Source organism: Nocardioides asiaticus (genome assembly GCF_040049175.1).
GTDB classification, from domain to species: Bacteria; Actinomycetota; Actinomycetes; order Propionibacteriales; family Nocardioidaceae; genus Nocardioides; species Nocardioides cheoyonin.
Genome location: NZ_JBDZDM010000005.1, coordinates 56,491 through 169,912 on the forward strand (window position 1 = coordinate 56,491; position 113,422 = coordinate 169,912).

General features: G+C 73.0%; 106 protein-coding genes (2 of these 106 running past the window's edge). 72 read left to right on the plus strand and 34 right to left on the minus strand.

Translation table 11 applies throughout. The annotated features are described in order from the left end of the window. The 9 genes from ABLE53_RS17850 to fahA form a co-directional block, all read left to right on the plus strand. A protein-coding gene (locus tag ABLE53_RS17850) for an S-(hydroxymethyl)mycothiol dehydrogenase (protein WP_348860448.1) crosses the window boundary here: on the plus strand, positions 1-702 show its 3' portion. It extends 399 nt beyond the left edge of the window; the window shows 702 of its 1,101 coding nt (coding positions 400-1,101); its start codon lies beyond the left edge, outside the window; the stop codon is at positions 700-702. After that, positions 702-1,331, plus strand: a complete 630-nt coding sequence (locus ABLE53_RS17855; RefSeq protein WP_348860449.1) for an MBL fold metallo-hydrolase — start codon at positions 702-704, stop codon at positions 1,329-1,331. Before ABLE53_RS17850 ends, ABLE53_RS17855 begins: the two co-directional genes overlap by 1 nt. Positions 1,332-1,440: 109 nt before the next feature. Then, the gene (locus ABLE53_RS17860) at positions 1,441-3,108 is read left to right on the plus strand and encodes an enoyl-CoA hydratase-related protein (RefSeq protein ID WP_348860451.1); all 1,668 of its coding nucleotides are present in this window, start codon (positions 1,441-1,443) and stop codon (positions 3,106-3,108) included. A 72-nt stretch (positions 3,109-3,180) separates the two neighbouring features. Further along, the gene (locus ABLE53_RS17865) at positions 3,181-4,335 is read left to right on the plus strand and encodes an acyl-CoA dehydrogenase family protein (RefSeq protein WP_348860453.1); all 1,155 of its coding nucleotides are present in this window, start codon (positions 3,181-3,183) and stop codon (positions 4,333-4,335) included. A gap of 41 nt (positions 4,336-4,376) precedes the next feature. Beyond that, positions 4,377-5,333: a LysR family transcriptional regulator gene (locus ABLE53_RS17870; RefSeq protein ID WP_348860455.1), complete on the plus strand. Its 957-nt coding sequence runs from the start codon at positions 4,377-4,379 to the stop codon at positions 5,331-5,333. 98 nt (positions 5,334-5,431) lie between these two features. Further along, positions 5,432-7,408, plus strand: coding sequence for an FAD-dependent oxidoreductase (locus tag ABLE53_RS17875; RefSeq protein WP_348860458.1), 1,977 nt, complete (start codon positions 5,432-5,434; stop codon positions 7,406-7,408). 14 nt (positions 7,409-7,422) lie between these two features. Further along, a complete protein-coding gene (locus tag ABLE53_RS17880) occupies positions 7,423-8,622 on the plus strand; it encodes a homogentisate 1,2-dioxygenase (protein WP_348860459.1) in 1,200 nt (399 codons plus the stop codon). Beyond that, positions 8,619-9,488 (plus strand): hypothetical protein, encoded by an 870-nt coding sequence (locus ABLE53_RS17885; RefSeq protein ID WP_348860460.1) that lies wholly within the window; start codon positions 8,619-8,621, stop codon positions 9,486-9,488. Before ABLE53_RS17880 ends, ABLE53_RS17885 begins: the two co-directional genes overlap by 4 nt. Then, on the plus strand, positions 9,485-10,687 hold the full coding sequence (gene fahA, locus ABLE53_RS17890) for a fumarylacetoacetase (RefSeq protein WP_348860461.1): 1,203 nt from the start codon (positions 9,485-9,487) through the stop codon (positions 10,685-10,687). The genes ABLE53_RS17885 and fahA overlap by 4 nt, the downstream gene beginning before the upstream one ends. 4 nt (positions 10,688-10,691) lie before the next feature. Here the strand turns inward: fahA and ABLE53_RS17895 are convergent, their stop codons facing one another. Together ABLE53_RS17895 and ABLE53_RS17900 are read right to left on the minus strand one after the other, a co-directional pair. Further along, on the minus strand, positions 10,692-11,717 hold the full coding sequence (locus ABLE53_RS17895; RefSeq protein ID WP_348860462.1) for an amidohydrolase family protein: 1,026 nt from the start codon (positions 11,715-11,717) through the stop codon (positions 10,692-10,694). A 31-nt stretch (positions 11,718-11,748) separates the two neighbouring features. Then, a complete protein-coding gene (locus tag ABLE53_RS17900) occupies positions 11,749-14,040 on the minus strand; it encodes a copper resistance protein CopC (RefSeq protein ID WP_348860463.1) in 2,292 nt (763 codons plus the stop codon). A gap of 83 nt (positions 14,041-14,123) precedes the next feature. On the opposite strand from ABLE53_RS17900, the gene ABLE53_RS17905 reads away from it, so the two are divergent. Then, entirely contained in the window at positions 14,124-14,792 is a 669-nt protein-coding gene (locus tag ABLE53_RS17905) for a YcnI family copper-binding membrane protein (protein ID WP_348860464.1), read from the plus strand. 12 nt (positions 14,793-14,804) lie between these two features. On the opposite strand, the gene ABLE53_RS17910 is transcribed toward ABLE53_RS17905, so the two are convergent. Then, positions 14,805-15,332: a sigma-70 family RNA polymerase sigma factor gene (locus ABLE53_RS17910; protein WP_348860465.1), complete on the minus strand. Its 528-nt coding sequence runs from the start codon at positions 15,330-15,332 to the stop codon at positions 14,805-14,807. A gap of 99 nt (positions 15,333-15,431) precedes the next feature. Between ABLE53_RS17910 and ABLE53_RS17915 the strand changes: the two genes are divergently transcribed. The 5 genes from ABLE53_RS17915 to ABLE53_RS17935 all read left to right on the plus strand — a co-directional run bounded on the left by ABLE53_RS17915 (position 15,432) and on the right by ABLE53_RS17935 (position 21,159). Continuing rightward, positions 15,432-16,094 carry a hypothetical protein gene (locus tag ABLE53_RS17915; RefSeq protein WP_348860466.1) on the plus strand — a complete coding sequence of 221 codons (663 nt, stop codon included), beginning with the start codon at positions 15,432-15,434 and terminating at the stop codon, positions 16,092-16,094. Positions 16,095-16,181: 87 nt separating this feature from the next. Beyond that, positions 16,182-16,979, plus strand: a complete 798-nt coding sequence (locus ABLE53_RS17920; protein ID WP_348860467.1) for a crotonase/enoyl-CoA hydratase family protein — start codon at positions 16,182-16,184, stop codon at positions 16,977-16,979. Then, positions 16,976-18,970, plus strand: a complete 1,995-nt coding sequence (locus ABLE53_RS17925) for an acetoacetate--CoA ligase (RefSeq protein WP_348860468.1) — start codon at positions 16,976-16,978, stop codon at positions 18,968-18,970. Before ABLE53_RS17920 ends, ABLE53_RS17925 begins: the two co-directional genes overlap by 4 nt. Then, on the plus strand, positions 18,967-19,926 hold the full coding sequence (locus ABLE53_RS17930) for a 3-hydroxyacyl-CoA dehydrogenase NAD-binding domain-containing protein (RefSeq protein ID WP_348860469.1): 960 nt from the start codon (positions 18,967-18,969) through the stop codon (positions 19,924-19,926). The genes ABLE53_RS17925 and ABLE53_RS17930 overlap by 4 nt, the downstream gene beginning before the upstream one ends. 33 nt (positions 19,927-19,959) lie before the next feature. Then, positions 19,960-21,159, plus strand: coding sequence for a permease (locus ABLE53_RS17935; RefSeq protein ID WP_348860470.1), 1,200 nt, complete (start codon positions 19,960-19,962; stop codon positions 21,157-21,159). A gap of 53 nt (positions 21,160-21,212) precedes the next feature. Here ABLE53_RS17935 and ABLE53_RS17940 read toward each other — a convergent pair whose 3' ends face one another. Beyond that, positions 21,213-22,325: a zinc-dependent alcohol dehydrogenase family protein gene (locus tag ABLE53_RS17940; protein WP_348860471.1), complete on the minus strand. Its 1,113-nt coding sequence runs from the start codon at positions 22,323-22,325 to the stop codon at positions 21,213-21,215. Positions 22,326-22,427: 102 nt separating this feature from the next. Further along, the gene (locus ABLE53_RS17945; protein WP_348860472.1) at positions 22,428-23,162 is read right to left on the minus strand and encodes a class I SAM-dependent methyltransferase; all 735 of its coding nucleotides are present in this window, start codon (positions 23,160-23,162) and stop codon (positions 22,428-22,430) included. Positions 23,163-23,262: 100 nt separating this feature from the next. Between ABLE53_RS17945 and ABLE53_RS17950 the strand changes: the two genes are divergently transcribed. Continuing rightward, entirely contained in the window at positions 23,263-24,201 is a 939-nt protein-coding gene (locus ABLE53_RS17950) for a helix-turn-helix domain-containing protein (RefSeq protein ID WP_348860473.1), read from the plus strand. A gap of 54 nt (positions 24,202-24,255) precedes the next feature. Beyond that, positions 24,256-24,816, plus strand: coding sequence for an NADPH-dependent FMN reductase (locus ABLE53_RS17955; RefSeq protein ID WP_348860474.1), 561 nt, complete (start codon positions 24,256-24,258; stop codon positions 24,814-24,816). Positions 24,817-24,837: 21 nt separating this feature from the next. Here the strand turns inward: ABLE53_RS17955 and ABLE53_RS17960 are convergent, their stop codons facing one another. Continuing rightward, positions 24,838-25,368 carry a Dps family protein gene (locus ABLE53_RS17960; RefSeq protein WP_348860475.1) on the minus strand — a complete coding sequence of 177 codons (531 nt, stop codon included), beginning with the start codon at positions 25,366-25,368 and terminating at the stop codon, positions 24,838-24,840. A 104-nt stretch (positions 25,369-25,472) separates the two neighbouring features. Here ABLE53_RS17960 and ABLE53_RS17965 point away from each other — a divergent pair, with 104 nt between their 5' ends. Then, the gene (locus ABLE53_RS17965; protein WP_348860476.1) at positions 25,473-26,222 is read left to right on the plus strand and encodes a YoaK family protein; all 750 of its coding nucleotides are present in this window, start codon (positions 25,473-25,475) and stop codon (positions 26,220-26,222) included. A gap of 3 nt (positions 26,223-26,225) precedes the next feature. Here ABLE53_RS17965 and ABLE53_RS17970 read toward each other — a convergent pair whose 3' ends face one another. Beyond that, positions 26,226-27,764, minus strand: coding sequence for a hypothetical protein (locus tag ABLE53_RS17970; RefSeq protein ID WP_348860477.1), 1,539 nt, complete (start codon positions 27,762-27,764; stop codon positions 26,226-26,228). A 21-nt stretch (positions 27,765-27,785) separates the two neighbouring features. Further along, entirely contained in the window at positions 27,786-28,742 is a 957-nt protein-coding gene (locus ABLE53_RS17975) for a hypothetical protein (protein WP_348860478.1), read from the minus strand. 197 nt (positions 28,743-28,939) lie between these two features. On the opposite strand from ABLE53_RS17975, the gene ABLE53_RS17980 reads away from it, so the two are divergent. From ABLE53_RS17980 to ABLE53_RS18060, 17 genes are all read left to right on the plus strand, one after another. Beyond that, complete coding sequence (locus ABLE53_RS17980) at positions 28,940-29,899, plus strand: helix-turn-helix domain-containing protein (protein WP_348860480.1); 960 nt, start codon at positions 28,940-28,942, stop codon at positions 29,897-29,899. 251 nt (positions 29,900-30,150) lie between these two features. Beyond that, complete coding sequence (locus tag ABLE53_RS17985) at positions 30,151-31,434, plus strand: ABC transporter substrate-binding protein (RefSeq protein WP_348860483.1); 1,284 nt, start codon at positions 30,151-30,153, stop codon at positions 31,432-31,434. A 16-nt stretch (positions 31,435-31,450) separates the two neighbouring features. Continuing rightward, positions 31,451-32,290, plus strand: coding sequence for an ABC transporter ATP-binding protein (locus ABLE53_RS17990; protein WP_348860485.1), 840 nt, complete (start codon positions 31,451-31,453; stop codon positions 32,288-32,290). After that, entirely contained in the window at positions 32,287-33,063 is a 777-nt protein-coding gene (locus ABLE53_RS17995) for an ABC transporter ATP-binding protein (RefSeq protein ID WP_348860486.1), read from the plus strand. Before ABLE53_RS17990 ends, ABLE53_RS17995 begins: the two co-directional genes overlap by 4 nt. Position 33,064: 1 nt before the next feature. Then, entirely contained in the window at positions 33,065-33,937 is an 873-nt protein-coding gene (locus ABLE53_RS18000) for a branched-chain amino acid ABC transporter permease (RefSeq protein WP_348860487.1), read from the plus strand. Further along, positions 33,934-34,968: a branched-chain amino acid ABC transporter permease gene (locus ABLE53_RS18005; protein ID WP_348860488.1), complete on the plus strand. Its 1,035-nt coding sequence runs from the start codon at positions 33,934-33,936 to the stop codon at positions 34,966-34,968. The genes ABLE53_RS18000 and ABLE53_RS18005 overlap by 4 nt, the downstream gene beginning before the upstream one ends. Before the next feature lie 48 nt (positions 34,969-35,016). After that, positions 35,017-35,484, plus strand: a complete 468-nt coding sequence (locus ABLE53_RS18010; protein ID WP_348860489.1) for a MarR family winged helix-turn-helix transcriptional regulator — start codon at positions 35,017-35,019, stop codon at positions 35,482-35,484. Next, the gene (locus ABLE53_RS18015; protein WP_348860490.1) at positions 35,481-36,125 is read left to right on the plus strand and encodes a maleylpyruvate isomerase family mycothiol-dependent enzyme; all 645 of its coding nucleotides are present in this window, start codon (positions 35,481-35,483) and stop codon (positions 36,123-36,125) included. The genes ABLE53_RS18010 and ABLE53_RS18015 overlap by 4 nt, the downstream gene beginning before the upstream one ends. Before the next feature lie 121 nt (positions 36,126-36,246). Beyond that, positions 36,247-38,037 (plus strand): FAD-dependent oxidoreductase, encoded by a 1,791-nt coding sequence (locus ABLE53_RS18020; protein WP_348860491.1) that lies wholly within the window; start codon positions 36,247-36,249, stop codon positions 38,035-38,037. A gap of 11 nt (positions 38,038-38,048) precedes the next feature. Further along, a complete protein-coding gene (locus tag ABLE53_RS18025; RefSeq protein WP_348860492.1) occupies positions 38,049-39,119 on the plus strand; it encodes a maleylacetate reductase in 1,071 nt (356 codons plus the stop codon). Then, entirely contained in the window at positions 39,116-40,027 is a 912-nt protein-coding gene (locus ABLE53_RS18030; protein WP_348860493.1) for an intradiol ring-cleavage dioxygenase, read from the plus strand. Before ABLE53_RS18025 ends, ABLE53_RS18030 begins: the two co-directional genes overlap by 4 nt. 241 nt (positions 40,028-40,268) lie before the next feature. Then, complete coding sequence (locus tag ABLE53_RS18035; protein ID WP_348860494.1) at positions 40,269-41,204, plus strand: phosphatase PAP2 family protein; 936 nt, start codon at positions 40,269-40,271, stop codon at positions 41,202-41,204. 115 nt (positions 41,205-41,319) lie between these two features. After that, positions 41,320-42,246, plus strand: a complete 927-nt coding sequence (locus ABLE53_RS18040) for a LysR family transcriptional regulator (protein WP_348860495.1) — start codon at positions 41,320-41,322, stop codon at positions 42,244-42,246. A gap of 7 nt (positions 42,247-42,253) precedes the next feature. Beyond that, a complete protein-coding gene (locus ABLE53_RS18045; RefSeq protein ID WP_348860496.1) occupies positions 42,254-42,826 on the plus strand; it encodes a dihydrofolate reductase family protein in 573 nt (190 codons plus the stop codon). A gap of 56 nt (positions 42,827-42,882) precedes the next feature. Beyond that, a complete protein-coding gene (locus tag ABLE53_RS18050; RefSeq protein ID WP_348860497.1) occupies positions 42,883-44,976 on the plus strand; it encodes an ArnT family glycosyltransferase in 2,094 nt (697 codons plus the stop codon). After that, the gene (locus tag ABLE53_RS18055) at positions 44,973-46,187 is read left to right on the plus strand and encodes a bifunctional glycosyltransferase family 2/GtrA family protein (protein ID WP_348860498.1); all 1,215 of its coding nucleotides are present in this window, start codon (positions 44,973-44,975) and stop codon (positions 46,185-46,187) included. Before ABLE53_RS18050 ends, ABLE53_RS18055 begins: the two co-directional genes overlap by 4 nt. Positions 46,188-46,238: 51 nt before the next feature. Next, complete coding sequence (locus ABLE53_RS18060) at positions 46,239-48,203, plus strand: acetoacetate--CoA ligase (RefSeq protein ID WP_348860499.1); 1,965 nt, start codon at positions 46,239-46,241, stop codon at positions 48,201-48,203. 1 nt (position 48,204) lies between these two features. Here ABLE53_RS18060 and ABLE53_RS18065 read toward each other — a convergent pair whose 3' ends face one another. Beyond that, complete coding sequence (locus tag ABLE53_RS18065) at positions 48,205-49,332, minus strand: serine hydrolase domain-containing protein (protein ID WP_348860500.1); 1,128 nt, start codon at positions 49,330-49,332, stop codon at positions 48,205-48,207. A gap of 275 nt (positions 49,333-49,607) precedes the next feature. On the opposite strand from ABLE53_RS18065, the gene ABLE53_RS18070 reads away from it, so the two are divergent. From ABLE53_RS18070 to ABLE53_RS18085, 4 genes are all read left to right on the plus strand, one after another. Then, entirely contained in the window at positions 49,608-51,176 is a 1,569-nt protein-coding gene (locus ABLE53_RS18070; protein ID WP_348860501.1) for a Re/Si-specific NAD(P)(+) transhydrogenase subunit alpha, read from the plus strand. 2 nt (positions 51,177-51,178) lie between these two features. Then, positions 51,179-52,624, plus strand: a complete 1,446-nt coding sequence (gene pntB / locus ABLE53_RS18075; RefSeq protein WP_348860502.1) for a Re/Si-specific NAD(P)(+) transhydrogenase subunit beta — start codon at positions 51,179-51,181, stop codon at positions 52,622-52,624. A gap of 44 nt (positions 52,625-52,668) precedes the next feature. Then, the gene (locus ABLE53_RS18080; RefSeq protein ID WP_348860503.1) at positions 52,669-53,295 is read left to right on the plus strand and encodes a YitT family protein; all 627 of its coding nucleotides are present in this window, start codon (positions 52,669-52,671) and stop codon (positions 53,293-53,295) included. Between the two features lie 98 nt (positions 53,296-53,393). Next, positions 53,394-53,654 (plus strand): DUF2087 domain-containing protein, encoded by a 261-nt coding sequence (locus ABLE53_RS18085; protein WP_348860504.1) that lies wholly within the window; start codon positions 53,394-53,396, stop codon positions 53,652-53,654. Positions 53,655-53,675: 21 nt separating this feature from the next. Here ABLE53_RS18085 and ABLE53_RS18090 read toward each other — a convergent pair whose 3' ends face one another. Then, positions 53,676-54,743: an NAD-dependent epimerase/dehydratase family protein gene (locus ABLE53_RS18090; RefSeq protein ID WP_348860505.1), complete on the minus strand. Its 1,068-nt coding sequence runs from the start codon at positions 54,741-54,743 to the stop codon at positions 53,676-53,678. Positions 54,744-54,821: 78 nt separating this feature from the next. Between ABLE53_RS18090 and ABLE53_RS18095 the strand changes: the two genes are divergently transcribed. Continuing rightward, positions 54,822-55,439 carry a nitroreductase family protein gene (locus ABLE53_RS18095; protein WP_348860506.1) on the plus strand — a complete coding sequence of 206 codons (618 nt, stop codon included), beginning with the start codon at positions 54,822-54,824 and terminating at the stop codon, positions 55,437-55,439. Positions 55,440-55,587: 148 nt separating this feature from the next. Here ABLE53_RS18095 and ppgK read toward each other — a convergent pair whose 3' ends face one another. Further along, a complete protein-coding gene (ppgK, locus tag ABLE53_RS18100; RefSeq protein WP_348860507.1) occupies positions 55,588-56,343 on the minus strand; it encodes a polyphosphate--glucose phosphotransferase in 756 nt (251 codons plus the stop codon). Positions 56,344-56,418: 75 nt separating this feature from the next. Here ppgK and ABLE53_RS18105 point away from each other — a divergent pair, with 75 nt between their 5' ends. Both ABLE53_RS18105 and ABLE53_RS18110 read left to right on the plus strand, forming a co-directional pair. Further along, complete coding sequence (locus tag ABLE53_RS18105; RefSeq protein ID WP_348860508.1) at positions 56,419-57,180, plus strand: maleylpyruvate isomerase family mycothiol-dependent enzyme; 762 nt, start codon at positions 56,419-56,421, stop codon at positions 57,178-57,180. A gap of 46 nt (positions 57,181-57,226) precedes the next feature. Then, a complete protein-coding gene (locus tag ABLE53_RS18110; protein WP_348860509.1) occupies positions 57,227-58,516 on the plus strand; it encodes a M15 family metallopeptidase in 1,290 nt (429 codons plus the stop codon). 16 nt (positions 58,517-58,532) lie between these two features. On the opposite strand, the gene ABLE53_RS18115 is transcribed toward ABLE53_RS18110, so the two are convergent. From ABLE53_RS18115 to ABLE53_RS18125, 3 genes are all read right to left on the minus strand, one after another. After that, the gene (locus tag ABLE53_RS18115) at positions 58,533-58,982 is read right to left on the minus strand and encodes a nucleoside deaminase (protein ID WP_348860510.1); all 450 of its coding nucleotides are present in this window, start codon (positions 58,980-58,982) and stop codon (positions 58,533-58,535) included. Next, the gene (locus tag ABLE53_RS18120; protein ID WP_348860511.1) at positions 58,982-60,394 is read right to left on the minus strand and encodes a purine-cytosine permease family protein; all 1,413 of its coding nucleotides are present in this window, start codon (positions 60,392-60,394) and stop codon (positions 58,982-58,984) included. Before ABLE53_RS18120 ends, ABLE53_RS18115 begins: the two co-directional genes overlap by 1 nt. Positions 60,395-60,460: 66 nt before the next feature. Then, on the minus strand, positions 60,461-61,942 hold the full coding sequence (locus ABLE53_RS18125) for a hypothetical protein (RefSeq protein ID WP_348860512.1): 1,482 nt from the start codon (positions 61,940-61,942) through the stop codon (positions 60,461-60,463). Positions 61,943-62,056: 114 nt separating this feature from the next. Between ABLE53_RS18125 and ABLE53_RS18130 the strand changes: the two genes are divergently transcribed. The 4 genes from ABLE53_RS18130 (at position 62,057) to ABLE53_RS18145 (ending at position 68,842) form a co-directional block, all read left to right on the plus strand. Next, positions 62,057-64,033 carry a M13 family metallopeptidase gene (locus ABLE53_RS18130; RefSeq protein WP_348860513.1) on the plus strand — a complete coding sequence of 659 codons (1,977 nt, stop codon included), beginning with the start codon at positions 62,057-62,059 and terminating at the stop codon, positions 64,031-64,033. Positions 64,034-64,087: 54 nt separating this feature from the next. Then, entirely contained in the window at positions 64,088-64,918 is an 831-nt protein-coding gene (locus ABLE53_RS18135; RefSeq protein WP_348860514.1) for a 2-phosphosulfolactate phosphatase, read from the plus strand. 106 nt (positions 64,919-65,024) lie between these two features. Next, complete coding sequence (locus ABLE53_RS18140) at positions 65,025-66,662, plus strand: M4 family metallopeptidase (RefSeq protein ID WP_348860515.1); 1,638 nt, start codon at positions 65,025-65,027, stop codon at positions 66,660-66,662. An 80-nt stretch (positions 66,663-66,742) separates the two neighbouring features. Beyond that, a complete protein-coding gene (locus tag ABLE53_RS18145) occupies positions 66,743-68,842 on the plus strand; it encodes a RecQ family ATP-dependent DNA helicase (protein ID WP_348860516.1) in 2,100 nt (699 codons plus the stop codon). A gap of 17 nt (positions 68,843-68,859) precedes the next feature. Here ABLE53_RS18145 and ABLE53_RS18150 read toward each other — a convergent pair whose 3' ends face one another. Further along, positions 68,860-69,519, minus strand: a complete 660-nt coding sequence (locus ABLE53_RS18150) for a response regulator transcription factor (RefSeq protein ID WP_348860517.1) — start codon at positions 69,517-69,519, stop codon at positions 68,860-68,862. Then, positions 69,516-70,754, minus strand: a complete 1,239-nt coding sequence (locus tag ABLE53_RS18155; RefSeq protein WP_348860519.1) for a sensor histidine kinase — start codon at positions 70,752-70,754, stop codon at positions 69,516-69,518. Before ABLE53_RS18155 ends, ABLE53_RS18150 begins: the two co-directional genes overlap by 4 nt. Before the next feature lie 191 nt (positions 70,755-70,945). Between ABLE53_RS18155 and ABLE53_RS18160 the strand changes: the two genes are divergently transcribed. Next, a complete protein-coding gene (locus ABLE53_RS18160; RefSeq protein WP_348860520.1) occupies positions 70,946-71,254 on the plus strand; it encodes a hypothetical protein in 309 nt (102 codons plus the stop codon). 19 nt (positions 71,255-71,273) lie between these two features. Here the strand turns inward: ABLE53_RS18160 and ABLE53_RS18165 are convergent, their stop codons facing one another. Further along, positions 71,274-72,848, minus strand: a complete 1,575-nt coding sequence (locus ABLE53_RS18165) for a DHA2 family efflux MFS transporter permease subunit (RefSeq protein ID WP_348860521.1) — start codon at positions 72,846-72,848, stop codon at positions 71,274-71,276. A 71-nt stretch (positions 72,849-72,919) separates the two neighbouring features. Beyond that, positions 72,920-74,806, minus strand: coding sequence for a hypothetical protein (locus tag ABLE53_RS18170; RefSeq protein WP_348860522.1), 1,887 nt, complete (start codon positions 74,804-74,806; stop codon positions 72,920-72,922). Positions 74,807-74,865: 59 nt separating this feature from the next. On the opposite strand from ABLE53_RS18170, the gene ABLE53_RS18175 reads away from it, so the two are divergent. Together ABLE53_RS18175 and ABLE53_RS18180 are read left to right on the plus strand one after the other, a co-directional pair. Then, on the plus strand, positions 74,866-77,703 hold the full coding sequence (locus ABLE53_RS18175) for a DEAD/DEAH box helicase (RefSeq protein WP_348860524.1): 2,838 nt from the start codon (positions 74,866-74,868) through the stop codon (positions 77,701-77,703). Further along, positions 77,703-78,386 carry an SWIM zinc finger family protein gene (locus ABLE53_RS18180; protein WP_348860525.1) on the plus strand — a complete coding sequence of 228 codons (684 nt, stop codon included), beginning with the start codon at positions 77,703-77,705 and terminating at the stop codon, positions 78,384-78,386. Before ABLE53_RS18175 ends, ABLE53_RS18180 begins: the two co-directional genes overlap by 1 nt. On the opposite strand, the gene ABLE53_RS18185 is transcribed toward ABLE53_RS18180, so the two are convergent. Next, on the minus strand, positions 78,355-78,948 hold the full coding sequence (locus ABLE53_RS18185) for an SACE_7040 family transcriptional regulator (protein ID WP_348860526.1): 594 nt from the start codon (positions 78,946-78,948) through the stop codon (positions 78,355-78,357). The genes ABLE53_RS18180 and ABLE53_RS18185 overlap by 32 nt on opposite strands. 68 nt (positions 78,949-79,016) lie before the next feature. Here ABLE53_RS18185 and ABLE53_RS18190 point away from each other — a divergent pair, with 68 nt between their 5' ends. The 7 genes from ABLE53_RS18190 to ABLE53_RS18220 all read left to right on the plus strand — a co-directional run bounded on the left by ABLE53_RS18190 (position 79,017) and on the right by ABLE53_RS18220 (position 88,198). Beyond that, complete coding sequence (locus ABLE53_RS18190; protein WP_348860527.1) at positions 79,017-80,207, plus strand: MFS transporter; 1,191 nt, start codon at positions 79,017-79,019, stop codon at positions 80,205-80,207. 91 nt (positions 80,208-80,298) lie between these two features. Then, positions 80,299-81,897: a carboxyl transferase domain-containing protein gene (locus tag ABLE53_RS18195; protein WP_348860528.1), complete on the plus strand. Its 1,599-nt coding sequence runs from the start codon at positions 80,299-80,301 to the stop codon at positions 81,895-81,897. 2 nt (positions 81,898-81,899) lie between these two features. Further along, complete coding sequence (locus ABLE53_RS18200; RefSeq protein ID WP_348860530.1) at positions 81,900-83,762, plus strand: acetyl/propionyl/methylcrotonyl-CoA carboxylase subunit alpha; 1,863 nt, start codon at positions 81,900-81,902, stop codon at positions 83,760-83,762. Continuing rightward, positions 83,755-84,714 carry a hydroxymethylglutaryl-CoA lyase gene (locus tag ABLE53_RS18205; protein WP_348860531.1) on the plus strand — a complete coding sequence of 320 codons (960 nt, stop codon included), beginning with the start codon at positions 83,755-83,757 and terminating at the stop codon, positions 84,712-84,714. The genes ABLE53_RS18200 and ABLE53_RS18205 overlap by 8 nt, the downstream gene beginning before the upstream one ends. Positions 84,715-84,768: 54 nt before the next feature. Beyond that, positions 84,769-85,866, plus strand: coding sequence for a hypothetical protein (locus ABLE53_RS18210; protein WP_348860532.1), 1,098 nt, complete (start codon positions 84,769-84,771; stop codon positions 85,864-85,866). Then, complete coding sequence (locus tag ABLE53_RS18215) at positions 85,863-86,996, plus strand: hypothetical protein (RefSeq protein WP_348860533.1); 1,134 nt, start codon at positions 85,863-85,865, stop codon at positions 86,994-86,996. The genes ABLE53_RS18210 and ABLE53_RS18215 overlap by 4 nt, the downstream gene beginning before the upstream one ends. Continuing rightward, positions 86,993-88,198: a hypothetical protein gene (locus ABLE53_RS18220; protein WP_348860534.1), complete on the plus strand. Its 1,206-nt coding sequence runs from the start codon at positions 86,993-86,995 to the stop codon at positions 88,196-88,198. The genes ABLE53_RS18215 and ABLE53_RS18220 overlap by 4 nt, the downstream gene beginning before the upstream one ends. Here the strand turns inward: ABLE53_RS18220 and ABLE53_RS18225 are convergent. After that, complete coding sequence (locus ABLE53_RS18225) at positions 88,159-88,851, minus strand: EcsC family protein (RefSeq protein ID WP_348860535.1); 693 nt, start codon at positions 88,849-88,851, stop codon at positions 88,159-88,161. The two genes, ABLE53_RS18220 and ABLE53_RS18225, sit on opposite strands and share 40 nt — an antisense overlap. Before the next feature lie 55 nt (positions 88,852-88,906). Between ABLE53_RS18225 and aat the strand changes: the two genes are divergently transcribed. Then, entirely contained in the window at positions 88,907-89,623 is a 717-nt protein-coding gene (aat, locus tag ABLE53_RS18230) for a leucyl/phenylalanyl-tRNA--protein transferase (RefSeq protein ID WP_348860536.1), read from the plus strand. Between the two features lie 70 nt (positions 89,624-89,693). Next, positions 89,694-90,650 (plus strand): DUF2510 domain-containing protein, encoded by a 957-nt coding sequence (locus tag ABLE53_RS18235; RefSeq protein WP_348860537.1) that lies wholly within the window; start codon positions 89,694-89,696, stop codon positions 90,648-90,650. A 7-nt stretch (positions 90,651-90,657) separates the two neighbouring features. Here the strand turns inward: ABLE53_RS18235 and ABLE53_RS18240 are convergent, their stop codons facing one another. Both ABLE53_RS18240 and ABLE53_RS18245 read right to left on the minus strand, forming a co-directional pair. Next, on the minus strand, positions 90,658-90,984 hold the full coding sequence (locus ABLE53_RS18240; RefSeq protein WP_348860538.1) for a rhodanese-like domain-containing protein: 327 nt from the start codon (positions 90,982-90,984) through the stop codon (positions 90,658-90,660). Between the two features lie 11 nt (positions 90,985-90,995). Then, complete coding sequence (locus ABLE53_RS18245; RefSeq protein WP_348860539.1) at positions 90,996-91,859, minus strand: Fpg/Nei family DNA glycosylase; 864 nt, start codon at positions 91,857-91,859, stop codon at positions 90,996-90,998. Between the two features lie 112 nt (positions 91,860-91,971). On the opposite strand from ABLE53_RS18245, the gene ABLE53_RS18250 reads away from it, so the two are divergent. The 4 genes from ABLE53_RS18250 to ABLE53_RS18265 are packed head-to-tail and all read left to right on the plus strand — an operon-like array spanning position 91,972 to position 94,820. After that, positions 91,972-93,183 carry an AAA family ATPase gene (locus ABLE53_RS18250; protein ID WP_348860540.1) on the plus strand — a complete coding sequence of 404 codons (1,212 nt, stop codon included), beginning with the start codon at positions 91,972-91,974 and terminating at the stop codon, positions 93,181-93,183. Further along, on the plus strand, positions 93,183-93,383 hold the full coding sequence (locus ABLE53_RS18255) for a hypothetical protein (RefSeq protein WP_348860541.1): 201 nt from the start codon (positions 93,183-93,185) through the stop codon (positions 93,381-93,383). The genes ABLE53_RS18250 and ABLE53_RS18255 overlap by 1 nt, the downstream gene beginning before the upstream one ends. Continuing rightward, positions 93,380-93,958 carry a uracil-DNA glycosylase family protein gene (locus tag ABLE53_RS18260; RefSeq protein WP_348860542.1) on the plus strand — a complete coding sequence of 193 codons (579 nt, stop codon included), beginning with the start codon at positions 93,380-93,382 and terminating at the stop codon, positions 93,956-93,958. Before ABLE53_RS18255 ends, ABLE53_RS18260 begins: the two co-directional genes overlap by 4 nt. Positions 93,959-93,980: 22 nt before the next feature. Further along, positions 93,981-94,820 (plus strand): EamA family transporter, encoded by an 840-nt coding sequence (locus ABLE53_RS18265; RefSeq protein ID WP_348860543.1) that lies wholly within the window; start codon positions 93,981-93,983, stop codon positions 94,818-94,820. Positions 94,821-94,830: 10 nt separating this feature from the next. On the opposite strand, the gene ABLE53_RS18270 is transcribed toward ABLE53_RS18265, so the two are convergent. Next, positions 94,831-97,077, minus strand: a complete 2,247-nt coding sequence (locus ABLE53_RS18270; RefSeq protein ID WP_348860544.1) for an LLM class flavin-dependent oxidoreductase — start codon at positions 97,075-97,077, stop codon at positions 94,831-94,833. Positions 97,078-97,141: 64 nt separating this feature from the next. Between ABLE53_RS18270 and ABLE53_RS18275 the strand changes: the two genes are divergently transcribed. Then, complete coding sequence (locus tag ABLE53_RS18275; protein WP_348860545.1) at positions 97,142-97,531, plus strand: winged helix-turn-helix transcriptional regulator; 390 nt, start codon at positions 97,142-97,144, stop codon at positions 97,529-97,531. 10 nt (positions 97,532-97,541) lie between these two features. Here the strand turns inward: ABLE53_RS18275 and ABLE53_RS18280 are convergent, their stop codons facing one another. After that, positions 97,542-98,777 (minus strand): cysteine desulfurase-like protein, encoded by a 1,236-nt coding sequence (locus ABLE53_RS18280; protein WP_348860546.1) that lies wholly within the window; start codon positions 98,775-98,777, stop codon positions 97,542-97,544. Between the two features lie 38 nt (positions 98,778-98,815). On the opposite strand from ABLE53_RS18280, the gene ABLE53_RS18285 reads away from it, so the two are divergent. Further along, positions 98,816-99,634 (plus strand): hypothetical protein, encoded by an 819-nt coding sequence (locus ABLE53_RS18285; protein WP_348860547.1) that lies wholly within the window; start codon positions 98,816-98,818, stop codon positions 99,632-99,634. Here the strand turns inward: ABLE53_RS18285 and ABLE53_RS18290 are convergent. Continuing rightward, entirely contained in the window at positions 99,631-100,056 is a 426-nt protein-coding gene (locus ABLE53_RS18290; protein WP_348860548.1) for a TIGR03668 family PPOX class F420-dependent oxidoreductase, read from the minus strand. The two genes, ABLE53_RS18285 and ABLE53_RS18290, sit on opposite strands and share 4 nt — an antisense overlap. Before the next feature lie 20 nt (positions 100,057-100,076). Between ABLE53_RS18290 and ABLE53_RS18295 the strand changes: the two genes are divergently transcribed. Then, positions 100,077-101,090, plus strand: coding sequence for an NADP-dependent oxidoreductase (locus tag ABLE53_RS18295; protein WP_348860549.1), 1,014 nt, complete (start codon positions 100,077-100,079; stop codon positions 101,088-101,090). Here the strand turns inward: ABLE53_RS18295 and ABLE53_RS18300 are convergent. Then, positions 101,077-101,643: a CGNR zinc finger domain-containing protein gene (locus ABLE53_RS18300; RefSeq protein WP_348860550.1), complete on the minus strand. Its 567-nt coding sequence runs from the start codon at positions 101,641-101,643 to the stop codon at positions 101,077-101,079. The genes ABLE53_RS18295 and ABLE53_RS18300 overlap by 14 nt on opposite strands. 55 nt (positions 101,644-101,698) lie before the next feature. Between ABLE53_RS18300 and ABLE53_RS18305 the strand changes: the two genes are divergently transcribed. The 5 genes from ABLE53_RS18305 to ABLE53_RS18325 are packed head-to-tail and all read left to right on the plus strand — an operon-like array spanning position 101,699 to position 105,475. Beyond that, positions 101,699-102,601, plus strand: a complete 903-nt coding sequence (locus ABLE53_RS18305) for a DMT family transporter (protein ID WP_348860551.1) — start codon at positions 101,699-101,701, stop codon at positions 102,599-102,601. Between the two features lie 4 nt (positions 102,602-102,605). Then, positions 102,606-103,346, plus strand: coding sequence for an SDR family oxidoreductase (locus ABLE53_RS18310; protein ID WP_348860553.1), 741 nt, complete (start codon positions 102,606-102,608; stop codon positions 103,344-103,346). 51 nt (positions 103,347-103,397) lie between these two features. Then, positions 103,398-103,634: a hypothetical protein gene (locus ABLE53_RS18315; RefSeq protein WP_348860555.1), complete on the plus strand. Its 237-nt coding sequence runs from the start codon at positions 103,398-103,400 to the stop codon at positions 103,632-103,634. 44 nt (positions 103,635-103,678) lie between these two features. After that, positions 103,679-104,506: a glycerophosphodiester phosphodiesterase gene (locus tag ABLE53_RS18320; protein WP_348860556.1), complete on the plus strand. Its 828-nt coding sequence runs from the start codon at positions 103,679-103,681 to the stop codon at positions 104,504-104,506. Positions 104,507-104,521: 15 nt separating this feature from the next. Further along, a complete protein-coding gene (locus tag ABLE53_RS18325; RefSeq protein WP_348860557.1) occupies positions 104,522-105,475 on the plus strand; it encodes a DUF5926 family protein in 954 nt (317 codons plus the stop codon). A 161-nt stretch (positions 105,476-105,636) separates the two neighbouring features. On the opposite strand, the gene ABLE53_RS18330 is transcribed toward ABLE53_RS18325, so the two are convergent. From ABLE53_RS18330 to larB, 6 genes are all read right to left on the minus strand, one after another. Further along, positions 105,637-106,527, minus strand: coding sequence for an adenylate/guanylate cyclase domain-containing protein (locus ABLE53_RS18330; protein ID WP_348860558.1), 891 nt, complete (start codon positions 106,525-106,527; stop codon positions 105,637-105,639). 113 nt (positions 106,528-106,640) lie between these two features. Further along, on the minus strand, positions 106,641-107,018 hold the full coding sequence (locus ABLE53_RS18335) for a cyclic nucleotide-binding domain-containing protein (protein ID WP_348860559.1): 378 nt from the start codon (positions 107,016-107,018) through the stop codon (positions 106,641-106,643). Positions 107,019-107,167: 149 nt separating this feature from the next. Beyond that, a complete protein-coding gene (locus ABLE53_RS18340) occupies positions 107,168-108,409 on the minus strand; it encodes an arginine deiminase (RefSeq protein WP_348860560.1) in 1,242 nt (413 codons plus the stop codon). Between the two features lie 39 nt (positions 108,410-108,448). After that, positions 108,449-109,045 carry a TMEM165/GDT1 family protein gene (locus tag ABLE53_RS18345; protein ID WP_348860561.1) on the minus strand — a complete coding sequence of 199 codons (597 nt, stop codon included), beginning with the start codon at positions 109,043-109,045 and terminating at the stop codon, positions 108,449-108,451. Between the two features lie 16 nt (positions 109,046-109,061). After that, positions 109,062-110,282: a nickel pincer cofactor biosynthesis protein LarC gene (gene larC / locus ABLE53_RS18350; protein ID WP_348860562.1), complete on the minus strand. Its 1,221-nt coding sequence runs from the start codon at positions 110,280-110,282 to the stop codon at positions 109,062-109,064. After that, on the minus strand, positions 110,279-110,983 hold the full coding sequence (gene larB, locus ABLE53_RS18355) for a nickel pincer cofactor biosynthesis protein LarB (RefSeq protein ID WP_348860563.1): 705 nt from the start codon (positions 110,981-110,983) through the stop codon (positions 110,279-110,281). The genes larC and larB overlap by 4 nt, the downstream gene beginning before the upstream one ends. Positions 110,984-111,078: 95 nt before the next feature. Between larB and ABLE53_RS18360 the strand changes: the two genes are divergently transcribed. Next, complete coding sequence (locus ABLE53_RS18360; protein ID WP_348860565.1) at positions 111,079-111,843, plus strand: VOC family protein; 765 nt, start codon at positions 111,079-111,081, stop codon at positions 111,841-111,843. A gap of 7 nt (positions 111,844-111,850) precedes the next feature. Here the strand turns inward: ABLE53_RS18360 and ABLE53_RS18365 are convergent, their stop codons facing one another. Continuing rightward, positions 111,851-112,702, minus strand: coding sequence for a prephenate dehydratase (locus ABLE53_RS18365; protein ID WP_348860566.1), 852 nt, complete (start codon positions 112,700-112,702; stop codon positions 111,851-111,853). Between the two features lie 23 nt (positions 112,703-112,725). On the opposite strand from ABLE53_RS18365, the gene ABLE53_RS18370 reads away from it, so the two are divergent. Next, positions 112,726-113,133 (plus strand): DUF4446 family protein, encoded by a 408-nt coding sequence (locus ABLE53_RS18370; protein WP_348860567.1) that lies wholly within the window; start codon positions 112,726-112,728, stop codon positions 113,131-113,133. A 117-nt stretch (positions 113,134-113,250) separates the two neighbouring features. Here the strand turns inward: ABLE53_RS18370 and ABLE53_RS18375 are convergent, their stop codons facing one another. After that, on the minus strand, positions 113,251-113,422 hold the end of the coding sequence (locus tag ABLE53_RS18375) for a flavin monoamine oxidase family protein (protein ID WP_348860568.1). Its footprint extends 1,451 nt past the window's final position; 172 of the gene's 1,623 nt are visible here — the last part of the coding sequence; its start codon lies off the right edge, out of view; the stop codon is at positions 113,251-113,253.

A 113,422-nucleotide genomic window follows, 5' to 3' on the forward strand; every position in this document is an offset into this window, starting at 1 on the left:
GCCGAGAAGACCCTGGTCGCGGCCGGGCAGTGCACCAAGGTCGACCCGAGCGCCCGTCCCGCGGCCGCGGGGCTGCTGGGCTGTGGGGTGATGGCCGGGCTCGGCGCGGCGATCAACACCGGCGCGGTCGGCCGCGGCAAGTCGGTGGCGGTGATCGGCTGCGGCGGTGTCGGGGCCGCCGCGATCGCCGGGTCGGCGCTGGCCGGGGCGAACCCGATCATCGCCGTCGACATCGACCCCAAGAAGCTGGCCAAGGCCACCGAGCTGGGCGCCACCCACACCGTCGACTCCAGCCAGAGTGACCCGGTCGAGGCGATCAAGGAGATCGCCGCGGGCTTCTACGAGGGCGCCGAGGGCGCCGACGTGGTGATCGAGGCGGTCGGCCGCCCCGAGACCTGGAAGCAGGCGTTCTACGCCCGCGACCTGGCCGGCACCGTCGTCCTGGTCGGGGTGCCGACCCCGGAGATGAAGGTGCCCGAGCTGCCGCTGCTCGACGTCTTCGGCCGCGGCGGGGCGCTCAAGTCGTCCTGGTACGGCGACTGCCTCCCCTCCCGGGACTTCCCGATGCTCATCGACCTCTACCAGCAGGGCCGACTCGACCTGGACGCGTTCGTGACCGAGGAGATCAAGCTCGACGAGGTCGAGGCCGCCTTCGCCAAGATGCACCACGGCGACGTGCTCCGCAGCGTGGTGATCCTCTGATGGGCGCGCGGGTGGACCACGGTGTCACGTCGGGGACGTTCACCCTTGACGGGGAGACCTTCGAGGTGGACAACAACGTCTGGGTGGTCGGCGACGACAGCGAGTGCCTCGTCATCGACGCACCCCACGACGTCGACGGGATCATGGCGGTGGTCGGCGACCGGACGGTCAAGGCGATCGTGTGCACCCACGCCCACGACGACCACGTCCGGGTCGCCCCCGCGCTCCGCGAGCGGGTCAGCGCGCCGATCCTGCTCCACCCCGACGACCGTCCGCTGTGGGAGCTGACCCACGGCGGACCCGACGACCCGACCGGGGAGCTGTGGGACGCCGACCTCTCCGACGGGCAGACCCTGACGGTGGCGGGTACGACGCTGCAGGTGATCCACACCCCCGGCCACGCGCCCGGCGCGGTCTGCCTGTACGCCGCCGACCTGGGCCGGGTCTTCACCGGCGACACCCTGTTCAACGGCGGGCCCGGCGCCACCGGTCGCTCCTACAGCGACCGGCCGACCCTCGAGGAGTCGATCCGGGCCCGGCTGTTCACCCTCCCCGAGGACACCATCGTCCACACCGGGCACGGTGACGACACCACCATCTGCGGCGAGAAGGCGAATCTCGACGGGTGAACCGTCCCGGGGGGTGACGTTGTCCGGGCCACACGCATCTGGCTAGAGTTCGCGGGCGATCTGGGGGGCCGCCACGAATCGACCCCCCAGTGTGAAGGAGTCCAGCCGGATGCGGATCCTGCTGCTCGTCTCGGCCTTCAACGGCCTCACCCAGCGCGTCTGGTGCCACCTGCGCGACCACGGCCACGAGGTCGGGGTCGAGCTGGCGCCGGCGTACGCCACCCCGGAGGAGCTCACCTCCGCCGTCGAGCGGGCCCGGCCCGACCTGATCCTCTGCCCGTTCCTCAAGCACCGGGTGCCGCAGGACGTGTGGGACCGCTGGGACACCGTCGTCGTCCACCCCGGTCCGGTCGGCGACCGCGGCCCGTCCTCGCTCGACCACGCGATCCTCCACGGGCGCGAGCAGTGGGGCGTCACCGCCCTGTCGGCCGTGGAGGAGATGGACGCCGGGCCGGTCTGGGCGACCTCGACCTTCGACCTGCCGGCGGAGCCGATCGCGAAGAGCGCGCTCTACAACGGGCTCGTCGCCGACGCCGCGATGACCTGCGTCGACGAGGTGCTCCGCAAGGTGGAGGCCGGCGAGCGACCGGTGCCGCTGGAGGAGTGCCCGCGACCGGTGCCGGACACCGACGAGCTGCCGCTGCTGCGGCGTACGGACTTCGCCCTCGACTGGAACGAGGCCGCCGAGGTCCTCGCCCGCCGGATCGCCGCCGCCGACGGCGCCCCCGGCGCGCCGGCGACGATCGAGGGACGGTCCTACTGCCTGTACGACGCCGTCGCCGTCGCCGAGGACAGCGGCGCGCTCCCCGGGACGGTCGTGTGGCACGACCTCGAGGCGGTCGCCGTCGCGACCGGCCGCGGCACGCTCTGGATCGGGTACGCCGCGACCCTGGAGAACAACCGCCGCGGCCACAAGCTCCCCGCGGCCCGCGTGATCGACGCCGGCGGCAGCACCTTCCGGAGCCTGCCCGAGAGCCACGCGGAGTCGTCGTACGAGCGCGACGGCGACATCGGGTACCTGACCATCCGGTCCTACAACGGCGCGATGTACGCCGAGCAGTGCCGCCGCCTCGCCACCGACGTCGAGAAGGCCCTCATCGAGGACACCCGCGTGCTCGTCGTACGCGGCACCGAGCACGCCTTCTCCAACGGCATCCACCTGGGCATGATCGAGGCCTCGGCCGACCCGGCCGCCGAGGCCTGGGAGAACATCCGGGCCATCGACGAGCTCTGCCTCACGCTCGCCTCCGCCGACCAGCTCACCATCGCCGCCTACACCGCCAGCGCGGGTGCGGGCGGGGTGATGGCCGCGCTCTGCGCCGACGTGACCCTCGCCCGCGAGGGGGTCGTGCTCAACCCGTACTACGACATGGGCATCTTCGGCTCCGAGCTCCACACCTGGAGCCTCGCCGCCCGGGCCGGCGAGGAGAAGGCCGACGAGCTGCTCAGGTCGAAGCTGCCGATCTCCGCGACCGAGGCGGCCCGGCTCGGGCTCGTCGCCGGCGTCGGCCCGCGCGACCCCGGTGACTTCGACACCTGGCTGCGCGCCGCCGCCCGGCACTACACCGAGCCGGCCAACCTCGAGCGGGTCCTCCGCGAGCGCGCCGAGCGGCGAGCGGCGGCCAGGCCGCTGTCGTACTACCAGACCATCGAGCTCGCCGAGATGGCCCGGGACATCTTCGAGGACCGCAACGGCTTCGCCGCCAAGCGGCGGGACTTCGTCACGAAGGCCGCGGCCACCGAGACGCCGGCACGGCTGCGGTTCGCGGACGTCTGAGGCCGCGCCGGGCTCCCGCGTGACGGCAGCACATACGTCCTCGCGGCGCGCAGACGGCTAGGGTCGCGAGCCGTGGGAGCGCACCGGCCGTCGTACGGACTCGGGCCCGACCACCTCGCGCTCCGCGAGGTGGCGCGGCAGGTGGCCGAGGAGCAGGTCGCGCCGTACGCCGCGGAGGTGGACGAGACGGCGACGTTCCCCGAGGCGTCGCTGCGGGCGGTCGTCGCCGCCGGGCTGCACGCGGTGACGATCCCGGAGGATTACGGCGGGCAGGGCGGAGACCACCTCGCTGGCGCTGTGGTGGCCGAGGAGCTGGCCCGGGTGTGCGCGACGACGCAGCAGGTGGCGGGGGCGGCGGAGCTGTTCAGCGTGCCGCTGCTGCTCGCGGCCTCGGAGGAGCAGAAGCGCACCTACCTGCCGAGGGTGGCGAGCGGGGAGTGGCTGGCGGCGTTCGCGCTCTCGGAGCCGGACGCGGGCAGCGACGTCGCCGCGATCGCCACCCGCGCCACCCGCAGCGACGAGGGCTGGGTCCTGCGGGGCACGAAGCGGTGGATCACCAACGCCGGCCGCGCCGACGTCTATGTGCTCTTCGCGTCCACCGATCCGACCGCCCGCGGCCGGGGGCTGTCGGCGTTCCTGCTCGAGCGGACCGACCCGGGCGTGTCGTTCGGCCCACCTGAGAAGAAGATGGGCCTGCGCGGGTCGCCGACCTGCGAGATCCACCTCGACGACGTACGCATCCCCGCCGACCGGATCCTCGGCAGCCCCGGCGACGGGATGCGGATCGCGCTCGACACGCTCGACCGGACGCGTACGTCGGTCGCCGCCCAGGCCGTCGGGATCGCCCAGGGCGCGCTCGACGTCGCGACCGCGTACCTGCGCGAGCGGCACCAGTTCGGGCGCCCGCTCGCCGACTTCCAAGGGCTGCAGTTCATGGTCGCCGACGCGGAGATCGCGATCCGCTCCGCCCGCACCGCGACGTACGCCGCCGCCCGGGAGATCGACGAGGGCGGCCCCGACATCGCGACCGCCGGCGCCGTGGCCAAGTGCCTCGCCTCCGACACCGCCATGCGGGTGACCACCGACGCCGTCCAGCTGCTCGGCGGGTCCGGCTACGTGCGGGACTTCCCCGTCGAGCGGATGATGCGGGACGCGAAGATCACCCAGATCTACGAGGGCACCAACCAGATCCAGCGGCTCGTCATCGCCCGCTCGGTACTCCGGTGACCCCGAGGCCCGGAGCGTCGACGGCGGGGTAGCCTGCCCGCGTGGCCAAGGTCGAGGGAGCCCCGGCTTTCACGCTGAACCAGATCGCGGCGTTCCTCGCGGTGGCGGACGCCGGCACGATCAGCGGAGCCGCGGAGCGCCTGCTCATGTCGCCCTCGGCGGTCTCGGCCTCGCTGGGCGAGCTCGAGCGGGCGCTGCACGTGCAGCTGGTGCACCGCCGCCGGGCCAAGGGGGTCAGGCTCACCGCGAGCGGTGAGCTCCTGCTCGCGCCGGCCCGCCTCCTGCTCCACCAGGCGAGCGAGCTCGAGGCCGACGCCCGCGGGAGCGAGGCCGGTGTCTCCGGCGTCGTCAGGGTCGGCTGTGCGCCGTGGTTCGCGCCGACGGTCTTGCCGGGGCTCGTCTCGGGCTTCGGCGATCGGCACCCGGACGCCCGCATCGACGTCCAGGAGGCCACCCAGGACCAGCTCACCTCGGCGCTCGCCGCCGGGACGCTGGACCTGGCGATCATGTACGACCTCGACCTCGCGCCAGGCTGGCCGCGGGCGGCGTTCGCCCACCTGTCGCCGATGGTGGTCCTCCCCGCCGACCACCGGCTCGCCGACGAGTCGGCCGACCTCGACCTCGCCGACCTCGCCGAGGACCCGATGGTCCTGCTCGACGCGGCGCCGAGCGCCAACCACGCGTTCGACTGCTGCCGCCGGGCCGGCTTCTCCCCGCGGGTCGGCTACCGGGCGCGCACGTACGAGACCGCGCGCTCCTTCGTGGGGCGGGGGCTCGGGTGGACGCTGCTCGTCTCGCGGGCGATCGCCCCGGTGAGCTACGAGGGTCGACCGCTCGTGGAGAAGGAGATCGCAGCGCCGCCGCTGGACGACGTCGCCGTCTGCGTCGTGTGGCCGCCCGATGCCCTGCTCACCCGGACAGCGCGCACGTTCGTCGCGCACGTCGGCAGGTACGGCGCCGAGCTGATGGCCGCCGCGACCAAAGCACAAGAAACCTGAGGTAGAACCGCCAGAACCTGCGCTTTTCAAGAGGTTGTGACAGCGGCCACTCTAAGAGGGCGTCGCGTGACTGCGGTCACTCCCACGAAAGGCCTCCGATGAGCACCTACTACCAGCCGCGCCGGCACGAGCCGACCCCGCTCGACTCCACCCCCGACGGGACGTCGCTGCCCGTGGTGGTCGTCGGCGCCGGGCCCATCGGGATGGCGACCGCGCTCGGTCTGGCCAAGCGCGGCATCGAGGTCACCGTGATCGAGGCGGCCACCTCCGTCTCGTACGGCTCCCGCGCCATCTGCATCTCCCGCCACAGCCAGGAGGTCGCCGACCGGCTCGGCTTCGGCGAGGCGCTCGCACAGCGGGCGCTCGCCTGGGAGGGCGGCCGCAGCTTCTACCGCGACCAGGAGGTCCTCCGCTTCCGGATGCCGAACGAGGCGCACTGCCTGCGGCCGCCGATGGTCAACATCTCCCAGTCGGAGTACGAGGAGATCGTCCTCGACGCCGTCGCGGCGAGCCCGCTCGTCACCGTCGCGTGGGGCGTCGAGCTCACCGGCCTGACGGCCGACGACGCTGGGGTCACCCTGACCGTCGGCACTGTCGACGGCAAGCGGACGCTGCGCGCCGACCGGGTCGTCGCGGCCGACGGCGGGCGGTCGCGGACCCGCGAGCTGATGGGGCTGCGGCTCGAGGGCACGGCGTACGAGGGCCGCTACGTCATCGCGGACATCCACTGGGAGTCGGGCCTGCCGACCGAGCGGATGGTGTGGTTCGACCCGCCGAGCAACCCCGGATCGACGGTCATCATGCACCAGCAGCCGGACGACATCTGGCGCATCGACTACCAGCTCTCCCCGGAGGAGGACGTCGAGTCCGAGACCACCGAGGAGGCGATCCGGGCCCGCATCGCCAAGCACCTCGCCTGGCTGGAGGACAACGGCACCATCACGGCCGGCCCGTGGACGCTGGAGTGGCAGGGCTTCTACAAGGCGCTCGCGCTGGCGCTGCCGGACTTCGTGCCCGCCTCCGGTCACGGTCGGGTCGCCTTCGCCGGCGACGCCGCCCACCTGGTCCCGATCTTCGGCGTACGCGGCCTCAACTCCGGTCTCGAGGACGCCGACACACTGGCCTGGATGCTCGCGGCCGTGGCCCACGGCGACGCCGAGGAGAGCCTACTCCAGGCCTACGCCCGGGAGCGCCACGACGCCTGGGAGCAGAACATCGCCGCCGCCGGGAAGTCGACGCTCGTCATGACGCCCGGCACCGACGGCTACCGCACGACCCGCGACGCGCTGCTGGAGCTGGCCGCGGTGAAGCCGGAGTTCAGCCACCTCATCGACCCGCGGCAGAGCAGCGCGACCCACGCCCGCCGGTCGACGCTCAGCGTGGGGGGTGGTTTCGAGACGGTTCCTAGCGGAACCTCCTCAACCACCGTGGGGACGGTTCCTAGCGGAACCTCCTCAACCACCGTGGGGACGGTTCCTAGCGGAACCTCCTCAACCACCGTCCGGCCGGGCGACCCGCTCGAGGACCGCCGGCTGGCGGTCGACGGCAAGCAGACCAGCCTCCACGAGCTGCGCGGCACCGGCTTCGGCGTGTACGCCGTCGGGCCGCTCGCGCCCGAGGACGCCGCCGCCGTCGGTGTCGTCCGCGGCGGCCTCGCCGACGCGTTGCCGCACGAGCAGGTCTCGACGATCGTGCTCGAGGCGGGCGCCGACGGCGGGTCCGCCGCCGCTTGGCAGGCCGCCCCGGGCGAGGTCGTCGTCGTACGCCCCGACGGGCTCGTGCTCGCCCGCGGCCGCGCCACCGACCTCGCGCGCACGGTCGGTGAGCTCGCCGTGCGCGTGCGGACCGGCGGCGTCTCGACGGGCTCGACGGCCGCGGACCCGGTGACGCTGACCCCCGAGCAGGAGGCGCGCGAGCAGGTCTGGCTCGCGCTGTCCGAGGCCCTCGACGGGACCGAGGACCCGAAGGGCCTGCTCGCCCGGCTCGCCCTGGTCCTCGGGGCCGAGGCCGGACCCCGGCGACTGCGACAGATCCTGGCCGAGATCGGCCCAGGCGTCCGCCCTGAGATCGGCTGACAAGGAGAGAACAGATGCCGTACTACCGCGCCGTCGGCAGCATCCCGCCGAAGCGGCACACCCAGCACCGCGCCCCGGACGGGACGCTCTACTTCGAGGAGCTGATGGGCGAGGAGGGCTTCTCGTCGGACTCCTCGCTGCTCTACCACGTCAACATCCCCTCGGCGATGGTCGAGTACCGCGCCTGGGAGATGCCCGACCAGACCCTCCAGCCGAACTACCCGATGACGCCGCGCCACCTCTCGACGCACAAGTTGTTCGAGGAGGACGCCACCGGCGTCGACGCCGTCACCGGCCGGCGGCTGCTGCTCGGCAACGGCGACGTCCGGATCGCGTACGTCGTCGCCGACTCGGTCAGCCCCTACTACCGCAACGCCATCGGCGACGAGTGCCTCTACCTCGAGGAGGGCGAGGCCGACGTCGAGACCGTCTTCGGCGACATCGCCGCGGGCGAGGGCGACTACGTGATCGTGCCGCGCGCGACGACGTACCGCGTTGTGCCGAAGGGGAAGGTCCGGATCTACGCGATCGAGGGCAACAGCCACATCGGGCCCGCGCGGCAGTACCTGTCCAAGCACGGCCAGCTGCTCGAGCACGCGCCTTACTGCGAGCGCGACCTGCGGGTACCCACCGATCCCCGGATCGTGGAGGAGGAGAACGTCGAGGTCTACATCAAGCACCGCGGCCGTGCCGACAACGGGGCGGGCGTCGTCGGCACCGTCCACACGCTGCCGCACCACCCGTTCGACGTGATCGGCTGGGACGGCTGCCTCTACCCGTACGCGTTCAACGTCCGCGACTTCATGCCGCTCACCGGCAAGGTCCACCAGCCGCCGCCGGTGCACCAGGTCTTCGAGGGCTTCAACTTCGTGATCTGCAACTTCGTGCCGCGGAAGGTGGACTACCACCCCGACGCGATCCCGGTGCCGTACTACCACTCCAACGTCGACTCCGACGAGGTGATGTTCTACTGCGGCGGCGACTACGAGGCGCGCAAGGGCTCCGGGATCGGGCAGGGCTCGATCTCGCTGCACCCGGGCGGCCACACCCACGGCCCGCAGCCGGGGGCGTACGAGCGCTCGATCGGTGCGGAGTTCTTCGACGAGCTCGCCGTCATGGTCGACACCTTCCGCCCGCTCGACCTCGGCGAGGCGGCCCGCGCCTCCGACGACGGCATCTACGCCTACTCCTGGGCGCGGGGTGAGGGGAGGTGAGCGACCCGACCACGGCGTCTGCCGGGCTCCCCACCGGACTGTTCTCCGGCCTCTGCGACGACGCCGCCGTCTTCCCGCCGGGCAACCTGCCGCTTCCCGAGGCGGTGCCGGCGCACGGCCGCCACGGGCAGGCGGCGTACGCCGACGTGGTCGGTGCCTTCGTGCTGGCGGCGAAGGACCTCGGCGCGCTCGCCGAGGTCGTCGCCGGGCTGGCCGAGGGCTCGCTGCCGCTCTCGCTCACCGTGCCGGTGCCGGGACTCGCGGTCGCGCTCACCACGGTCGCCGCGATCCCCGCCGTACGCCTGGTGGGGCTCGAGGTCTCGGTCCCTGAGGGGATGCCGGCCGATGCCGTGGTGCCGGAGGTCGAGGCGGCGGGCGTGGGCGTGCCGGTCTACGTCGAGATCCCCCGCGACGAGCGCCGCGACGCACTGGTCGCGGAGCTGAGCGGCTCGCCGTTCGCGGCCAAGCTGCGCACCGGCGGCGTACGCGCCGAGCTCTACCCGGACGAGAAGGAGCTGGCCGAGTCGGTGCTCACGCTCGTGCGCGCCGGGGTGCCCTTCAAGGCCACCGCCGGGCTCCACCACGCCCTGCGCAACACCGACCCGGAGACGGGCTTCGAGCAGCACGGCTTCCTCAACCTGATGAGCGCGGCCGGGGCCGCGGCCGACGGCGCGGGCGTCGACGAGCTCGTCGGCCTCCTGGCCGAGCGCGACCCGGAGCGGGTCGTCGCTGGCGTACGCCGCCTCGGGCCGGAGGTGCGCGAGACGTTCCGCTCGTTCGGCACCTGCTCGGTCGTCGAGCCGGTCGACGAGCTCGTCGGCCTCGGCCTGCTCCCCGGCAGCTACCAGACTGGAGTGCCCGCGTGACCCGACTGACCGTCCCGGAGGGCTCCCTCTTCGGCCCCGCCAACCTCCCGTACGGCGTCTACTCGGTCGCCGGCTCCACGCCGCGGATCGCGACCCGGGTCGGCGACTCGGTCGTCGATCTGGGTCTGCTGCTCGGCACCTATGGTGAGGACGCGGTGCTCGCCGGGCCGACGCTCAACGCGTTCATGGCGCAGGGCTACGGCCGGTGGGTGGAGGTACGGGCGCGGCTGCAGGAGGCGGTCGCCGGCGAGGTGCCCGACGACGCCGTCCACGCCCTCGGCGAGGTGACGCTGCACCTGCCGTTCGAGGTGGCCGACTACGTCGACTTCTACTGCTCTGAGCACCACGCCTCGAACCTCGGCCGGCTGTTCCGGCCCGACAACCCTGACCCGCTGATGCCGAACTGGAAGCACCTTCCCGTCGGCTACCACGGCCGGGCGGCCTCGGTCGTCGTCTCGGGCACGGACATCGTCCGCCCGAACGGCCAGCGGGTCTCGACGAGCCCGACCACCGATGGCCGCCCGGAGCCGGTCTTCGGCCCGAGCATCCGGCTCGACATCGAGGCCGAGCTCGGCTTCGTGCTCGGCACGGGCAGTGCGATGGGGACCTCCATCCCCGTCGACGAGGCCGAGAGGCACATCTTCGGCGCCGTGCTCTTCAACGACTGGTCGGCGCGCGACATCCAGGCGTGGGAGTACGTCCCGCTCGGCCCCAACCTCGGCAAGTCGTTCGCCTCGACCGTCTCGCCGTGGGTGGTGCCGCTGCTCGCGCTGCAGGCGGCCAAGGTGCCGACGCCCGTGCAGGACCCCGAGCCGCTGCCGTACCTGCGGATGCAGCAGCCCTGGGGCCTCGACATCGACCTCGAGGTGGAGTGGAACGGCGAGGTGGTCAGCCGGCCGCCGTACGCCGAGATCTACTGGTCGCCCGCGCAGATGCTCGCGCACATGACCGTCAACGGGGCGCCGTCGCGCACCGGCGACCTGTTCGCGTCGGGCACGATCTCGGGCACGGAGAAGGACCAGCGCGGCGCGTTCATCGAGCTCACCTGGGGCGGCGCGGAGCCGATCACCGTCGCCGGTGCGCAGCGGACCTTCCTCGAGGACGGCGACGAGGTCGCCCTGCTCGCCACCGCCCCGGGTGCCGACGGCTCCCGGATCGGCTTCGGCGAGGCGCGCGGCCGGATCGTGCCCGCGAAGTAGGCCGTCAGCGCACCCGGACGCCGCGGACGACGACGGCGGCCGGGTGCGCGAGGACCGACGGGTCCTGCCGCGGATCGGCGTCGTAGGTCACCAGGTCGCCCTCGGGGTGGACGCCGAGGAAGTCGCGGGCGGCCGGGCCGGCGGCGTCGAGCGCCTGCTCCACGGTGAGGCCGTGCCTGACCAGCAGGTCGATCTCGGTGGCGATCGTGCCCTCGACGTCCGTGCCGGCGAGGACGCGTACGCCGCCGGCGAGCGCGGGCGCGAGGAGGTCGGCCATCCGCTCGGAGAGCTCCATGCTTCTCTTCCGACGGCCAGGGTCGTCCGACGCGAGCCCGCTCGTCACGGCCGACAGCGTCGGCGTCCACGCGCCCCGGCGTGCGCCGAGCGCGGCGGTGTCGTCGCGCTCGAGGCCGGTGCCGTGCTCGACGGAGTCGACGCCCATCGCGATCAGCCCTGCGGCGTCGAGGTTGCTGTGGACAGCGACCCTCGCACCGGCCGCGTGGGCGGCCTCGACGGCCCGGCGCAGCGTCTCCTCGTCGTACGTCCAGGCGGCGGTGCCGCGCACGGGTCCGTCCGGCCCCCACGCGGGGAAGTCGCCGATGATCTTCACCCAGGTGGCGCCGGCGGCGATCTCGGCCTCGATCGCCGCGAGCAGCTCCTCGGCGGGCGTGGGCGTGTACATGCCCGGGAAGTAGCGGCCCGGCGAGGAGAGGAAGCGCCCCGCCGCGACGACGAGCGGGATGCCGTCGGCCGGCGTACGCCCGAGGTCGAGGGTGACGGCCCTGTTGCCGCCGAGGTCGCGGACGACGGTGACGCCCAGCGCGGCGTACTCCCGCAGCCTCGCCTCGGCCTCGGCGCGGTCGCCGAGCGTATGGTCCTCCCGAACGCTGGGGTGAGAGTGCGCGTCCACCAGGCCGGAGAGCGCGAACCGGCCAGGCAGCGGTTCCGAGGTGCCCTCGCCGATGACCAGGTGGTCGTCGGCGTCGGACGCGCCGTCCAGCACCACGCCGGTGAACGTCCACGCCGTCATGCCAGGAATCTAGCCGCCCATCGATCCGGGCTCAGCGGATCGGGAGCGTGACGGTGCCGGAGTCCTGGTCGACGGCGGTGGTGCGGAGCGTGACGGTGAGGGTCCAGTCGCCGGCGACCGGCACGCTGACGACGCCCTGCCGGTGGCCGGTGCCCGCCTTCGCGAGGTTGACGCGGAGCGGGCCGAGGTCGCCCTTCGAGACCGTCGCAGTGACCTCCTTCGGCTCGGTCGGCCGCTGCGTCCTCCCGAAGACGTAGACGTGGAGCTCCATCGAGCGGTCGCCGTCCGGGACGCCCGACACCTGGACCGTGTCGCCGAGGATGGTGAGGTTGCTGTCGACGCTGGGGTGGTACGCCGCCTGGGCCGGCGCCGTCGCGACCAGGGCGCTGGTGACGCCGAGCACCGCGGCGACCCCGGCCGCCTCCAGGCCGACGGTGCGCCGCAGACCCGCGAGGTCGGCATGGCGCCAGACGAGCTCACGTGAGCCCGCAGCCACGGCGAGCAGGAAGAGCACGGCGATGAGCTTGACGATGAGCTCCTGGCCGTACGTCGTGTGCCGGAGGGCGCCCCACGAGCGGGTCTCGCGCCACGCCTGGTAGCCGCCCGTCACGACCAACGCCGCGACCGCTCCCAGCGCGAGCCGGGAGAACCTCCGGGCGACCGCCATCGACCCCGGGTCGGCCAGCGGGCCCGCCGCGCCCGGCCCCGGCCGCCGCGGGCGCCGTAGCACGACGAGGAGCAGCATCACCAGCCCGCCGAGCCACGCGCTCATCGCGGCCACGTGCACCGCGTCCGCCGCCACCGCCAGCCAGCGCGGGGACGCGGCCGCGGCGTGGCCGGCCAGCGCGAGACAGACCGCCAGCGCGACGGCCAGCACCGCCGTCGCCACGGCCCGCGTGCGTGCGGTAAGCCGGGTCCAGCCGACCACCAGCGCCGCCCCGAGGACCGCCAGCACGATCCGGGCGAGGGTCGCGCCGCCGTACGTCGTGCCGAGGACCTCGCGCAGCAGGCTGCCGTCGGTCAGGTGCGTCGCGCCGAGGCCGGCGTCGTACGGACCCTTGAGCAGCAGGCAGACGAGACCGCCGACGGCCACCGCGGCGGCACCGAGCAGGAGTGCGCGGCGCGGCACGGCGCCCGGCCGGCAGGCGACGAGGAACATCAGCCCGCCGACGAGCAGCGCGGAGCCGGCGTACCCGATCCATCGGCCGACTCCGAGGGCGACGCCGACGCCCCGGTCGCTTCCCGTGCTCGCCGCCGCGGGCGCGGGCCCGGCCCTGCCGACGGAGAACGTGAAGGCGCCCGAGACGGGGTGGGAGTCGGCGGAGACGACCCGCCAGGAGACGAGGTACGTCCCCTGCGCGGTCGCACCCGAGAGACCCACGGACGCGGTCGCGGGGTCGTCGGCGTGATGGCCGACGGCACCGTCGCCGACCCGGGTTCCGTCGGGGGCGATGACCTGTAGCGAGGTCGGCAGCAGGGTGACCGGCTCGTCGAAGCGGAGGACCACCGTGGCCGGAGCCTTCCGGAGCACGGCGCTCGGACCGGGGCTGCTCTGCTCGAGCACCGCATGCGCCTCGGCCGGGCCGCTGACCAGGACCAGGGCGGCGGAGAGCAGAGTCCCGGTGCCGACCCGGACCCAGCGCAGGCGCCACGCCAGCGCGGCGGGTGCGAGCGCCCGACCGACCACCTGCAGGGGCGGCCGACCGGGCCGTGGCGGCCGCCGCCGGAACAGCCCCTGCAGGGACGGCCCGCCGGGGCGGCGCGCTCCCATCAGGCAGAGCAGCAGGAAGCCGACGACCAGGCCGGTGTGCTGCAGCTCGTGGTGGAGCGAGACCTCCCCGCCGTGCACGTCGTGGACCGAGGCGGCGACCATGAGGACCGAGGCGACGCCCAGCACCGGCAGGTAGGGCCGCGCCAGCCGTGGCCGGACGGCCGCGCAGAGCAGCGCGACGCAGAGGCCGACGGTCAGCGCCACCGCCTCGTTGGACGCGTGGGCCTCGTGGCCGTGGTGCTCGCTCCCGCCGAGGAGGTCGTACGCCGTCGTGGCGAGCTCGCCCAGCCCGGACAGCCCGACCGCCCACTGCAGCAGTCGGTCCGTCGGCGCGGCCCGGGGCCGGCGTACGACGCGGGCCGCCAGGTCCGGGGCGGGACCGGTGGCGGCGCGTGCGCGCTCCACCAGCGCGTCGACCCGGCCCAGCGCCTTCTCGAAGTCGGCGCACTCGGCGCAGCCGGCGACGTGTGCCGTCACCGCGGGCGGCGGGGCCGCCGACCGCTCGCCGTCGTACCAGGAGGACAGCGCCTCCCGAACCTCAGAACACTTCACGGTCCACCAGTCGCTCGGAGAAGTCGTCTGGTTCCCGGCGGAACCCGACGGCCTCCGCGCCGGACCTGTGGGACGTGAAGACGATGAGAGACGCCCTACCCCGCCCGCGCGTCGTCGCGATCGCCGCAGCGGCCGCCGCCACCGCCGTGCTCGGGCTCGCCGGCGCTGCGTCCGCCCACGTGACGGTGAACCCCGACGAGGTCGAGGGTGGCGGCTACGCGAAGCTGACCTTCCGCGTCCCGACCGAGTCGGACACCGCCTCGACGACGAAGCTGCAGGTGTACTTCCCGGCCGGCTCCGGCCTGGAGTCGGTGTCGGTCAAGCCGCACCCGGGCTGGACGGCGACCGTGGCGAAGAGCCACGACGTGGTCTCGCGGATCACCTGGACGCCGGACGCGAGGAGCGACGCGATCAAGCCCGGGGAGTTCGACGAGTTCGACGTCTCCGTCGGCCCGCTCCCGGACAGGGGCACGCTGGTCTTCAAGGCGCTGCAGACCTACTCCGACGGCTCCGTCGTACGGTGGATCGAGGTCCCGAAGAAGGGGCAGCCGGAGCCCGAGCACCCGGCCCCGGTCCTGACCGTGACCCCGGCCGCCGACGACACAGTCGCGTCGTCGGGCGCCGCACCGGCCGCCTCCCACAGCGACAGCGACGAGGACGGCGGCAGCTCGAAGGGTCCGTGGATCCTCTCGATCGTCGCGGTCGTCCTCGGCGGCGGCGCGCTGGCCAACTCGTTCCGACGGCGCGCCTAGGCGCGGGTGTCCCTAAGCGGAGCCCGCGCGTCGCGGGCCGTCGTCGGCCACGAGACCGGCGAGGGTCTCGCGCGCCCTGGCCACCCGGGACCGGATCGTGCCGACGGGGCAGTCGCAGGCTGCCGCGGCCTCGGCGTACGACCAGCCCAGCAGCTGGGTGAGGACGAAGGCGGTACGGCGGTCGGGCTCGAGCGCGTCGAGGAGCTGCTCGAGCACCACGGCGGCCTGGTGGTCGGGCGCGCTCCCGACGTCGACGGCCGGCTCGCGCCGCCGCCGCTGGCGCTCGGCGATGTCGTCGGCGACGACCCGCCGCACGATCGTGAAGAGCCAGGCCCGTGCCGGGGCGTCGCCGCGGTAGCGCCGCAGCGAGCGCAGCGCCCGGGCGTAGACCTCCTGGGCGAGGTCGTCGGCGCGGTCCAGGTCGCCGAGGTGCGCACAGAGCCGCCACACGTCGCCCTGCGTCGCGCGGACCAGCGCGGCGAGGTCATCCTCGGACCCGCTGTCGCGAGCCGCCAGCGCCAGCCTGGTCCACTCGTCCACGGCGGGCGACTCTAGGCGCTCGCGCGGACCGGCCGGGAACCGGGTCGGCCTTCGGGCCGACCTGGTCTGTGCCGACACCCACCGTCTCCAGGAGTCCTGTTGCCTCGATGCCGCTCCGCCGGCTGCGCCGTCCTGATCGCTGCTGCCCTCGTGCTGGGGCTGCCCGCCGTGGCGTACGCCGGCGCGTTCTCGACCTATGTCACCACCGTCACGAGCGTGACCCCGGCGGTCGCCGGGATCTCGGCGACCGCCGCCCGCAACGGCGAGTCGATCACCGTGCGCAACCAGTCCGGGACAGCGCTGGTCGTGGACGGCTACCAGGGTGAGCCGTACCTGAAGATCACGGCACACGGCGTGTGGGAGAACGAGCGGTCGCCGGCCGTCTACCTGAACAAGGAGCAGACGATCGGCAACATCCCCGACTCCGCCGACGCGCGCCGTCCGCCCCAGTGGAAGAAGCTCGACGACGGCGACGTCGCCACCTGGCACGACCACCGGATCCACTGGATGGGCAACACCGACCCGCCGTCGGTCGCCGAGGACCCCGACCACCGGCACCTGATCACCCGCTGGCGGATCCCGACCGTCGCGGGAGCGAAGCAGGGCCGGATCGTCGGGACGCTGGTCTACGAGCCGGCCACCAAGCACCTCGGCACCTGGATCACCGTGGGGGTCGGGGTTGCCGCCCTGGTGGCCGTCCTCGCGCTCAATCTCGTCGTACGCCGTCGTCGGCGCCCGGTCGAGGACCCCGTCCGGGGCTGAGGTCGGCGTACCGCCTGCCGGAAGTCGACTTCCGCCTGCCGGCAAGCACCTCGATCCGGCTTCGCGCCGACTGGTGCGATCGGAGGCGTGACCGAGCAGTGCGACTACTCCTTTCCCGAATCGCTGACGCTGGGGCGGGAGGGGCGGATCGCCGTCCTCACCCTCGACCGCGTCGCGAAGCGGAACGCCCTCGACGGCCCGACCGTCTCCGCGCTGGGACGGTTCTTCGAGCAGCCGCCCGACTGGGCGCGCGCGGCCGTGATCGCAGCCAACGGCGAGCACTTCTCCGCCGGCCTCGATCTGAGCGAGCTGACCGAGCGCGACGCCGTCGGCGGGCTGCACCACTCCCGCGGCTGGCACCGGGTCTTCACGACGATGGAGTACGGCACCCTCCCGGTCGTCTCCGCGCTCAAGGGCGCCGTCGTCGGGGCCGGGCTCGAGCTCGCCGCGAGCACCCACATCAGGGTCGCCGAGCGGTCGACGTTCTTCGCCCTGCCCGAGGGACAGCGCGGGATCTTCGTCGGCGGCGGCGCCTCGGTCCGGGTGTCCCGGCTCATCGGGGCGCACCGGATGGCCGACCTGATGCTCACCGGCCGGGTGCTCGACGCGGACGAGGGCACGGCGCTCGGACTGGCGCACTACCTGGTCGACGACGGCGAGGGCGTCGACCACGCGATCGCGCTCGCCGAGCGGATCGCGGAGAACTCCCCGGTCTCCAACTACGCCGTCATCCAGGCGCTGCCGCGGATCGCCGAGGCCGACCCCGAGACCGGGCTCCTGCTGGAGTCGCTGATGGCCGCCGTCGCGCAGAGCAGCCCGGAGGCGAAGGAGCGGCTCGCCGCCTTCCTGGAGGGCCGCGCCGAGAAGGTGAGGAGGGACCGATGAGCATCGGCGTGCCCGACCAGCCGGAGCTGCTCTACGAGCCCTCGAGGGAGCTGTACGACGCCGCGAACGTCTGGCCCTACCTCGACTGGCTCCGCGAGCACCGCGGCGTCGACCTGAAGACCTGGGACGAGCTCCACCGCTGGTCGGTCGAGGAGCTGGAGGAGTTCTGGGGCTCGCTGTGGGACTACTTCGTGATCAAGGCGCACTCGCCGTACACCCGCGTGCTCAGCAGCCGGCAGATGCTCGGTGCCCGCTGGTTCGAGGGTGCCACGATCAACTACGCCGAGCACGCCTTCGGCCGGCCCGACGACGAGGTGGCCGTGGTGGCTCACTCGCAGTCCCGCGCCGCCGTCGAGCTGACCAACGCCGAGCTCCGGGAGCAGGTCCGGCGGATCCGCGCGGGCCTGCGCCGGCTCGGCGTGACCCGCGGCGACCGCGTCGCGGCGTACCTCCCCAACATCCCGGAGACCGTCGCCGCCTACCTCGCCACCGCCAGCCTCGGGGCTGTGTGGTCGGCGTGCGCGCCGGAGTTCGGACCGCGCAGCGTCGTCGACAGGTTCGCTCAGATCGAGCCGAAGGTGCTGCTCGCCGTGCCCGGCTACACCTACGGCGAGAAGGCGGTCGACAAGCGCGCCGACGTCGCCGAGGTGCTGGCCGGGCTGCCGACGGTGGAGCACCTGGTCGCCGTGCCCTACGGGGCCTACGACGAGCTCGGGCGGGACGCCGGGCTCGAGCCGGTGCCGTGGGCGGACCTCGTCGCCGACACCGACGAGCCGCTCGACTTCGAGCCGGTGCCGTTCGACCACCCGCTCACCGTGCTGTTCTCGTCGGGGACGACCGGGCTGCCGAAGGCGATCGTCCACGGCCACGGCGGGCTGCTGATGGAGCAGCTGAAGTGCCAGGTCTTCCACTGGGACCTCGGCCCCGGGCGGCGGCTGCTGTGGTTCAGCACCACCGCCTGGATGCTGTGGACCGCGCTCGTCGGCGGGCTGCTCCACGGCGGCTCGATCGTGCTCACCGACGGCAACCCGCTCTACCCCGACCTGCGCGAGCAGTGGCGGCTGGCCGCCGAGTCGGGAGCCGCCAAGCTGGGCGCCAACCCGGCGTACCTCATGGCCTGCCGGAAGGCCGGCATCCGTCCCGCCGAGGAGTTCGACCTGTCGGCCCTGCGGCAGATCGGGATCGCCGGCAGCCCGCTGCCGCCGGAGGGGTCGCGCTGGCTGTACGAGCAGTTCGGCGACCGGGTGCTCATCAACCTCGGCACCGGGGGCACCGACGTGTGCACCGGGATCGTCCATGGGTCACCCCTGCAGCCGGTCTGGGCGGGTGAGATGTCCGGGCCGGCGCTGGGCGTCGACGTGAAGGCGTACGACGAGCACGGCGAGCCGGTGGTCGGGAGGCTGGGCGAGCTCGTGATCACCACCCCGATGCCGTCGATGCCGGTCTGCTTCTGGGGGGACGACGACGGGCGTCGCTACCGGGCTGCCTACTTCGAGCCGTGGCCGCACGTGTTCCGCTTCGGGGACTGGGTGCGGTTCTCGGAGCAGGGGACGTGCATCGTCACCGGCCGCTCGGACGCGACGCTCAACCGCGGCGGCGTGCGAATCGGGACCGCCGAGTACTACCGGGTGCTCCAGGACGTCCCCGAGGTCACCGACAGCGTCGTGGTCCACCTCGAGGACCCCGAGGGCGGGCTCGGCGAGCTGATCCTCTTCGTCGTGCCCGCCGCCGGCGTACGCGTCGACGACGGGCTGCGCGGACGACTCGCCACCACGATCCGGTCGGCGCTCTCCCCGCGGCACGTCCCGGACCGGATCGTCGAGGTGCCCGCCGTGCCGTACGGCCGGACCGGCAAGAAGCTCGAGGTGCCTGTCAAGAGGATCCTCCGCGGCGCCGACCCGGTCGCCGTCGCCTCGCCCGGAGCGCTCGTGGATGCCTCCGCGCTCGACGCGTACGTCGAGTTCGCCCGCAGTCTCGGGGCCCGCGCGTGACGTCCGACGCGGAGCCCGTGGGGACGCAGCGGGTCGCGGTCGTCGGCACCGGGGTCATCGGCGCCGGCTGGACCGCGCTCTTCCTCGCCCGCGGGCTCGACGTGTCCGCCTGGGACCCGGCCGACGGCGCCGAGGACCGGCTGCGCGCCGACGTCGACGCCGCGTGGCCGGTGCTCGCCCGCCTCGGCCTCGCCGAGGGCGCGTCACCGGACCGACTGGGGTTCGCGCGGTCGCCCGAGGAGGCGGTCGCCGACACCGGGTTCGTGCAGGAGAGCGGGCCGGAGCGTATCGAGGTGAAGCGCGAGCTCTTCGCGGCGCTCGACGCGGCCACGCCGGCCGGGACGGTGATCGCGAGCAGCTCGTCGGGGCTGCTGCCGTCCGACCTGCAGGAGCTGTGCCGCGAGCACCCGGAGCGGGTCGTGGTGGGCCACCCGTTCAGCCCCGCCCACCTGATCCCGCTCGTCGAGGTCGTCCCCGGCCGGCGTACTGACCCTGCGGCGGCCGAGCGCGCCGTCGCATTCTACGAGTCGGTCGGCAAGGTGCCGATCCTGGTCCGGCAGGAGCTGCCCGGGCATGTGACCAACCGGCTGCAGGTGGCGCTCTGGCGGGAGGCGTACGCCCTCGTCCAGCGCGGCGCCGCCACGGTCGCCGACATCGACCGGGCGATCGCCAACGGCCCGGGGCTGCGCTGGGCGCTGGCCGGGCCGATCCTCAACCAGCACCTCGGCGGCGGTCCGGGCGGGCTCGTGCACGTGCTTGAGCACCTCGGGCCACCCGCGGAGGCGTGGATGGACGACCTCTCGGCCACGCCGCACCTGACGCCGGAGCTCGTCGCGCTGCTGGTCGACGGTGTCGGCAAGGAGGTCTCGGGCCTGGATCAGGACCGGCTCCGGGCGGACCGCGACGAGCTGCTGGTCGACCTGCTCGAACGGAAGCGCGGCCGCGAGCTGCCCTGAATGGCTTATACCCCATAGGGGTATCTTGGCAGCATGTGGATCCTGCAGCAGCTCGGCGACGCGCTCGGCATGGCCGGCTCGATGGCGTGGCAGATCGGCTGGTCGCTGATCCTCGGCTTCGCCCTCTCGGCGGTCGTCCAGGCCGTCGTACGCCGGGAGACGATCTCGCGACTCCTCGGCGACGACCGGCCCGCGACGCTGGCCAAGGCGACCGGGCTGGGGATCGCCAGCTCCTCCTGCTCGTACGCCGCCGTGGCGCTCGCCCGCTCGCTGTTCCGCAAGGGGGCGAGCTTCACCGCCGCCATCGTCTTCGAGCTCGCCAGCACCAACCTGGTCATCGAGCTCGGCATCATCATGGCGCTGCTGCTGGGCTGGCAGTTCACGGTCGCGGAGTTCGTGGGCGGGCCGGTGATCATCGTGCTGATGGCGCTGTTCTTCCGGCTCTTCGTCCGCGCCCGGCTGGTCGACGCCGCGCGCGAGCAGGCCGAGAAGGGGATCGCCGGCTCGATGGAGGGGCACGCGGCGATGGACATGTCGATCCGCGAGGAGGGCTCGTTCTGGACGCGTCTGCTCAGCGGGCCGGGGCTCACCTCGGTGAGCCACATCTTCGTGATGGAGTGGGCCGCCGTCCTCCGCGACATCCTCCTCGGCCTACTCATCGCCGGCGCGATCGGCGCGTGGGTGCCGGACTCCTTCTGGCAGAGCCTCTTCCTCACCGACCACCCGGTGCTCGCCGGGATCTGGGGCCCGATCCTCGGCCCGGTCATCGCCGTCGTGAGCTTCGTGTGCTCGATCGGCAACGTGCCGCTCGCGGCGGTGCTCTACAACGGCGGGATCAGCTTCGGCGGCGTCATCGCGTTCATCTTCGCCGACCTCATCATCATCCCGATCCTGCTGATCTACCGGAAGTACTACGGCACCCGGATGACCCTCGTCCTGCTCGGCGGCTTCTACGTGACGATGGTTCTCGGCGGCTACGTCGTCGAGCTGCTCTTCGGCGGCCTCGGCCTGGCCCCCGAGCACGGCCACGCGTCGGTCGCCGCCGAGGGCGTCAGGTGGAACTACACGACGTACCTCGACCTCGTCTTCCTCGCGCTCGCCGCCCTCCTCCTCGTGCGCTTCTTCCGCACCGGCGGTCGCGAGATGCTCGCCATGATGGGCGGCTCGCCCGACGAGGGCCACGACCACCACGGCGAGCACGACCACGAGCATCACGAGCACCAGCCGGGGTAGTCCGGGACGAAATTGGCGATCTACTCGCGAGTAACGGGCCGTTTCGTCCCGGACTACCCCGCCGGGGCGACCCCCGTGAACGCCGAGTCCGTCAGCACGGCCACGCCGCGGACCCGGTCGGCGGCGAGATCGACGAGGGCGTCGCCGGCCCGGGAGAAGGGGTACGTCGTCGCGGTGGCCCGCAGGCCGAGCCGGCCGGCCAGCGCCATCAGCTCGGCGCCGTCCGCGCGGGTGTTGGACGTGACGCTGGTGAGCGTCTTCTCGTAGAACAGCTGGTGCTCGTAGTCGAGCGCCGGCAGGTCGCTGACGTGGATCCCGGCGACCGAGACGGTGCCGCCGCGGTCGAGAGCGGCCAGTGCCGCCGAGACGACCTCGCCCGCCGGCGCGAAGACGATGGCGGAGTCCAGCGGCACCGGGGGTACGCCGTCGGCGCCGACCGCCGAGGCGGCGCCGAGCTCCAGCGCCAGCTCGCGGGCCGCCTCGTCGCGGGTGACCACGTGGACCTCGGCGCCCTGCTCCAGCGCGATCTGGGCGGTCAGGTGGGCGCTCGCCCCGAATCCGTAGATCCCGAGCCGGCCGGCGGGCGGCAGCGCCGCGCGCTTCAGCGCCCGGTAGCCGATGATGCCGGCGCACAGAAGCGGCGCCGCCTGGACCGGGTGGAGCGTGTCCGGGATCGGATAGGTGTACGCCGCGGGCGCCACGGCGTACTCCGCGTAGCCGCCGTCCTCGTCCCACCCGGTGTAGCGCGACGACGGGCAGAGGTTCTCCGCCCCGGCGCGGCACGACCGGCACACCCCGCAGGTCGACCGGAGCCACGGCACGCCGACCTGACGGCCGACCTGGACGCCGTCGGTGGTCGACGTGCCGTCACCGACGGCAACCACCTCGCCGACGATCTCGTGACCGGGCACGACGGGAGATCGGTGCGGCGGCAGGTCGCCCTCGATGACGTGCAGGTCCGTACGGCACACGCCGCAGGCCTCGACGTGCAGCAGCACCTCACCCGGCCGCGGAACCGGGACCGGCAGCTCGACCGGCGTCAGCCGGCCGTCGTACGCCGTCTGCCACGCGCCCATCGTGGTCGGCACCGGCGCCCGCGCCGTCAGCGACGTCCCGGGAGGAGCCTGACCGAGTCCGGTGGGCGGGACGGTCGCAGGGTCGCTCATGGATGCCTCCTCCCGCCACCCATGCTCCCGCGGCCGGACGTACGACGACAGGGCCGGTCACCCCGGGACCGCTGAGACCTTGGACCCGGTCCCGCTCCGGGATCACTCGGCCCGGGTCGCGCGTACGACGGTCACCTCGCCCATCCGGTGCTCGAGGTGCTCGACCTCGCGGACCTCGGCGAAGCCCGCTCGACGAAGGAGCACCACGAGGCCCTCGTCGAGATTCCGGGCGACGTGCGCGTTGTGCATCATCCGGTGGCGCAGCCGGCGCATCAGCCCGATGCCGTGACTGTGCGCGTCTGCGTGGTGCACGGACTCGCCGTCGGGCCCCGGCCCGCCGAAGTCCAGGATCGTGACGCCGCCGCCCGGGCGCAGCACCCGCAGCGCCTCGCGTGCGAACCCCTCGCGGCCCGCGTCGTCGACGTGGTGGAGCGCGAGCGAGGAGACCACGTGGTCGAGCGAGGAGTCCTCGGCGGGCAGCTGGTCGGCGAAGCCCTGCACGAGGTCGAGGCGCACGCCGCGACGGCCGGCCTTGCGGGCCGCGCGCCGGAGCGCCGCCGGGTCCGGGTCGAGCCCGGTGACGTGGGCGTCGGGGGTGGCGCGCAGGATCGCGAACGCCAGGTTGCCGGTGCCGCAGCCGACGTCGAGGACGCTCTCGCCCGTCCCGACGTCGGCGAGCGCGGCGGCCCGCTCGTGCAGGCGCCGGACACCGGCGGCGCGGGAGAACACGTCGTACAGGGGCAGCAGCCAGGGCTTGCCCATGCCGGGCAGGAAGTCCCGCTCGCGGTCCTCCGGCGTACGGCCGTCTCGGATCGGGGCGTTGCTCGTCAGGCTCATCGGTTCCGACCTCGTGCTAGATCTGGTGTGATAGCTCGAGTCTTGGACATCCTGCGGATCCGGGGCGGGACGGAAGTGGGCGAGCATGGGACGTTCCTCGGTGAGGATCTCAGGGGTGGAGGCCGTCCTGCGCACGGTCCGCCCGGACGGCACTCCTGTCTACCGCTACGACCAGCGGCCCGGAACTCCGCCCGTCTCGGTCGTCGTGATGGACACCGAGGTCGAGCCGGTGCTCCTCGAGCGCGACCACCGGCACGCCCACGACTTCCTCGTGCTGGTCTACGTCGAGCGGGGTGGCGGTGTCGTCGGGATCGATGGTCGCGACGTGACGCTGCGCGACGGCGGGCTGTACGCCGTACCGCCGGGGACGGTCATCGGCGCCGGCACCGTCCACGCGCTCGACGACTGTCGCGCCTGGTCGGTCGCGTTCGCGCCCGACGCGGTCCCCGCGCTGGCGTCGGTCTCGCCGCTGGCCCGGAGTCATCACCCGCTGCTCGCGCTGTTCGGCACGGACGGCGGGGGCGTCGTCGTACCTCGCGGCGAGCGGCGGCGCTGGACCGGCTGGATCGCCGAGCTCGACGAGGAGCTGCGCGAGCCCGGGCGGCTCGGGACGTACGACGCCGTGGCAGCGCTGCTCACCCGGATGCTGGTCGCCTCCGCCCGGCTCGCGCCGGACGTCCCGGCCGCCCCGGACCCGCTCGTCGAGCGGGTCTTCGACGAGATCGAACGGACCTACCGCCGGCCGGTCTCGGCGTCCGATGTGGCGGCCGCGCTCGGCTACACGCCGGGCCACCTGACGACGGCCGTGCGCGAGCGGACCGGGCGCACCCTGCTCGATTGGCTCACCGAGCGCCGGCTGACGGAGGTGCGCCGGCTGCTACGGGAGACCGACCTGCCGCTCGGGGTGGTCGCCGCGCGGACGGGTCTCGGCGACGCCGGCTACCTCGTCCGTCGCTTCCGGGCGCGCTACGGCACGACCCCGGGGCGATGGCGGCGTGAGCAGCGCGCACCGGACGCATCGGGAGCCGTCGTACCGTGAGCGGTGAACGGCGCCGGCGACGCCGGCCGACCCCTCACTCACTAGGAGAACCCGTTGAGCGAGCTGAAGATCGGCGTCATCCTCGGCAGCACCCGTCCGAACCGCAACGGCGAGGCGGTGGCGGCGTGGGTCATGGAACGGACGGCGGGCCGCCCGGCGACCTACGACCTGGTCGACCTGCGCGACCACCCGCTGCCGCACCTCGACGAGCCGATCCCGCCCGGGCTGGGGCAGTACGCCGGCGAGCACACCAAGGCCTGGGCGCAGACGATCGCGGCGTACGACGGCTTCGTCTTCGTGACGCCGGAGTACAACCACTCCACCTCGGGCGTGCTGAAGAACGCGATCGACTACCTGTACGCCGAGTGGAACAACAAGGCGGCGGCGTTCGTGAGCTACGGCTCGCTCGGCGGCACCCGGGCGATCGAGCACCTGCGGGCGATCTGCGCCGAGCTGCAGGTGGCCGGCGTGCGCCAGCAGCTGTCGTTCTCGCTCGTCACCGACTTCGAGAACTTCTCGGTGTTCAAGCCCGGGCCGCAGTACGACGACGCCGCGGCCACGATGTTCGACCAGCTCGAGGCCTGGGCCGGCGCGCTCAAGCCGCTCCGGGGGTGAGCGCGCCGCCCGGCCGCGGACTCAGGCCTCGATCTGCGCCGGCGCGGACTGGTTGGCGACGCGGTTCTCCGCGTCGATCATCCAGGCGAGCTGCTCGATCCGGGTGATGATCTCGTGGAGCAGGTCGGCCGTGGTCGGGTCCTCGGCGTCCACGTCGTCGTGGATGTCGCGCGCCGTCTTGGCCACGGCGTACAGCCCCGCGGTCACCAGGTCGACCGTGGTCGCGGTGTCGACCTCGCGGGCCGGGAACGGCGCGAGGGTGGTGTCCTCGGCGACGGTGGCGGAGCGGGCGTCCGGGGTGATGTAGAGGGCGCGCATCCGCTCGGCGACGTCGTCGCTGAACTCGCGGGCCGCGTCGACGACCTCGTCGAGCTGGAGGTGCAGGTCGCGGAAGTTCTTGCCCACGACGTTCCAGTGCGCCTGCTTGCCCTGCAGTGCGAGCTCGGTGAGGTCCACGAGCAGCTGCTGGAGGTGCTTGGCGAACGTCTCGCTCGCCGTGAAGGCGGGGTGGGCGGTGTGGACGGCCTTGCTGGTGGTGGCGGTCTGGGTCATCGCAGTCTCCCCTGGTCGAAGATGATCGGTGAACCCGATCCTGTCGGGTTTTCTGGAACGATTCAAGAAAAGTGAGCCTTACCTATCCTGCATCGGAGGTGCGCATGAGCGTGGGTGATCACGTCGTCGAGGCCTGGAGGGTGCTCGCGCCGCCGCGTGACAATCCGCACGGCCCGCTGCCGCCGCTGCTCCTGCTGCTGACCGTGGTGACGGGGCTGGTCGACGCGTTCAGCTACCTCGCGCTGGGTCACGTACTGGTCGCCAACATGACGGGCAACGTCGTCTTCCTCGGATTCGCCGTCGGAGGCGCTCCGGGGTTCGTGTGGTGGGCGTCGCTGCTGGCGATCGGGGCGTTCCTGGTCGGCGCGTTCGTCGGCGGGCGGACGACCCAGGCGGTCGGCGGACACCGTGGCCGCCACCTTCTCGCCGCCGCGACGGCCGAGCTCGTGCTCGTCGCCGCGTCGCTGGTGGTGACGCTCGTGATCGACGCGCCGTATGCGAGATGGACGCGGTGGGAGCTGGCTCTCATCGTCGCTCTCCTCGGCGTCGCCCTCGGGCTCCAGAACGCGACCGCGCGGGCGCTCGCCGTGCCCGACCTGACCACCACCGTCCTCACCCTGACGATCACCGGGATCGCGGCCGACAGTCACGCCGCCGGCGGAGCGAGCAGCAAGCTCGGCCGGCGCATCGTCCCCATCGTCAGCATGTTCCTCGGCGGGCTGGTCGGTGCCCTGCTCGTGGTCAACGGGCACGAGTCGTGGGACCTCGCCGCGGTCGTCGTGCTCCTGGCGGTCGTGGTCGCGTCCGCGCGAGCGGTCGCCGGCTCCGCGGCCGCTTGGACGGCGAGGCGGTGAGGCTCACTTCGTCACATGGACGACGACGCCGCAGCCCGAGCGCGAGCCGCGGATCAGGTTGCCGGCGCTCAGGGAGGAGCGCCAGCCGTAGTAGCCGGCGTTCTTCGCCCTGTTGATCGTGGTCGGCGGCATCGCGCGGGAGGTGCTGCCGGTGACGGTGGCGGTCACGGCGTGGCCGGCGGCGACCTTGCTCGCCCAGCACCTGACCCCGCTCCCCTTCTTGAACGGCCCGTAGAGCGTCGAGGTCACCGTGTGGGTCTCGCGGCGGTCGAAGCCCGAGATTCTCACGCCGACACGGAACGGCCTGCCGACCGCGACGGCCGCCTTCCCGACGCGGTACTGACCGATCCGTGAGGGCCGCTGGACGCGGACGGCCGCCCCGCACGCGGCGGCCGGCGTACTCGTGTCGTTGCCGGAGACCGCGGCGCGCCAGGCGTAGTAGCCGGACCTCGCCGGCCGGTACGCCGGAAGCGACCGGCTCCCGGCGCTGTCGACGCCCTGGGTGCCGGTGTAGGCCGGGGCCCCGCTGCAGGCCACCGGCGCCGAGGCCGCCGGGCCGTAGACCGCGAGCGTCGCGGTGCGCGTGCCGTAGCCCCCGGTCACGGTATAGCTGCCGGCGAGCGCGGCGCCGGTCCGGATCGTGGCACGGGTGTTCGCGACGCTGACCGCCTGCGGGCTCACCCCGACGGCAGTCGCCCGCGCGACGAGCGTGGCGTGCCGCCCCGCGACAGCGACCGCTGACGCGCCCCTCTTGAGCGGCGCGCGGACGTGGAGGCGCCACTCCGGCACGTGGGTGATCGTCGCGGTCACCCGGGTGCGCCCGGCGACGGCGGAGAAGTACGCCGTGGCCCGGCCGCCCTTGTCGGTGAACGTGCGCTGCGACCGCTGGCCGGGGAAGCCGAACATGACCCGGGCGCCGGCCAGCGGCGTACCGCCCCTGGTCCGGACGCGCAGGCTCACCCTGGTGCTGCTGCCGACGGTGGCCCGGCTGGCGGTCAGGGTCGCGGCGTACGGTCCCGCCTGCCGCCGTGACCGGTCGAGCATGGTCCTGGCAAGCGGGCGGACGTACGCCGCGTAGCCGCTCTGCCGCAGCCGGGCGGCCGCCCGCGGGTGTCCCATCCGCCAGGGGCCGCCGGCGAGCAGGGCGTAGACCGCGACGTCGACGGCGGCGGACTGGTAGTCGTCGTGGTAGGTGCCGTACCTCGACAGGATCCAGGCCGCGCGGCGGGTGGCCGTCGCTCCCGGCGCGTGCCGGCCGGCGAGGTTCGTCGTACGCCGTGCCGACCGGTAGGCCGACTCCGCGGCGCCCTTGCGCGGCTGGAGCCGGTAGACCCGTGCACCGTCGCCGAGCGTCCGACCGCCGAGCCAGCCGCCGTCCGCGTGGCCGTTGGACCGGATCGCGAAGCCCGCCCACCGCCTCGTCGCGGCGGCCGCCGGGTCGTCCGCGAGCGCGATCACCGCGGCGGCGGTGGCGAGCGCCGTCGTCGCGGCGGTCAGCGCGCGCCGGCGCGCGCCTGGTCTGTTCGCTTCGGGCGGTGTCATGGCGGGTCTCCTCTGGCCGGGTCAGCCGACCGGCTGGGGCGGTGGCTTCTGGGCGGTCGGGTCCACCGGCCCGCGCGGCGGGTCGGCGGGGTGGGGCTTGGAGGGGTGCTTCGGGCCGGACGTCGACGTCCCGCCGGTTGCGGGAGCGGCAGGGGTGCTGGAGACGTCCTCCGCCGCAGAGGTGGACGTCGCCGCGGTGCTCACCGGCGTCGCGGTGGTCTCCTGGGTCGCTCCAGGGCTCGTCACGGGGCTCGTCTCGGGTGGCGGGGCGATCCGCACGCCTCCCGTGACCGCAGGCGCGCCGTAGGCGGTGGCGCGCCAGGAGTACGCGCCGGCGTACGCGTGCGGGAAGACGACGACCACGGGAGCCCCGTCCCGGTCGAGCGGGAGTCGGCGGGTCGCGAGCGGCGTACCGGCCCGGCTCACCCGGAGCGTCACCACGGCCGGCCACCGGTCGGCTGAGACGACCAGCCGGAGCGGCCCGGTCGCCGGGGCGGTGGGGATGACGCGCAGGTGGGTGTGCCGCACCGCCGCCGGCCGCACCGGCGGGATCCCGCCCGTGGCGCGGAGCGCCGTGGTGGCCGGGGCCGAAGGGCCGGCCTTCTCGTGCGAGGCGCCGACCGAGACGGCGTACGCGACGACCGCGGCTGCGGTCGCCACCAACGCGACGACGCCGGCGACGACGGCGACGGTGAGCGCCCGGCGGGGCCGGCGTACTGGCCGCGGACCCGAGCGCACGGCGGCGCCGAAGGGGTCGACGCGCCAGGTGGTGGGCTCACGGCCGGGTACGACGAACGTGACGGTGAGCGGGGTGGGCCGGCGGGCCGCCTCGGAGGCGATCCGCTCCCTGAGGAGGGCCCTGACCTCGTCGAAGGAGCCTGCGGCGACGAGCTCGACGCGCCCGCCGATCTCGACCCGGCCATGGCCGTCGCGGAAGGCGGTGACGACGAGCGTGTCGGCCGCCAGATGACCGTCCATCGCCTCCCCCTCCCGCGGCGCGCCGGTCGGAGCCCGACTCGAGCTCCTCAGCAGCCTTGCCCCGGCTCGGCCGACGGGGCATCGCTCAGATTGGCGATTTCTCGCCCGATCCGGCCCCCTGTGCACGGCGCGGGCGTGATGCGGCGCGGGCGCGCGAGCGGATGACGTGACCGGCGTCACGACGTACAGTCGCCGGTGTGACTGCCGTCCCGAGCGCACGCCTGCCCCGGCCCGAGGTCTTCTCGACCACCCGCCTGGATGCGGCGACACAGGTCCGCGGGTGGGAGCGTCACAACGCTCGCTCGCTGGTCGCCCTCGCGGTGCGGCCGGGCGCTGAGGAGTCCTTCGACGCGGTCGAGGTCAACCTCCAGCTCGAGGACGTCCACCTCGCCGGGGTCCGGGCCGACAAGCACGTCGTGGAGCGCTCCGCCTCGCTCGTCGACGCGGTCCCCGCCGACGCGATCGCCGTCTACGCGAGCCTGCGTGGCGAGGCGCTGTTGGAGTACGACGGCGTACGCCGGGTCGTACGCCCCGGGCAGCTCCTCGTCTGCGATGTCGACCGGCCGTTCCTGCGCGGCTTCGGGCACGGGCTGGAGGAGTTCGCGATCAAGGTGCCGCGCGCCGCGTTCGCCGAGCGGACCGGTCTCACCTCGGTCGCGACGCCGCTGGTCGTCGACGCGGGTCCCGGGCAGGACCCGCACGGCCGCGCCCTGGTCCAGCTCGTCGGCCGCGCCCTCCGCCCCGCGGACCCGGTGCCCGCCGACGAGGAGGCCGTCCTCGACCTCGTCTCGGTGCTGGCCACAGACGGCCGCGTCACCCTCGGCACCGCCCACCGGGCCGCGGCCAAGGCGTTCATCGAGGACCACCTCGACGACCCCGGCCTGTCCGCCTCCGACGTCGCCGCGGGCGCCGGCATCAGCGAGCGGCACCTCTCCCGCCTCTTCGCGGAGGCCGGCACCTCCGTCCCGCGCCACATCCTCGGCCGCCGCCTCGACCGCGCCTACGCCGTGCTCGCCGCCGCCACCGACCCCGCGCTGCGGACCGTCGACGTCGCCGAGCGTTGCGGCTTCACCTCGCCGTCGTACTTCTCCCAGGCCTTCCGCCGGCGCTTCGGCGTCGCGGCGGGCGACGTACGCCGCGGTGTGGTTGCGGGCTGACCCGGTCTCACGAATCCCCGGCTGACCGGGGAAATCCGACCTTGTGGGGTGTCATTTCAGGCCACAAGGTCAGGTTTCCCCGGCCGACCGGGGAAACCTGACCGGGGAAACCTGACCGGCAACCTGACCGGCAACCTGACCGGCCGCCCCGAGCCCACGTGCGCATTTCCGCCATCCCGCTCCTCGTGAAGTGACCGACGTCACGCCGCGCCGTGACACTCCTTGGCACCGGACGACGCGAGGAGGGCGACGTGGCGAGAGGGAGACGACCGGCGCGAGCGGTCGTGGCGGGGGCGGCGGGGCTGGCCCTGGCACTGACCGGGTCGGCGTGCACGGTCGGGGGCAGCAGCGCGGCCGGCGACGACCACGAGCTCGTCATCGGGTTCGTGTCGACCCAGACCGGCGCGTCGGCGGCGTTCGGGCAGGCCAACTCGTTCGTGGTCGACGAGATCCGGGACTACCTGAAGCAGCATCCGCTCGTCGTCGACGGCCAGACGTACGACGTCAAGATCGTCGTCCGCGACGCGCAGAGCGACTCGACCCGGGCCGGTGACGTCGCCGCGGAGCTGATCAACAGCGACAACGCCGACGTGGTGGTGGCGTCGTCGACACCGGACATCGTGGACCCGGTCTCGGAGCAGTGCGAGGCCAACCAGATCCCGTGCATCACCACGGTCGCTCCGTGGCAGCCGTTCGCGATCCGCTCCGGGGACAAGCCCGCCGACCTGAAGTACAGCTACCACTTCTTCTGGGGGCTCGAGGACGTCTCGGCGGTGTACGCCGACATCTGGAAGCAGATCCCCAACAACGGCAAGGCCGGCGGCCTCTTCCCGAACGACCCCGACGGCCAGGCGTGGAGTGCCAACTTCCCGGCGCTGACCCAGGACAGCGGGGTCAGCATCGACAACCCGGGCCTCTACCCGGACGGCACCAAGGACTTCACCGCACAGGTCAACGCGTTCAAGGGCAGCGACGTCCTCGTCGGCGTCCCGGTGCCGCCGGACTTCACCACCTTCTGGCGGCAGGCCAAGCAGCAGGGCTACGACCCGAAGATCGCCACCATCGGCAAGGCGCTGCTCTTCCCGTCGTCGGTGGACTCGCTCGGGAAGATCGCGAACAACCTCGCCACCGAGGTCTGGTGGACCCCCACCGCGCCGTACAAGAGCTCGCTCACCGGCCAGTCCGCGCGCCAGCTCGCCGACGCCTGGGAGCAGAAGACCGGGCAGCAGTGGACCCAGCCGCTGGGGTACGCCGAGGCGCTCTTCGAGGTGGCGATCGCCGCCGTGAAGAAGGCGAGCAGCACCAACCCCGAGACCCTCGTCAAGACCCTCGCCCACCTCGACGTCCACACGATCGTCGGGGAGGTCCACTGGGGCGCCGACCCGAACGTCCCGCCGTACATCGCCAAGACGCCGGTCGCCGGCGGCCAGTGGCGCCAGACGAAGGACGGGAAGTACCCCTTCGACCTGGTCGTCGTCGAGAACAAGCTCGCCCCCGAGGTTCCGCTCGGCGGCCGGCCCGAGCCCCTCTCCTGAGAGCGAGGACGAGAAGATGAGCACAGGTACGACGACGGCCCCGCTGCTCCAGGCCGACGGGATCGCGAAGCGGTTCGGGCAGGTCGTGACGGCGCGGTCGGTCTCCTTCCGCGTCGACGCCGGCGAGGCGCTCGGGATCGTCGGCCCCAACGGGGCGGGGAAGTCCACCCTCCTCAACCTGATCACCGGGACGCTCCGCGTCGACGGCGGCCGGATCCGGCTCGACGGCGAGGACGTGACCAGGCTGCCCGCCGCCCGGCGTACGGAGCGGGGGATCGGGCGCACGTTCCAGGTCCCGCGGCCGTTCGAGGGCCTCACCGTGTTCGAGAACGTGCTGGTCGGGGCCTCCTTCGGCGCCGGCAAGCACGGCCGCGACGCGGCCGAGCAGGCGTGGGAGGCGCTCGGGACCGCCGGGCTCACGCCGCTCGCGAACACCCGGGCCGGCGCGCTGCGCCTGCTCGACCGCAAGCGGCTGGAGCTGGCCCGGGCGCTGGCGACGCAGCCGCGGCTGCTGCTCCTCGATGAGATCGCCGGCGGCCTCACCGAGCAGGAGCTGCCGGCCCTCATCGAGACGATCGCGCGGATCCGCGACAACGGCACCGGTGTCATCTGGATCGAGCACATCGTGCACGCGTTGCTGCAGGTGGTCGACCGATTGATGTGTCTCGCCCAGGGCGACGTGGTCGCCTCCGGCGACCCGCACGAGGTGATGGCCAGCGAGGCGGTCGCTGCGGTCTACCTCGGCGCCGTCGACTCCGAGGAGGAGGTCGTTCACGAACGGGCGACCGTCCGGCCCGGCGGCGCGCACGGCGCGGACGAGGCCGACACCGTCGAGGCGAAGGAGACCCGGCCATGACCGACACCGAAGCCACAGCCCTGCTCGGGCTGACCGGAGTCGACGTCCACTACGGCGACTTCCAGGCCCTGTACGGCCTCGACCTCTCCGTCGCCGAGGGCGAGACGCTCGCGGTGATCGGCGCCAACGGCGCCGGCAAGACGACGCTCCTCAAGACCATCTCGGGACTGATGAAGCCGACCCGCGGCACGGTTCGGTTCGCCGGACGGGACGTCTCCCGGACGGCGACCCACAAGCGGGTCCGCAGCGGCATCGCGCTGACCCCCGAGGGGCGGCGCATCTTCGCCTCGATGACGGTGGAGGAGAACCTCAAGGTCGGCGCGTACGGTCGGCGCCCCGGGCCTTGGACCCTCCGGGCGGTGTACGACGCGTTCCCGCTGCTCGCCGAGAAGCGGACCCGCCGTGGCGGGTTCCTGTCCGGTGGCGAGCAGCAAGCCACGGCGATCGGCCGCGCCCTGATGTCCAACCCGCGGCTACTGCTCCTCGACGAGGTCTCGCTCGGGCTCGCCCCGGTCGTCATCGCCGACATCTACGCCGCCCTGCCGGCGATCACGGCCAAGGGCACGACCGTCCTCGTGGTCGAGCAGGACCTCACCCAGGCGCTCGCGGTCGCCGACCGGGTTCAGTGCCTCCTCGAGGGCCGCACCGTCCTCGAGGCGGCGGCGACGGATGTCACCCGCGCCGAGGTGGCGGCGGCGTACTTCGGCACCGGCGGCGTACCCGCTCAGCGCGGGGCCGCCGCGACCATCCCCACGACCCGACAGGAGGCCTGAGATGGACTGGGTCAACGCGGTTCTGCAGGGACTGCTCCTCGGCGGGCAGTACGCGCTGCTCGCTTGCGGCCTGTCGCTGATGTTCGGCGTCATGCGCATCGTCAACCTCGCCCACGGCGTCCTGGCGGTCGCCGCGGCCTACCTCGCCTACTGGCTCGTCTCCCACACCGCGCTGCCTTCCTTCGCGACGCTGGTCATCGTGATCCCGGTGATGGCGGCAGTCGGCTGGGCGCTCCAGATCGGGCTCTTCAACCGCGCCCTCAAGCAGGGTGAGCTGTCGCCGCTGCTGGTGTCGTTCGGCGTCGCGGTGATCGGCGCCAACCTGCTGCAGGAGGGCTTCAAGGCCGACTCCCGCAGCATCGCCATCGGCGACCTCGCGACCTCGAGCATCAGGCTCAGCGACGACCTCTCGATCGGCGTCTTCTCGCTCATCACGCTCGTCGTCGCCGTGGTCGTCATCGGCGGGCTGCGCGCGTTCATGGCCTACACCCGGGTCGGCCGCGGCATGCGCGCCACGAAGGACGACCACGAGGCCGCGACGCTGATGGGCATCAACGAGCGCACCATGTACGCCCTCGCCACCGCGATCGCGATCGCGACCGTCGCGCTGGCCGGGGTCTTCCTCGGCATGAGCACGCAGTTCACCCCGACGTACGGCGACCTGGTGCTGATCTTCGCCTTCGAGGCCGTCATCATCGGCGGGCTCGGCAACCTCTGGGCCACCCTCGTCGGCGGCCTCGTCCTCGGCGTCGCGCAGACCGTCGGTGCCCAGATCGATCCCGCGTACGGCGTGCTGGCCGGTCACCTGGTCTTCCTCGCCGTCCTCCTCGTCAGGCCGCAGGGCCTGCTCGTCTCGAAGGCGGTCATGGCATGACGACGCTGACCCAGCCCCTGCATGGTGCCCCGGCGCTCCACGTCTCGCGCGGCAGCCGGACCTCGGCGATCGGCGGACTCTGCTTCGCCGCACTGGTGGTCGTCATGGCGGCGTACGTGCCGTTCCACTTCAGCCTCGGCACCCTGACCGACCTGGTCGGGCTGTTCTCCCTGATCATCCTCGGGACGACGTGGAACCTGCTCGCCGGCTACGGCGGTCTCGTCTCCATCGGGCAACAGGCGTTCATCGGCGCCGGCGGGTACGCCGTCATCAAGCTCGCCGACGCGGCCGGGCTGCCGATCGTCCTCGCTGTCCTGCTGGCGGGGGCGGTGTGCGGGGTGCTGGCCTACCCGACGTCGTACCTGCTGTTCCGCCTCGTCGGCGGCTACCTCGCCATCGGCACCTGGGTCGTCGCGGAGGTCTTCAAGCTGGTCACGACCCAGATCGACTCCCTCGGCGGCGGCTCCGGCCTCTCGCTGATGGTCTTCCGCGAGGACGGCACCAGCCGGATCGCACGGATCGGGACGGTCTACTGGCTCGCGCTCACCATCGCGGTGCTCGTCGTCCTGGCGACCTACCTCCTGATGCGCAGCCGCCTCGGTCTCGGGCTCACCGCGATCCGCGACAACCCGACCGCTGCCAGCTCCCTGGGCGTCGCGGTGCAGCGCAGCCGCCGGATCGTGTACGTCGCCGCGTCGGCCGGCGTCGGCCTCGCCGGGGCGCTGATCGCGACCAGCTCGCTCCGGGTCACCCCCGACTCGATCTACAGCGTCAACTACACGGCGTACATGATCTTCATCGTCGTCATCGGCGGGCTCGGGACCATCGAAGGCCCGATCCTCGGCGCGATCGTCTTCTACGTGCTGCAGCAGGAGCTCGCCAGCCATGGCACGTGGTACCTCGTCGTGCTCGGTGCCGTCGCGATCGCGGTCGTGCTCGCCGCCCCCAAGGGGCTGTGGGGCCTGCTCTCCGGTGACGGGAGGCTCGAGGTCTTCCCAATCGGCCACACGGTGCGCGCGCCCGCGCGCTGACCCGGGCGTCACTGGGCACCGGCTCCCAAATATGACAACATTGTTGTCATGGTGACGAGGCCAGAGCTGGTGTACGACGTCCTCGGGTACGTCCGTCCGATCGTCCTGAACTCCGCTCGCGTGGTGGAGGACGGGGTGCGAGTGGTGGGCTGGACGGTGGGCACCCGGGCGGTCGTGGAGGTGCTCACGGCGTACGGACCGGCGACAGTCCCCGAGATCGGCCGGCGCCTGGACCTGCCGCGGCAGGCGGTGCAGCGGCACGTCGACGACCTGCGCCGTCGGGGCCACGTCATGACCCGGGAGAACCCAAAACACCGTCGGTCGGTGCTCGTCGTGCTGACCGGCGAGGGCGCGGCGGCCTTCGACCGGGTCCGGACGGCCGAGCTGGCGGAGCTGGCGACCGTCGCGCCGGAGTGCAGCGACGACGACCTCCGAACGACGGCCCGGGTGCTGGCCGGCCTGGACCGGGACATCCGCGCCCGGGCCGCCGCGGCACGGGGAGGGGCGAGACGATGATCGACCACACGCCCGTGTACGCCGCGGCCGCCCGGAACAGGCTCCGCCTGGCCGACCTGCTCGACGACCTGACCGACGCGCAGTGGGAGACGCCCTCGCTCTGCGCCGGCTGGACCGTCCGCCACGTCGCCGCCCACCTGCTCCAGCACGTGTTCATCGGCTTCGGCCGGTTCGTCCTCGTGGCACTCAGACACCGCGGGGACACCGACGCGGCGGTCGACCACATCGCGCGCCGGCTCGCCCGGCACGAGCCCGCAGAGCTCGTCGCGCTGCTCCGGGCGCACGCCCACGACCGGGTCGACCCGCCACGGGTCGGGCCCTGGGGACCGTACGCCGACACCTGCATCCACCTCCGCGACATCGCCCGCCCGCTCGGGCTCGGCACCGACCTGCCGCGGGAGGAGTGGGCGGTGCTCCTCGGCTACCTCACCTCCGACCGCGTGGCGCCGGCCCTGGTGCCGGCGGGGCGCCTCGACGGGCTGTCCCCGGCGGCCACCGACGTCGACTTCCGTGCCGGTGACGGCGCACCCGTCAGCGGCCCCGCCGAGGCGCTCGCGATGGCCCTGTCGGGTCGGTCGGCCGCCCTCCCCGACCTGACCGGCGAGGGAGTCCCCGCCCTCCGGGCACGGATCGCGGCGTAGCGCGCGTCGCGACGAGATCCGCATTTCCGCCATCCCGTCGCCCAGCCCTGTGACCGGCGCCTGTGACGCACGACACTCGACGCATGACCAGCGAATGCCCCGGCCGGGAAGGGTGACGACCATGCCAGTGTTCGACGACGGCCAGAAGGAGACCGAGGTCCCGGAGATCGAGGACATGGTGACCACCGACGTCCTCGTGGTGGGGTCGGGTCCGGCCGGAGCCTCCGCGGCGCTCTACCTGTCGACGCTCGGCGTCGACAACATCATGATCACGAAGTACCGCTGGACCGCGAACACACCACGCGCCCACATCACCAACCAGCGGGCGATGGAGATCTTCCGCGACATGGGGATCGAGGACCAGGTCCTCGCCGACGCGACGCCGCACGACCTGTGCGGCGACACGGTGTTCTGCACGAGCATCGCCGGCGAGGAGATCGGCCGCATCCACACCTGGGGGACCCGCCCGGACCGGGAGGCCGACTACCAGCTGGCCAGCCCGTGCCTGACCGTGGACATCCCGCAGACCTACCTCGAGCCGATCCTGGTCAGGAACGCCACGGTCCGCGGGACGCAGAGCAGGTTCTCCTCCGAGTACCTCTCCCACGTGCAGGACGACGACGGCGTCACCACGCTCGTGCGCGACCGGCTGACCGGCCACGAGTACCACATCCGCTCGAAGTACCTCATCGGCGCCGACGGCGCCCGGTCGAAGGTGGCCGAGGACATCGGCCTGCCGTACGAGGGGAGGATGGACATCGCCGGCTCGATGAACATCACCTTCAAGGCCGACATCTCCGCGCTCGTCGACCACCGCCCGAGCGTCCTGTACTGGGTGATCCAGCCGGGCTCGAACGTCGGCGGCATCGGCACCGGGCTGGTCCGGATGGTGAGGCCGTGGGACGAGTGGCTCATCGTGTGGGGCTACGACATCAACGAGGAGCCCCCCACGCTCGACGACGAGATGGCGAAGGGGATCGTCCGCGACCTGCTCGGCATGCCCGACCTGGACCCGGAGATCACCGGCTACTCGCTGTGGGGCGTCAACGAGATGTACGCGACCCACCTGCAGAAGGGCCGGGTCTTCTGCGCGGGCGACGCGATCCACCGGCACCCGCCGAGCAACGGTCTCGGCTCCAACACGAGCGTGCAGGACTCCTACAACCTGGCGTGGAAGCTCGCCGCGGTGATCCGCGGCCAGGCGGAGCCGTCGCTGCTGGACTCCTACAGCGCCGAGCGGGCGCCGGTCGCCAAGCGGATCGTCACCCGGGCGAACAAGTCGGCGCGCGAGTTCGTCGACATCTTCGAGGCGCTCGGCGTCGTCGGCCTCGACGGCCCGGAGATGGCCGCGGCGATCGAGGAGCGCAAGGCCGACACCCCCGCCGGCGCGGCCAAGCGGGCCGCGCTGGTGAAGGCGATGGACACCAAGAACTACGAGTTCAACGCCCACGGCGTCGAGCTGGGCCAGTTCTACGAGTCGAACGCGATCGTCTCCGACGGCACCCGGCCGCCGGCCGGCCCCGACGAGGACCTCTACTACGTCATGTCGACCTCGCCCGGCGCCCACCTGCCGCACGCGTGGGTCGGCAACAACGTCGACAAGATGGCCATGATGGACCTCGCGCCGTACACCCGGTGGACGCTGATCACCGGGATCGCCGGCGAGGCCTGGGCCTCGGCGGTCGACAAGGTCGCCCACGTGTTCGGGCTCCCGCTCGAGACCGTGGTCATCGGCCCGGGTCACGAGGTCACCGACCTGTACTACGACTGGGCCAAGCTCCGCGAGGTCGAGGAGAGCGGGGCGCTGCTGATCCGTCCCGACAAGCACGTCGCCTGGCGTGCGACGAGCCTCCCGGACCACCCGGAGGCCGCCCTCACGACCGCTGTCGCCCAGCTCCTCGGGAAGGCGTGAAGAATCGAGTCATGAGGTTCGCACACGAGACGCTGCCGCAGCGGGTCAGGTTCGCGGCGGGTGAGGCCGCCGCCGCGGTGGCCGACGAGATCGACGGGCTCGGCGCGCAGCGGGTGATGGTGATCGCCTCCGACCGGGAGGCCGCACTGGCCGACCCGATCGCGGCGGAGCTGCCGGTGGTGCTGCGCCACGACGAGGTCGTGATGCACGTGCCGGTCGAGGTGGCGCAGCGGGCGCGCGAGGCGGCCTCGAAGGCCGAGGTCGACGCGGTGCTGTGCGTCGGCGGCGGGTCGACGACCGGGCTGGCGAAGGCGGTCGCCATGGACGGCTCGCCGGTGGCCGGGGTGCCGATCGTGGCCGTCCCGACGACGTACGCCGGCTCGGAGGCGACCAACGTGTGGGGCCTGACCGAGGGGGAGACGAAGACGACCGGGGTCGACCCGAGGGTGCTGCCGACCGCGGTGGTGTACGACGCGACCCTGCTGACCAGCCTGTCCGGGAAGATGACGGTGGCCAGCGGGCTGAACGCGATGGCGCACTGCGTGGACTCGATGTGGGGTCCGCGCACGGACCCGATCGACCAGGCGCTGGCCGGCGAGGGGATCCGCGGGCTGGCGGCCGGGCTGCCGCAGGTGGCGGCCGACTCCACCTCGGTGCCCGGGATCGAGCAGACGCTGTACGGCGCCTACCTCGCCGCGGTGGCGTTCGCGTCGGCCGGGTCGGGGATGCACCACAAGATCTGCCATGTGCTGGGCGGGATGTTCAACCTGCCGCACGCGCAGACGCACGCCGTCGTACTCCCCTACGTGCTGGCCTTCAACGTGCCCAACGCTCCCGAGGCCGAGGAGCGGATGGCGATCGCCTTCGGGAGCGAGTCCGCGTCGCAGGGACTCGCCGCCCTGCGGGCGAGGCTTGACGCACCGAAGGCACTGAGCGACTACGGCATGCCCGAGGACGGGATCGCGAAGGCGGTCGACCCGATCCTCAAGGCGATCCCCGCCGACAACCCCACCCCCGTGACCGCCGAGAACATCACCGCGCTGCTGCGTGCAGCGTGGGCAGGAGAGGAGCCGTCGGCATGAGCGACAGCGTCGTGAGCGAGACGGAGCGAGAGGTCTCCGCGGAGCAGGCCGCCCGCGAGGAGGAGCTGGTCGAGCGCGTCGTACGCTCCTTCGACGCCTGTGCCGACCCGCGGCTCAAGGAGCTGATGGTGGGGCTGGTCCGCCACCTGCACGCCTACATCCGGGAGGTGCGGCTGACCGAGGAGGAGTGGGGCGAGGCGATCGAGTTCCTCACCAAGGCCGGCCACATCACCGACGACAAGCGGCAGGAGTTCATCCTGCTCTCCGACGTGCTCGGCGCGTCCATGCAGACGATCGCGGTCAACAACCAGGCCTACGCCCACGCCACCGAGGCCACCGTGTTCGGGCCGTTCTTCGTGGAGGGCTCGCCCGAGATCGAGAACGGCGGCGACATGTCGTTCGGCGCGACCGGCGAGCCGTGCTGGGTGGAGGGCTCGGTCACCGACGTGGAGGGCAAGCCGCTGGCCGGAGCCCTGATCGAGGTCTGGGAGGCCGACGAGGACGGCCTCTACGACGTTCAGTACGACGACGACCGGACCGCCGCCCGCGCCCACCTGTACGCCGACGACGAGGGCAACTACCGGTTCTGGGGCGTCACCCCGACGCCGTACCCGATCCCCTACGACGGCCCGGTGGGACATCTGCTGGACGCGGTCGGCCGCTCGCCGATGCGCGCCTCGCACCTGCACTTCATGGTCTCCCACCACGGCTGCCGCACCCTGGTGACCCACATCTTCGTCCGCGGCGACGAGCTGCTGGACAAGGACACGGTCTTCGGCGTCAAGGAGTCGCTGGTCAAGGACTTCGAGCAGCAGCCTGCCGGCACCCCGACCCCCGACGGCCGCGAGGTCGAAGGGACCTGGTCCAAGGTGCGCTTCGACATCGTCCTCGCGCCGGAAGGCGCCTAGAGTTCGAACCAGACTTCCCGCCCAGAGGGAGCAACGGGAGGGCCCCCGGGGCGCGTACGACGGCAGTCGCGCGCCCCGGAGTGGCGGCCCCGAGTGCCGGCCCCGAGTGGAGACCCGGTGCGGGCCCTGGGTGGCACCCCTGACAAATCGCACCCCTAATCCGGGGGAAAACCCGATGGGAATAGCCGCGCTGTGCCGCTAAGTTGCGGAGGGTGTGTCCGATTCGTCGACGGAGACGGCTGTGAGCGGCGTACGCCGGGGGCTCGTGGAGCTGCTGATGGTGGCGGCGCTCTATGTGGCCTACACGTTCTCCCGCATGCTGGCCGACACCGACGTCGGCGCCGCGCTCGGCCGGGCGCGTGAGCTGCTCCGCGTCGAGGACGCGGTCGGCCTGGCGCGCGAGCAGGCGGTCAACGCCTGGTTCGTCGCCCACGACACCGTCGGGGTGATCGCCAGCTTCTGGTACAGCTCCGCCCACTACGTCGTCACCGTCGTCGCGCTGGTGTGGCTCTACCGGCGCGGCCGCGACGTCTACGTGCCCGCCCGGCGGGCGCTCGCGGCGGCGACGGTCCTCGGGCTGGTCTTCTACCTGCTGCTGCCGACCGCCCCGCCGCGGATGATCGGCGGGTACGTCGACGTCCTCCGCCTGCACGCCGACGTTGGCTGGTGGGGCGCCGACGCCTCCGCGCCCAAGGGCCTCGGCGGGCTCACCAACGAGCTCGCCGCCTTCCCGTCGCTCCATGCGGGCTGGTCGCTGTGGGTCGCGTTCGCCGTCATGAGCGCGACCCGCAACCGCGTCCTCCGGGTGGCCGGCTGGACGTACGCCGCCGTCACCGCCGTGGTCGTCGTCGGCACCGCCAACCACTGGACCGTCGACGTCATCGTCGGTTGGATCGTCGCCGCCGCGGGCTGGCTGCTCGCCGACGCCCTCGGTCGCCTCGCCGACCGTCGCCGCGGCGAGCTGGTCCCCGCGCCCGCGCGGGTCGGGACCGCGGCGGCCACTGCGGGACGGACCGCGATCGACCGCGCCGTCAGCGGCACCGAGCTCGTCGCCCGGGCGGTCCGCGAGGGAGCGCTCACGCTTCCCGGGATGACCGTGCCGCCGGCCGTCGTACGCCGCCTCGCTCATCCGCCGGTGCCCGATCCGCCGGTGCCGAGCGGCCGATCGGCGGGGTAGTCCGGGACGACATTGTCGATTACTCGTCAGTAGACCGACCGTTTCGTCCCGGACTACCCCAGCCCGGTCCCGGGCAACCACAGGCTGACCCTGTGAGGCCCGTACGCTGAGGAACGTGGCACTCCCCGACCTCGCCTCGCTGCGGCTGCTCACCGACGTGGCGCGGCTGGGCAGCATCGGCGCGGCCGGCCGGGCGGCGGGGATCTCGCAGCAGTCGGCGTCGGAGCGGCTCCGGGCGATGGAGGCGCAGACCGGGCTGGTGCTGGTGCAGCGGTCGACCCGCGGCGCCGCGCTGACCGACGAGGGCCGGCTGCTGGTCGAGTGGAGCACCGAGCTGCTGCACCTCGCCGACCAGGTCGAGACCGCCCTGGTCACGCTGCGCGCCGAGCACTCCCGGCAGCTGCGCGTGTGCGCGTCGATGACGACGGCGGAGTACCTCCTCCCCGGCTGGCTGGTCGAGCTCCGCCGGCAGCCGCCACCCGCAGGCGACGTGTCGGTCAGCCTGCAGGCCACCAACTCCCACCACGTGCTGGAGGCGGTCCGCGACGGCCGCGCGGACCTCGGCTTCATCGAGGGACCCGAGGACACCTCCGGGCTGTCGACGGCGGTCGTCGGCCGCGACGAGCTGGTGCTGGTGGCGTGGCCGGAGGATCCGTGGGTACGCCGCCGGTCGACCCTCTCCGCCCACCTCCTCGGCACCCGCTCGCTGACCAGCCGTGAGCCCGGCTCGGGCACCCGCGCCGTGGTCGAGCAGGCCCTCGCGCGCGTCGACGTCGCCGTCGTACGCCCCGAGGCGGAGCTGGCCACCAACGCCGCGGTGCTGGCCGCGGTACGCGCCGGCGGGGCGCCCGCGTTCCTCAGTCTGCGCGCGGTCGAGCGCGACCTGGCCAGCGGCGCGCTCGTCCGCCTGCGCGTGCGCGACCTCGACCTGCGCCGCGACTTCACCGCCGTCTGGGTCGGCGGGCGTACGCCGCCGCCCGGTCCGGTCCGCGACCTGCTCGCGATCGCGCGCCGCGCCCAGCAACGCCAGCCGCTTGCATAATGCAAGCATGGCGAAGCTGCTCTACTCCGCGACCATGTCGCTCGACGGCTACATCGCCGGTCCCGGTGGCGACATGTCGTGGGCGCGGCAGTACTTCGGCCCGAACCCCGTCGCCGAGCGGCTGGTCGACGACATCGGCGCGCTGCTCGTCGGCGCCCGGACCTACCGCGGCGACGACCCCAACCGGGGCACCGACGAGGAGGGCGCGCTCTCCGGGCAGTGGCACGGTCCCGTCGTCGTGCTCACCCACCATCCCGACGACCCACCGCCCGAGGACGCCACCTTCACCGACGACCTCGAGGTGGCCGTCGGGATGACGAAGGACGCGGCCGGTGGCCGGAAGTACGTCAACGTCCTCGGCGCCGACGTCGCCCGCCAGCTGCTGCGCGCCAGGCTGCTCGACGAGATCCTCGTCATCGTCGCGCCGCTGCTGCTCGGCGGCGGCACCCCGCTGCTCGCCGACGACCTCGAGGGCGTCACCGGTCCCGGCGGCTACCGGCTCGAGCGGCTGCACGAGAGTGCCGTGCCGCTCGGGGTGAACCTGTGGTACCGCGTGACGTACGACGCCCCGCCCTCCTAGGAGGCTCACAGGCTCGCCGAACGGCGAGCACAGTCCGCGCCCGCACCGTCGAAGGCATGACGGCAACCATCGACCCTCCCGTGACCGCGGCGCACCACGCCGCGACGACCCTACGACGACGGCGGCTGCCCCCGGAGCGGCTGTCCCTGCTCCTGCTGCTGGCGGCCACCGCGGTGGCATACCTGTGGACGCTCTCCGAGTCCGGCTACGCCAACCAGTTCTACGCGGCGGCCGCGCAGGCCGGCTCGCAGAGCTGGAAGGCGTGGTTCTTCGGCGCCCTCGACGCCGGCAACGCCATCACCGTCGACAAGCCGCCGGCGGCGCTGTGGGTGATGGGCCTCTCGGTCCGGATCTTCGGGCTGAGCTCGTGGAGCATCCTCGTCCCCGAGGCGCTGATGGGCGTGGCCACCGTCGGCCTCACCTACGCGCTCGTACGCCGGGTCGCGCCGTGGCCGGCCGCCATCGCCGCGGGTGCCTTCACGGCGCTGACGCCGGCCGCCGCGCTGATGTTCAGGTTCGACAACCCGGACGCGCTGCTGCTCCTGCTCATGGTCGGCGCCGGCTACGCGACGCTGCGCGGTACCGAGCAGGGCCGCAGCCGCTGGCTGGTCCTCGCCGGCGTGCTCGTGGGCTTCGGCTTCCTGACCAAGATGCTGCAGGCCTTCCTGGTGCTGCCGGCCTTCGCGCTCGTCTACCTCATCGCGGCACCCATCGTCTTCCGCAAGCGGATCCTGCACCTGCTCAGTGCCTTCGCGGCCGTGATCGTGAGCGCCGGCTGGTGGGTCGCGATCGTCGAGCTGGTGCCGGAGTCGTGGCGCCCGTACGTCGACGGCTCCACCGGCAACTCGATCCTCGAGCTGGTCTTCGGCTACAACGGCTTCGGCCGGCTCACCGGGGACGAGACCGGCGGGCTCGGAAACGCCGGCTTCTCCAGCGGCACCGGCTTCCTCCGGCTCTTCCAGGGCGTCTCGGGCGGCATGGTCGCCTGGCTGCTCCCGGCCGCGCTGATCGTGCTCGTCGCCGGCCTCGTCGTCCTCCGCCGTGCGCCCCGCACCGACCTGGCCCGCGCCGCACTCGTCCTCACCGGGGGCTCGATGCTCGTGACCGGCCTGGTCTTCTCGTTCATGGCCGGCATCTACCACGACTACTACGTCGTCGCGCTGGCTCCCTGGATCGCCGCCACCGCCGTCATCGGCACGGTCGTCCTGTGGCGCCGCCGCGACCTGCTCGCCGTACGCCTGACCCTCGCGGCCGCCGCCGCGGCGAGCACCGTCTGGGCGGTCGTCCTGCTCGGCCAGTCCGGCGAGCAGCCGTACGACGCGCTGCGCTGGCCCGTCCTCGTCGCCGGCCTGGCCGTCACCGGCGGGCTCGCGTTCGCCGACCTGCTCGACCGGACCCGGGCGGCGGCCCTGCTCGCCGCGGTCGCCATCACGCTCGGCATCGGCCCGGCGGCGTACACCATCGAGACGATCACCACCGCCCACACCGGGTCCATCGTCACCGCCGGTCCGTACACCGCCGCGGGCGGGTTCGGCGGGGGCGGCGGCCCCCGCGGCGGCGGCGCGCCCTCGCAGATGGGCCAGATGCCCGGCAGCACCCAGGGCAGCACGCAGGGCAGCACCCAGGGCAGCACCCAGGGCAGCACCCAGGGCAGCACCCAGGGCAGCACCCAGGGCCAGTCGCAGGGCAGCACCCAGAGCCAGGGCATGCCCGGCGGCGGCGCGATGGGCGGCGGCGTGCTCGGCGGCTCGAGCGTCAGCGACGAGCTGACGGAGCTGCTGCAGCAGAACGCCGGCGACTACCGCTGGGTGGCCGCGACGAGCGGGGCCCAGAACGCCGCCAGCTACGAGCTCGCCACCGGCGAGTCGGTGATGGCGATCGGCGGCTTCAACGGGACGACGCCGAGCATCAGCCTGGCGCAGTTCGAGGAGTACGTCGCCGACGGGCAGATCCACTACTACATCGCGAGCGGCGGCATGGGCGGCACAGCCGGCGGCATGGGCGGCACAGCCGACGGCATGCAGGGCGGCTCGAGCTCCGACTCCTCCGAGATCGCCCAGTGGGTCGAGGACAACTTCACCTCGACCACGGTCGGCGGGGTGACCGTCTACGACCTGACCCAGCAGTCCACCTCGGGGTCCACGACATGAGCGCCGAGCCGCTGACCTACGAGCTGCCCCGATCGCTGCGAGAGTTCGACAGCGCCGTCGACCTCGTCGTCCCGGTCCACAACGAGGAGCGGGTGCTGGAGGCGTCCGTACGCCGCCTGGACGGCTACCTGCGGAGCAGGCTGCCCTACTCCTACCGGATCACGATCGCCGACAACGCCAGCACCGACGGGACCCTGCTGGTCGCGAAGCGGCTGTCGGCCGACCTGCCCCGGGTCCGCGTCGTGCACCTGGCCGAGAAGGGCCGCGGACGGGCGCTCAAGGCGGCCTGGCGGACATCGACGGCGGCGGTCGTGGGCTACATGGACGTGGACCTGTCGACCGACCTGCGGGCCGTGCCTCCGCTGCTCGCGCCGCTGCTGTCCGGCCACTCGGACCTCGCCATCGGGACCCGGCTGGCGAAGGGCAGCCGGATCGTCCGCGGCCCGAAGCGGGACCTGATCTCGCGCGGCTACAACCTGCTGCTCCGGACCGTCCTGTCGGCCTCGTTCAGCGACGCCCAGTGCGGCTTCAAGGCCGTACGCCGCGACGTCGCGGACCGGCTGGTGCCGCTGGTGCAGGACGACTCGTGGTTCTTCGACACCGAGCTCCTCGTGCTCGCCGAGGAGGCCGGGCTGCGGATCCACGAGGTGCCGGTGGACTGGGTCGACGACCCCGACTCCCGGGTCGACATCTGGCGGACGATCAGGGAGGACCTGCTCGGGATCGGCCGGCTGGTCCGCGGGCTGGCGTCGGGACGGATCGATGTGAGCCTCGTCCGCGATGGCGTACGCCGGCCGGCGCCGGAGGCGGCGCTGCCGACGCAGATCGTGCGGTTCGCGGCGGTCGGGGTGATGAGCACGCTTGCCTACCTCGTGCTCTACCTGCTGATGCGCGGCTCCACCGGCGCGCAGACCGCCAACCTGCTCGCCCTGCTGGTGACGGCGGTCGGCAACACCGCCGCCAACCGCCGGCTGACGTTCGGGATCACCTCGCGCAGCGGCGTCGTACGCCACCATGTCGCCGGTCTCGCCGCGTTCGGCCTCGGGCTGGCGCTCACCAGCGGCTCCCTCCAGCTCCTCCACGCGAGCGACCCGGACGCCGCGCGGTTCACCGAGCTGACCGTGCTCGTCGCGGCGAACGCCGCGGCGACGCTGATCAGGTTCGTGGTGCTGCGCCGGACGATGGCGAAACCCGGGCGGTCCCGTGTGTGAGTGACTATGGTCTGCGTCACGTCACGTGGGGATCGCAGGGAGAGGTGCCGCATGGAGCCACGGTGGACGCCGACGCCGGAGCAGATCGAGCAGACCGAGATGGCAGCTCTGATGCGCAGGCACGCGTTCTCGTCGTACGACGAGCTCTGGCGGTGGTCGGTCGACGACCAGCCCGCCTTCTGGCGGGAGGTGTGGGACACCTTCGGGGTGGTCGCGGACGGTGACCCGACGCCCGTGCTCGCGTCGACCGACATGCCCGGCGCGCGCTGGTTCCCCGACGTCCGCCTGTCCTATCCCGAGCACTCCTTCCGGCGAGCCGGTGCCGACGACGAGATCGCGATCCACCACGCCTCCGAGCTGCGCCCCGCCGACACCTGGACCTGGGGCCGGCTGCGGGAGGAGACCGCCCGGGTCCGGGCCGGGCTGCGCCGGCTCGGCGTAGGCAGCGGCGACCGGGTGGCGGCGTACCTCCCCAACATCCCCGAGACCCTCGCCGCCATGCTCGCGACCACCTCGCTCGGCGCGGTGTGGTCGTCGTGCTCGCCCGACTTCGGGGCGGGGACCGTGCTCAACAGGTTCGACCAGATCGAGCCGACGGTGCTGCTTGCGGTCGACGGCTACCGCTACGGCGGGCGGGACTTCGACCGGCGCGAGGTCGTCGCCGAGCTCTCGGCCGGGCTGCCCACTGTGAAGCGCACCGTGGTCCTGCCCTACCTCGACCCCGGGGCCGACCTGCTCCCCGGCGAGCCGTGGGCCGAGGCATTCGGACCCACCGACGAGCCGCTCGCCTTCGAGCGGGTGCCGTTCGACCATCCGCTGTGGATCCTCTACTCCAGCGGCACCTCGGGGAAGCCGAAGGCGATCGTCCACCGCCACGGCGGGATCCTCATCGAGCACCTCAAGACCTTCGGCTGGCAGGTCGGGACCACGCCGGACGACCGGTTCTTCTGGTTCACCACCACCGGCTGGATGATGTGGAACTTCCTCGTCTCGGGGCTGCTGGCCGGCAGCCGGATCGTGATGTACGACGGCAACCCGGGCCACCCCGACCCGGGCGTCCTGTGGGACTTCGCGGAGGAGGCCGGGATCACCGTCTTCGGCACCAGCGCGGCCTACATCCACGGACTGATGAAGGCGGGCGTCGACCCCGCCGTACGCCCCGACGGGAGCCGCCGCGACCTCTCCGCGCTGCGGGCGGTCGGCTCGACCGGCTCGCCGCTGTCGCCAGCCGGATTCGAGTGGGTCTACGACAAGCTCGGCGACGGCGTCCACCTCTTCTCCACCTCGGGCGGCACCGATGTCTGCACCGCGTTCGTGGGCGGGGCGCCGATCCTCTCGGTGTACGTCGGCGAGCTGCAGTGCCGCTCCCTCGGCATCGCGGTCGAGGCGTGGAACCCCGCCGGCGAGCCGGTCGTCGGCGAGGTCGGCGAGCTGGTCGTCACCAAGCCCATGCCGTCGATGCCGGTCGGCTTCTGGAACGACCCGGACGGCCGGCGCTACCGCGAGGCCTACTTCGAGTTCTTCCCCGGCGTCTGGCGCCACGGCGACTGGCTCGAGCTCACCGACCGCGGCACCGCGATCATCCACGGCCGCTCCGACGCGACGATCAACCGTGGCGGCATCCGGATGGGCACCGCCGAGATCTACGCCGCCGTGCTGAAGGTCGACGGTGTCGTGGACGCGCTCGTCGTCGACGTACCTCCCAAGGACGACCCCTCCGGCGACTCCCGGATGCCGCTCTTCGTGGTCCTCGACGAGGGCCGCGACCTCACCGACGAGATGGTCGCCGAGATCCGTCGCCGGGTCCGCGAGGAGTGCTCCCCGCGGCACGTCCCCGACGTGGTCGAGCAGGTCCCCGCCGTACCCCGCACCCTCACCGGCAAGATCCTCGAGGTCCCGGTCAAGAAGCTCTTCATGGGCGGTGACCCGAGCCAGGTCGCCACCCGCGACGCGCTCGCCAACCCCGAGGCGTACGACTGGTTCGTCGCGTACGCCGGGGAGCACCCGCAGGGCTGAGCTATCCGCAGAAGACCGAGTCGAGGTAGCGGTCCACGACGGTGTCGAGGTCGGCACGGAAGTCGGGCGTCACGGCGATCGTGACCTGACGCCGGCCGTCCGGGGTGGAGTAGGACCACGACTCGTAGGCCAGCGCGTCCCCGTCGTGGCCGTAGACCGGGACGCCGCACGCCGTGTTCTTCACGAAGACTCCCAGGCCGTACGGCGAGCCGGGAGCGCTCGGCGTCGTCATCTCGGCGAGAAGACGCGGCGGCAGGAGGCGTCCGCCGAGCAGCGCGTCGTAGAAGGTGTCGAGATCGGCCGTCGTGGACACGATCTCGCCGCTCGCTCCCATGACCGAGGGGTTCATGGAGGTGACGTCGACCAGCCGGCGCCCGCCGTCCTCCTCGATCGGCACGTAGCCGTGGGGATGGGGCCCGCCGATCTCCTCCGACGTCCCGGGCAGGGCGGTGCCGTGAAGTCCGAGCGGGCGGATGATCCGGCGCTCGATCTCCTGGGAGTAGGAGCGGCCGGTGACTCTCCCGATGACCTCGCCGAGGAGGAGGTAGTTCGTGTTGGAGTAGGAGAAGGCCTCGCCCGGCTGCCCGGAGGTCGGCGGCTCGGCGCCCGCCCGCGCGATGAGCTCGTCGGGCGTCCAGGTCCGGTCCTTGTCGGCGAGGAACCCGGGATCGGGAGGCAGGACGAGCGTCTCGAGGTAGTCGGCGATGCCGCTGGTCTGGCCGAGCAGGTCCCGGACGGTGATCCGCCGACCGCCGGGGACGACGCCGGGGAGCCACCTGGACACCGGATCCGCGAGCCGAACCCTGCCCTCGGCCACGAGCTGAAGGACGACGGTCGCGACGAAGGTCTTGGTGATGCTCCCGGCCCGGAACCGGCTCCCGACAGCGACCGGCTCGGGCCGGCCGAGGCGAGCGCGTCCACTGGATCCCCGCCAGGCGTCGCGGCCGTCGCGGACCTCGGCCACCGCGCCCACCGCTCCCGCGGCCACAATCCCGTCCAGGCCGCCCTGGAGAGAGCGTCGGTCGAGGTGGTGGTGCGCCGGCGCTGCGGATGCCGGTGGCGCCGCCGCGACTCCGGCCGTCACGATCAGAGCTGCCGCCGCGGCCCACGCCGCTCGCCTCCTGCGCATCATGGATCCTCCCGTTGGGTCGGCTCACGGCCGAGGATCGCGGTCGGCGCGACCCGGGACATCGGGGAGGGCCCGGGTCGTGACCCTGACCGGCCCGCACCGCTACTCGCGGGTAACACATCGGTCCTCAGGCCACCACCTCCACCGCCTGCGGACTATCTCACCCAGCGGTTGCCCTTCCGCGAGGCGACCGTCACTGGCACGCTGCCCTCTTGTCCGGTCACCGCCGGGCTGAACCGGAGCGAACGCAGATCGGCAGACGAAGGAGCCGCACGGTGATCATCGGCGTCACGCGCGAGACGAAGCGGGGAGAGACCCGGGTCGCGGCCACGCCCGCGACGGTCAAGCAGCTGGTCGGGCTGGGCTACGACGTCCTGGTCGAGAGCGGCGCCGGGGAGCTGTCGAGCTTCGCCGACGAGGCGTACGCCGAGGCCGGCGCGCGGATCGGGACCGCGGAGGGGGCCTGGAGCGCCGACGTCGTGTTCCGGGTCAACGCGCCGACGATCGACGAGATCGGCCGGCTGCGTGACGGGGCGATCCTGGTCTCGCTGCTCGCGCCGGCGCTCAACCCCGACCTCGTCGACGCGCTGGCCGCCCGGCCGATCACCGCGCTGGCGATGGACGCGGTGCCGCGCATCTCCCGCGCGCAGTCCTTGGACGTGCTCTCCTCGATGGCCAACATCGCGGGCTACCGCGCCGTGATCGAGGCGGCCCACGAGTTCGGCCGGTTCTTCACCGGCCAGGTCACCGCGGCCGGCAAGGTGCCGCCGGCGAAGGTGCTGGTCGCCGGTGCCGGCGTCGCCGGGCTGGCCGCCATCGGCGCCGCCTCGTCGCTGGGAGCGGTCGTCCGCGCGACCGACCCGCGGCCCGAGGTCGCCGACCAGGTGAAGTCGCTGGGCGGGGACTACCTCGAGGTGGTCGTCGACGAGGTGCAGGAGCAGTCCGGCACCGGCTACGCCACGGCGACCAGCGAGGCGTACGACCGCCGCGCCGCGCAGATCTACTCCGAGCAGGCCGCCGACGTCGACATCATCGTCACCACCGCGCTGATCCCGGGCCGTCCGGCGCCGAAGCTGATCACCGCCGCGGACGTCGCGTCGATGAAGCCGGGCTCGGTCATCGTGGACATGGCCGCCGCCCAGGGCGGCAACGTCGAGGGCTCGGTCGCCGACCAGAAGATCGTCACCGACCACGGCGTCACGATCATCGGCTACACCGATCTCGCCGGCCGGCTGCCCACCCAGGCCTCGCAGCTCTACGGCACCAACCTGGTCAACCTGATGAAGCTGCTGACTCCCGGCAAGGACGGGCAGGTCGTGCTCGACCTCGACGACGTCGTGCAGCGCGGCATCACGGTGGTCAAGGACGGCGAGAACCTGTGGCCGCCTCCGCCGGTCAAGGTCTCGGCGGCAGCCCCAGGATCCAGCACGGCGCCAGCCGCCGCGGCCCCGACGGGTCCGGCCGGCGGCGCGGAGGAGAAGGAGAGGAAGCGGCTCTCACCGACGGTGAAGTACGCCCTGATCGCCCTCGGCGTCGCCGCGCTCTTCCTGGTGAACGCGTTCGCGCCCGATCCGATCCCGCGGCACTTCACCGTGCTGACGCTGGCGATCGTGATCGGCTACTACGTCATCGGCAACGTCCACCACGCGCTGCACACGCCCCTGATGTCGATCACCAACGCGATCTCCGGGGTGATCGTCGTGGGCGCGCTGCTGCAGGTCGAGCTGGGCGACCACCTCATCCAGGGCCTCGCGGCCGTCGCCGTGCTCCTCGCGTCCATCAACATCTTCGGAGGCTTCTTCGTGACCCGTCGGATGCTCGCCATGTTCACCCGGGGGAACTGATAGTGAGCGCTGACGCCATCGCCACGGCGGCGTACCTCGTCGCCGCCCTGCTCTTCATCCTCGCCCTCGCCGGCCTCTCGAAGCACGAGTCGGCCAAGCAGGGCTGGACGTACGGCGTGGCCGGCATGGTCATCGCCCTGGTCGCCACGGTCGCCCTGGTCGTCGACCGTACGACGGACGACCGGCTCGTCAACGTAGGCGGCGGCACGAGCATCGTGCTGCTGATCGTCGCGGTCCTGGTCGGCGCCGCGGTCGGCCTGTGGCGGGCCCGGATCGTGCAGATGACCGAGATCCCGCAGCTGATCGCGCTGCTGCACTCCTTCGTCGGTTTGGCCGCGGTGTTGGTGGGGTGGAACGGCTACCTCGAGGTCGAGCGCGCCCGCGGGCTGCCGGCCGGCACCGAGGTGCTCACCGGGTCGCTGCTGCGCATCCACCACGCCGAGGTCTTCATCGGGATCTTCATCGGCGCGGTGACGTTCACCGGATCGATCGTGGCGTTCCTCAAGCTCGCGGCGAGGATGAAGTCGGCGCCGCTGATGCTGCCGGGCAAGAACCTCATCAACGTCGGTGCGCTCGTCGTGTTCGCCGCGCTCACCGTCGCGTTCGTGGTCCAGCCGCAGTTGTGGGAGCTGGTCGCGGTCACCGTCGTCGCGCTCGCCTTGGGCTGGCACCTGGTGGCGAGCATCGGCGGCGGCGACATGCCGGTCGTGGTCTCGATGCTCAACAGCTACTCCGGCTGGGCCGCGGCGGCGTCCGGCTTCCTGCTCGACAACGACGTCCTCATCGTCACCGGCGCCCTGGTCGGCTCCTCCGGTGCCTACCTGTCCTACATCATGTGCCAGGCGATGAACCGCTCGTTCATCTCCGTGATCGCGGGCGGCTTCGGGATCGAGGCGTCCTCGGGCGGTGACGAGGACTACGGCGAGCACCGCGAGATCAACGCCGCCGACGCCGCCGACCTGCTCGCGGGGGCCTCGTCGGTGGTGATCACGCCGGGCTACGGCATGGCGGTGGCGCAGGCGCAGTACCCCGTCGCCACGCTCACGCAGAAGCTGCGCGACAAGGGCGTCGAGGTGCGGTTCGGGATCCACCCGGTCGCCGGCCGGCTCCCCGGCCACATGAACGTCCTGCTGGCCGAGGCCAAGGTGCCCTACGACATCGTCCTCGAGATGGACGAGATCAACGACGACCTCGCCGACACCGACGTCGTCCTCGTCATCGGCGCCAACGACACCGTCAACCCGGCCGCCGCCGAGGACCCCGGCTCGCCGATCGCCGGGATGCCCGTGCTGCGGGTCTGGGAGGCCAAGAACGTGATCGTCTTCAAGCGGTCGATGGCGGCCGGGTACGCCGGCGTACAGAACCCGCTGTTCTTCCGCGAGAACACCCAGATGCTCTTCGGCGACGCGAAGGACAAGGTCGAGGAGATCGTGCGCGCGCTCACGTAGCCGACGATTCGGCGGCCCCGGCGGCGGGTTGAGAAAATCCGGCTGTGTCAGCGCCCGTCACCGAGACCGTCGAGCAGGTCAAGGTCCCGCACACCCCGCTGGAGGACGTGCTGGGGCTCGTGACAGGCGTCCTGGTCTCCTCGCTCGGGATCTTCCTGATCAAGAGCGTCGGCGCCGTCACGGGCGGTACGGCGGGCCTCTCGCTGCTGCTCAGCTACTGGTGGGGCCTGCCGTTCGGCGTCCTCTTCGTGGCGGTCAACCTGCCCTTCTTCGGGCTCGCGGTGTGGAAGAAGGGGATCCCGTTCACGGCGAAGTCGCTGGCCTGCGTCGTCGCCGTCTCGCTGCTCAGCAGCCTGCACGCGGAGGCGCTCGACCTCGGCCACGTGGACACGATGTACGGCGTCGTCCTCGGCAACCTCCTCGCCGGCGTCGGGCTCCTCGTGCTGTTCCGGCACGGCGCCAGCCTCGGCGGCTTCAACATCTTCGCGCTGCTGATGCAGGAGAAGCTCGGGCTGCGCGCGGGCTACGTGCAGATGGGGCTCGACGTCCTCGTGGTCGTCTGTTCGGCGCTGGTCGTGCCGCTCTCCACCATGCTGCTCTCCGCCGTCGGTGCGGTGGTGCTCAACATCGTGCTCGCCTTCAACCACCGTCCCGGTCGCTATCTGGCGTGACCCGGCCGCGCGCCGTCGTACCGAAGACTCGGGACAACGGCGACCCACCGGGGCGAAATGTCTTCGGTCCGTCGGTCGGCCGGGGCAGCATGGGTGACATGGAAGTGCTGGACAGGTTCTTCACGCCGCAGGGGCGTCTGCACACCATGCCGAGCAAGCACAGCAAGCTGCTGCTCGTCCTCGACCACGTCGCCCAGGCTTTCGAGCCCGGGATCAAGTACCCGGAGCTGGAGGTCAACCAGACCCTCCTGAAGTACCACGACGACTACGCCCTCCTGCGGCGCTGTCTCGTCGAGAACGGCTTCCTCTCCCGCGAGGCGGGCGTGTACTGGCGCACGGGCGGCACCGTCGACGTCTGACCCGGTTCAGGGCCGGGCGGTTCAGGGCCGCTCGCGGCGGGCGCCGGAGTGCCCGGTGAGCGCCTTGGCGACGCCCTCGGCGACGCTGCGCCGGCGGAGGACCGCGGTGTCGCCGTGGGCGTTCTCCCGGATCCCGGCGACCAGCTCGCGGAGGACAGCGAGCCCGTCCCTCCGCGGCTGCCATCCGAGATGGACGGCGGCGCGCTGTGCGTCCAGCTGCGGCAGCTGCCACGCCATGTCGAGCCAGCCCGCGTCGACCGACTGCAGGTGGAGCCGCCAGCTCGCGTCCGCCGCGGCGCGGAGGACCTTGAAGGGCAGGTGGACGTGCCGGGCGCCGAGCACCTCGGCGATGTCGGGCGGCGTGATCACCGGCGGCGCCGCGAGGTTGAACGGCCCGCCCGTGCGGGTCTCGATCGCGCGCACATAGGCGTCGGCCACGTCGTCGGCGTGGACCAGCTGCAGCCGCAGGTCGCGGTCGAGCGGCACGATCTTCGCCAGCCTGATCGCGCTCGCCGGCACCACCGCCGGCAGCACGTAGCGCAGCATCCCCGAGGCGGCGGCGCGCTGCCCGATCAGCACCGGCCGCATCCGCGTGAGGACGACCTGCGGGTGCTCGTCGTGGAAGGTGTCGAGGAGGCGCTCGGCGGCCACCTTGTGGCGGGAGTACGCCGAGGACGGGATGCCACCGGTCGGGTACGACTCGTCCACGGCGCCGGTGCCCGCGGAGTACGCGCCCATCGACGACTGGTGCACCACCTGGCGCACCCCGGCGTCGGCCGCGGCGGCGAGCACCTCGCGGGTGCCCCCGACCCCGAGCCGCTCGAGGTACGCCTCGTCACGGGTCGGCTGGAAGCCCCACGCCAGGTGGGCCACGGCGTCCGCGCCGCGGAAGGCGCGCCGCAGCACCGACCCCGGGGGCCGGGTCAGGTCGACGCTGTGCCACTCCACGCCGGCGTACGTAGGCGGAGAGCCGGTCAGCGGACGCGGCGGCCGGCGGGCGAGGCCGATGACCTCGTGGCCGCGCTCGCGGAGGGCGCGTACGACGGCAGTGCCGACATTCCCGGTCGCTCCGGTGACTGCGATCCTCATCGCCTGTCACGGTAGCCCGTTCGACCACCTGGCAAGCCACCCCCAGCTCGGGCCACGGGTGGCGTGAACAATGGGGACATGACCGATCTGCAGCGTGCCCCCATGCCCGGTGCCGAGGAGCTCACCGACTACCTGCGCGACAGGTGGAGCGTGAGCGTCTTCGACGACTCCCACGCGCTCGACGACGGCGAGATCAGTGTCCTGCTCAAGGCGGCCCAGTGGGCGCCGAGCGCCGGCAACAGCCAGCCGTGGGCCTTCGTCGTCGCCACCCGCGGGTCGGCCGCCCACGAGGTGCTGGTCAAGCACCTCTCGCGCGGCAACTCCGGCTGGGTGCCGCGCGCGTCGGCGGTCTTCATCACGGTCGCCCAGGTCGCGCCCGACTCCGAGGGCAACGGGCCGAAGTGGCCGACGTACTCCTACTACGACCTCGGCCAGGCCGCCGCCCACCTCACCGTCCAGGCGGCCGCCATGGGGCTCGCCTCCCACCAGTTCGCCGGCTTCGACCACGACGCCGTCGCCGCCGAGCTCGGCGTGCCCGAGTGGTGGCAGGTCATGACCGGCATCGCCATCGGCGTCCGCGGCAACCCCGCCGACGTCGATCCCCGCGACGCCGAGCGCGAGCAGCGCGAGCGCGTCCGCAAGCCGCTCTCCCAGGTCGCCTTCGGCGCGCGGTGGGGGGAGGCTTGGGAGGGGTGAGGTCGCCCCGTCGGGTTTCCCCGGTCGGCCGTCGGGTTTCCCCGGTCGGCCGGGGAAACCTGACCTTGTGGGCTGAAATGACACCCCACAACATCGGATTTCCCCTGCCAGCCGGGGAAAACCCGCGACGACCCGCGACCCCCGACCCCTACCCCCGCGCGTGCTCGACGGCGTACAACGCGGCGCCGACGGCACCGGCGGTGTTGAGCAGCGTGGCGGGGACGATCTCGGTGTCGAGGTCGAGCAGCGGGAGGAACTGGGCGGACTCCTTGGAGATCCCGCCGCCGACGATGAAGAGGTCGGGGGAGAAGAGCTTCTCGAGGGTGCGGTAGTACTTCCGCAGCCGCTTCGCCCAGTCCTTCCACGAGAGCTCCTCGCGCTCGCGGGCGGAGTTGGCGGCCCGGGTCTCGGCGTCGTGGCCGTCGATCTCGAGGTGGCCGAGCTCGGAGTTGGGCACCAGTACGCCGTCGTACAGCAGCGCGGTGCCGATCCCGGTGCCGAGCGTGGTGAGGATGACGAGGCCCTTGCGGCCCTTGGCGGCGCCGTACGTCACCTCGGCGAGGCCGGCCGCGTCGGCGTCGTTGACGACGTGGACGTCGCGTCCGGTGGCCTCGGTGAAGAGCTTGTCGGCGTCGGTGCCCTTCCACGACTTGTCGATGTTGGCGGCTGAGCGTACGACGCCGTGGTGGACGATCCCCGGGACCGTGACGCCCACCGGGCCGTCGCAGTCGGGGAAGTGGTCGAGCAGCTCGACGAAGATCTTCGCGATGGCCCCGGGCACCGACTTGGCGGGCGTCCGGATGCGCACCCGCTCCTCGGCGAACTCGCCGGTCGTGAGGTCGATCGGCGCGCCCTTGATGCCGGTGCCGCCGAAGTCGATCCCGAAGGGGAGGCTGTCCGTCATGGGCCCATCCTGACCCACCGGTCCGCCGGCCGATAACCAGAGGACGCCGCGCGTCGCGGCTGGGATGCTGGCGCCATGCCCACCGAGCTCGCCTTCGAGCGCCACGTCGCCGGACTGGCGACGGCGATGCCGGCCTTCGTGAGGTACGCCGACCGGGCCGGCCTCGACGCCGGCGTACCCACCTGCCCGGGCTGGTCGGTGCGGGACCTGGTCGCCCACCAGGGCATGATCCACCGCTGGGCGACGGCGCTGGCCCGCGGCGAGCGGGTCGACGACGCCGACCGCTGGGAGAAGGAGGGCCGCGCCGAGACCGACCCGCTCGACTGGCTGTCGGCCGGGGCCGCCGAGCTGACCCGGACGCTGTGCCGGCTGCCCGCCGACGCCGAGGCACTGGTCTTCCTCAACGACGCGCCGCCGCCGCGGGCGTTCTGGGCCCGACGGCAGTGCCACGAGACCACGATCCACGCCGTCGACGCCCAGGCGGCCGCCCTCGGCCGCGCGCCGGAGGCGGCCGACACGACCTGGATCGGGACCGACCTCGCCATCGACGGCATCGACGAGCTGCTCGGCGGCTTCCTGACCCGACGCCGCGAGCGGCTCCGCTCCGACGACGAGCAGACCCTCGTCGTCGCCCCCGACGACAGCACCTCGTGGTGGGAGGTCTCGATCGGTCCGCGGCCCGCCCGGACCACCCGACGCACCGGCCCGATCGACGACTCCGACTGGCTCCTCACCGGCACCGCGGTCGAGCTCTACCTGCGGCTCTGGAACCGCGGCGCGCCCCCCGAGACGCCCGCCGGCGACTGGCGCGACGTCGCCGCCGTCACCTGGCACTGACCCCGCCCCGGCCGCCCTGTCCTAACCTTGGGGCCGGGGAGGTCCGATGCAGTCACATGGGGTGAGGTACGCCGGGCCCGCGGCCGGCGTGCTCGGGCTGGTGCTCGGGCTCGTGCTGACGCTGGTGCTCACCGCTGTGCTCACAGCCTGCGGGGGCACGCCGTCGGCCGACCCCTCCGGCGACGCGACCGTCGCCTCGGGCTCGGCGTCGGCGTCCGCGTCCGCCTCGGGGACGGCGTCGAGCGGCGCATCCAGCCCGTCGCCGACCGTTCCCGTGGCCGACCCGTCCCACGCCGTACCCATGCCGGGCCCGCGCACCGGCGACCTGCTCTCCGCGGACCTCCTGGTCTGGTCGCAGAAGTCCCTGCCGGACTCGGTGCTGAAGCGGATCGAGAAGGTCCGCGGGGTGAGCGGCGTCGAGCCGATCTCGCTCGCCCAGGTCTCCATCGAGGACCGGCTGGTCAAGGTCGCCGCCGTCGACCCGGCCACCTACCGCGACTACACGCCGCTGCAGAGCGCGGACTCCGACGACGTCTGGCAGCGGGTCGCCGGCGGCGAGGTGGCCGTCGACCTGACCCGGAAGAAGAGGGTGGTGCCCAGCGCCGACGGCTACGTGACGATGGGCTCGGAGAAGGGCGCGCCGGCGATCCACCTCGGCGCCTACCTGCAGCAGGTGCCGGGGCTCGAGGACGCCCTCGTCGTGAACGAGAAGTGGGGCGCGGAGATGGGGATGGCGCCGCAGAACGCGCTCATCATCTCCACCACCGACACCGCGCCCGACCGCGTCGTTAAGCCGGTCCAGAAGGTCGTCGGCAAGGACGTCTCCGTCCAGCGGCTCGACATCGTCGCCCGGGCTGGCCTCGACATCCACGCCACCCAGACGGCGTACGTCGTCGGCTCGGTCGCCGACGCGGTCGGCCACTACACCTACCGCGCCCTCGGCGGCGGCCGGATCGCGCCGGACCCGGCCTGGGTCAGCGCCCACATCGTGCAGGCGCAGGTGCCGATCATCGGGACGGTCACCTGCAACAGGCTGATGATCCCGCAGCTGCGCGCCGCGCTGCAGGAGGTCGAGGAGCAGGGCCTGGCCGGCACGATCCATGCCTACAACGGCTGCTACAACCCGCGGTTCATCGCCGGCACCTCGTCGCTCTCCAACCACGCCTTCGGTCTGGCGATCGACCTCAACGCGAGCGAGAACGCCCGCGGCACGGCCGGCCAGATGAACCGCCAGGTGGTCGCCATCTTCCAGAAGTGGGGATTCACCTGGGGCGGCGTCTGGCACTACACCGACCCGATGCACTTCGAGATGAACCGGATCGTCCATCCCGGCTGAGTCGGTCCCGGCTGAGTCAGTCGGCCCCGATGTCCTCGTTCCAGAGGTCGGGGTGGTCGCGGATGAAGTCGGTCATCATCGCGATGCACGCAGGATCCTCGAGGACGGTGACCTCGACGCCGTTCTCGGCCAGCCAGTCGTGGCCGCCGTGGAACGTGGTGGCCTCGCCGATGACGACCTTCGAGATGCCGAACTGCCGGACGAGGCCGGAGCAGTACCAGCACGGAGACAGCGTGGTGACCATCGTGGTGCCGCGGTAGGTGCGCTGCCGGCCGGCGTTGCGGAACGCGTCGGTCTCCCCGTGGATCGACGGGTCGTCGTACTGGACCCGCCGGTTGTGGCCGCGGCCGAGGACGGTCTCGCCGTCGGCGGCGATCAGAGCGCCGCCGATCGGGATCCCGCCCTCGGCCAGGCCTTGGCGCGCCTCCTCGACGGCGACGGCGAGCATCTGCTCCGGTGTGAGCATCAGGCCTCGGACGGGATCTCCGCCGGGGCTGCGGGGACGGTGCCGGCGAGCGGCTTGAAGAGGACGGCGTACAGCGCGGCCGCGATCACGAAGCCGACCAGCGGCGTGAGGTCCCCGACCGAGGAGTGCTTGGCGATGGCGCCGACGAACTTCTCCTGGTTCGAGAAGAGCACGACCGAGCCGACCGCGCCGACCACGAACGCGATCGGTCCCGCCCAGTTGGTGTAGCCGCGGGTGACCAGGGCGCCCTCGATCCGGGTGCCGCGGCGGAGGTACAGGTCGGTGAGTACGACGCCGAGCCAGGCGGCGATCCAGTACGCGATGATCAGCAGGAAGTCCTCGTACTTCGCGCCGGCGTCGTGCAGCCCGCTCCACGCCACGAAGAACCCGACCACGCCGAAGACCAGGGCCACGACGGCGCGGGCGATGTGGCTCGGGATCTTGATCTCGAGCGCCATCAGCGAGATCGCGCCGGAGTAGATGTTGATCGCGTTCGCGCTCACGGCGCCGATCGCGATCGCCAGCAGGGTGAGCTTCTCCATCGCCGTCGGGAGCACCTCGGTGAAGGCCGCGGTCGGGTTGGCGGCGAGGACGTCGGGGTCCATGACGCTGACGGCGGCGGCGCCGGCCAGCAGCAGGAGCACGCAGGAGACGAAGACGCCGAGCGCGGCGTACAGGCCGGTCTTGAGCTTGCTCGTGTCGGGCGCGAAGTAGCGGGTGTAGTCGGCGGCGTACGGGTTCCAGCCGGCGGCGTACCCGAAGCAGGCGGAGGTCATCAGGGTGAAGCCGGCGAAGCCGCCTCCGCCGGTCGACGCGCCGAAGTCGGCCTTGCTGAAGATGATGACCGAGGCGATCAGGAAGATCAGCCCGAGGACCGGGAAGGCGTAGCGCTCCCACGCGTGCACGAGGTTGTGGCCGAGGAAGGCGACGGCCACCTGGACCACCACGATGATCAGCAGGCAGAGCAGGTTCGGCAGGTCGGTGAGGGCCGCGAGCGCGAGGGCGCCGCTGACGCTGTTGACCGCGAACCAGCCGATGCCGCCGGCGACCGCGTTGACCGCGGAGGGCAGGAAGTTGCCGACGAATCCGAACGCCGAGCGGCCCGCGACCATCTGCGGCAGACCGACGCTCGGCCCCTCCGCGGAGAGGATCGCGTGGGTGATGCAGCCGAGCGCGGTGCCGAGGACGATCGCGAGCGTCGCCTGCCCGAACGTCAGCCCGAACGCCCAGGTCCCGAGGATCCCGACGAAGACGGTGGCGAACTCGAAGTTGGGGGACGACCAGGTCCACAGCAGCTGGATCGGGTTGCCGTGCCGCTCTGACAGCGGGATGAACTCCACCCCGCCGGGCTCGACAGCGGTGACCTTCTCGCCGTAGTCGCGGTCTGCGAGGGGTGCGTCGACGATGCTCATGGAGGCACTCTGACCGGTGGTTGTTTCGGCTGCGCTACAGGATGGCAAGAGTTCTGGTCCCGGGTGCTACGTCCGCTTCAGGGTGAGGCTCGCTCCGGCGTACCCGCTCTTCGTGACGGTCGCCTTGAACGTGCCCTTGGCCCGTGTCTTGGGGAAGGTCAGCGCGCAGGTGCCGTGGGTGCTGGTCGTGCATTTCCTCCCGGCCGCCTTGACGACGGCTCCCTTCACCGCGGCTCCCGCGTCGGCGACGGTGAAGACGACCCTCTTCGCCGTCGTGTGCCTCCAGCTGGTCGGGGCGGCCTTGAGGGTGAGCCCCGCCAGGACCTGCGTGTGGAAGACACCCTTCGAGCCCGGCGCCGACGTGGACGCGCCGGTGTTGACCACGATGTCGGCGGGCGCGGCGACGACGGTGCGGGAGCCGTCGACCTGGAGCGCGTACGGCGAGTTCCCCTTCGGCAGCGCGATCGTGCGCACCGGCCCGAACCTCGTGGCGGCGGCGTTGGTGCGTACGGCCTTGATGTGGCCGCCGCTGCTGTAGTCGTACCAGCTCAGCCACAGCCGGCCGCCCGGCCCGGGGGACAGGGCGACGTGCATGGCGTTCTTCGAGCCGGGCACGGTGACCGCCTTCGTCGCGCCGACCCTCCAGAGCGCGATGTGGGCGCACGACGGGTAGCCGACGCAGTAGGCGGTGTAGACCCCGCCGCCGGCCCGCGCGACGAGCGGCGTACGGCCCGGGGTGTCGGGCGAGACGGCCTGCTGCTTGCCGTCGTACTTCGTGCTCGAGCCGGGCGCCTTCGTGACGGTGACGGAGGACGGTACCGGGTAGACCTGCGCGGTGTAGACGCCGTCGGTGCCGCTGCCCCACTGGAACCAGACCAGGCGGACGGTGCTGCCCGAGGTCACGAGCGCCGGATCGAGCACCTGGACGCTGGCCGGCGACCTGGTGATGGTCAGGGTGTCGGCGACCGCGTAGTCGGTGCTGTGGTCCACCAGGACGTGGATCGTGTTGCTTCCCGTCGTGTAGGCCGAGACGGTCTCCCCGCCGGACAGCGTGGCGACATCGAGCCCTTCGTCGAGGGACGCGCCCTGGGCGCTGTAGTAGAGGGGCGTCGTGGCGCCGCCCATGATCGCCCACGACGTGGCGTTCTGCGAGTACGCATCGACCAGGTTGCCGTTCGCCAAGGGGCCGCTCGTCCCCGCGAGCGCAGGGAGATAGAGGTCGTACCCGCGCGTCCGGTCGAGCTCGAGGACGGGGTCGAAGGTCATCGAGGACCAGCCCGACACGACGGTGGACGCCGTCCCCTTCGCCCCCGCCGTGGAGACGGGCACGTGGACCGTCGAGTAGCTCGTGCTGCCGTGCTGCGGGAAGGCGACGTGGAGCGTGCCGTTGCTGCTGCGCGCGAGGGTCGGCTCCGCGGCGACATCGGTCCTCGCCCCGGAGTCGAGCTTGGTCCAGGTGCCGGGCTTCCCGGCGACGGCCGGACCGGCTGCGATCGTGAGCGAGAGAAGGGCGAGGGCGGGAGCGGCGAGCACGCGTCGCAGGCGCATGAGGTGTCCTTGGGTCGGGTGGCACCAGACAATCGCGGGGCCCGATCTCGGGGGTCAATGGCCCGAACGGGTCACGGACCCCAGGGGCTGGATCCCATCGCCTAGGGTGTGCGTGTGACGATCCTCGACGACGCCCGCCCGGGCATGGACGACGCCGTACGACCGCAGGACGACCTGTTCGGCCACGTCAACGGCACCTGGCTCCGGGAGACCGAGATCCCCGCCGACCGCTCCAGCTGGGGGCCGTTCGTGATGCTCGCCGACAAGGCCGAGCAGCAGGTCCGCGCCATCATCGAGGACCTGACCGCCCAGGCCCTCGCCGGCACCGCGGAGAGCGCCGACGCGCAGAAGATCGGCGACCTCTACGCCTCCTTCATGGACACCGACACGATCAACGCGAAGGGCACCGCCCCGCTCGATCCGCTGAAGGCCGCGGTCGACGGGATCCGTGACGTCCGCGACCTGGCGGCCTTCCTCGGCGAGTTCGAGCGGATCGGCGGCCACGGGCTGTTCGGGTCCTACATCGACAACGACGACAAGGCCGCCGACCGCTACATCTTCAACCTGGTGCAGGGCGGCCTCGGGCTGCCGGACGAGTCCTACTACAAGGACGAGAAGTTCGCGCCGGTCCGGGAGGCGTACGTCGCCTACCTCGAGAAGCTGTTCGGGCTCGGCGGGACTCTGGGGGCCGGCGCGCCCGACCCGGCCGCCGCGGCGGCGACGGTGCTGCGGGTCGACACCCGGCTGGCCGAGGGCCACTGGGAGCGCGCGGAGACCCGGGACAAGCAGAAGACCTACAACCTGATGACCCTCGCGCAGATCCGTGAGCTGTGCCCGGCCTTCGACTGGGACGCCTACGTCACCAACCTGTCGGGCGCCAAGCGCACCGCGGAGGAGATCCTCGGCGAGGTGACGGTCCGTGAGCCGTCGTACTTCTCGCACCTGTCCGGCGTCCTCACCGAGGTGCCGGTCGAGGACTGGCGGAGCTGGCTGCTGTTCCACGTGCTGCGCTGGGCCGCGCCGTACCTCACCGACGACTTCGTCGAGACCAACTTCGACTTCTACGGCCGGACGCTGAACGGCACGCCGGAGCTGCGCGAGCGCTGGAAGCGGGGCGTCTCGCTGGTGGAGGGGGCGATCGGCGAGGCGGTCGGCAAGGAGTACGCCGCCCGGCACTTCCCGCCGGACAGCAAGGCGAAGATGGACGAGCTGGTCGCGAACCTCCTCGCGGCGTACCGCGTCTCGATCTCCAAGCTCGACTGGATGACCGAGGAGACCAAGCAGCGGGCGTACGAGAAGCTGGACAAGTTCACGCCCAAGATCGGCTACCCGAACAAGTGGCGCGACTACTCCACGCTGTCGATCAGCAAGGACGACCTGGTCGGCAACGTCACCGCCGCGTCGGTCTTCGAGACCGACCGCGAGCTCGGCAAGATCGGGCAGCCGGTCGACCGCGAGGAGTGGTTCATGCTGCCGCAGACGGTCAACGCCTACTACAACCCCGGCACCAACGAGATCTGCTTCCCGGCCGGGATCCTGCAGCGGCCGTTCTTCGCCCCCGACGCCCACCCGGCCGAGAACTACGGCGGCATCGGCGCGGTGATCGGCCACGAGATCGGCCACGGCTTCGACGACCAGGGCGCGCAGTTCGACGGCGACGGCAACATGCACGACTGGTGGACCCCGGACGACAAGGCGGCCTTCGAGCTGAAGACGAAGGCGCTCATCGAACAGTACGACGCGCTCGAGCCGCGCGACCTCCCCGGCGAGCACGTCAACGGCGCGCTGACCGTCGGGGAGAACATCGGCGACCTCGGCGGCCTCACCATCGCCCACACCGCCTACCTCATCTCCGAGGGCGGCACCGCCGACCCGGAGGACCGCAAGCGGCTGTTCCTCAACTGGGCCTACGTGTGGCGCACCGTCCGCCGCAAGGAGCAGGCGCAGCAGTTCCTCACCATCGACCCCCACAGCCCGCCGGAGTTCCGCGCCAACATCGTGCGCAACCTCGACGAGTTCCACCAGGTCTTCGGCACCGCGCCGGGTGACGGGCTGTGGCTCGAGCCCGGTGCGCGGGTGCGGATCTGGTGATGGGTGGGGGGCGGCGGCCCACGTTTCCCCGGTCGGCCGGGGAAACCTGACCTTGTGGGCCATCCAGACACCCCACAACATCGGATTTCCCCTGACAACCTCGACCGCGAGGACGGGGCTCGCCACCTGACGGACTTCCTCCAGGCTCACCGGCAGCGCGACGCCCGCGTGCGCCTGGAGTGGGGCCCGACCGGGGCGCTGGCGCTCGCGCCGACGTCGTACGCCGTGGTGGTGGACGTCCTCTGCTTCACGACGACGCTGACCGTGGCGGTCGAGCGCGGTATCACGGTGTGGCCGTTCCCGTGGCGCGACGACCGGGCTGCGGCGTACGCCGCCGAGCGGGACGCGGTGCTCGCGGTGAGCCGGAGCGTCGCGGGTCCGGGTGACCTGAGCCTGGCACCGGGGTCGTTCGCGCGGGCGGACGGTGTGGAGCGAGCCGTGCTGCCGTCGCCCAACGGCTCGACGATCTCCGCGTTGCTCACAGACTCGGGCGCTACGGTCGTCGGGGCCTCGCTGCGCAACGCAGCCGCGGTCGTCGACTGGCTCGCCGCCGCGATCGGCGCCGACGACACGATCGCCGTCATCCCCGCCGGCGAGCGCTGGCCGGACGGCTCGCTCCGGCCCGCGGTCGAGGACCTGTGGGGCGCCGGCGCCGTCGTCGCCGGGCTCGCCGACCGCGGGCTCGCCGAGCTGAGCCCGGAGGCGCGGGTCGCCGAGAGCGCGTTCCGCGCCGTACGTCCCCGCCTGGCCGAGCAGCTGGCCGGCTGCGCGAGCGGGCGGGAGCAGATCGCGGCCGGGTACGCCGACGACGTACGCGTCGCGGCCGAGGCCGACGAGAGCGACGCCGTGCCGGTGCTGGTCGACGGGGCGTTCCGCGCCGTGTGACAGCGACTACCTGCAGGTTCGTGCAACACAGGAACCTGCACGTTCCGACCGATGGTGAAGCCTGCAAGACTCGCGAGGCGGACTCAACCACTCGGGAGGAGAGTTCATGCGTCGTCTCGTGAGGGTGGTCGCCGGCGCGGTGCTGGCGACCGGGACCCTGACCGCTGCGGCCACGACCACCGCCGCCGCGAAGCCCGTCACGCCTCGTCCCCTGGTCGCGCCGAGGCTGGTCGCCGACCCGTCGGTCGCGAAGGACGCGGTCGCCGCCCTGCGGGCCCATCCGGCGCTCGCCCGGCGTACCGACGGCCAGGGCTTCACCACGGAGTCGACCCTGGTCGACCCCGACGGGAGCACTCACGTCCGTCTCGAGCGGACCTACCACGGCCTACCGGTCATCGGCGGCGACCTGGTCGTCCACCGCGGGCCGAACGACGGCTGGAAGGGCGTCTCCCAGACGCTCGCGAAGCCGCTCGAGCTGTCCGTCTCGCCGAAGGTCACCGCGAAGGCGGCGTCAATCACGGCGATGACGGGCAAGGCCGTGGCCAGCATCGACGGGCTGAAGAGGGCGGGCGCGCCCGAGCTCGTCGTCGACGCGCGCAGCGCGACGCCGCGGCTGGCGTGGAAGGTGGTGACCGGCGGGACCCGCGCCGACGGCACCCCCAGCCGCCTCGAGACGCTCGTCGACGCGCGGACCGGCGCGGTCATCCGCCGTGTCGAGCAGATCGAGACCGACAGCGGGGAGGGCCAGACGCTCTACTCCGGGACGGTCCCGCTCGAGGTGACGAAGTCAGGATCGACGTACTCCCTGAAGGACGCGACCCGCGGTGGCACCTACACCACGGACTTCGACAACGACACCGACGGCCTGCTGTGCCAGCTGCTCGGCGTCAATTGCAAGACCGGGACGACGTTCACCAGCTCGACGAGCACCTTCGGTGACGGTACGACGAGCGACCGGGCCAGCGCGGGCGCCGACGCGCAGTACGGCACCAACATGACGTGGGACTACTACAAGTCCACGTTCGGCCGGAACGGCATCTTCGGCGACGGCACCGGGTCCTACAACCGGGTCCACTACGGCGACGACTACGTCAACGCGTTCTGGGACGGCACGAAGATGACGTACGGCGACGGCGACGGCGTCTCGTACGGTCCGCTCACCTCGCTCGACGTGGCTGGCCACGAGATGTCGCACGGCGTCACGGAGAACACCGCCGGGCTGGAGTACGACGGCGAGTCCGGGGGGCTCAACGAGTCGACCTCGGACATCTTCGGGACGATGGTGGAGTTCTACGCCGACAACAGCGCGGACCCGGGCGACTACCTGATCGGCGAGCAGTTCGTGCTCGACGACTCCGGGCCGCTGCGCCGGATGGACGACCCGGCCTCCGACGGCTCGTCCGCGAACTGCTGGTCGTCGTCGGTCGGCGACCTCGACGTGCACTACTCCTCGGGCGTCGGCAACCACTTCTTCTACCTGCTCACGCAGGGGTCGGGTGCCAAGACGCTCAACGGCGTCTCGTACGACAGCCCGACCTGCGACGGCTCCACGGTCACCGGCATCGGCAACGAGGCCGCGGAGCAGATCTGGTACCGCGCGCTGACCGTCTACATGACCTCCAGCACCGACTACCACGGCGCCCGGACCGCGACGCTCAGCGCCGCTGAGGACCTGTACGGCGCGGACAGCACCGAGTACGCCGCCGTCGACGCCGCCTGGGCGGCGGTGGGCGTCACCGCCTGACGTACGCCGAGCGTCCCGGGCCCCGTCCTCCCTGTGGAGGGCGGGGCCCGGCTGTCGGTCGGCGCTGGTAGACAGGGCGCATGCCCGAGCAGACCGTGACCGATGTCCGCCAGCAGGCCGAGGCGCACCTGCGCGCCCTGGTCGCCAGCGACGACGCGGCGCTCCGCGACGACCAGTGGAGGGCGATCGAGGCGCTCGCGGTGGACCGGCGGCGGGCGCTGGTGGTGCAGAAGACCGGGTGGGGCAAGTCCGCGGTCTACTTCGTGGCCACCCTGCTGCTGCGCAGCGCCGGACTCGGCCCCACGGTGATCGTGTCGCCGCTGCTGGCGCTGATGCGCAACCAGATCGCCGCCGCGGAGCGGGCCGGGATCCGCGCGGTGACGATCAACTCCACCAACCCCGAGGACTGGGCGGCCATCGAGGAGTCGATCCACGCCGGTGAGGTCGACGTCCTGCTGGTCAGTCCGGAGCGGCTCAACAACCCGACCTTCCGCGACGCGGTCCTGCCGCGGCTGGCCGCCGAGTGCGGTCTGCTCGTGGTCGACGAGGCCCACTGCATCTCCGACTGGGGCCACGACTTCCGGCCCGACTACCGCCGGATCCGGACGCTGCTCGGCGACCTGCCCGACGGCATCCCCGTCCTGGCCACGACCGCCACCGCCAACGCCCGGGTCACCGAGGACGTGGCCGAGCAGCTCGGGGTCTCGACGAGCTCGACCACCGGGGTTCTGGTGCTGCGCGGCTCGCTCGACCGCGAGTCGCTCCGGCTAGGCGTCGTGCGGCTCAGGACCGCCGAGCAGCGGCTGGCGTGGCTCTCCGACCACCTCAGCGAGCAACCCGGATCGGGGATCGTCTACTGCCTGACCGTCGCGGCGACCCAGGAGATCGCCGACTACCTGCGCGCCTGCGGGCACGACGTGGCGGCGTACTCCGGCCAGACCGAGCCCGCCGAGCGCCAGCAGCTCGAGTCCGACCTCGCCGCCGGGCGCATCAAGGCGCTGGTTGCGACCTCCGCTCTCGGGATGGGCTTCGACGCCACCCTGGGCTTCGTCGTCAACATGGGGGCGCCGTCGTCGCCGGTCTCCTACTACCAGCAGGTCGGCCGCGCCGGCCGCGGCACGCCCGACGCCTCCGTGGTGCTCCTTCCCGGCCCGGAGGACCGCGACATCTGGGCCTACTTCGCCTCGCTCGCGTTCCCGAGGGAGGAGCTCGTCCGGCGTACGCTCGACGTCCTCGCCGAGGCCGGCCGGCCGCTGTCGACCCAGGCCCTGGAGACCTACGTCGAGCTGGGCCGCTCCCGGCTCGAGCAGATGCTCAAGGTGCTCGACGTGGACGGCGCGGTCAGGCGCGTCGGCGGCGGCTGGGAGGCGACCGGGCAGCCCTGGGCGTACGACGAGGAGCGCTACGCACGGGTGGCGGAGGCGCGGTCGCGCGAGCAGCAGGCGATGCTCGACTACATCGCGACCGACGGCTGCCGGATGCGCTTCCTGCGCGAGCAGCTCGACGACCCGGAGGCGACCGACTGCGGCCGCTGCGACAACTGCGGCGGCTTCGCCGTCTCGGCCGAGGTCTCGGACGCGGCGGTCACCGAGGCCTCCGATCGGCTGTCCCGACCGGGCGTCGTCCTCGCGCCGAAGAAGCTGTGGCCCTCCGGGCTCGCCAACCTCGGCGTCGAGCTCAAGGGCCGGATCGCCGAGAGCGCCGATGAGGGGCGCGCGATCGCGCGGCTCACCGACCTCGGCTACGGCACCCAGCTGCGCGAGCTCTTCCGGGAGGACACTCCCGACGGCCCCGTGCCGACGCCGTTGGTGCGCGCGGTGGTCGAGGTCCTCGGTGACTGGCGGCCGCGGGTCGACGGGATCGTCTTCGTCGAGTCCGCGACCCGGCCGGCGCTGACCCGGGACTTCGCCGAGGGGCTCTCGCGCTACCTCAAGGTCCCGGTCGTCGGCAGCTTCGCGATCGTCGACGACTCCGTGCTGCCCGGCCAGGGCGCGGCCAACTCAGCCCAGCGGGTCGCGGCCGTCGGGCGCCGCTTCGCGCTCCGCGCCGACCCACCCGGCAGCGTCCTGCTCGTCGACGACCGGGTCGTGACCGGCTGGACGCTCACCCTCGCCGCGAAGGCGCTGCGCGAGGCAGGCGCCGATGCCGTGCTCCCGCTGACGCTCGCCACGACCAGCTGACCGCCGCAGCGGGCCGGTCAGCGGCCGGCCGGCCGGACGATGCCGTGGTCGAACGCCCAGACGATCGCCGCGGCGCGGTCGCGCAGGCCGAGCTTGGCGAAGATCCGGCCGATGTGGGACTTCACGGTCAGCTCGGAGATGACCAGGTCGGCGGCGATCTCGGCGTTGGTGCGCCCGCCGGCGACCGCGCGGAGCACCTCCAGCTCCCGCTCCGTCAGCTCCGGGACAGGGGGAGCAGGGTGCGAGGGACCGGCGTCGCGGTACGCCGCGAGGACCCGTTCCGTCACCGCGGGGTCGAGCCAGGAGTCGCCGGCGGCGACCGCGTGCACGGCGCGGACGAGCTCCTCGGCGGCCGAGTCCTTGAGGATGAAGCCCGCCGCCCCTGCGCGCAGCGCGCCGGAGAGCAGCTCGTCGTCGTCGAAGGTCGTGAGCACGAGGACCGGCGGCGCGTCGCAGTCCTCCCGGAGCAGCCGGGTTGCGGTGATGCCGTCGACCCGGGGCATCCGGAGGTCCATGACGACGACGTCGGCCGGGTGCGCGGCGAGCGTCGTCGGTACCTCGCTGCCGTCCGCGCACTCGGCGACGATCTCGAGCCCGTCGCGGCGGCGCAGGATGCGCCGCAGCCCGGTGCGTACGAGCTCCTGGTCGTCCACGACCAGCACACGGACCGGGCTCACCGCAGGACCTCCTCGACGTGCCGGACGGCCAGCGGCAGGGTGAGGTCGACCACCCAGTCGGTGCCGTCGGGACCGGCCACCAGCCGGCCGCCGAGCTGCTCGGCCCGAGCCGTCATGCCCGGGAGACCGGCGCCGGTGCCGACGCGGCGCGCCTCGCCGAGCGGGTTGCGGACCGAGAGGCGTACGACGTCGTCCCCGACCTCGAGTCGGACCGTCACCGGCGCGCCGGGCGCGTGCTTGATCGCGTTCGAGAGCGACTCCTGGGTGATCCGGTAGACCCCGAGCCCGAGGGCTGGTGAGAGCGCCGACACCTCCCCGGTGACGCGGCAGTCGACCGGCTGACCGGCGTGGCGTACGCCGTCGACGAGCTCCTCCAGGTCGCACGCGGTCGGCAGCGGGGCGAGCCCACCGGCGCCCGCCATCCCGTCGGCACCGTCGGTGAGGGTGCTGACCGTCCGCCGGATCTCCGCCATCGCCCGCCGCCCGACCTCCTCGGCCTCGCGGAGCGCGTCGACGACCTCGGCCGGGTCGTCGTTCTCCGCGATGGCCCGCCGGGCGCCGGTGAGGTGGAGGAGCGTCACGCTGAGCGAGTGGCCGACGAGGTCGTGGATCTCGCGCGCGATCCGGCCGCGCTCGGCGAGGGTCGCGCGCTCGTGCTCGCGGGCGCGGGCGATCCGCTCGGCCCGCAGGGCGCGCATCTGGCAGACCAGGATGAAGCCGATCGCGTAGCCGAGGAAGAGCAGCAGCAGGTGGACGGCGAGGCCGGTGATGGTGCCGAGAGCCGCGGCGTACGAGATCACGCCGAGGGCGCCCACGGCGCAGACCAGCCCGACCCGCGGGCCCTCCCGGCTGACGATCTCGGTGGTGAGGACGGCGAGGACGGCCGGACCGAAGTCGTGGGTCGGCAGGACCGACGGGCCGGGGAACCAGAGGATCCACGCGCCGCCGACGAGCCCGGGCACGGCGTCGACGACCCAGAGGTTGCGGATCAGCCAGGGCACGTCCGGCAGCAGGAAGCGGGCGACCGTCGGGACGATGAGCAGGACGCCGGCCAGGAGCAGGGGGCTCGGCGGGGCGAACGCGTCCCGCTGGGCGAGCGCGATCACGGTGCACCAGAAGATCCCGGCGGAGGAGAAGACCGGGTCCCACCACGGGTAGTCGAGGCCCTTGCGTTCGATGCAGTGCTCGACCCGGGCCATGAACCTGGCCCCGAGACGTGCGAGCGCGCCTGCCATGACCGCCAGCGTAGGCACCCCACGGCGGGGTCGCATCCGACTTCGGGAGGCATGCGGAGTCCTACCCCGGTAGGAGACGAGGTGCCTGCCGCCGCGCGATGCCCGCCCGGCGGTTCGCCGCCTAACGTCGAGCACACCGGATCGCACCGAGACCGACGACGAGAACACGACCACCGAGGACGGTGACGACGATGACCTGGGAGCAGACCCACGAGCGCTACCGGCTGCTGAACCGCGCGGAGGAGATCCTGCGCTCCGACCCCGAGGGCCGGCTGCCGTGGGGCGAGGAGTACGCAGCGGCGTACGCCTCCCCGGACGCGCTGGCCCAGGCGCTGCGCCACCGCTGGCGGATCAGGTTCGAGGCCGCCGACGACCCGGAGCTGGCGCCGGACGTACGCGACGGGCTCCTCGCCCGGATGCGACGGGACCGGCCCGCGCTGCTTCCGTGGGTGGGCGCCCGGCCGTCGTACGCCGCGAGCGAGCTGCCGGCCTCTGCCTGACTCCGCGCGTCGCTCAGCGTCAGTGCAGGACGGTCGGCGCCGCGGCGCCGTGCTCGCGCTTGGAGCGCGGCAGGAAGAACGCGGGGATCAGGCAGCAGGCGACCACGCAGGCGGCGACCACGAAGGTGTGGCTGAAGACGTCGGCCATGTCGGGCTTGACGTGGGCGACCAGCCCCTGGAACTGCTCCGGGGTGAGGCCGAGCTTCTCGAGGATCGCGGCGAACGCGTCCGGCTGCTTCTGCGGGTCGACGTCGCCGACGGCCTGGCTCGCCACGACCGACGGCTTGTCCTTGAAGCCGTTGGTGAGGAGCACGGTGAAGATCGCGGTCCCGACCGACGCCGAGACCTGCTGGACGATGTTGACCAGGGTGGATCCGCGGGCGATGGTGTGCTCGCGCAGCGTGGCCTGCGCGGCCGCGAAGGTCGGCATCATCGTGCAGCCCATCCCGAGGCCCATGACAAAGAGGGAGAGCAGCAGGAACCAGTACGGCGTGGTGTCGTCGAGGGTGGAGAACATGGACATGCCGACGACGATGACGACGATGCCGGTGAGCACGATCTTGCCGGGGCCGATCCGGTCGGCGAGCGTGCCGGCGATCGGCATCGTGACCATCGCGCCGAGGCCCTGGGGAGCGAGCAGCAGACCGGCGTGCAGGGCGTCCTGCCCGCGGACGAACTGGTAGTACTGCGGGAAGAGCAGGCTGGCGCCGAAGAAGGCGATGCAGAACAGCGACAGGGTGAGGACCGCGACCGTCAGCTCCTTGTTGCCGAACAGGCGCAGGTCCACCAGCGGGTGCCTGTTGCGCCGGCTGAGCGCCCACGGCACGAAGGCGAGCACGAGCACCGCACCGATGATCACCGGCACGATCACCTTCGTGGCGGCGAAGGTGCCGGTGGAGGGGATCATCGAGACGCCGTAGAGCAGCAGCGCGAGGCCGGGGCTCAGCAGCAGCACCCCGAGGAAGTCGAAGGTCTCCGACGGCTCGACGTGGTCCTTGGGCAGGACGAGCGCGGCGTAGACGAGTGCCACGGCGCCGACCGGGATGTTGACCAGGAAGATCCAGTGCCACGAGGCGACGTCGATCAGCCAGCCGCCGAGGATCGGCCCGCAGATCGGGCCGAGCAGCATCGGGATACCGAGCACGGCCATCACGCGGCCGACGCGCTCCGGGCCCGCGGCGCGGGTCAGGATCGTCATGCCGAGCGGCATCAGCATGCCGCCGCCGAGGCCCTGGACGACCCGGAAGGTCACCAGCATCGGCAGCGAGGTGGCGAGCGCGCACAGGGCGGAGCCGAGGGCGAAGAACAGGATCGCCATCAGGTAGAGCCGCTTGGTGCCGAACCGGTCGGCCGCCCACCCGGTCAGCGGGATCACGGTGGCGAGCGCGAGGGTGTAGCCGGTCATCGTCCAGGCCGACTCGGCGGCGGTCGCGTCGAACTGGTCCTGGAAGTCCTGCTGGGCGACGGAGACCACGGTGATGTCGAGGATGGACATGATCGCGCCGAGCACGACCACGCCGGCCACGAGGAGGACGCCCTTGTCCAGGCGGTCCGAGGCCGCTGCGTCGGGCTTCGTGCTGAGGTCGCTGGTCACGAACGGCAACCCTAAGCGGACGGACCGCCCGTTTCCCACCGGGTTCCTGTAAACGGTCGGTGACCTCGCTCTCACGCCCCGCCGGCCGGGCGTCGGCCGGCGCGCTGCGCGATCAGGTCGAGGAGCCGGCGTACGACCTCGTCGCGGTCGAGCCGAACGTTGTCCACCCAGCGCCGGGTGTCGAGCGCATGGTGGAGCTCACCCTGCTCTGCGGCGTGGCCGACGAGCGTCTCGGGGATCGGGCGACCCTCGGACTCGTAGGCACCCGGGCGCTGCTCGGGGGGTACGTCGAGGAGGTCGGGGGGCCCGTAGGAGATGCCGGGACCGTCGCTGAACCAGCCCACCTTGTGCTGGCTGGTGCCGTTCGGTGCGAGGTGGACGTCGGTCACGAGTGCCCACAGCACCGACTCGCGCAGCGAGTTGCCGACCAGGTCGACGACCCTGTCGGGACGGCCGACCCGGGACCGGATCCCCGCGACGATCCCGTGCAGGCGCTCGATCGCCCCGGCCCACCGGTCCGAGGCCTCGTCGTAGCCGACCGGTGTGGAGAACGCGTCGAGGACGACCAGCGCGTCCGGGTGCTCGGCGTGGAGTGCGTCGATGACGGCGGGGATCTCCGCCTCCTGGTCGATCCAGGCGCGGCTGTCGACCCGCAGCCCGATCCAGACCACCGGGAAGGGCGGGTCCGCTGGCGGCTGCGCGGCGCCGGGCGTGGGCGGCAGGGCGGCCATCCGGTCGGCCAGCCGCTCGACGAGCGCCCGACGGATGAAGAACCCGCCCGGTTTCACCAGGAGGTGGTCGGCGGAGAAGGGGTGCGGGTCGCGTACGCCACGCGCCGACTCCGTCACCACCGGCACGCCCTCGAGCTCGGGGAAGAGCCCGACCACCGGGCCGAAGAACTCCGACCCGCCCAGCCGCAGCTCGTCGACGCGGTCGCCCAGACCGGCGGTGACGAGGCGGTCGAGGCCAGGGAAGAAGTTCCACAGGTGGTGGGCGAAGCTCTCGTCCATCATCCCCAGCACGGTGACGTGCCGCCGGTCCCCGGAGGGGACGCGTTGGTCGAGCACCGCGCGCCGGGAACGGTGGTAGCCGACCCGCCGCAGCGCCACCCGGCGCAGCAGCTCGGCGTGGAGGTTGGTGATCCGGAGCGTCGTCATGTGCTCCCACTGGTCGGCCCCGAGGTCGATGAGGAGGTTGTGGCGGGGCAGGGCCAGGTAGAGCGCCCCGCCACCGAAGCCGCCGGCGACCAGCAGGGTGAGCTCGCGCTCACCGAAGGAGTAGACGGTCCGACCGAACATGTGGACCGAGTCGAACGGCTCGCACTCGGCACCGGTGTGCGGGTCACGGACGAGTAGGCGGCCCTCGGTGACGAGCCGGTTCTGGAAGCCCTGACAGGCCTCGTCGCGGGCGACGCGCTCGCGCTGGTAGTCGCTGACGTAGGCCGTCGGCGATCCGCTCGCGGGCCAGCCCGCGGGATCGGCGCGGAGGAAGTCCTCGGCGTACCACCGCAGCGCGTCGGGCGAGAGGTCGAGAGCCTCGGTGTCGGCGCGGTCGAACGGCACGATGCGCGGCGGACGCAGCCGGAAGGCGAGCTGGACGACGGACCTCGGCAGCGCCCGCACGGCGCGGCACCGGTCGGCGTCGAGGCCGCGCAGGAGGGCGTAGCTGCGCCACATCCGGCGGCACATCCGGACCTCGTCGGACTGCTCGAACGCGCGCAGGTAGGGCCGCAGCCGGCGGCGGAGGGGCCCCGGGCCGCCGTGGCCGAGGAGCCACAGGAGCACGGCCGTCAGCGGCTGCTCCGCGCGCTCCTGGAGATCCAGCAGACGCGTCCGCGGGTCCGTGCCCTCCGACCGCAGCTGCCGCACCCAGGCGTCGACGTGCGCCCGGTCCGTCGGCTCGGCGAGGATGCGCGCCGCGGCGCCGGCATCCACGTCGGTGCGGGCCTCGCTCACCATGCCGCCGACCCTAGAGCGTGAGCACGGCCGGTGTCGGCGGCACCGGTTAGGTTCGGTGCATGAGCTTCGTCCCCGTCACCGGCTCCGCGGCGTTCCGGCCCGCGGAGCCGCCGCGTGAGGGGACGGTCGAGTTCAGCGACCGGCGGCGCACGGTCAGCCTCCCGGTCCGTGCCGCGATCCCCGTCCTCACCAAGGCCCACGCCCGCGAGGACCTTCATCCCTCGGTCGCGCTGATCGCCTCGGCCACCCATCTCGCGCTGCGGCTGGTCGCGGCCGGCAAGCTGGAGCCCGCCGAGGACGCCGCGTCCTGGCAGGTCGCCCTCGCCGACGGCGACGAGGAGCGGGTGCGGCTGCTCGCCGAGGCGCGCGCGTACGCCGAGGTGGACGCCGCCTCCGCGGAGGTGCTGGTCAGACAGGTGCTGACCGCCGTCGCCGACGCGATGCCGCGGAGCGCGCCGGTCGCGGCCCGACGTCGTACGCCGGTGAGACCGGCCTCGCCGGAGGAGCAGACGGCCAAGGCTGAGGCGTTCCGGGAGCGGCTGCAGGCGCGGCTCGCCCGGCACGTCACCGAGTCGACACCGGTCTCCGCCGGACTGCCCTCGCTGGTGTCGGTGTCGCTGCGCGTGGAGGCCGACGAGGAGGAGCTCGTCGGCGGCACCGTGCGGCTGGTGCCGCAGGTCCACGACGACAACGACCCGCTCCACGTCGTCGACGCCGACCGGCTGTGGACGGAGCGGGAGGGCGACCACGGCTTCGCCGACCGTGCGCGCACCCATGCGCTGGTCGCGCTGCGCGGCGCTTCCGAGGCCTGGCCGGTGCTCGACCGGCTGCTCGACCTCCCGGTGCCGACCGAGATCACTCTCGAGGGCGACGAGATCGTAAGCCTCCTCGAGCACGGCCTCGGGGCGCTCCGCGAGCGCGGCGTGGACGTGCTCTGGCCGCGCTCGCTCGGGCCGTACTTCAACCAGCAGAGCCTCACCAGCTCCGCCGTCCTCGACCGGGCCGCGCCGGCGGGCGGCAGGCAGTGGGAGGACCTCCTCCACGACGGGCTGTTCGGCACCCAGGACCTCTTCGGCTTCCGATGGCAGGTGGCGCTCGGTGGCGAGCCGCTGACGGACGAGGAGATGGACCAGCTCGCCGGCGCGGCCGGGCCGGTGCTGAGGCTGCGCGGTTCCTGGACGGTCGTCCATCCGAGCATCGCCCGGAAGGCCCGCAAGCGGCTGCTGCGCAGGCTGTCGGGCGGTGAGGCGCTGGCCGTCGCCCTCACCGGCGCGCCGCCGCCCGAGGTGCTCGCGGCGGTCGAGGAGGACGCCGGCGACGAGGCCGCGCAGGTGGTGGTCGGCGCCTCGATCGGCCGGCTGCGCGACGCCGTCCTCGCCGCCGCCTCGGGCGAGCCGGTGCCGGTGCCCGAGGGGCTGACGGCGACGCTGCGGGACTACCAGCGACACGGGCTCTCCTGGCTGGCCGGGGTCACCGGGCTCGGCCTCGGCTGCTGCCTCGCCGACGACATGGGGCTGGGCAAGACCGTCACGCTCATCGCCCTCCATCTCCACCGCGCGGAGCGGGTCTCGACGGGCTCGACCGACGGGGGCGGGCCGACCACTGGGCCCACGCTGGTGGTCTGTCCGACCAGCCTGCTCGGCAACTGGGAGGACGAGCTGGCGAGGTTCGCCCCCGGCGTACGCGTGCGGCGCCACCACGGCTCGGCGCGCGACCTCGACGGGCTGGAGACCTCGGGCGGGGGCGAGGTCGTGCTGACGACGTACGCCACCATGCGGCGCGACGTCGAGCACCTCGCCGGCGTCGACTGGGGCCTGGTCGTCGCCGACGAGGCCCAGCACGTCAAGAACGCCTCGTCCTCCACGGCGCGGGCGCTGCGGCGGATCCCAGCGCGGGCGCGGGTCGCCCTGACCGGCACCCCGGTGGAGAACGACCTGACCGAGCTCTGGGCGATCCTCGACTGGTGCGTGCCGGGGCTGCTCGGCAGCCGGCTGGCCTTCCGGCGGGCGTGGGCGAGCCAGATCGAGTCAGGGGCAGACACGGCCAAGGCGCGGCAGTTCGCCGAGATGGTGGCGCCGTTCCTGCTGCGGCGCCGCAAGAGCGATCCCGGGATCGCCCCCGAGCTGCCGGCCAAGACCGAGACCGACCACCCGCTGATGCTGACGCGGGAACAGACGGTCCTCTACGAGGCCTACGTCCGGGACACGATGGCCCGGATCGAGCGGCTCGACGGCGACGACCCGACCCGCCGCGGGCTGGTGCTCATGCTGCTCACCGGGCTCAAGCAGATCTGCAACCACCCGGCCCAGTTCCTCAAGCAGCAGAGCGGCCGGATCGCGGGCCGGTCGCAGAAGATCGACGTCCTCGACGAGCTCCTCGAGACGGTCGTGTCGGAGGACGGCGGGGCTCTCGTCTTCACCCAGTACGTCGCGATGGCGCGCCTCCTCGAGGCGCACTGGTCGCAGGTCGGCATCCCTCATCAGTTCCTCCACGGCGGCACCCCGGTGCGCGAGCGGGAGCGGATGGTGGCGGCGTTCCAGGCGGGCGAGGTCCCCGTCTTCCTGCTCTCGCTCAAGGCGGGCGGCACCGGCCTCAACCTCACCCGCGCCGACCACGTGGTCCACGTCGACCGCTGGTGGAACCCCGCCGTCGAGGACCAGGCGACCGACCGCGCCCACCGGATCGGCCAGACCAACCCCGTCCAGGTCCACCGGCTCGTCACCCGCGGCACCGTCGAGGAGCGGGTCGCCGAGCTGCTCCGGCGCAAGCGGGCACTCGCGGAGGCCGTGCTCGGCCGCGGCGAGGCGGCGCTCACCGAGCTCAGCAACGCCGAGCTGCGGGACCTGGTCATGCTGCGCAAGCAGCGGCCGTCGAAGCGGCGACGGATCGTGTCGTGATGGCCGCCGTCACCCACCCCCGCGAGCCGGCACGCCGCGGCGCGCAGCGGCCGGAGACCTGGTGGGGTCGCGCGTTCCTGCGGGCGGTCGAGGAGACGGCGTACGACGACGCGCAGCTCACCGGCGCGCGTGCGCTCGCCCGATCGGGGCAAATCGGTGGGCTCGTCGTCGACGCCGGCACCTTCGCGGCGGCGGTCGACGAGGAGCGCGGGCTCTGGACCGTCACCGGCACCGTGGAGCGGCTCGATGCCGAGTCCGTCGAGGCGTTCCTCGAGGTGGTCGCCGTCGACCAGGCCCGGATCGACGCCCTCCTCGCCGGCGAGCTGCCCCACGACCTCGTCGAGCACGCCGAGGAGGCCGGCGTCGAGCTCGTGCCGTACGGCGGCGAGTTGGCCGCCATATGCACCTGCGGCCACTGGCACGACATGTGCGTCCACGCCCTCGCGGTGCTCCACCAGCTCGGCCGCCTCGTCGACCGCGACGCCTCCGTCCTCCTCCACCTCCGGGGCATCCCCCGCGACGACCTGCTCGCGCGGCTGCGACGTCGCCCGGATGTCGCCGTACCCGGGCCCGCGCTCGGGGAGTCGGTCGACGAGGTCGAGATCGCCTTCGACGCCGCCCTCCGCGCCCGACGACTTCTGGGCGACGGACTCAACGAAGAGCGGCCAGGGCCATCGAGGTGAGGACCTCGCGGGTGTCCTGGTCGGGGAGGACGCGGTTGTGCGGGGTGGAGTTGATCAGTCCGAAGGCGGCGTGCGCCATGGCGCGGGCGGTGTCGCGGGAGAGCGCCGGGTCACGCCGGCGGAGCTGGTCGGCCCACACGTCGACGTACTCCCGCTGCAGCGTCCGCACCCGCTCCCGCGCCTCCGCCGGGAGCGACTGCCAGTCACGGTCCTGGACGACGATGAGGGCGCGGTCGCGCAGGGCGAAGTCGACGTGCCAGTCCACCAGCGCCGCCAGGGCGGCCTCCGGCCCGTCCGCCGCCGCAACGCGGGCGCGCCCCTCGGCGAGCAGCGTCTCGGAGATCGAGACCAGCATCTCGGCGAGGATCGCCTCCTTGGACGAGAAGTGCTTGTAGAGCGCCGGCCCCGAGATGCCGCACGCCGCACCGAGCTCGGCGACGGACACGCCGTGGAAGCCGCGCGCGGCGAAGAGCTCGGCCGCCGTGGCCAGGATCTGCTCGCGGCGGGTCGGCTGCGCCGCAGCGCGTGCGGCCGCGGACGATGCGGCCGACGAGGTCGTCATGCCCCGAGGTTAACGGTCGCTCACCAGGGCGGGGATGGATCGTCCGCATTCGGGTGTTGGGGGCAGGCGTGACCCAGCCCGCGACGCAGCCCGCCGCCCCGTCCGTCTCGACCCGCGCCGTCGCGCTCATCATGGCGGTCGCCTGCGGTCTCACCGTCGCGAACCTCTACTACTGCCAGCCGCTGCTCGACCTGATGGCGCAGGACTTCCACATCGCGCAGGGGACGGCGTCGCTGGTGGTCACGCTGACGCAGGTGGGGTACGCCGCCGGGCTGCTCCTCCTCGTCCCCCTCGGGGACCTGCTCGAGAACCGCCGCCTGGTCACCCGGATGCTGCTCGGCACCGCGCTCGCGCTCGCGATCGCGGCGGCGTCCCCGGTCTTCGGTCTCTTCCTGGCCCTCTCGGTCGCGGTCGGCGTCACGTCCGTGATCGTCCAGATCCTGGTGCCGCTCGCCGCGCACCTGGCGCCGCCGGGCCAGCACGGTCAGTACGTCGGCACCGTCATGAGCGGCCTCCTGCTCGGCATCCTCCTCGCCCGATCGGCCGCGTCCGGGATCGCCGAGCTGGTCGGCTGGCGCGGCATCTACGTCGTCTCGGCCGTCCTCATGGTGCTGCTCAGCCTGGTGCTGCGGCGGACCCTGCCGGTCTGGCGGCCCGACCACTCCTCGACGTACGCCGGCATGCTCGCCTCCGTCCTCCATCTCGTCCGCACCGAGCCGGTCCTGCGCCGCCGGGCGTTCGCCCAGGCGATGATGTTCGGCGCGTTCACGGCGTACTGGACAGCCATCGCCTATCAGCTCATCGACGAGCACGGCTTCAGCCAGGGCGAGATCGCGGTCTTCGCGCTCGTGGGGGCCGGCGGCGCCGCGGCAGCGCCGGTGGCCGGCCGCTTCGCGGACAAGGGGTACGCTGCCGGCGCCAGCGGCGTCATGCTCCTCGTCGCGTCGGCGAGCTTCGTGCTCGCCCTGGCCGGCCAGCACAGCTGGGTCCTGCTCGCGCTGGCGGCGATCGTCCTCGACTTCGCCGTCCAGTCCCACCAGGTGATGGGACAGCAGGTGATCTACGCACTGCGGCCGCAGGCACGGGCACGGATCAACACCGTGTACATGACCACGATCTTCATCGGCGGCTCGCTCGCCTCGCTGCTCACCGGCTGGCTGCACGACCACGGCGGGTGGAGCTCGGTCTGCGTCCTCGGGATCGTGCTGCCCCTGCTGGGGTTCGCGGTCTGGGCGTGGGGTCGCATCGGCGAGCGGTGAGTGGCGGCCTGACCGCGATCTCGGCCGCTGAACGACACCGGTTTCCCGACAGGGCCTTGTTGCGGAGGTTAATGAACGTTAACCTCCGATCATGCCCACTCTCCGTGAGCTCACCGACGAGCTGCGCGACCGGCTGGCGCGGGTGCGCCAGGGCGGCACCGAACGGGCCCGGCAGCGCCACACCGAGCGCGGAAAGCTCCTCGTGCGCGACCGGGTCGACACGCTCCTCGACCCCGGCAGCCCCTTCCTGGAGCTGAGCCCGCTGGCGGCGTACGGGATGTACGGCGACGGGCCGGATGACGCCTGGGCCGTGCCGAGCGCCGGCATCGTGACCGGGATCGGCCGGATCAGCGGCCGCGAGTGCGTCGTCGTCGCCAACGACGCGACCGTCAAGGGCGGCACCTACTACCCGATCACCGTCAAGAAGCATCTGCGCGCGCAGACGATCGCCGCCGAGAACCGGCTGCCCTGCGTCTACCTCGTCGACTCCGGCGGGGCGTTCCTGCCGCTGCAGGACGAGGTGTTCCCGGACCGCGAGCACTTCGGCCGGATCTTCTTCAACCAGGCCAACCTCTCCCGGCAGGGCATCCCCCAGATCGCCAGCGTGATGGGCAGCTGCACCGCGGGCGGCGCGTACGTTCCGGCGATGTCCGACGAGACCGTCATCGTCCGCAACCAGGGCACGATCTTCCTCGGCGGCCCGCCTCTGGTGAAGGCGGCCACCGGCGAGGTCGTCACCGCCGAGGAGCTCGGCGGCGGCGACGTGCACGCCCGCAGGTCCGGCGTCGTCGACCACCTCGCCGACGACGACAAGCACGCGCTCGAGATCGTGCGGGGGATCGTCGGGACGCTTCAGGATTCCCCGGCCGGCCGGGGAAACCCGACCTTGTTGGCCATCCAGACACCCCACAAGGTCGGATTTCCCCTGCCAGCCGGGGAAACCGAGGAGCCCCTCGAGGACCCCGCCACCCTCGCCGACGTGGTGCCGACGGACACGAGGACGCCGTACGACGTGCGCGACGTGATCCGCCGGATCGTGGACGGGAGCAGGCTGCAGGAGTTCAAGCAGCTGTACGGCGAGACGCTCGTGTGCGGATTCGCGCACATCGAGGGCCACCCGGTGGGGATCGTCGCCAACAACGGCATCCTGTTCAGCGAGTCCGCCCTGAAGGGTGCGCACTTCGTCGAGCTCTGCAACCAGCGCGGGATCCCGCTGCTCTTCCTGCAGAACATCTCCGGCTTCATGGTCGGCAAGGACTACGAGAACCGCGGCATCGCCCGCGACGGCGCGAAGCTGGTCACCGCGGTGGCGTGCAGCGTCGTGCCGAAGCTGACCGTGGTGATCGGCGGCAGCTTCGGGGCGGGCAACTACGGCATGTGCGGGCGCGCGTACGACCCGCGCTTCTTGTGGATGTGGCCCAATGCCCGGATCTCGGTGATGGGCGGCGAGCAGGCCGCCTCGGTCCTCGCGACGGTGCGGGGGTTCGACTCGCCGGAGGACGAGGAGGCGTTCAAGGCGCCGATCCGCGAGCAGTACGAGACGCAGGGGTCGCCCTACTACGCGACCGCCCGGCTCTGGGACGACGGCGTGATCGACCCCGCCGACACCCGCCGGGTCCTCGCGATGGCGCTCGCCGTCACGACCACGAGCCCGCCGCCGGCGCCGTCGTACGGTGTCTTCAGGATGTGAGGATGCCGATGGACGTCTCGACGAGCCCGACGACGGGGGAGATCCACACGCTCCTCGTCGCCAACCGCGGCGAGATCGCCCGCCGCGTCTTCCGCACGGCGCGGGCGCTCGGGCTGCGCACGGTCGCGGTCCACACCGACCTCGATGCCGCCGCTCCCCACGTGCGTGATGCCGACGTCGCCGTACGCGTGCCCTCCTACCTCGACGTCGACGCCGTCGTCGCGGCCGCGGTGGAGAGCGGCGCGCAGGCGGTGCACCCCGGCTACGGGTTCCTGTCCGAGCGGGCGGAGTTCGCCCGCGCGGTCGAGAAGGCCGGGCTCGTCTTCGTCGGCCCGCCGGCCGACGTCATCGAGCAGATGGGCCGCAAGGACGCCGCCCGCGAGATCGCGGTCCAGGCCGGCGTGCCCGTGGTGCCGCAGGGCGACACGGCGACCCCTCCGCTGCTCGTGAAGGCCGCGGCAGGCGGCGGCGGGAAGGGCATGCGCGTCGTCCGCGACCCCGCCGGCCTGGAGGAGGCGAAGGCGGCCGCCGCGCGCGAGGCGCTGAACGCGTTCGGCGACGACACGCTGCTGATCGAGAGGTACGTCGAGCGCGGCCGGCACATCGAGGTCCAGGTGCTCGCCGACGCGCACGGCAGCGTCATCCACCTCGGCGAGCGGGACTGCTCCACCCAGCGCCGCCACCAGAAGGTGATCGAGGAGGCGCCGGCGCCGACGCTCACCACCGAGCAGCGCGAGCTGGTCACCGGCAGCGCCGTCGCGCTCGCCCGGCAGGTCGGTTACGTCAACGCCGGGACCGTCGAGTTCCTCCTCGACGAGACGACCGGCGAGGCGTACTTCCTGGAGATGAACACCCGCCTCCAGGTCGAGCACCCCGTCACCGAGGCCGTGACCGGACTCGACCTCGTCGCCCTGCAGCTCGCCGTGGCGGGGGGCCGGCCGCTGCCGATCGCCCAGTCCGACGTACGCACCGACGGGCACGCCATCGAGGTCAGGGTGTACGCCGAGGACTCCTTCCACGGCTTCCTTCCCCAGGCCGGGACGGCGACACGGGTGCGCTGGCCGACCGGGGCGCGGGTCGACCACGCCCTCGAGAGCGGCCAGGTGGTGAGCACGGCGTACGACCCGATGCTCGCGAAGATCATCGTCCACGGCCCGGACCGCGAGGCCGCCCGGCGGGCGCTGGTGAGGGCGCTCGACGAGACGGCGGTGCTCGGCCTGACCACCAACACCGGCTTCCTCCGGGTGCTGGCGGCGAGCGAGGAGTTCCGGGACGCGGCGATCGACACCGCCTGGCTCGACCGCCACGACCTCCCCGCGCCCGACCCGACGCTCGCCCGGCAGATCGCCGCGCACGCGGTCGCGGAGCGGAGCAGGTACGCCGACGCCGGGCCGTTCCGGGCCGACGGGTTCCGCCTCGGAGGACCGCCGGCGCCGGTCGTCGTACCTCTCGACGAGCCGGTCACCGTCGGCCCGCTCCCGCCCGGGGTCGCCGAGCGAGCGACCGTCGCGATCCAGGGGCCGCGGGTCGAGGTGGTGCACGAGGGCCAGCGGTTCGTCTTCGAGCCCCCGGACCGCGTGGCCGGGCCGCACGCGCACGAGGGCGGCGGCAGCGTCGACGCCCCGATGCCGGGCACCGTCCTCGAGGTGCGGGTGGCTGAAGGCGACGACGTGGCCGAGGGGGACGTGCTCGGGGTGATGGAGGCGATGAAGATGGAGGTGTCGCTCAAGGCGCCGTTCGCCGGCCGGGTCACCAGCGTGGCCGCGGTCGTCGGGGCCCAGGTGGCACTCGGAGCGGAGCTGTTCGCCGTGGAGCCGGCGGAGGCGGCAGAGGCGGCAGAGGCTGAGGAGGCGGCGAATGACTGAGAACCTGACCGGGCTGCCCGCCGTCGTACCCCTCGACGGCCTGCCGCCGGCGGTGACGATCTACGAGGTCGGCCCCCGGGACGGCCTGCAGAACGAGCAGCTGACCATCCCGACCGAGACCAAGGCCGATCTGATCGCGCGGCTGCTCGGCGCCGGGCTCGCGCCGGTGGAGGCGACCAGCTTCGTCCACCCGAAGTGGGTGCCGCAGCTCGCCGACGCGGCGGAGCTCGAGCGCATGCTCGCTGACCGGCTCGGCGACGCCGCCCGCGGGCTCCCCGTCCTCGTCCCCAACGAGCGCGGCCTCGACCGCGCCCTCGAGCTCGGCCTGACCCACGTCGCGATCTTCGGCAGCGCGACCGAGACGTTCGCCAACAAGAACCTCAACCAGACCTACGACGGCCAGTTCGCGATGTTCGAGCCGGTCGTCTCCCGCGCCAAGGCGGCCGGCCTGACGGTGCGGGCCTACGTGTCGATGTGCTTCGGTGACCCGTGGGAGGGCCGGGTGCCGATCGACCAGGTCGTCACGGCCGGCACGCGGCTGCTCGACCTCGGCGCCGACCAGCTCAGCCTCGGCGACACGATCGGCGTCGGCACCGCGGGCCACGTCACCGCGCTCGTGGCGGCGTACGCCGACGCGGGGGTGCCGGTCGATCGGCTCGCGCTGCACTTCCACGACACCTACGGCCAGGCGCTCGCCAACACCCTCGCCGGCCTGCGCGCCGGCGTGACGACGTACGACGCCAGTGCCGGCGGGCTCGGCGGCTGCCCGTACGCCAAGAGCGCCACCGGCAACCTCGCCACCGAGGACCTCGTCTGGATGCTCGACGGCCTGGGCATCGAGCACGGCGTGGACCTCACGAAGCTCGTCGAGACGAGCGCCTGGCTGGCCCGCGAGACCGGCCGGCCGAGTCCCAGCGCCGTCGTACGCGCGCTGGCCCCGACACGCGATTAGCGCAGCCTCCTCCCGATAACGCCGAGCGGGCCCCGGTGGGTCACAATCTCCTGCATGACTCGCAGGGTCTACGTCCACGTCGGAGCGCCGAAGACCGGCACCACCTACCTCCAGGACCGGCTCTTCCTCAACCGCGCCCGGCTGGAGCGGGAGGGCATCGCCTACCCGATCGGGCTCAAGGACGACATGTTCGAGGCCGCCCTCGACCTGATCGAGCGTCCGTGGGGCGGGCTGCGCGATGAGGCCAACGGCGAGTGGGCCGCCCTGATGCGTCGCGTACGCCGCAACCCCGCCCCCACGATCGTGCTCAGCCACGAGATCCTGGCCGGCGCCCGGCCGCAGCACGTCGAGCGCGCCATGAAGGACCTCCAGGAGTTCGAGGTCCACATCGTCTACAGCGCCCGGGACATCGCCCGGCAGCTTCCCGCCGAGTGGCAGGAGCAGGTGAAGCACAACGGACGGAGCAGCTTCCGCCGCTATCTCCGGCAGGTCCGCAAGGCGAAGCAGACCCACGCCAACCGGTGGTTCTGGCGGGTCCAGGGGCTGCCCGACGTGCTGACCCGCTGGGGCTGCAACCTGCCGCCGGACCGGGTCCACCTCATCACCGTGCCGCAGCCCGGAGCGCCCAAGGACACGCTCTGGCTGCGGTTCTGCGACGTCATCGGGATCGACCCCTCGTGGGCGCCGGAGGAGAGCGACCGCCGCAACCCGTCGCTCGGCAGTGCGGAGACGACCCTGCTGCGGCGGGTCAACGCGCTCCTCCTCGACGAGGACTTCGCCGGCCAGGACTACCGCAAGATCGTCCGCGAGATCATCGCCCACCGCACGCTCGCCCAGCGCGACGACATGACCCGGGCGACCCTCCCGCCGGACGCGTACGACTGGGCCGAGGAGGTCGCCGACAGCTGGATCGAGTGGGCCCAGGGCGCCAAGATCGACGTCGTCGGCGACCTCGACGAGCTCCGCCCGGTCCGCCCGGTCGAGGGCACGGAGTGGGTCAACCCCGACAAGCCCCGGCCCCGCGAGGTGGCCGACGCCGCCCTCGACGCCCTCGTCGCCGTCATCCTCGAGGCCGGCCGGCGGCCGGACCCCGACATCGCGCTGAAGACCAAGATGGCCAACGTCGTACGTCGCGCCCGGGGCGGCCGATGAACGTCACCGCCACGGAGTCTCGGGGCTGGGGCTGGGCCGCGCACCTGCGCGCGGGCGGCACCACGCCGTGGGCCGCCTGGCGGGGCGAGGCACCTGCCGAGCCCGTCATGGCGGGCGCTCTGCCCGGCGCGGAGCAGCTGGAGCTGCTCCGCCGGCTCAACCTGACCGGGCCGGTGCCGCAGGCGCTGGCCGAGCGCGTGCTCACCACCACCGCCCCCGGCCGCGGGCGGCGCGGCCTGCCGCTCGCGGGTGACGGCCCGCCGCCGGCGTACGGCGTCGCGCCGGTCGACCCTGCCGGCCTCGGGTCCGCGGAGCTGCTGCGCGGGGCGAGCCTGCTGCTCGCCCAGGACCTGGTCGCCGGCGCCGTCGACCCCGAGCCGCGGTCGCGGTGGCGACGCCGCCTGCGCGCCCGCTACCGGATCGCCGGCGACGGCTGGCTCACCGGCCCGCTCCGCGACGAGCTGGGCCGGCGCGGACGGCCGGAGGGCGGACGCGGGATGACCGTGTACGTCGTCGGGGCGCCGGTCGACGAGATGCTCTGCGACGTGTGGACGGCCCGCTGCTTCGGCCAGGGCGTGGTCGCCTTCGACACCTGGCTGGACCGCGTCGTACGCCGGGGCGGGCTCCCGGCCCGTGCCGACCTGGTCCGGATCGCGCGGTGGTGGGTCGAACGGATCGGCCGGGAGCGGGTCAGGGTCGTCCTCGACCCGAACCGGCTCCCCGAGCTGCTCGGCACCCGTGGTCCGCTGCCCGGCCGGCCGCGGATCTCCGCGGACGCCGCGGAGGTCGCCCGCCAGGTCGGCCCGGCGCTCGCGTTGCTCGTCGGACCCGAGGAGCGGGCCCGGCTGCTGCGCCGCGGACTGCTCCCGCGGCTGCGCCGTGTCTCGCCGCCGACCCCGGCCTCACCGGCGCTCGCGGTGCCGGGCCGCCACCGCGACTGGGTCGCCACGCAGGCGAGGGCCCAGCGCGACGCGCTCGTCGCCGATGGCTACGATTTCTGTGGCGACCCAGACCTGTTGCTCCCGCGGCAGGCGGCCGCCCCGGCAGCCACCGGCCCCGCGCCAGACACGGAGCGGGCGCTGGCCCTGACCCTCCGGCTGCTGGTCGACGGACCGAGGAGGAACGCGTGAAGCGGGTGCTGCTCCACGTGGGCACGCCGAAGACCGGCACGTCGTACCTCCAGGACGTGCTGTTCCGCAACCGCGACCTCCTCGCCGACCACGGCATCCACTACCCGGCCGACCGGTTCGATGCACACTTCCTCGCCGCGCTCGACCTGATGACGATGCCGTGGGGCGGCCTCGAGGCGGAGGCCGTCGGTGCCTGGGAGCGGCTGGCCGCCGCCGTACGCGAGGTGCCGGACGGCGACACCGTCATCGTCAGCCACGAGATCCTCGCGAACGCCTCCCGCCAGCAGGCGGAGCGGGCCCTCGCGTCGTTCGGGGAGGGCTGCGAGGTCCACCTCGTCCTCTCGGTGCGCGACCTCGTCCGGCAGATCCCGGCAGAGTGGCAGGAGAACGTCAAGCACCGCAGCACGCTGACCTACCACCGCTTCCTGTCCCAGATCCAGGACCCGGCGCGGAGCACCAGGGTGGGTGCGTGGTTCTGGGGTGTCCAGGAGCTGCCCGACATCCTCGACCGGTGGGGGAGCCGGCTGCCGCCCGACCAGATCCATCTCGTCACCGTGCCCCCGCCCGGCAGCGACCGGGACCTGCTCTGGAAGCGGTTCAGCCACACCTTCGGACTCGACGGGCTCGACCTCGACCTGGCCGAGGAGCGGTCCAACCCGTCCCTCGGCGCACCCGAGACGGCGCTGCTGCGCCGGATCAACCTGAAGGCCAACGGCGTCGTCGAGCCGGCCGACTACCGCCCGCTGGTCCGCGAGCTGCTCGCCCACCGTGTCCTGTCGCGGCGGCGCGCCTCGCCCCGGCTCGCCCTGCCCCCGGAGATCGCACCGTGGGTCCAGTACCTCTCCCGGCAGTGGGTCGACGAGCTCCGCTCGCGGTCGTACGACGTCGTCGGCTCGCTCGACGAGCTCATCGGCAACCCGGGTGACCCGGCTTCCTACGCCGACCCCGACCGGCCCCGACCGCGCCAGGTCAACGGCGCCGCCCTCGACGTCATCGAGGCGCTCCTCGTCGAGAACGCCCGGCTCCGCCACCTCGAGCGGCGGCTGGGCGCCGAGCTCGCCGACACGCGCGAGGCGCTGCGCCGCTCGGAGGACGCCAACCCGCTGCGGCGGCTCTACCTCGCCCTCGAGCGGCGGGCCTGGGGCCGCGGGCTGCTGCGCGTCTACCGCTTCGCGCGGGGCAGGAGCTCGCGGGCGGCGTAGCGCCCGATCTGGTACGTCGTCCACGCGTCGGTGCCGGCACCGACCACGCCGCCGATCACGGGGATCCGCTTGCCGACGGTCGCCGCGAGCCGCTTGCCCGCGACCCGGCTGAGCATCTCGGCGGCGACCTCCGTGGCGACCACCTTGTCGAGCGCCGGGTCGTAGGCCGGCGCGGTCGCGATCGCCATCGGCGGGGCCGGCAGCTTCTTGCGCTTGACCTGCCGGGAGACCCGCTCGGAGCCGAGCAGGCAGACGAGGATGGCGTTCCGGGTCCGCGGGTCCTCGAGGTCGTAGCCGCGCAGGTGCGCGATCGCCGCCACCATCCGCGACTGGATGATCGCCAGCCCGCTCACGTTGGCCGGCACCGTCAGCGTCATCGTGGCGAGGCCGCCGAGGTTGGTCGCGAAACCGCCCGCCGAGGCGAGGGCGACGTGGTTCTCGATCACCTCGCGGACCGCCTTCCCGGTGTCGCCCTTCTGCTCCTTCAGCTGCTTCTCTGCCGCCGCGGCCGCACCGGGCAGCGGGCCGACGCCCACGATCGCGCGGTGGAGCGCCTGGCGGATGACACCCGAGGTGACGCCCGGCGCGAGCTCCACCAGCTTCGGGGCGAGCGCGCCGGCGGCCGTCGTCAGGGCCTTGCTGCGGTTGACCATGCCGCGATCCTACGGAGCGGTAGGTCGGCGTACGGCGTGCCGCTACCGTCGACTCGTGCCCTGCGAGCCCGAGCCGACCCGATGGGTCTTCGCCGACCTGCGCGACCCGCGCGCCGACGGCATGCTCGACGACCTCGTCGCGATGGGCGCCGACCTCGCCCCCGGCACCGTCCTGGCGGCGTACCGACGCGGGCTCTTCCCCATGCCCGGCGAGTCGGCACGCGACCCGATCCTGTGGTTCTCGCCGGTGGAACGAGGTGTGCTGCCGCTCCACGGGCTGAAGGTCTCCCGATCGCTGCGCAGGTCGACCCGCGACTTCGAGATCCGGATCGACACCGCCTTCGAGGGGGTCGTGGACGGGTGCGCCGACCCGCGCCGCCCGCAGGGCTGGATCGACGACCGGATCAGGGCGGCGTACGTCGAGCTGCACCGGCTCGGCTGGGCCCACTCCGTGGAGGCGTGGCGCGACGGCCGGCTGGCCGGCGGGCTGTACGGCGTGGCGATCGGCGGGCTGTTCGCCGGGGAGTCGATGTTCCACCGCGAGCGGGACGCGTCGAAGGTCGCGCTCGTCGGGCTCGTCGAGGCGCTCTGCGACGGACCACCGGAGGTCGTCGCCGACCGGCTCCTCGACGTGCAGTGGCAGACCCCCCACCTCGCCTCGCTCGGGGTCGTCGAGATCCCGCGGGCGGAGTACCTCGACCGGCTCGACCGAGCCCTCGCCCTGCCGCTCCCGCCGGCCTTCGCCGGCGCCGACGCCGGGCGCGACTGCTGAGGATTAGAACCCGCCCGGTCGGGGAAGGTGGCCTGCGCGCGCACCCGGCGCGCACGCGAAGGGGGGCACCATGAGCCAGACGCCGGCGGGTTGGTACCACGACAGCCACGGCACGATCCGCTGGTGGGACGGCAGCCAGTGGACCGAGCACACCCGGGAGGCGCCCGCGCAGCCGGCGGCGCCGCCTGCCTCACCGCCTGCCTCACCGCCGCCGACGGGTGGTACGCCGTCGCAGGACGCCACCGTCGTCCGCGGCGCGCCCATGCCGCCGGTGCCGCCGGTGCCGCCGGTGCCGCCGCAGCAGCCAGCTCGCCCGCAGCAGCCCGCCTGGCCCGTCGGTCAGCCGGGGCACCAAGGACAGCCCGGACAGCCAGGACGGATGGGACACCAGCCCCCGTGGGGTGCGGCGGCGTACGCCTCACCCGCCGGGGCCGGCCGCAAGCCGAGCCGCGGCATGATGCTCGGCGTGGGCGGCGGCATCCTCGCCCTCTTCATCGCGGCGATCGCGGTCGTCGTCGTGGTCGACAACAAGTCCGACGACGATCCCAGCCTGACGGCCAGCCACGCCGACCCGGTCGAGGCCAGTGCGTCCCCGAGCGCCGAGCCCGAGCCCGAGCCGAGCGAGGACCCCGAGCCGACCGAGCCGACCGAGCCGACCGAGCCCACCGACGAGCCGACAGAAGAGCCGACCGACCAGCCGACCGACGGGGGCGGCGGGGGCGGAGGGTCCGGCACTACCTACACGGTGGCGGACGTGAAGGGCGCCCCGACGAACGCCGGGGAGCAGCAGTTCTGCACCGCCTACCGCAAGATCAGCAAGATCGACCCGAGCGACACCGATGCGTACGAGAGGTACGAGTACGACCGCGTGCAGATCGGCACGCCGTCAGCGCTTCCCCGCGCCGGTCGCACCGGCTGGGAGCAGGAGCTGCTGACCGGTGCGAGCGACTTCGACCCGAGCGACTTCAAGCTCAGCTCCAAGGCCATCAAGGCGCTGACCGGCTGGATGATCGACCACTGCTACTGATCGGCGCTCACAGCACCGAGGGGGCATCGCCCGTCTCGCTCACCATCGGCCGGCCGGCGGCCTCCCAGTCGAGCATCCCGCCGGCGAGGTTGACGACGTCGTACCCCTGCTGCGCGAGATACAGCACTGCCTGCGCGCTGCGGCCGCCCGCCTTGCACACGACCAGGGTCTGGCCCTCCGGCACATCACCGAGCCGGGCGGGCAGCTCGCTCAGCGGGATGTGGACGGCGCCGTCGATGTGGCCGGCCTCCCACTCGTCGTCCTCGCGTACGTCGAGGACGGGCACGGGCAGCGGCTCGGGCACGTTGTCGAGCTCGATGGTGGGGATGCTCACGATGCAACAGGCTACTTCAGGAGCTTGGACAGCCGTCGGTCGGCGAGCGGCTTGCCGCCGGTCTGGCAGGTGGGGCAGTACTGCAGGCTGGAGTCGGCGAAGCTGACCTCGCGGACCGTGTCGCCGCACCGCGGGCAGGCCTGGCCGGCACGGCCGTGGACGGCGAGGTTGGACTTCTTCTCGCCCTTGAGCTCCGACATCGCCAGCCCGCGGGAGCGCTCGACCGCGTCGGCGAGGGTGGAGCGGAGCGCGTCGTACAAGACCTCCGACTCCTCCTCGTCGAGATCCGCGGGCTTGAACGGCGACATCCGGGCCGCCCACAGGATCTCGTCGGAGTAGGCGTTGCCGATCCCGGCGATCGTGCCCTGGTGGCGCAGGACTCCCTTGATCTGCTTGCGGCCCTCCTTGGCGAGGATCGCCCGGAACGCCTCGACGGTGAACTCGTCGGTGAGCGGGTCGGGACCGAGCGTGGCGATGCCGGGTACGCCGCCGGGCTCGCGCGCGACGTAGAGCGCGAGCCGCTTCTTCGTGCCCGCCTCGGTGACGTCGAGGCCCGCGCCGGAGTCGAGGACGATCCGGGTGGCGAGCCCGGACTTGCTGTTGGGCCGCGGCGGCACCGCCGGCACCTCGTCGCGCCAGCGCACCCAGCCGCCCCGGGCGAGATGGAGGACGAGGTGAAGCCCGGAGGCCTCGATGTCCAAGAACTTGCCGTGCCGCGTCACGTCGTCGACGAGCGTCCCCTCGATCGCCGACAGCGGCGGGTCGAAGGTCTTCAGCGCGCTGAAGGCGGCGATGTGGACCTTGGCGATCGCCCGGCCTTCGAGCCGCCCGCGCAGGTCCTGGGCGAGGGCTTCCACCTCGGGCAGCTCGGGCATGGCGCCCAGTCTACGGGCGCCGAGCCGCCACTAGGGCCGGTCGAGTCGTCCTTCGATGCGACTCGCTAGCGAAATCTAGGGCGGCCGCTAGAGAGGCGGATACGGTCCGATCATGGACCCGATCCGCAACCCGTACGCCCCCGGCGCGGGCCAGCGACCTCCCGAGCTCGCCGGTCGCGACGAGCAGCTGCGGGCCTTCGACGTCGTGCTCGAGCGGGTGGCGAAGGGGCGCCCGGAGCGCAGCCTCGTCCTGACCGGCCTCCGGGGGGTCGGCAAGACGGTGCTGCTCAACGCGCTCCGCTCCGCCGCCGTACGCAAGGGCTGGGGGACCGGCAAGCTCGAGGCCCGGCCCGACCAGTCGCTGCGCCGCCCGCTCTCCTCGGCCCTCCACCAGGCGGTCCGCGAGCTCGGCCACCCGGCCGGCGACCAGGTCGACCACGTGCTCGGGGTGATCCGCAGCTTCGCCCAGCGGGAGGCCGGCCCCCACGCGAAGCTCCGCGAGCAGTGGTCCCCGGGCATCGAGGCGCCCGCCGTACGCGGCCGGGCCGACTCCGGCGACATCGAGATCGACCTCGTCGAGCTGCTCAGCGACATCGGCGGGCTCGCCGCCGACGTCGGCAAGGGCGTCGGCGTCTTCATCGACGAGATGCAGGACCTCGGCCCCGACGACGTCTCCGCGCTGTGCGCGGCGTGCCACGAGATCAGCCAGTCCGGGCTGCCGGTGATCGTCGTCGGCGCCGGGCTGCCGCACCTTCCGGCGGTGCTGTCGGCGAGCAAGTCCTACTCGGAGCGGCTCTTCTCCTACCAGCGGATCGACCGGCTCACCCGCGAGGCCGCGGACCGGGCGCTCCAGGCGCCGGCCGGTGAGGAGGACGCGGAGTTCGAGACCGACGCCCTCGACGCGATGTACGCCGCGACCGGCGGCTACCCGTACTTCATCCAGGCCTACGGCAAGACCGTCTGGGACCTCGCGCCGCGCTCGCCGATCAACGCCGGCGACGTCGAGGTCGCCGCGCCGGAGGCCGAGCGCGAGTTGGCGGTCGGCTTCTTCGGGTCGCGCTACGAGCGGGCCACGCCGGCCGAGCGGGACTACCTGCGCGCCATGGCCGACGCGGCCGTGGAGCTCGCCGTGCCCGACGAACAGGGCGACGACGTCGGCACGGTCGCCACCGCCGACGTCGCCGCGGTGCTCGGCAAGAAGCCGCAGTCCCTCTCCCCGGCCCGCGACGCGCTGCTCAAGAAGGGCCTGATCTACTCCGGCGAGCGCGGCCGGATCGCCTTCACCGTCCCGCACTTCGGGCGCTACCTGCGCCAGCAGGGCTGATGTCCGACGCGCGCGACCCGGTCGCTCTCCTCCGTCGGTGGGAGGAGTCCGGCGGGATCTGGCGTGTCCTGTCACGTACGCCGGCGGGGCTGACGGTCAGCCTGCGCACCTGTACCGCGGGCGAGGAGGTGGACCGGCTGGTCTCGGCCGACCCCGCCCTGCGGGAGTACGTCGGCGACCGGTCGGCGAGCGACGAGTGACCCCGCTCGAGGAGATCCATGCGGCGATCGTCGCCGACCCCGACAACCGGTGGGCGACGGAGCAGGGCTGGGCCCCTCTCTACACCGCGCACCCGGCGGCGCGGGTGCTGATCGTCGGCCAGGCGCCGGGTCGGAGGGCGCAGGAGGCGGGCCGGCTGTTCGCCGACGCGAGCGGGGCGACGCTCCTGGGCTGGCTCGGTGTCGACGAGGAGACCTTCCGAACGCCCGAGCTCTTCGCGATCCTGCCGATGGACTTCTACTACCCCGGTCGCGGCGCCCACGGCGACCTGCCGCCGCGGAAGGGGTTCGCCGAGCGCTGGCACCCGCCGATCCTCGCCGAGATGCCCGCGGTCCGGCTCACCCTGCTGATCGGCGCCTACGCCCAGCGGCACTACCTCGGCCCGGGGCCGTCGCTGACCGACCGGGTGCGCGCGTTCCGCGACCATCTGCCCGACGTCGTACCCCTCGTCCACCCGTCGCCGCTGAACTTCCGCTGGCAGGCGCGCAACCCGTGGTTCGCCGAGGAGCTGTTGCCGGAGCTCCGGCGCCGGGTGGCGGAGGTCCTGGTCGCGTAGGCATCCGCTAGCGTCGGCGGTGATGAGTCCCGTCGTCGTTGCCGTGGTGCTGGCGTCGGCGGTGCTCCACGCGACGTGGAACGCGCTCGCGCACGGGATCCGGGACCGGCTGGTCGGCTTCGCCCTGATCGGCGTCGCCTACACCGTGCTCGCCGGCACGCTGTGCGCGTTCGTCGGGCTGCCCGAGCCGCGCGCCTGGCCCTTCGTCCTTGCCACCGTCGTGCTGCACGCGGTCTACAGCCTGGCGCTGTTCGCGTCGTACCAGCTAGGCGAGTTCAGCCAGGTCTACCCGCTGGCCCGCGGGACCTCGCCGTGGGTCGTCGCGGTCGTGACCGTGGTCGTGCTCGGCCACCGGCTGCCGGCCTGGGAGCTGGTCGGGGTCGTCGTGGTGTCGATCGGCCTGCTCTCGCTCGTGTTCGTCGGCGGGATTCCCGGCCGCGACGCGTGCCCGGCGCTCGGGGCGGCGCTCCTGACCGGGCTGCTCATCGCGGCGTACACCGTCGTCGACGGCCTCGGCGTCCACCGCACCTCGGTGTGGACGTACGCCGGCTGGGCGTTCTTCCTCGAGGGGCCGGTCATCCCGCTGGTCGCGCTCCGCGTACGCGGCCGGCGGCTGCTCGCCGACCTGCGGCCGTCGCTGTGGACGGGGCTGGTCGGCGGCGCCGTCTCGCTGGTGGCGTACGGCGCCGTCCTGTGGGCCCAGGCCCGCGGTGCGCTCGCGCCGATCGCCGCGCTGCGGGAGACCTCGATCATCGTCGGCTCGATCATCGGAGCGGTCTTCTTCCACGAGCGGTTCGGCCCGTGGCGGGCGGTCGCCGCGGCGGTCGTCGCCGCCGGGATCGTGCTCATCAACCTGGGCTGATCAACCTGGGCTAGGCGGCGCCCTCCTCGGCCGCGGGGTCGATGAAGAAGTTGTCCCGGAAGAGCCCGTCGGGGTCGTACCGCCGCTTGAGCTGCCGCAGTCGCGACAGGTGGCCGGTCGGGAAGGCCCGGGCGAGGACGTCGGGTCCCTGGTCGCTCTCGAAGCTGAGGTACATCCCCTCGAGGTGCGGCTCCAGCCGCCGCCACCACGGGTCGAGGTCGGCGGCGCGGGAGCCGAACGCGACGACGGAGAAGTTGGCGTCACGCCAGCCGTACGCCGTGGCCTCGCTCGGCACGTCGGCCACCGCGCCGCCGACCGACCGGATCTGGAAGAAGTACGACGCCCCTGCGTCGAGCAGCTCCGCGGACCGGGCCGCGAACTCCGGTGTCAGGTGCGCGAGCAGGCCCGAGTGCGCCAGCGGCTCGCCGGAGCCCTGCTGCGCTGCGCCGTCGTACAGCGCGCCCATGACCTGGTCGTAGCTGGCCACGCCGACCGACTGGTCGACCAGCGGGGCGATGCCGGCGACGCCCTGCAGCCGCTCGACGATCGTGTCGGGGTCGTCGGCGTCGACGACGAGGTACGCCTGCGCGTAGCGGGGGCTGCCCGGCTGTCCGGGCGCGAGGACGACCTCGCCGCTCACCGAGCGGTCGGCGGCCTCGAGCGCGTGACCCCAGCGGGTCAGGAACGTCGCGGTGTCGGTGGCGTCGAAGACGAGCTGGGCGAAGGCGACCCGCCCGACGCGGCGGGCGGTGAGCTCGAAGGAGACCGCGACGCCGAAGTTCGCGCCCGCGCCCCGCATCGCCCAGAACAGGTCGGGCTCCTCCTCGGTGCTCGCCCGGACGAGCTCGCCGGAGGCGAGCACGACGTCGACGGAGCGCAGGTGGTCGATGGTGAGCCCGTGCTCACGCGCGAACCAGCCGATGCCGCCGGTGGTCGCGAGCCCGCCGACCCCGACGCCGCCGTAGTCGCCGCTGGTGATCGCGAGGCCGTACGGCGCGAGCACCCGCGCCACCTCGATCCAGCGCGCCCCGGGGCCGAGGCGCACGTGGCCGGTCGCCGGGTCGAGCACCTCGATGCCGTTCAGCGCGCCGACGTCGACGACGAGGCCGCCGTCGTTGATCGACCGTCCGGACAGCCCGTGGCCCGCGCTGAAGATCCCGAGCGGCAGCTCGCGATGCCGGTCGGCGTACGCCACGGCGTCCTGGACCTCGGCGACCGTTCGTGGGCGCAGGACGAGGCCGGGCGCCCCGCCGCGGAGGTAGGACGAGGTGTAGCGCGCGTAGCCCGGGTCGCCCGGCTCGACGGCACGGTCGAGGAGCGACGCGGGTACGCCGTCGTAGTCGATGCCCGGCCGGCGCTTGGCGAGCGCGAAGGAGCTGCGGACCCGGTCGGCCGGCTCGCTGCCGCGGCGGGCGCGCTCGCGGGTCACCTGCTCGCGGACCGCCGGGACGACCTCCTCGGCGTACCGCTGCATCGGGTCCGGGTCGTCGCCCATCACGATGAAGACGCTGACGCCGTCCTCGAGCGCCATCCGGGCGAGATCCTCGGCCGAGACGTCCGGCGTGACGTTGAGCAGCCGGGTGATCTCGCGCGGGTCGCGCCCTGCGGCGGTGGCCGCCTCGTCGATGACGGCGTTGCCGCGCGGCAGGTCGCCGGGCTTCATGTACGGCAGCGACGGCAGCCACCCGTCGGCCTTCTCCCCGACGAGGCGGAGCATCCGGCGCTTGTAGGCCCCCAGCCAGATCGGGATCGGGTGGGCCGGCTCGGGACCGCGCTTGGCGCCGGCGACGTGGTGGTACTCCCCGCCGGCGCGCAGCGGCCGGCGCTCGGCGACGTCCCAAACACCGCGGATGACGTCGATCGCCTCGCTGAGCGCGTCGACGCCCTGCCCCGGCGTGAGCCGGCGGGCGCCCATCGCCTCGATCGCGTCCCAGAAGCCGCCCGCGCCGAGCCCCATCGAGAACCGGCCGCCCGAGAGCAGGTCGAGGCTCGCCGCGGAGCGGGCCAGGACGGCCGGCTGCCGCAGCGGGAGGTTCAGCACGTTGCCGGACAACCCGATCCGCTCGGTCCGCGCTGCCACCCAGGTCAGCAGCGTCCAGGTGTCGTGGAACGCGGGCAGATACGGGTGGTCCTGGAAGGTGACCAGGTCGAAGCCGAGCCGTTCGCTGAGCACCGCCAGCTCGACGGGCTGGTCGACGGGGGAGTTGACCGGGGTGATGAAGGTTCCGAACCGCAACGGGTGTCCGTAGTCGGGCATGCCCCCAGCATCGGCGTACGGCAAAGGGCTCGCCAGCCGCGCGTAAGGGACTTACTCTCGGTGAGTGACCACCCGACAGACCACCGTCCCGCCCGAGGCCGAGCGCGCGACCCGGCGCGCGGCGGAGCAGATGCGCCACCAGATCGACGACGAGATGTGTCGGAGCGCCAGCCGGATCCTCGAGCTGGTCGGCCGGCGCTGGAACAGCGGGATCCTGCTCGCCCTCGGGCGCGGGGCGAGCCGGTTCAGCGAGATCACCCGGTCCGTCTCCGGCCTCTCCGACCGGATGGCGTCGGTCCGGCTCAAGGAGCTCGAGCACGCCCGGCTCGTCGAGCGGGTCGTCGAGCCGACGACCCCGGTGAGCATCCACTACCGGCTCACCCGGCGCGGCCAGGAGCTCCTCGACGCGCTGCAGCCGATCTCCCGCTACGGCGTCCGGTGGGAGTCGCGCTGACGGACGCCGCTCAGCGGCTGGCGTACTCCCTGAGCGCGTCGAGCAGCCGGTCGACGTCGCCGCCGTCGGTGTAGGGGGCCAGCCCGATCCTCAGGCCGCCGGCGTCGCCGAGCCCGAGCCGGCGCGAGGTCTCGTAGGCGTAGAACGAGCCGGCCGGCGCGTTGACGCCGCGCTCGCCGAGGAACCGCCTGATCTCCTGCTCGTCGTGGTCGGCGAAGGTCACCAGGAGGGTCGGCGTACGCCGGACGGCGCGCGAGTGCAGCCTCGCCCCCGGCAACTGCGCCAGCGCCGGCTCGAGCCGCGCCAGCAGCGTGTCCTCGTGCGCCTGCAGCTCGGTGAGCGAGGCGACCAGCCGCTCGCGCCGGGACGCGTCCGGACCTGCCGCGCGGGGCGCGAGGTCGGCGAGGAAGTCCACCGCGGCCGCCGTACCGGCCATCAGCTCGTACGGCAGCGTGCCGAGCTCGAACCGCTCCGGCACCGCGTCGGTGGAGGGGAGCAGCTTGTCCGGGGAGAGCCGCTCGAGCAGGTCGGGCCGGCCGTAGGTGACGCCGCAGTGCGGGCCGAGGAACTTGTACGGCGAGCAGGCGAAGAGGTCGGCGCCGAGGGCGGGGACGTCGACGAGCGCGTGGGCGGTGTAGTGCACCCCGTCGACGTGGACCAGCGCGCCGACCGCGTGCGCCGCCGCGGCGATCGCGGCGATGTCGGGCATCGTGCCGATCAGGTTCGAGGCGGCGGTGACGGCGACCAGCCGGGTGGCGGGGGAGAGGACCTGCTCGACCTGGGCCGGGTCGAGCTCGGCGGTCTCCGGGTCGAAGTCGGCGAACCGCACGGTCGCGCCGACGCGCTCGGCCGCGATCACCCACGGCCGGACGTTGGCGTCGTGGTCGAGCCGGGTGACGACCACCTCGTCGCCTGGCCCCCACTCCTTGGCGAGCGTGCGGGCCAGGTCGACGGTGTTCTGGGTCATGCTCCGGCCGAAGATCACCCCCTCCGGCTCGACGCCGAGCAGGTCCGCCATCGCCGCGCGGCCGGCGACCACCGCGTCCTCGGCGTTGCGCTCGGCCGGGGTGACGTCGCCGCGGTTGGCGAGCGGGCGGGTCAGCGTGTCGTAGACCGCCTGCGCCACGACGTCGGGCGTCTGCGACCCGCCCGGTCCATCGAAGTGCGCGGCGCCCCCGTCGAGGGCCGGGAAGTGGGCGCGGATCGCCGCGACGTCGTACAACGCGCTGGTGCTCGTGTCGGTCACGGCCTTAGCCTGCCAGCCCGGTCGAGCGAGGAGACGAGATGGGGCGTACGGCGAGGCGCGTGCCGCTGTGGCTGCTGGCACCGGCGGCGGCAGCGGGCTGGTGGGTGGTCGGCTTCCTGCCGCGTGTGGTGCGCGGCGAGGCGCCCGGGCCGCTCGCCGCGGCGCCGATGGCGACGCTGGTGAGCTTCTGCCTCATCGGCGGCGTGGCCGGCGGTGCGGTGGCCGGCCTGCGTCGCGACCGGCGGACGGCGGCCGAGGGCGCCGTCGTCCTCGGCGTCGTGGCCGCCGCCCTCGTCGGGCTGGCGCTGGCCTCGCCCGAGGCCGCCCAGGACCAGCGGGTCACGACCGGACTGCGGGTCATCGGGGCGCTCGTGACGGTCGTGGGGCTCGGCCTCGGGCTGCTCGCCGCGCTCGGTCCGGCCGTCCTGCGCGGCGCCGCGCTGACCGCCCCCGCGGTGTGCCTGCCGGGCTGGCTCGACGAGCTGCTGCCGGGGGAGCTGGATGTGACCGTCGGCCGGGTGGTGCTGGCCCTCGCGCTCGCGGGCGCGCTGGCCGTGACCGTACGCCGCTCGGCGTACGAGCTGGTCGGCTGGCTGCCCGCCTGGCTGGTCGGCTGGACGATGCAGGCCGCGCTGCCGGCGCTGGTCACGGTGGCGGTCTACATCCGGCCGGGCTACGGGCTGGACGACGCGACGTCGCTGGTGCCGGTCGGCTGGGACTACCTGAAGGCCGCCTGGCGTACGCCGGACGCCCACCAGCCGGTGGCATGGGCCGGCGGGGCGCTGCTCGCTCTTCTCGTGGTCGCGTGGCGGCTGTGGGCGCGGTCCCGGGCGCCGCAGGCCGAGCCGAGCGACTAGTCCGCCGACGGATCCGTCGGCGGGGCCGCCGACCAGCCCGACCAGCGCTCCACGTCGACGACGATCACCGGTCCGGCGGGAGGGCGGCCGGCGTACTGGTCGTACTTCGCCACCAGCGGACCCACGTCGTACGTCTGGTGGACGGTGGCGGTGCCGTCGGCCCGCGCCCACCACAGCTGCGACCAGTCCTCGGCGTACTCGTCCACGAGGACGGCCACCCGCGGGCTCGCCTCGATGTCGGCGAGCCGTCGCAGCCGGGTGGTCGACTTCGGCTTGTGGTCCACCGCGGTGACGAGCCGGTCGCCCACGACGACGAAGACGATCGGCACCGGTCGAGGCACGCCGTCGGCGGACACGGTCGCGAGCCGCGCCACCCGGGCCGCGGCGAACCGCGCCCGCGCCCACGCCTCGTCCCGCCGCACGGATCCGACACTATGGCCTCATGCCCGACAACACGCAGGTCCTGCTCCGCTCCCGCCCGGTCGGCGAGCCCACCCCCGCCGACTTCGACATCGTGAGCGGCCCGGTGCCGGAGCCGGCGGAGGGCGAGGTGCTGCTCCGCACGGTCTACCTGTCGCTGGACCCCTACATGCGCGGGCGGATGAGCGACGCCGAGTCGTACGCCGCGCCGACCGAGGTCGGCGACGTCATGCCCGGCGGCACCGTCGCCGAGGTCGTCGAGTCGCGGGACCCCTCACTGGTGCCCGGCGACATGGTGCTCGCGTACGCCGGCTGGCAGGAGTACGCCGTCGCCCCGGCCCGTCACCTGCGCACGTTGGACCCGGACGCGGCGCCGGTGTCCACGGCCCTCGGCGTGCTCGGGATGCCCGGGTTCACGGCGTACGCCGGCCTGATGCTCCTCGGGAAGCCGAAGCCCGGCGAGACGGTCGTCGTCGCGGCGGCGAGCGGGCCGGTCGGCGCGACCGTCGGTCAGCTGGCCAGGATCCACGGCGCCCGCGCGGTCGGCATCGCCGGCGGCTCCGAGAAGGTCGCCCACGTCCGCGAGCTCGGCTTCGACGCGGGGGTCGACCACCGCGCGCCCAACTTCGTCGAGCAGCTCGCGGCGGCGACTCCCGACGGCATCGACGTCTACTTCGAGAACGTCGGTGGCGCGGTCTGGGACGCGGTGCTGCCGCGGCTCAACCTCTACGCGCGGGTGCCCGTCTGCGGGCTGGTCGCCCACTACAACGACACCGCGCTCCCGCCGGGTCCGGACCGGAGCGTGTCCCTGATGCGTCGCGTGCTCACCAAGAGCCTCACGATCAGGGGCTTCATCCAGAGCGAGTTCGCGCCCGACCACCTCGACGACTACCTGCGCCAGGCCGGGCCGTGGGTACGGGACGGCCGGCTGCGGTATCGCGAGGACGTCGTCGAGGGCCTCGAGAACGCGCCCGAGGCGTTCATCGGACTGCTGCGCGGGCGGAACTTCGGCAAGCTCCTCGTCAAGGTCTCCTAGACTTCCCGCTCGAGGAGCCGGTCCGGGCGCGGTGGGCGCGCACCCGGGCGCGGTTGCCGCAGGACAGGTCGCTGCACCAGCGCCGCCGGCCGGTGCGGTCGAGGTAGATGCTCGAGCAGGTCTCGTCGCCGCACCGGTGCAGATGGGCCAGGTCGTCGCCGGCGAGCGTCGACACCGCGTCGCGGACCAGCCGCGCCAGCGCCTCGCGCGCGGTCCGGGGCGGGCTGACCGCCAGCCCGGTCGCGGTCGACCGCGCCTGCAGGGGCGCGTCGTGGTCCAGCACCGCCTGCAGCGTGCGTACGTCGCCGGCCGCCGGGCGCCGGCCGTCGAGCGCGGCGAGCGTCGTGCTGTGGAGCGCCTCGCGGGTCCTACGCACCAGGTCGAGGTCGTCGTCGGTCACCGCGCCGGTGGGCTCGAGGCCGTTGGCGTGCAGCCACGCGCGGAGCCGCGCCGGGTCGGCGAGGTCGTCGGTCTGCACGGCGCGGTAGCGCCCGGCCAGCGTCGTCAGCAGGTCGAGCCAGGCCGCGCCGTTGCCGCTGCGGAACTCGCTCATACCACCCCATGTTAATGCGTTGACGCATTACAGCAACCGTGCGAGCGTGTAATGCATGAAGGCATTACGGCTCGAGCTCGCGTTCGTGATGGTCTGGTCGAGCGGGTACGTCGTCGGCGCGCTCGCCACCGAGGTCGCCGCACCGCTCGCGGTGACGCTGTGGCGGTTCCTGGTCGGCGCCGCCGTGCTGGCGCTGATCGCCGTACGGCGCGGCGACCGCTGGCCGCGGGGTCGGGAGCTGTGGCAGGTCGCCGCGCTCGGCGTACCGATGTTCGCGGTCCAGTTCGGCTCCTTCTACCAGGCGATGGCCGAGGGTCTGCCCGCCGGCACGACCGCGCTCATCGCGTGCTCCGCGCCGGTCGTGGTCGCCGCGATCGGGGCGCTCGGCGGCTGGGAGCGGCTCTCCCTCGGCCGGTGGGTGGGCGTGGCGCTGGGCCTGCTCGCCGTCGCCGTGACACTCGCCGACCGGGTCAGCCGGCCGCCGAGCGCCGGGACGCTGCTGTGGGCGCTGGCCGGGCTCGCCGGCCTCGTGGCCGGCACGGTGCTCCAGCCGCGCGTACGCACGACGGCGGGACCGGGCGCGTTCGCCGCCGTCCAGCTGGCTGCGGCCACCGTGGTGCTCGCGATCTGGGCTCCGCTGGCGGGCCCGCTGTCGATCCCGCTCACCGCCCATGCGCTGGGCTCGTTCGCGTGGCTGGCGCTCGTGACGGGCGTGGGCGCTCCGCTGCTGCTCTTCGCGTTGATCCGGACGCGCGGCGCGACCGGGGCGACCATCCTGCTCTTCCCGGTGCCCGCGGTCACGGCGCTGGTGTCCTGGCCCGTCCTCGGCACCCCGGTCAGCGTCGGGGCGATCGTCGGGCTCGCCCTCGCGGCCGCCTCCCTGTGGCTGGTGAGGCGCCGGGCCGCCGTCCGCCCGTCGGTCCCGCGGCCGGTCGAGATGGACCCTGCGCGAGGATGACGCCATGAGCCTCACCCTCGTCACCGGCGGCACCCGCGGCATCGGCGCAGCGATCGCCCGGCGGCTGGCGACGGAAGGCCACGACCTGGTGCTGAGCTACCTGCGTGACGACGCCGCGGCCGGCGCCACCGCCGAGGAGGTGCGGGCGCTCGGGGTCGGGTGCACGACCGTGCGGGCCGACCTCGCCGTCGACGGCGGGGTCGAGGAGCTCTTCGCGGCCGCCGCCGGGGCCGGGACGCTCACCGGCGTCGTCAACAACGCGGGCGCGACCTACCTCTTCGCCCCGCTCGCCGAGACGCCTGTCGACGTCGTACGCCGCACCGTCGACGTCAACCTCACCGCCGCCGTCCTCGTCGCGCGGGAGGCCGTGCGCGCGATGAGCACGGCGTACGGCGGCTCCGGCGGCGTCCTCGTCAACATCTCGTCGGGCGCGGCGACGCTCGGCTCGCCGGGGGAGTACGTCCACTACGCCGCCGCCAAGGCCGGCGTCGACACCCTCACCAAGGGGCTCAGCCTCGAGGTCGCCCGCGACGGCGTCCGCGTCGTCGGCGTCGCGCCCGGCCTCGTCTCCACCGACCTGCACGCCACCACCGGTGATCCCGGCCGGCTGGAGCGGATGAGCCCCGGCGTGCCCCTGGGGCGTCCCGGCTCGCCCGACGAGATCGCCGAGGCGGTCGCGTGGCTGATGAGCGACGCCGCGTCGTACGTCACCGCCACCACGCTACGGGTCGCGGGCGGCCGCTGAGCCGGGTGACCCGGACCGTGTCGCTCGGGGCGGGTGCGAGAGGATCCGGTCGTGGACGAGGAACAGCCGGAGGTGCGATGGATGCCGGCGTTCCCGGCGGCGGTGATGGTGCTGCTGCTGCACTACTACGTGCTGCCGGTGGGCGTGCTGGCGGCGGTGGCGGGTCTCGTCGGGCTGGTCGTCCGAGGGCGGCGGCGCCCGTGGACGCCCCTGACCTGGCTCTGCCTCGGCGCTCTGGTCGGGGCCGCGGTCTTCTGGGCGTACGCGGGGATCGTGACGGCGTTCTGAGCCGTTTCTACGGCTGAAACGTGAGTCGACCAGAATGGTGGCCCATGAGGCCGGAGGTCGTCGCTCATCGCGGCGCCAGTCACGATGTCGCGGAGCACACCCTGGGGGCGTACGTCGCCGCCCTCGACGCCGGCGCGGAGGGCCTCGAGTGCGACGTACGCCTGACCGCGGACGGCCACCTGGTCTGTGTCCACGACCGCCACCTGCGCCGGATCGGGGCGCAGGGGCTGGTGTCCGCGATGGAGCTCGCCGACCTCGCCGAGCTCGACTTCGTGTCCTGGAAGAACGGCTGGTGGCAGGCCGACGAGGCGCCGGACAAGGACGACCGCGACGCGCGGCTGGACCGGGTGCTGACGCTGCGGACCCTGCTGGAGACGGTGCGCGACTACGACCACCGCGTCGAGGTGGCGATCGAGACCAAGCACCCGACGAGGTACGGCGGACTGGTCGAGCGGCGGCTCGTCGAGATGCTCCGCCAGTTCGGCTGGGAGAAGAGGGACTCGCCGGTGCGCGTCATGAGCTTCTCGTTCACGGCGCTGCAGCGGATCGAGCGGCTCGCTCCCGACGTCCAGCTCGTGCAGCTCATCGAGCGCGCCCGCAACTGGTCGATGGTGCGCCACGCGATGGGCGAGGACTGGATCCTCGGCCCGGGCGTCGAGATGCTGCGCAAGCACCCGAAGCTGATGCGCAAGATCCGCGACACCGGACGCGAGCTGCACGTCTGGGTGGTCAACACCGAGGAGGAGCTCGACCTCTGCCTCGAGCTCGGGGCCGGGGCGGTGATCACCGACCGGCCGGCGTACGTCTTCGACCTGCTCGCCCACAAGGGGCTTCCGGCGACCTCACCGAAGAAGCCGCGCGGCGTCTGCTGACATAGGGTCGGGCCCGTGGCGAAGAAGTCCCGAGTCAAGTCCCGTCAGTCCGCGCAGCAGTCCGCAGGGCCCGAGGGCGGGATCAGCCCGCGCGCGGCGTGCCCGTGCGGCTCGGGGAAGCGCTACAAGGCATGCCACGGGGCGCCCGGCGGCGGGTCGGTGTTCGTCGCGCGGCCGTTCGAGGGGCTGCCGAGCGAGTGCGACCTCGTGGCGCTGCGGGAGCTGGTGCCCTCGGCGACGGCGCCGCTGACGATCAAGGGATACGCCGACGTGCCCGTCCTCCTCGGCTCGCTGCTGCCGCTCGCGGCGCCGGCGATGGCGCGCGACTCCGGCCAGGTCTGGGTCGGGCTGCAGGTGCAGCACAACTACGGCGACCCCTCGCGGGAGGCGGCCGCGGTGCTGCTCGACGCGCTGGAGAAGGTCAAGGCCGGCGAGTCCGGCATCGTCGGGCTCACCGAGGCGCCGGCGCCGGGCCCGCGGCTCCAGGACCTGGTCGAGGACGCCGCACTGACGGTCACGGTCCACGAGGGCTTCGACTGGTGGGTCGGCGACGTCGACGACACGAGCGGGGTCGAGCACGCGCTCGAGCACGCCAACGAGGCGGCCGTGCCGACGGCCCGGCTCACCTGGGTCGAGGCGGCGTACTGGACCGACACGGGCACCAAGGAGCACCTCCGCTGGGTGATGCCGGAGGCCGAGGACGACCTCCTCACCGCGCTCGCGCGGCTGCACGTCTCCGGTGCCGACGTGATCGTGCCGGGCGCGAGGTTCGTCGGGATGTTCCGCGCCCACGGGCTGCTCGCGCCGGTCTGGGACCTCCCGCGCGGCACCGGCCCGGAGGCGCTCGAGGAGCCGTCGGTCGCGTTCAAGGAGACCCTCGACCTGGCGCTCGCGGACACCTCCGACATCTCCGCCGAGGTCCGCTCCGCCCGCGCCGGGCTCGCCAACCGGCAGGTCACCATCCGCTGACCGCTGCGGTCGGCGGGCGGATGGTGCCGACGTTGTCCCATCCGCCCCAGGGTTACCCGGTTGGCAGGGTAAATCCGACCTTGCGGGGTGTCTGAACACCCATCAAGGTCAGGTTTTCCCGGTCGACCGGGGAAACTTGGGATGCCCGCCCGACCCGAGGCTCAGCCCGCCCGCAACCGGAACGGCTGCAGCTTCGCGTACCCCTTCACCGACGCCCGCCGCATCTTGTGCAGGTCGAGGCCGGGAACGCCGTCGAGCGCCGCGGCGGCCTGCTCGTCGACGAGGACGGTGCCGGGCCGGGCGAGCGAGGTGAGCCGGGAGGCGATGTTGACCGTGGGGCCGAAGACGTCGCCGAGGCGGGGTACGACGTCGCCGTACGCGACGCCGGCGCGGATCTCCGGGAACGGGTCGTCCTGGTCCTCGGCCCTCGCGACCAGCTCGAGCGCGGCCCGCGCGGCAGCGACCGGGTCGTCGCACGTGTAGAGGACGCCGTCGCCGAGGTTCTTGATCACCCGGCCGCCGTGCTCGACGACCACGCCGGCGCAGCCGTCCTCGAACTCCTCGACCAGGTCGACCAGCTCCGTCTCGGTGAGGGTGCGGCTGCGCGAGGTGTAGCCGACGATGTCGACGAATCCCACCGCCAGGCGTACCGCCGCGGAACCCGCCACGGTCAGCGCCCGGCTCGCCGAGCTGGCGAGGTGGCGCCGCCAGATGTAGGTCTGGAGTGCCTCGGCCCGCGGCAGCACCTCGCCGGCGAGCGTGACCAGGTCGTCGACCTCGTCGGAGACCGACCCGCTGCGCTCGCGGGCGATGTCGGCGAGCAGCGTGGTCTCCCACTCGGCCAGCCGGGCGAAGGACCGGCCCCAGGTGCGTACCAGCGCGGCCTGCCGGTCGGGGCTGAGCACGCCGAGCTGCATGAGGTCCGAGGTCAGTCGCAGCGCCTCGACGTCGGCCGTGGTGAACGCGACCTGCCCCTCCTGCGCGTGCGGGAAGCCGAGGAGTCGCCACAGCTCCATCGCGACGGGAAGGGGTACGCCGGCCGCCTCGGCCACCTGCTCCCTCGTCAGGCTCGGCGCCTCGCCGAGCAGGAACCCCTCGACCGCCTCCAGCGCCTCGGCGAGCTCGAGGCCGGGGTGCTCCGCCGTCTCGTCGGCGCCGAGGTCGGTCAGGACCCACCCCCGAAGCGCTCTTCCTCGACCTTCTCGAGGGCCGAGCGGAAGGACGGCATCTCGACGCTCAGCCGCTCCATCGCCTCCTCGCTGAGGTGGACCAGCTCGAGCGGCGTGAGCGCGACGACCGACGCCGTACGCAGCGAGCGGCGCAGGATCGCCGCCTCGCCCATGATGTCGCCGGGACCGAGACGGGCGATCTCCTCACCCTTGACACGCACCGAGACGGTGCCGTTGAGGATGATGTAGGCCTTGTCCGCCGGGGTGTCCTCCCAGATCGGCGACCAGCCCTCGGGCAGGTTGACCCGGGTGCCGGAGGCGCTGATCACGGCGATCTCCTTCGGGGTGAACATCGAGAAGAACGAGTCGGCCACGGGGGTCCCTTCGGCTGTGACGGCTGCTACACGGTAGAACGAGCGGCGGGGTCGGGGGGTACGTCGGGGCGGATCAGGATTCCCCGGCCGACCGGCGAAACTGGACCTTGTGGGCTGAAATTTCACCTGACAACATCGGGTTTTCCCGGTCAGCCGGGGAAACCCGAGGCGCCATCCCCACCCAGCGGTTCCCGCGAGATCGGACAGCTCATGCACCGCGGGCCGCCGCGGCCGGAGCCGAGCTCGGAGCCGGCGATGGGGACGACCTCGATGCCGGCGGCCTCGAGGGCGGCGTTGGTCTGGTGGTTGCGCTCGTAGGTCACGGTCACGCCGGGCGCGACGGCGAGGGTGTTGTTGCCGTCGTCCCACTGCTCGCGCTCGGCGGAGACGGGGTCGAGGCCGGTGTCGATGTGGTGGAGCCGCTCGATCCCCATCGCCTCCGCAGCGACGTCCAGGAACGGGCGCGGGTCGGCGACCGTCAGCACCGCGCGGCCCGAGTCGTCGACCTCGCCCGAGTCGGTGACGGCGTACGCCGCCAGCGAGTCGATCACGTTCGGATAGACGACCATCTTGTCGGTGTCGACGAGCGTGCAGACGGTGTCGAGGTGCATCGTCGCCCGCTCCTGCGCGATGGGGACGGCGAGCACCACCCGGGCCAGCCCGTCGGCGAAGACCTGCCTGGCGAGCCGCTCGGCGCCGGCCGGCGTCGTACGCTCCCCGACTCCGACGGCGATGACGCCCGGGGCGAGGAGGAGTACGTCGCCGCCCTCGACGTGCTCGAGGTGGGAGCCGAGGATCCTCGGCGTACCCGCGAAGCGCGGGTGCCACGCGTAGATCAGCTCGGTCAGCTCCGTCTCGCGCTTGCGTGCCGGCATCGCCAGGGACGTGATCGCCGCGTGGTCGCGGATCCAGACGCTGGAGTCGCGGGTGAAGAGCAGGTTGGGCAGCGGGTCGATGAGGAAGTCGTCGTGGGCGAGCAGCGAGGTGACCAGGCCGAAGCCGCCGCGTACCTCGTCGTTGCGGATGCCCGCGGTCAGGTGGTCGGTGAGCTCCTCCGGGGTCGCGTCGGAGAGTAAGCGGTGCAGGTATCCCCGCATCGTGTCGCCCAGCTCGAGGCCGGCGAGCACGGTCGAGATCGCCTGCTCGCGGGCACCCGGGTCGGCGAGGGTCTCGGTGAGGAGCCGGGTCAGGTAGAGGACCTCGGCCCCGCGGTCGCGCAGCTCCTGGGCGAAGGCGTCGTGCTCCTCCTGCGCGCGCGCCACCCAGGGGATCGCGTCGAAGAGGAGCTTGTCGTTGTTGCGCGGCGTGAGCCGGGTCAGCTCCCGGCCGGGCCGATGCAGCAGCACGGTCCGCAGCCGCCCGACCTCGCTGTCCGCTCCCAGCTCGCTCATCGGATGGTCGCTCGCTGACGCTCGCTCATGTCGGCGAGACTAGGCGAACACCTCGACCAGGGTGAGGATCCCGAGAACGAGGCAGACCAGCGCGCCGACGTAGTGCAGCACGTGCAGCCTCACGAACCGAAGCAGCTGCCTGCCCAGGATCACGGCCAGGCCGCTCACGACGAGCAGCGCGCCGAACGAGCCGCAGAAGACCGACACCGGCTCCTTGTACCGCGCCACCAGCGAGATCGTCAGCAGCTGCGACAGGTCGCCCCACTCGGCGGCGAAGAGCACCATGAACGACGCGAAGACCTGCTTGAGGCCGTGGGCCTCCTTCGCCTTCTGCCCGAACTCCTCCTCGTCCTCCTCCGCCTCGTGATGGGCCCGGCCCTCCCTGAAGAGCAGCACGGAGCCGGCGAGGAACAGCAGCGCCGCGACGACATGGATGAGGTCCTTCGGCAGCAGCGTCGCGACCCCGCCCACCGCGACGGCGAGGACGGTCTGGATCGCGAAGGCGAGCCCGACCCCGATCCAGACGAGCAGCGGGCGGTACCTCGTGGAGAGCACCAGCGTCGCCAGGAAGGTCTTGTCGGGCAGCTCCACGACGAAGATGGCGGCGAAGGCCAGCGCGATGATGCCGAGATCCATGGGGGTCGGGAGGTTCCTAGCGTCGGAGGGCGTGCGCGGCGGCCTGAGCCGCGGCGAGTACGTCGTTGGCCGGCCGCCCCAGGGCGCCGGCGGCCCGCGCGACATCCTCCCACTCCGGCTGCACGTTCACGATCTCGCCGTCGAGCCTGGCGAGCTTCACCGCCACGACCTGCCCGTCCACGTCCACGCTGACGACCTCGCGCGGCAGCGCGTGCTTGTCGACGGCGTGCTCCCGCAGCCCGATCGTCGAGGTCTGCTCGAAGATCGCCCGCCGTACGCCGGCCGCGGCCGCGGGCGGCACCAGCGCATGGAGGGTGTACGCCGGCCGGCCCTTCTTCATCGTGATCGGGCTCAGCCAGGCGTCGCTCGCGCCGGCGGCCAGCAGCGCGTCGATCACGCCCGGCCACAGCCGCGGGTCGAGGTCGTCGACGTTCGCCTCGATCACGACCTCGCCGGTGGGCCGGGCCGAACCCCTCTGCTCCGTGGCGGGCAGGACCTCCGCGGGGTCGCCGACGAGGATCCGGAGCACGTTGGCGTAGCCGGCTGGATCGCGTCCTCCGGCGCCGGTGCCGACGACCCGGGTGGTCATGCGCGGCTGCGGACCCCAGCCGGTCGCGAGGGTGGTGAGCAGGGCCGCGCCGGTGGGGGTGCACAGCTCCATCCGGGGGGCACCGGCCCGGCCGGCGTACGACGGGACGCCCTGCAGCAGCCGCGCCACGGCGGGCGGCGGGACCGGCATCGACCCGTGGGCGCCGGTGATCTCGCCGGAGCCGACGGCGACCGGTGAGACGACGACGGAGTCGGCCGCGAGGTGGGCGAAGCCCGCGCACACCCCCACGACGTCCGCGATCGCGTCGAGGGCGCCGACCTCGTGGAAGTGCACGTGGTCCGGTGTGGTCCCGTGGACCGACGCCTCGGCCTCGGCGAGCCGCGCGAAGACGGCGGTCGCCAGGCTGCGGACGGCCGGGTCGAGGGGGGCCTCGGCGAGGAGGGAGCGGATGTCGGACCAGGTGCGGTGCTGGGTGGAGTCGGCGACGGTGACGTGGCAGCGGATCGCGGCGAAGCCGCCCCGGCGTACCGCCTCCGGCGCGAGCGCCACCGGCTCGGGGGCGACGGCGCGGACGGCGGAGGCGATGACCTCGCGGGGTACGCCGGCGGAGAGCAGCGCCCCGAGCAGCATGTCGCCCGAGGCACCGGCCGACGCGTCGACCCAGACGACGCTGCCGCGCTCGCTCATGACCGGCCCCGCGGGACGCTCTGCCGAGCGATCCGGGCCGCCGCGACCCCGGCGCCGTAGCCGTTGTCGATGTTGACCACCGTCACCCCCGGCGCGCACGAGTTGAGCATCGCGAGGAGCGCCGCGAGGCCGCCGAACGAGGCGCCGTAGCCGACGGAGGTCGGCACCGCGACGAGGGGTACGCCGACCAGGCCGCCGACCACGGAGGGCAGGGCGCCCTCCATGCCGGCCACGACGACGAGTGCGTCGGCCGACTCCAGCCGCTCGCGCACCTCGAGCAGCCGGTGGACACCGGCGACGCCGACGTCGGTGATCCGGTCGACGCCCGCGCCGTGGACCCGGGCGGAGAGGGCCGCCTCGGCGGCGACCGAGATGTCGGAGGTGCCGGCCGAGACGACCGCGACGCTGCCGCGCGGCGTCGGTAGCGGGCCGAGGGTGACCGCAGAGGCCTCGGCGTCGACGACCGCGCCGGGCAGCTCGGAGGCGACGAGCGCCTCGGCCTCGGGGGTCAGCCGGGTGGCCAGCACGGCGCGGTCGGGGTGGCGCTCGTGCAGCCGCGCGAGGATCGCGACGATCTGTGCAGGCGACTTCCCGGCGGCGTACACCACCTCGGGATCGCCGGTCCTCCGCGCGCGGTCGAGGTCGACCCGCGCGAAGCCCAGGTCGGCGGTGCGCTCGGTGTCTTCCCGGTCCTCGGCCACGGAGTGAACCTACCCGCGGGACCTCCGCCTCTCGAAAGTGTCGGTGGTCGGGTGTCTGCTGGGAGCTCGGGGTCGATCAGCCACGAGGAGGCGACATGCCGAGGTTCGAGTCCTATGCGCAGGGCACGCCCTGCTACATCGAGCTGTACGCCGGGGATCTCCCGGCCGCCACGACGTTCTACGCCGACCTGTTCGGGTGGACGTACGACGCCCCGCCGAGCCACCAGGAGGTCTATGCCAGCGCCCGGGTCCAGGGCGACCGCGTCGGCGGGCTGAGCGCCATGCCGCCCGAGCGGGCCGGCGAGCCGTCGGCGTGGGACCTCTATCTCGCCGTCGACGACGTCGACGCCGCGACCGCGAAGGTCGAGCCCGCGGGCGGCACCGTGGCGTTGGCGCCGACCGACGTGATGGCGCTGGGCCGGATGTCCACCGTCGTCGACCCGACCGGCGCGCGGGTCAGCCTCTGGCAGGCCGGCGACATCATCGGCACCGAGCGGGCCAACGAGCCCGGCACCCCGTGCTGGAGCGAGCTGCTGACCAGCGACCTCGACGCGGCGGCCGCCTTCTACGCCGACGTCCTCGGCGTCGGGTGGGACCAGCAGTCCTTCGGCAGCGAGCCCTACTGGCTGCTGCAGGCCGGCGGCCGGCCGGTGGCGGGCGCCATGCGGCCCTCCCAGCCGATGCCCTCGCAGTGGGTGGCCTACCTCAACGTCGAGGACGTCGACGCCACCCTGGCGCGTGCCGAGGAGCTCGGTGCCAAGCAGGTGATCCCGCCCTTCGACGTCGAGGGCATCGGCCGGATCGGCGTCCTGGCCGACCCGCAGGGGGCGATGTTCGCGGTGATGAAGGACGCGACCTAGCCGCTGGCTATCCGCGGTAGGGGTCGGCCGGATAGACCCCGAGCAGCTTCACCTCGGTGGTGAAGAACGCGAGCTCCTCGAGCGCGCGCTTCACTCCGGGGTGGTCGGGGTGCCCGTCGACCTCGGCGAGGAACTGCGTGGCGGCGAACTCCCCGCCGACCATGTAGGACTCCAGCTTCGTCATGTTGACGCCGTTGGTCGCGAAGCCGCCGAGCGCCTTGTAGAGCGCGGCCGGCAGGTTGCGCACGTTGAAGATGAACGACGTCACCACCGGGCCGTTGTCGGGGGGCGCCTGGACGAACTCCGGCGACAGCACCACGAAGCGAGTGGTGTTGTGGTCCTCGTCCTCGACGTCCTCCGCGAGCACGTCGAGACCGTAGATGCCCGCCGCCATCGGCGGGCTGATCGAGGCCTGGCTCGGGTCGCCGGCCTCAGCGACCTCGCGCGCCGCGCCGGCGGTGTCGCCGGCGATCACGGGGGTGAAGCCATGGTCGCGGATCAGCCTGCGGCACTGACCGAGCGCGTGCACGTGGCTGTGGACGGTCCGGATGCCGTCGATCCTCGCCCCCGGCACGGCCATCAGCGCGAACCTGATCCGCAGGAAGTGCTCGGCGACGATGTGGAGCGTCGAGGTCGGCAGGAAGTGGTGGATGTCGGCGACCCGGCCGGCCAGCGAGTTGTCGATCGGGATCATCGCCAGATCGGCACTCTGTCGTCCGTCGGCGCCCTCCACGGCGGCGAACACGTCCTCGAACGACGCGCACGGCACGGCCTCCAGCTCGGGGTAGTTCTGCTGGCAGACCATGTGGGAGTTGGATCCCGGCTCGCCCTGGTAGGCGATGCGACGCGGTTCGGACACGCGGCCAGTCTAGATTCGGCTGCGTGCTCGCCCTCGCCGTTCTCAGTCTGCTGACAGCCGTGGTCGCCCTCGTCCTCGCCGGAGTCGCCCTGCGCGCCTCCCGCCGCGAGGTCGGCGGCGACCCGGACGCGCTGCCGGAGGACGTGCTGGGGCTGCGGCAGGAGGTCGCGGCCCTCCGGGCCGAGGGCCGCGACGCGCTGCGCCACCTCGCGGTGGTGAGGTACGACGCCTTCGGCGACATGGGCGGTCACCTCAGCTGGTCGCTGGCCCTCCTCGACGACGGCGGCGACGGCGTCGTCCTCACCTCGATCCACGGGCGCTCCGAGGCCCGCTCCTACGCCAAGGGCGTCGCCGGCTGGGCCTCCGACGCACAGCTCTCCCCGGAGGAGCAGGAGGCGATCGACCAGGCCCGCCCCGGGCACGCTGGTTGAGCGGTCGTTGAGACGGTGGTTGAGGAGGTTGCGCTAGCAACCGTCTCGAAGCCACCGAGACGTACGACGGCCCGCCACCGGCGGGGGGACGAGTGGCGGGCCGTCGCGTCGGGCGGGTCAGGAGGACGTCATGACCCGCTCGTGCAGCGCGGTGACGGTGTCACGCGCAGACCAGAGGGCGCCGTGCTGCCAGGCGACCATCTCGCTCAGCCAGTCGCCGGCGAAGTAGACGTGCTGGCCGTTCGGGCCGGCCGGCTTCTGCAGCAGCTTGTACTCCGGCGTGCCGACC

Bases quoted from the DNA above. Each gene is read 5' to 3' on its own strand.
- ABLE53_RS18160 (WP_348860520.1), top strand. From the start codon at position 70,946: ATGACCTGGGAGCAGACCCACGAGCGCTACCGGCTGCTGAACCGCGCG.
- ABLE53_RS17965 (WP_348860476.1), top strand. From the start codon at position 25,473: ATGAGCGTGGGTGATCACGTCGTCGAGGCCTGGAGGGTGCTCGCGCCG.
- ABLE53_RS17895 (WP_348860462.1), bottom strand. From the start codon at position 11,717: ATGACGGCGTGGACGTTCACCGGCGTGGTGCTGGACGGCGCGTCCGAC.
- ABLE53_RS18140 (WP_348860515.1), top strand. From the start codon at position 65,025: ATGCGTCGTCTCGTGAGGGTGGTCGCCGGCGCGGTGCTGGCGACCGGG.
- ABLE53_RS18110 (WP_348860509.1), top strand. From the start codon at position 57,227: ATGCAGTCACATGGGGTGAGGTACGCCGGGCCCGCGGCCGGCGTGCTC.
- ABLE53_RS18145 (WP_348860516.1), top strand. From the start codon at position 66,743: ATGCCCGAGCAGACCGTGACCGATGTCCGCCAGCAGGCCGAGGCGCAC.
- ABLE53_RS18095 (WP_348860506.1), top strand. From the start codon at position 54,822: ATGACCGATCTGCAGCGTGCCCCCATGCCCGGTGCCGAGGAGCTCACC.
- ABLE53_RS18270 (WP_348860544.1), bottom strand. From the start codon at position 97,077: ATGCCCGACTACGGACACCCGTTGCGGTTCGGAACCTTCATCACCCCG.
- ABLE53_RS18250 (WP_348860540.1), top strand. From the start codon at position 91,972: ATGGACCCGATCCGCAACCCGTACGCCCCCGGCGCGGGCCAGCGACCT.
- ABLE53_RS18305 (WP_348860551.1), top strand. From the start codon at position 101,699: ATGAAGGCATTACGGCTCGAGCTCGCGTTCGTGATGGTCTGGTCGAGC.
- ABLE53_RS17990 (WP_348860485.1), top strand. From the start codon at position 31,451: ATGAGCACAGGTACGACGACGGCCCCGCTGCTCCAGGCCGACGGGATC.
- ABLE53_RS18085 (WP_348860504.1), top strand. From the start codon at position 53,394: ATGGAAGTGCTGGACAGGTTCTTCACGCCGCAGGGGCGTCTGCACACC.
- ABLE53_RS18060 (WP_348860499.1), top strand. From the start codon at position 46,239: ATGGAGCCACGGTGGACGCCGACGCCGGAGCAGATCGAGCAGACCGAG.
- ABLE53_RS18090 (WP_348860505.1), bottom strand. From the start codon at position 54,743: ATGAGGATCGCAGTCACCGGAGCGACCGGGAATGTCGGCACTGCCGTC.
- ABLE53_RS18020 (WP_348860491.1), top strand. From the start codon at position 36,247: ATGCCAGTGTTCGACGACGGCCAGAAGGAGACCGAGGTCCCGGAGATC.
- ABLE53_RS18300 (WP_348860550.1), bottom strand. From the start codon at position 101,643: ATGAGCGAGTTCCGCAGCGGCAACGGCGCGGCCTGGCTCGACCTGCTG.
- ABLE53_RS18215 (WP_348860533.1), top strand. From the start codon at position 85,863: ATGAACGTCACCGCCACGGAGTCTCGGGGCTGGGGCTGGGCCGCGCAC.
- ABLE53_RS17940 (WP_348860471.1), bottom strand. From the start codon at position 22,325: ATGAGCGACCCTGCGACCGTCCCGCCCACCGGACTCGGTCAGGCTCCT.
- ABLE53_RS18015 (WP_348860490.1), top strand. From the start codon at position 35,481: ATGATCGACCACACGCCCGTGTACGCCGCGGCCGCCCGGAACAGGCTC.
- ABLE53_RS18125 (WP_348860512.1), bottom strand. From the start codon at position 61,942: ATGCGCCTGCGACGCGTGCTCGCCGCTCCCGCCCTCGCCCTTCTCTCG.
- ABLE53_RS17975 (WP_348860478.1), bottom strand. From the start codon at position 28,742: ATGGACGGTCATCTGGCGGCCGACACGCTCGTCGTCACCGCCTTCCGC.
- ABLE53_RS18225 (WP_348860535.1), bottom strand. From the start codon at position 88,851: ATGGTCAACCGCAGCAAGGCCCTGACGACGGCCGCCGGCGCGCTCGCC.
- ABLE53_RS18025 (WP_348860492.1), top strand. From the start codon at position 38,049: ATGAGGTTCGCACACGAGACGCTGCCGCAGCGGGTCAGGTTCGCGGCG.
- ABLE53_RS17860 (WP_348860451.1), top strand. From the start codon at position 1,441: ATGCGGATCCTGCTGCTCGTCTCGGCCTTCAACGGCCTCACCCAGCGC.
- ABLE53_RS17905 (WP_348860464.1), top strand. From the start codon at position 14,124: ATGAGAGACGCCCTACCCCGCCCGCGCGTCGTCGCGATCGCCGCAGCG.
- ABLE53_RS18010 (WP_348860489.1), top strand. From the start codon at position 35,017: ATGGTGACGAGGCCAGAGCTGGTGTACGACGTCCTCGGGTACGTCCGT.
- ABLE53_RS17935 (WP_348860470.1), top strand. From the start codon at position 19,960: ATGTGGATCCTGCAGCAGCTCGGCGACGCGCTCGGCATGGCCGGCTCG.
- ABLE53_RS18265 (WP_348860543.1), top strand. From the start codon at position 93,981: ATGAGTCCCGTCGTCGTTGCCGTGGTGCTGGCGTCGGCGGTGCTCCAC.
- ABLE53_RS18310 (WP_348860553.1), top strand. From the start codon at position 102,606: ATGAGCCTCACCCTCGTCACCGGCGGCACCCGCGGCATCGGCGCAGCG.
- ABLE53_RS18005 (WP_348860488.1), top strand. From the start codon at position 33,934: ATGACGACGCTGACCCAGCCCCTGCATGGTGCCCCGGCGCTCCACGTC.
- ABLE53_RS17960 (WP_348860475.1), bottom strand. From the start codon at position 25,368: ATGACCCAGACCGCCACCACCAGCAAGGCCGTCCACACCGCCCACCCC.
- ABLE53_RS18200 (WP_348860530.1), top strand. From the start codon at position 81,900: ATGCCGATGGACGTCTCGACGAGCCCGACGACGGGGGAGATCCACACG.
- ABLE53_RS18320 (WP_348860556.1), top strand. From the start codon at position 103,679: ATGAGGCCGGAGGTCGTCGCTCATCGCGGCGCCAGTCACGATGTCGCG.
- ABLE53_RS18205 (WP_348860531.1), top strand. From the start codon at position 83,755: ATGACTGAGAACCTGACCGGGCTGCCCGCCGTCGTACCCCTCGACGGC.
- ABLE53_RS17970 (WP_348860477.1), bottom strand. From the start codon at position 27,764: ATGACACCGCCCGAAGCGAACAGACCAGGCGCGCGCCGGCGCGCGCTG.
- ABLE53_RS18155 (WP_348860519.1), bottom strand. From the start codon at position 70,754: ATGGCAGGCGCGCTCGCACGTCTCGGGGCCAGGTTCATGGCCCGGGTC.
- ABLE53_RS18120 (WP_348860511.1), bottom strand. From the start codon at position 60,394: ATGAGCATCGTCGACGCACCCCTCGCAGACCGCGACTACGGCGAGAAG.
- ABLE53_RS18255 (WP_348860541.1), top strand. From the start codon at position 93,183: ATGTCCGACGCGCGCGACCCGGTCGCTCTCCTCCGTCGGTGGGAGGAG.
- ABLE53_RS17880 (WP_348860459.1), top strand. From the start codon at position 7,423: ATGCCGTACTACCGCGCCGTCGGCAGCATCCCGCCGAAGCGGCACACC.
- ABLE53_RS18185 (WP_348860526.1), bottom strand. From the start codon at position 78,948: ATGACGACCTCGTCGGCCGCATCGTCCGCGGCCGCACGCGCTGCGGCG.
- ABLE53_RS18055 (WP_348860498.1), top strand. From the start codon at position 44,973: ATGAGCGCCGAGCCGCTGACCTACGAGCTGCCCCGATCGCTGCGAGAG.
- ABLE53_RS18295 (WP_348860549.1), top strand. From the start codon at position 100,077: ATGCCCGACAACACGCAGGTCCTGCTCCGCTCCCGCCCGGTCGGCGAG.
- ABLE53_RS17925 (WP_348860468.1), top strand. From the start codon at position 16,976: ATGAGCATCGGCGTGCCCGACCAGCCGGAGCTGCTCTACGAGCCCTCG.
- ABLE53_RS18115 (WP_348860510.1), bottom strand. From the start codon at position 58,982: ATGCTCACACCGGAGCAGATGCTCGCCGTCGCCGTCGAGGAGGCGCGC.
- ABLE53_RS17875 (WP_348860458.1), top strand. From the start codon at position 5,432: ATGAGCACCTACTACCAGCCGCGCCGGCACGAGCCGACCCCGCTCGAC.
- ABLE53_RS18180 (WP_348860525.1), top strand. From the start codon at position 77,703: ATGGCCGCCGTCACCCACCCCCGCGAGCCGGCACGCCGCGGCGCGCAG.
- ABLE53_RS18210 (WP_348860532.1), top strand. From the start codon at position 84,769: ATGACTCGCAGGGTCTACGTCCACGTCGGAGCGCCGAAGACCGGCACC.
- ABLE53_RS18340 (WP_348860560.1), bottom strand. From the start codon at position 108,409: ATGAGCGAGCTGGGAGCGGACAGCGAGGTCGGGCGGCTGCGGACCGTG.
- ABLE53_RS18000 (WP_348860487.1), top strand. From the start codon at position 33,065: ATGGACTGGGTCAACGCGGTTCTGCAGGGACTGCTCCTCGGCGGGCAG.
- ABLE53_RS18285 (WP_348860547.1), top strand. From the start codon at position 98,816: ATGGGGCGTACGGCGAGGCGCGTGCCGCTGTGGCTGCTGGCACCGGCG.
- ABLE53_RS18360 (WP_348860565.1), top strand. From the start codon at position 111,079: ATGCCGAGGTTCGAGTCCTATGCGCAGGGCACGCCCTGCTACATCGAG.
- ABLE53_RS17855 (WP_348860449.1), top strand. From the start codon at position 702: ATGGGCGCGCGGGTGGACCACGGTGTCACGTCGGGGACGTTCACCCTT.
- ABLE53_RS18065 (WP_348860500.1), bottom strand. From the start codon at position 49,332: ATGCGCAGGAGGCGAGCGGCGTGGGCCGCGGCGGCAGCTCTGATCGTG.
- ABLE53_RS17995 (WP_348860486.1), top strand. From the start codon at position 32,287: ATGACCGACACCGAAGCCACAGCCCTGCTCGGGCTGACCGGAGTCGAC.
- ABLE53_RS18030 (WP_348860493.1), top strand. From the start codon at position 39,116: ATGAGCGACAGCGTCGTGAGCGAGACGGAGCGAGAGGTCTCCGCGGAG.
- ABLE53_RS18195 (WP_348860528.1), top strand. From the start codon at position 80,299: ATGCCCACTCTCCGTGAGCTCACCGACGAGCTGCGCGACCGGCTGGCG.
- ABLE53_RS18245 (WP_348860539.1), bottom strand. From the start codon at position 91,859: ATGCCCGAGCTGCCCGAGGTGGAAGCCCTCGCCCAGGACCTGCGCGGG.
- ABLE53_RS18170 (WP_348860522.1), bottom strand. From the start codon at position 74,806: ATGGTGAGCGAGGCCCGCACCGACGTGGATGCCGGCGCCGCGGCGCGC.
- ABLE53_RS18050 (WP_348860497.1), top strand. From the start codon at position 42,883: ATGACGGCAACCATCGACCCTCCCGTGACCGCGGCGCACCACGCCGCG.
- ABLE53_RS18345 (WP_348860561.1), bottom strand. From the start codon at position 109,045: ATGGATCTCGGCATCATCGCGCTGGCCTTCGCCGCCATCTTCGTCGTG.
- ABLE53_RS18175 (WP_348860524.1), top strand. From the start codon at position 74,866: ATGAGCTTCGTCCCCGTCACCGGCTCCGCGGCGTTCCGGCCCGCGGAG.
- ppgK (WP_348860507.1), bottom strand. From the start codon at position 56,343: ATGACGGACAGCCTCCCCTTCGGGATCGACTTCGGCGGCACCGGCATC.
- ABLE53_RS17945 (WP_348860472.1), bottom strand. From the start codon at position 23,162: ATGAGCCTGACGAGCAACGCCCCGATCCGAGACGGCCGTACGCCGGAG.
- ABLE53_RS18105 (WP_348860508.1), top strand. From the start codon at position 56,419: ATGCCCACCGAGCTCGCCTTCGAGCGCCACGTCGCCGGACTGGCGACG.
- ABLE53_RS18045 (WP_348860496.1), top strand. From the start codon at position 42,254: ATGGCGAAGCTGCTCTACTCCGCGACCATGTCGCTCGACGGCTACATC.
- larC (WP_348860562.1), bottom strand. From the start codon at position 110,282: ATGAGCGAGCGCGGCAGCGTCGTCTGGGTCGACGCGTCGGCCGGTGCC.
- ABLE53_RS18235 (WP_348860537.1), top strand. From the start codon at position 89,694: ATGAGCCAGACGCCGGCGGGTTGGTACCACGACAGCCACGGCACGATC.